Annotated in this window: 93 protein-coding genes and 1 pseudogene (1 of these 94 running past the window's edge); 44 read left to right on the top strand and 50 right to left on the bottom strand. The window is 72.6% G+C overall.

Annotated elements, in window-relative coordinates; genetic code table 11:
- From ACIBTV_RS24445 to ACIBTV_RS24430, 4 genes are all read right to left on the bottom strand, one after another.
- Window positions 1-6,907, bottom strand: partial view of a hypothetical protein gene (locus ACIBTV_RS24445; protein WP_396708421.1) — the 5' portion only. It extends 5,582 nt beyond the left edge of the window; the window shows 6,907 of its 12,489 coding nt (coding positions 1-6,907); the start codon lies at window positions 6,905-6,907; its stop codon lies beyond the left edge, outside the window.
- A 134-nt stretch (window positions 6,908-7,041) separates the two neighbouring features.
- On the bottom strand, window positions 7,042-11,058 hold the full coding sequence (gene eccCa / locus ACIBTV_RS24440) for a type VII secretion protein EccCa (protein ID WP_396708419.1): 4,017 nt from the start codon (window positions 11,056-11,058) through the stop codon (window positions 7,042-7,044).
- 30 nt (window positions 11,059-11,088) lie between these two features.
- Window positions 11,089-11,532 (bottom strand): WXG100 family type VII secretion target, encoded by a 444-nt coding sequence (locus tag ACIBTV_RS24435; RefSeq protein WP_396708417.1) that lies wholly within the window; start codon window positions 11,530-11,532, stop codon window positions 11,089-11,091.
- Window positions 11,533-11,571: 39 nt separating this feature from the next.
- The gene (locus tag ACIBTV_RS24430; RefSeq protein WP_396708415.1) at window positions 11,572-11,910 is read right to left on the bottom strand and encodes a WXG100 family type VII secretion target; all 339 of its coding nucleotides are present in this window, start codon (window positions 11,908-11,910) and stop codon (window positions 11,572-11,574) included.
- Between the two features lie 183 nt (window positions 11,911-12,093).
- Between ACIBTV_RS24430 and ACIBTV_RS24425 the strand changes: the two genes are divergently transcribed.
- The 3 genes from ACIBTV_RS24425 to ACIBTV_RS24415 all read left to right on the top strand — a co-directional run bounded on the left by ACIBTV_RS24425 (window position 12,094) and on the right by ACIBTV_RS24415 (window position 15,324).
- Window positions 12,094-12,780, top strand: a complete 687-nt coding sequence (locus tag ACIBTV_RS24425) for a hypothetical protein (RefSeq protein ID WP_396708413.1) — start codon at window positions 12,094-12,096, stop codon at window positions 12,778-12,780.
- Between the two features lie 177 nt (window positions 12,781-12,957).
- Window positions 12,958-13,302, top strand: coding sequence for a hypothetical protein (locus ACIBTV_RS24420; RefSeq protein WP_396708411.1), 345 nt, complete (start codon window positions 12,958-12,960; stop codon window positions 13,300-13,302).
- Between the two features lie 195 nt (window positions 13,303-13,497).
- On the top strand, window positions 13,498-15,324 hold the full coding sequence (locus ACIBTV_RS24415) for a glycoside hydrolase family 15 protein (protein WP_396708409.1): 1,827 nt from the start codon (window positions 13,498-13,500) through the stop codon (window positions 15,322-15,324).
- A 4-nt stretch (window positions 15,325-15,328) separates the two neighbouring features.
- Here the strand turns inward: ACIBTV_RS24415 and ACIBTV_RS24410 are convergent, their stop codons facing one another.
- The 5 genes from ACIBTV_RS24410 to ACIBTV_RS24390 form a co-directional block, all read right to left on the bottom strand.
- Window positions 15,329-16,120, bottom strand: a complete 792-nt coding sequence (locus tag ACIBTV_RS24410) for an SDR family oxidoreductase (protein ID WP_396708407.1) — start codon at window positions 16,118-16,120, stop codon at window positions 15,329-15,331.
- A 1-nt stretch (window position 16,121) separates the two neighbouring features.
- Window positions 16,122-17,099: an LLM class F420-dependent oxidoreductase gene (locus tag ACIBTV_RS24405; protein ID WP_396708488.1), complete on the bottom strand. Its 978-nt coding sequence runs from the start codon at window positions 17,097-17,099 to the stop codon at window positions 16,122-16,124.
- 70 nt (window positions 17,100-17,169) lie between these two features.
- Window positions 17,170-18,033: a transglutaminase N-terminal domain-containing protein gene (locus ACIBTV_RS24400; protein ID WP_396708405.1), complete on the bottom strand. Its 864-nt coding sequence runs from the start codon at window positions 18,031-18,033 to the stop codon at window positions 17,170-17,172.
- Window positions 18,030-18,971, bottom strand: a complete 942-nt coding sequence (locus ACIBTV_RS24395; RefSeq protein ID WP_396708403.1) for an alpha-E domain-containing protein — start codon at window positions 18,969-18,971, stop codon at window positions 18,030-18,032. The genes ACIBTV_RS24400 and ACIBTV_RS24395 overlap by 4 nt, the downstream gene beginning before the upstream one ends.
- Window positions 18,965-20,539, bottom strand: a complete 1,575-nt coding sequence (locus ACIBTV_RS24390) for a circularly permuted type 2 ATP-grasp protein (RefSeq protein WP_396708401.1) — start codon at window positions 20,537-20,539, stop codon at window positions 18,965-18,967. The genes ACIBTV_RS24395 and ACIBTV_RS24390 overlap by 7 nt, the downstream gene beginning before the upstream one ends.
- 128 nt (window positions 20,540-20,667) lie before the next feature.
- On the opposite strand from ACIBTV_RS24390, the gene ACIBTV_RS24385 reads away from it, so the two are divergent.
- On the top strand, window positions 20,668-21,567 hold the full coding sequence (locus ACIBTV_RS24385) for a DUF1028 domain-containing protein (protein ID WP_396708399.1): 900 nt from the start codon (window positions 20,668-20,670) through the stop codon (window positions 21,565-21,567).
- 293 nt (window positions 21,568-21,860) lie between these two features.
- On the opposite strand, the gene ACIBTV_RS24380 is transcribed toward ACIBTV_RS24385, so the two are convergent.
- The 3 genes from ACIBTV_RS24380 to ACIBTV_RS24370 form a co-directional block, all read right to left on the bottom strand.
- Complete coding sequence (locus tag ACIBTV_RS24380) at window positions 21,861-22,562, bottom strand: maleylpyruvate isomerase N-terminal domain-containing protein (protein ID WP_396708397.1); 702 nt, start codon at window positions 22,560-22,562, stop codon at window positions 21,861-21,863.
- A gap of 65 nt (window positions 22,563-22,627) precedes the next feature.
- Window positions 22,628-23,359 carry an alpha/beta fold hydrolase gene (locus ACIBTV_RS24375; RefSeq protein ID WP_396708395.1) on the bottom strand — a complete coding sequence of 244 codons (732 nt, stop codon included), beginning with the start codon at window positions 23,357-23,359 and terminating at the stop codon, window positions 22,628-22,630.
- Between the two features lie 48 nt (window positions 23,360-23,407).
- A complete protein-coding gene (locus ACIBTV_RS24370; RefSeq protein WP_396708393.1) occupies window positions 23,408-25,627 on the bottom strand; it encodes an AAA family ATPase in 2,220 nt (739 codons plus the stop codon).
- A gap of 164 nt (window positions 25,628-25,791) precedes the next feature.
- Between ACIBTV_RS24370 and ACIBTV_RS24365 the strand changes: the two genes are divergently transcribed.
- The 4 genes from ACIBTV_RS24365 to ACIBTV_RS24350 all read left to right on the top strand — a co-directional run bounded on the left by ACIBTV_RS24365 (window position 25,792) and on the right by ACIBTV_RS24350 (window position 31,255).
- Entirely contained in the window at window positions 25,792-27,009 is a 1,218-nt protein-coding gene (locus ACIBTV_RS24365; RefSeq protein WP_396708391.1) for a M20 family metallopeptidase, read from the top strand.
- A 73-nt stretch (window positions 27,010-27,082) separates the two neighbouring features.
- Window positions 27,083-27,535, top strand: coding sequence for a YbhB/YbcL family Raf kinase inhibitor-like protein (locus ACIBTV_RS24360; RefSeq protein WP_396708389.1), 453 nt, complete (start codon window positions 27,083-27,085; stop codon window positions 27,533-27,535).
- A 268-nt stretch (window positions 27,536-27,803) separates the two neighbouring features.
- Window positions 27,804-29,441: a ribosomal protection-like ABC-F family protein gene (gene abc-f, locus ACIBTV_RS24355; protein ID WP_396708387.1), complete on the top strand. Its 1,638-nt coding sequence runs from the start codon at window positions 27,804-27,806 to the stop codon at window positions 29,439-29,441.
- A gap of 167 nt (window positions 29,442-29,608) precedes the next feature.
- Window positions 29,609-31,255 (top strand): ABC-F family ATP-binding cassette domain-containing protein, encoded by a 1,647-nt coding sequence (locus ACIBTV_RS24350; protein WP_396708385.1) that lies wholly within the window; start codon window positions 29,609-29,611, stop codon window positions 31,253-31,255.
- Here ACIBTV_RS24350 and ACIBTV_RS24345 read toward each other — a convergent pair whose 3' ends face one another.
- Entirely contained in the window at window positions 31,256-31,597 is a 342-nt protein-coding gene (locus tag ACIBTV_RS24345) for a GNAT family N-acetyltransferase (protein WP_396708383.1), read from the bottom strand. It abuts the gene before it with no gap.
- 29 nt (window positions 31,598-31,626) lie between these two features.
- Complete coding sequence (locus tag ACIBTV_RS24340) at window positions 31,627-32,856, bottom strand: RNA-guided endonuclease InsQ/TnpB family protein (RefSeq protein ID WP_396708382.1); 1,230 nt, start codon at window positions 32,854-32,856, stop codon at window positions 31,627-31,629.
- A gap of 25 nt (window positions 32,857-32,881) precedes the next feature.
- Between ACIBTV_RS24340 and tnpA the strand changes: the two genes are divergently transcribed.
- Window positions 32,882-33,298, top strand: a complete 417-nt coding sequence (gene tnpA, locus ACIBTV_RS24335; protein WP_396708380.1) for an IS200/IS605 family transposase — start codon at window positions 32,882-32,884, stop codon at window positions 33,296-33,298.
- Between the two features lie 27 nt (window positions 33,299-33,325).
- On the opposite strand, the gene ACIBTV_RS24330 is transcribed toward tnpA, so the two are convergent.
- Window positions 33,326-33,484 (bottom strand): hypothetical protein, encoded by a 159-nt coding sequence (locus ACIBTV_RS24330; protein ID WP_396708378.1) that lies wholly within the window; start codon window positions 33,482-33,484, stop codon window positions 33,326-33,328.
- Between the two features lie 26 nt (window positions 33,485-33,510).
- Window positions 33,511-34,392 (bottom strand): annotated as a pseudogene (locus tag ACIBTV_RS24325) (phosphatase PAP2 family protein).
- Between the two features lie 90 nt (window positions 34,393-34,482).
- Here ACIBTV_RS24325 and ACIBTV_RS24320 point away from each other — a divergent pair.
- Window positions 34,483-35,181, top strand: a complete 699-nt coding sequence (locus ACIBTV_RS24320) for a DUF3159 domain-containing protein (RefSeq protein WP_396708376.1) — start codon at window positions 34,483-34,485, stop codon at window positions 35,179-35,181.
- A gap of 45 nt (window positions 35,182-35,226) precedes the next feature.
- Here the strand turns inward: ACIBTV_RS24320 and ACIBTV_RS24315 are convergent, their stop codons facing one another.
- On the bottom strand, window positions 35,227-36,384 hold the full coding sequence (locus tag ACIBTV_RS24315) for a D-alanyl-D-alanine carboxypeptidase family protein (RefSeq protein ID WP_396708375.1): 1,158 nt from the start codon (window positions 36,382-36,384) through the stop codon (window positions 35,227-35,229).
- 430 nt (window positions 36,385-36,814) lie between these two features.
- On the bottom strand, window positions 36,815-39,715 hold the full coding sequence (locus ACIBTV_RS24310; protein WP_396708373.1) for a glycoside hydrolase family 48 protein: 2,901 nt from the start codon (window positions 39,713-39,715) through the stop codon (window positions 36,815-36,817).
- 748 nt (window positions 39,716-40,463) lie between these two features.
- Here ACIBTV_RS24310 and ACIBTV_RS24305 point away from each other — a divergent pair.
- Entirely contained in the window at window positions 40,464-41,783 is a 1,320-nt protein-coding gene (locus ACIBTV_RS24305; protein ID WP_396708371.1) for a GH1 family beta-glucosidase, read from the top strand.
- Window positions 41,784-41,910: 127 nt separating this feature from the next.
- Here ACIBTV_RS24305 and ACIBTV_RS24300 read toward each other — a convergent pair whose 3' ends face one another.
- Window positions 41,911-42,747 carry an NAD(P)H-binding protein gene (locus ACIBTV_RS24300; protein ID WP_396708369.1) on the bottom strand — a complete coding sequence of 279 codons (837 nt, stop codon included), beginning with the start codon at window positions 42,745-42,747 and terminating at the stop codon, window positions 41,911-41,913.
- A 107-nt stretch (window positions 42,748-42,854) separates the two neighbouring features.
- On the opposite strand from ACIBTV_RS24300, the gene ACIBTV_RS24295 reads away from it, so the two are divergent.
- The gene (locus ACIBTV_RS24295; RefSeq protein WP_396708367.1) at window positions 42,855-43,217 is read left to right on the top strand and encodes a winged helix-turn-helix transcriptional regulator; all 363 of its coding nucleotides are present in this window, start codon (window positions 42,855-42,857) and stop codon (window positions 43,215-43,217) included.
- A 143-nt stretch (window positions 43,218-43,360) separates the two neighbouring features.
- On the opposite strand, the gene ACIBTV_RS24290 is transcribed toward ACIBTV_RS24295, so the two are convergent.
- Window positions 43,361-44,344, bottom strand: a complete 984-nt coding sequence (locus ACIBTV_RS24290) for an NAD(P)-dependent alcohol dehydrogenase (RefSeq protein ID WP_396708365.1) — start codon at window positions 44,342-44,344, stop codon at window positions 43,361-43,363.
- Window positions 44,345-44,454: 110 nt separating this feature from the next.
- On the opposite strand from ACIBTV_RS24290, the gene ACIBTV_RS24285 reads away from it, so the two are divergent.
- Complete coding sequence (locus ACIBTV_RS24285; protein ID WP_396708363.1) at window positions 44,455-45,171, top strand: TetR/AcrR family transcriptional regulator; 717 nt, start codon at window positions 44,455-44,457, stop codon at window positions 45,169-45,171.
- A 72-nt stretch (window positions 45,172-45,243) separates the two neighbouring features.
- On the opposite strand, the gene ACIBTV_RS24280 is transcribed toward ACIBTV_RS24285, so the two are convergent.
- From ACIBTV_RS24280 to ACIBTV_RS24270, 3 genes are all read right to left on the bottom strand, one after another.
- The gene (locus ACIBTV_RS24280) at window positions 45,244-45,657 is read right to left on the bottom strand and encodes a roadblock/LC7 domain-containing protein (protein WP_396708486.1); all 414 of its coding nucleotides are present in this window, start codon (window positions 45,655-45,657) and stop codon (window positions 45,244-45,246) included.
- 5 nt (window positions 45,658-45,662) lie between these two features.
- Window positions 45,663-48,152 carry a nitrate- and nitrite sensing domain-containing protein gene (locus tag ACIBTV_RS24275; protein ID WP_396708361.1) on the bottom strand — a complete coding sequence of 830 codons (2,490 nt, stop codon included), beginning with the start codon at window positions 48,150-48,152 and terminating at the stop codon, window positions 45,663-45,665.
- A 118-nt stretch (window positions 48,153-48,270) separates the two neighbouring features.
- Complete coding sequence (locus tag ACIBTV_RS24270) at window positions 48,271-49,662, bottom strand: FGGY family carbohydrate kinase (RefSeq protein ID WP_396708359.1); 1,392 nt, start codon at window positions 49,660-49,662, stop codon at window positions 48,271-48,273.
- Between the two features lie 254 nt (window positions 49,663-49,916).
- Between ACIBTV_RS24270 and ACIBTV_RS24265 the strand changes: the two genes are divergently transcribed.
- A complete protein-coding gene (locus tag ACIBTV_RS24265; protein WP_396708357.1) occupies window positions 49,917-51,857 on the top strand; it encodes an anthranilate synthase family protein in 1,941 nt (646 codons plus the stop codon).
- A 73-nt stretch (window positions 51,858-51,930) separates the two neighbouring features.
- On the opposite strand, the gene wrbA is transcribed toward ACIBTV_RS24265, so the two are convergent.
- Together wrbA and ACIBTV_RS24255 are read right to left on the bottom strand one after the other, a co-directional pair.
- Window positions 51,931-52,548, bottom strand: a complete 618-nt coding sequence (gene wrbA, locus ACIBTV_RS24260; protein ID WP_396708484.1) for an NAD(P)H:quinone oxidoreductase — start codon at window positions 52,546-52,548, stop codon at window positions 51,931-51,933.
- 338 nt (window positions 52,549-52,886) lie between these two features.
- Window positions 52,887-53,270, bottom strand: coding sequence for a hypothetical protein (locus tag ACIBTV_RS24255; RefSeq protein WP_396708355.1), 384 nt, complete (start codon window positions 53,268-53,270; stop codon window positions 52,887-52,889).
- Window positions 53,271-53,472: 202 nt separating this feature from the next.
- Here ACIBTV_RS24255 and ACIBTV_RS24250 point away from each other — a divergent pair, with 202 nt between their 5' ends.
- The 4 genes from ACIBTV_RS24250 (at window position 53,473) to ACIBTV_RS24235 (ending at window position 57,309) form a co-directional block, all read left to right on the top strand.
- Window positions 53,473-54,573: a winged helix DNA-binding domain-containing protein gene (locus ACIBTV_RS24250; RefSeq protein ID WP_396708482.1), complete on the top strand. Its 1,101-nt coding sequence runs from the start codon at window positions 53,473-53,475 to the stop codon at window positions 54,571-54,573.
- Window positions 54,574-54,783: 210 nt separating this feature from the next.
- On the top strand, window positions 54,784-55,605 hold the full coding sequence (locus ACIBTV_RS24245) for a basic amino acid ABC transporter substrate-binding protein (RefSeq protein WP_396708353.1): 822 nt from the start codon (window positions 54,784-54,786) through the stop codon (window positions 55,603-55,605).
- Window positions 55,606-55,672: 67 nt separating this feature from the next.
- Window positions 55,673-56,467: an amino acid ABC transporter permease gene (locus ACIBTV_RS24240; RefSeq protein WP_396708351.1), complete on the top strand. Its 795-nt coding sequence runs from the start codon at window positions 55,673-55,675 to the stop codon at window positions 56,465-56,467.
- 5 nt (window positions 56,468-56,472) lie between these two features.
- On the top strand, window positions 56,473-57,309 hold the full coding sequence (locus ACIBTV_RS24235) for an amino acid ABC transporter ATP-binding protein (protein ID WP_396708349.1): 837 nt from the start codon (window positions 56,473-56,475) through the stop codon (window positions 57,307-57,309).
- 138 nt (window positions 57,310-57,447) lie between these two features.
- Here the strand turns inward: ACIBTV_RS24235 and ACIBTV_RS24230 are convergent, their stop codons facing one another.
- The 6 genes from ACIBTV_RS24230 to ACIBTV_RS24205 form a co-directional block, all read right to left on the bottom strand.
- Window positions 57,448-58,656, bottom strand: a complete 1,209-nt coding sequence (locus ACIBTV_RS24230) for an ABC transporter ATP-binding protein (RefSeq protein WP_396708347.1) — start codon at window positions 58,654-58,656, stop codon at window positions 57,448-57,450.
- A 9-nt stretch (window positions 58,657-58,665) separates the two neighbouring features.
- Window positions 58,666-59,502 carry a carbohydrate ABC transporter permease gene (locus tag ACIBTV_RS24225; RefSeq protein WP_396708345.1) on the bottom strand — a complete coding sequence of 279 codons (837 nt, stop codon included), beginning with the start codon at window positions 59,500-59,502 and terminating at the stop codon, window positions 58,666-58,668.
- A 1-nt stretch (window position 59,503) separates the two neighbouring features.
- Window positions 59,504-60,499 (bottom strand): carbohydrate ABC transporter permease, encoded by a 996-nt coding sequence (locus ACIBTV_RS24220; protein ID WP_396708343.1) that lies wholly within the window; start codon window positions 60,497-60,499, stop codon window positions 59,504-59,506.
- Window positions 60,500-60,566: 67 nt separating this feature from the next.
- On the bottom strand, window positions 60,567-61,853 hold the full coding sequence (locus ACIBTV_RS24215; RefSeq protein ID WP_396708341.1) for an ABC transporter substrate-binding protein: 1,287 nt from the start codon (window positions 61,851-61,853) through the stop codon (window positions 60,567-60,569).
- Window positions 61,854-62,017: 164 nt separating this feature from the next.
- Window positions 62,018-62,467: a hypothetical protein gene (locus ACIBTV_RS24210; protein WP_396708340.1), complete on the bottom strand. Its 450-nt coding sequence runs from the start codon at window positions 62,465-62,467 to the stop codon at window positions 62,018-62,020.
- Between the two features lie 188 nt (window positions 62,468-62,655).
- On the bottom strand, window positions 62,656-63,369 hold the full coding sequence (locus ACIBTV_RS24205) for an LPXTG cell wall anchor domain-containing protein (RefSeq protein ID WP_396708338.1): 714 nt from the start codon (window positions 63,367-63,369) through the stop codon (window positions 62,656-62,658).
- A gap of 241 nt (window positions 63,370-63,610) precedes the next feature.
- Here ACIBTV_RS24205 and ACIBTV_RS24200 point away from each other — a divergent pair, with 241 nt between their 5' ends.
- The 3 genes from ACIBTV_RS24200 to ACIBTV_RS24190 all read left to right on the top strand — a co-directional run bounded on the left by ACIBTV_RS24200 (window position 63,611) and on the right by ACIBTV_RS24190 (window position 65,252).
- Window positions 63,611-64,312 (top strand): VOC family protein, encoded by a 702-nt coding sequence (locus tag ACIBTV_RS24200; protein ID WP_396708336.1) that lies wholly within the window; start codon window positions 63,611-63,613, stop codon window positions 64,310-64,312.
- A 186-nt stretch (window positions 64,313-64,498) separates the two neighbouring features.
- Complete coding sequence (locus ACIBTV_RS24195; RefSeq protein ID WP_396708334.1) at window positions 64,499-64,930, top strand: hypothetical protein; 432 nt, start codon at window positions 64,499-64,501, stop codon at window positions 64,928-64,930.
- 46 nt (window positions 64,931-64,976) lie between these two features.
- A complete protein-coding gene (locus ACIBTV_RS24190; RefSeq protein ID WP_396708332.1) occupies window positions 64,977-65,252 on the top strand; it encodes a hypothetical protein in 276 nt (91 codons plus the stop codon).
- Window positions 65,253-65,273: 21 nt separating this feature from the next.
- Here ACIBTV_RS24190 and ACIBTV_RS24185 read toward each other — a convergent pair whose 3' ends face one another.
- The 4 genes from ACIBTV_RS24185 to ACIBTV_RS24170 form a co-directional block, all read right to left on the bottom strand.
- The gene (locus tag ACIBTV_RS24185) at window positions 65,274-65,591 is read right to left on the bottom strand and encodes a DUF6176 family protein (protein WP_396708330.1); all 318 of its coding nucleotides are present in this window, start codon (window positions 65,589-65,591) and stop codon (window positions 65,274-65,276) included.
- Between the two features lie 558 nt (window positions 65,592-66,149).
- Window positions 66,150-66,860, bottom strand: coding sequence for an HAD family hydrolase (locus tag ACIBTV_RS24180; RefSeq protein ID WP_396708328.1), 711 nt, complete (start codon window positions 66,858-66,860; stop codon window positions 66,150-66,152).
- Window positions 66,861-66,946: 86 nt separating this feature from the next.
- Complete coding sequence (locus ACIBTV_RS24175; RefSeq protein ID WP_396708326.1) at window positions 66,947-67,546, bottom strand: TetR/AcrR family transcriptional regulator; 600 nt, start codon at window positions 67,544-67,546, stop codon at window positions 66,947-66,949.
- Window positions 67,547-67,619: 73 nt separating this feature from the next.
- Window positions 67,620-70,283, bottom strand: coding sequence for an MGH1-like glycoside hydrolase domain-containing protein (locus ACIBTV_RS24170; RefSeq protein WP_396708324.1), 2,664 nt, complete (start codon window positions 70,281-70,283; stop codon window positions 67,620-67,622).
- Between the two features lie 87 nt (window positions 70,284-70,370).
- Between ACIBTV_RS24170 and ACIBTV_RS24165 the strand changes: the two genes are divergently transcribed.
- From ACIBTV_RS24165 to ACIBTV_RS24090, 16 genes are all read left to right on the top strand, one after another.
- Entirely contained in the window at window positions 70,371-72,314 is a 1,944-nt protein-coding gene (locus ACIBTV_RS24165; RefSeq protein WP_396708322.1) for an amylo-alpha-1,6-glucosidase, read from the top strand.
- 138 nt (window positions 72,315-72,452) lie between these two features.
- Entirely contained in the window at window positions 72,453-73,784 is a 1,332-nt protein-coding gene (locus tag ACIBTV_RS24160; protein ID WP_396708320.1) for a glycosyltransferase family 4 protein, read from the top strand.
- 70 nt (window positions 73,785-73,854) lie between these two features.
- Entirely contained in the window at window positions 73,855-75,591 is a 1,737-nt protein-coding gene (locus tag ACIBTV_RS24155) for a serine/threonine-protein kinase (RefSeq protein ID WP_396708318.1), read from the top strand.
- A gap of 71 nt (window positions 75,592-75,662) precedes the next feature.
- Complete coding sequence (locus ACIBTV_RS24150; protein WP_396708316.1) at window positions 75,663-77,363, top strand: serine/threonine-protein kinase; 1,701 nt, start codon at window positions 75,663-75,665, stop codon at window positions 77,361-77,363.
- A gap of 92 nt (window positions 77,364-77,455) precedes the next feature.
- Window positions 77,456-78,265 carry a metal-dependent hydrolase gene (locus tag ACIBTV_RS24145; RefSeq protein WP_396708314.1) on the top strand — a complete coding sequence of 270 codons (810 nt, stop codon included), beginning with the start codon at window positions 77,456-77,458 and terminating at the stop codon, window positions 78,263-78,265.
- Complete coding sequence (locus tag ACIBTV_RS24140) at window positions 78,262-79,227, top strand: amidohydrolase family protein (RefSeq protein ID WP_396708312.1); 966 nt, start codon at window positions 78,262-78,264, stop codon at window positions 79,225-79,227. The genes ACIBTV_RS24145 and ACIBTV_RS24140 overlap by 4 nt, the downstream gene beginning before the upstream one ends.
- Window positions 79,228-79,356: 129 nt before the next feature.
- Window positions 79,357-80,457, top strand: a complete 1,101-nt coding sequence (locus tag ACIBTV_RS24135) for a LacI family DNA-binding transcriptional regulator (RefSeq protein WP_396708481.1) — start codon at window positions 79,357-79,359, stop codon at window positions 80,455-80,457.
- 76 nt (window positions 80,458-80,533) lie between these two features.
- Entirely contained in the window at window positions 80,534-81,838 is a 1,305-nt protein-coding gene (locus ACIBTV_RS24130) for an ABC transporter substrate-binding protein (RefSeq protein ID WP_396708310.1), read from the top strand.
- A gap of 64 nt (window positions 81,839-81,902) precedes the next feature.
- A complete protein-coding gene (locus ACIBTV_RS24125) occupies window positions 81,903-82,874 on the top strand; it encodes a carbohydrate ABC transporter permease (RefSeq protein ID WP_396708308.1) in 972 nt (323 codons plus the stop codon).
- Window position 82,875: 1 nt separating this feature from the next.
- Window positions 82,876-83,766 carry a carbohydrate ABC transporter permease gene (locus ACIBTV_RS24120; protein WP_396708306.1) on the top strand — a complete coding sequence of 297 codons (891 nt, stop codon included), beginning with the start codon at window positions 82,876-82,878 and terminating at the stop codon, window positions 83,764-83,766.
- On the top strand, window positions 83,763-85,991 hold the full coding sequence (gene yicI, locus ACIBTV_RS24115) for an alpha-xylosidase (protein ID WP_396708304.1): 2,229 nt from the start codon (window positions 83,763-83,765) through the stop codon (window positions 85,989-85,991). The genes ACIBTV_RS24120 and yicI overlap by 4 nt, the downstream gene beginning before the upstream one ends.
- On the top strand, window positions 85,988-87,385 hold the full coding sequence (locus tag ACIBTV_RS24110) for a GH1 family beta-glucosidase (RefSeq protein WP_396708302.1): 1,398 nt from the start codon (window positions 85,988-85,990) through the stop codon (window positions 87,383-87,385). The genes yicI and ACIBTV_RS24110 overlap by 4 nt, the downstream gene beginning before the upstream one ends.
- Before the next feature lie 137 nt (window positions 87,386-87,522).
- Window positions 87,523-88,227, top strand: coding sequence for a hypothetical protein (locus ACIBTV_RS24105; RefSeq protein WP_396708300.1), 705 nt, complete (start codon window positions 87,523-87,525; stop codon window positions 88,225-88,227).
- Window positions 88,228-88,415: 188 nt separating this feature from the next.
- Window positions 88,416-88,898 (top strand): helix-hairpin-helix domain-containing protein, encoded by a 483-nt coding sequence (locus ACIBTV_RS24100; RefSeq protein ID WP_396708298.1) that lies wholly within the window; start codon window positions 88,416-88,418, stop codon window positions 88,896-88,898.
- Window positions 88,895-89,914, top strand: coding sequence for an OmpA family protein (locus tag ACIBTV_RS24095; RefSeq protein ID WP_396708296.1), 1,020 nt, complete (start codon window positions 88,895-88,897; stop codon window positions 89,912-89,914). The genes ACIBTV_RS24100 and ACIBTV_RS24095 overlap by 4 nt, the downstream gene beginning before the upstream one ends.
- Before the next feature lie 84 nt (window positions 89,915-89,998).
- Entirely contained in the window at window positions 89,999-90,943 is a 945-nt protein-coding gene (locus ACIBTV_RS24090) for an NAD-dependent epimerase/dehydratase family protein (protein ID WP_396708294.1), read from the top strand.
- 59 nt (window positions 90,944-91,002) lie between these two features.
- Here the strand turns inward: ACIBTV_RS24090 and ACIBTV_RS24085 are convergent, their stop codons facing one another.
- The 3 genes from ACIBTV_RS24085 to ACIBTV_RS24075 form a co-directional block, all read right to left on the bottom strand.
- Entirely contained in the window at window positions 91,003-91,143 is a 141-nt protein-coding gene (locus ACIBTV_RS24085) for a hypothetical protein (protein WP_396708292.1), read from the bottom strand.
- Window positions 91,144-91,448: 305 nt separating this feature from the next.
- The gene (locus ACIBTV_RS24080; RefSeq protein WP_396708290.1) at window positions 91,449-91,934 is read right to left on the bottom strand and encodes a hypothetical protein; all 486 of its coding nucleotides are present in this window, start codon (window positions 91,932-91,934) and stop codon (window positions 91,449-91,451) included.
- Window positions 91,935-92,030: 96 nt separating this feature from the next.
- Entirely contained in the window at window positions 92,031-93,338 is a 1,308-nt protein-coding gene (locus ACIBTV_RS24075; RefSeq protein ID WP_396708288.1) for an FAD-binding oxidoreductase, read from the bottom strand.
- An 80-nt stretch (window positions 93,339-93,418) separates the two neighbouring features.
- On the opposite strand from ACIBTV_RS24075, the gene ACIBTV_RS24070 reads away from it, so the two are divergent.
- Window positions 93,419-93,778: an STAS domain-containing protein gene (locus ACIBTV_RS24070; protein WP_396708286.1), complete on the top strand. Its 360-nt coding sequence runs from the start codon at window positions 93,419-93,421 to the stop codon at window positions 93,776-93,778.
- On the opposite strand, the gene ACIBTV_RS24065 is transcribed toward ACIBTV_RS24070, so the two are convergent.
- Window positions 93,692-94,669 (bottom strand): sigma-70 family RNA polymerase sigma factor, encoded by a 978-nt coding sequence (locus tag ACIBTV_RS24065; protein WP_396708284.1) that lies wholly within the window; start codon window positions 94,667-94,669, stop codon window positions 93,692-93,694. The two genes, ACIBTV_RS24070 and ACIBTV_RS24065, sit on opposite strands and share 87 nt — an antisense overlap.
- A gap of 164 nt (window positions 94,670-94,833) precedes the next feature.
- On the opposite strand from ACIBTV_RS24065, the gene ACIBTV_RS24060 reads away from it, so the two are divergent.
- A complete protein-coding gene (locus ACIBTV_RS24060) occupies window positions 94,834-95,652 on the top strand; it encodes an alpha/beta fold hydrolase (protein WP_396708282.1) in 819 nt (272 codons plus the stop codon).
- Window positions 95,653-96,019: 367 nt separating this feature from the next.
- A complete protein-coding gene (locus ACIBTV_RS24055; RefSeq protein ID WP_396708280.1) occupies window positions 96,020-99,676 on the top strand; it encodes an AAA family ATPase in 3,657 nt (1,218 codons plus the stop codon).
- Window positions 99,677-99,689: 13 nt separating this feature from the next.
- On the opposite strand, the gene ACIBTV_RS24050 is transcribed toward ACIBTV_RS24055, so the two are convergent.
- The 4 genes from ACIBTV_RS24050 to ACIBTV_RS24035 all read right to left on the bottom strand — a co-directional run bounded on the left by ACIBTV_RS24050 (window position 99,690) and on the right by ACIBTV_RS24035 (window position 103,118).
- Window positions 99,690-100,283 carry an NTP transferase domain-containing protein gene (locus ACIBTV_RS24050; RefSeq protein WP_396708479.1) on the bottom strand — a complete coding sequence of 198 codons (594 nt, stop codon included), beginning with the start codon at window positions 100,281-100,283 and terminating at the stop codon, window positions 99,690-99,692.
- 170 nt (window positions 100,284-100,453) lie between these two features.
- Window positions 100,454-101,296, bottom strand: a complete 843-nt coding sequence (locus tag ACIBTV_RS24045; protein ID WP_396708477.1) for a GNAT family N-acetyltransferase — start codon at window positions 101,294-101,296, stop codon at window positions 100,454-100,456.
- Between the two features lie 61 nt (window positions 101,297-101,357).
- Entirely contained in the window at window positions 101,358-102,326 is a 969-nt protein-coding gene (locus tag ACIBTV_RS24040) for an RNA polymerase sigma factor (RefSeq protein ID WP_396708278.1), read from the bottom strand.
- A 48-nt stretch (window positions 102,327-102,374) separates the two neighbouring features.
- Window positions 102,375-103,118, bottom strand: coding sequence for a DUF1223 domain-containing protein (locus ACIBTV_RS24035; protein ID WP_396708276.1), 744 nt, complete (start codon window positions 103,116-103,118; stop codon window positions 102,375-102,377).
- A gap of 176 nt (window positions 103,119-103,294) precedes the next feature.
- Between ACIBTV_RS24035 and ACIBTV_RS24030 the strand changes: the two genes are divergently transcribed.
- From ACIBTV_RS24030 to ACIBTV_RS24020, 3 genes are all read left to right on the top strand, one after another.
- Complete coding sequence (locus ACIBTV_RS24030; protein WP_396708273.1) at window positions 103,295-104,245, top strand: NADP-dependent oxidoreductase; 951 nt, start codon at window positions 103,295-103,297, stop codon at window positions 104,243-104,245.
- A 279-nt stretch (window positions 104,246-104,524) separates the two neighbouring features.
- Complete coding sequence (locus ACIBTV_RS24025; protein WP_396708271.1) at window positions 104,525-105,220, top strand: response regulator transcription factor; 696 nt, start codon at window positions 104,525-104,527, stop codon at window positions 105,218-105,220.
- Window positions 105,213-106,235, top strand: a complete 1,023-nt coding sequence (locus ACIBTV_RS24020; protein WP_396708269.1) for a sensor histidine kinase — start codon at window positions 105,213-105,215, stop codon at window positions 106,233-106,235. The genes ACIBTV_RS24025 and ACIBTV_RS24020 overlap by 8 nt, the downstream gene beginning before the upstream one ends.
- Before the next feature lie 30 nt (window positions 106,236-106,265).
- Here the strand turns inward: ACIBTV_RS24020 and ACIBTV_RS24015 are convergent, their stop codons facing one another.
- From ACIBTV_RS24015 to ACIBTV_RS23985, 7 genes are all read right to left on the bottom strand, one after another.
- Entirely contained in the window at window positions 106,266-106,823 is a 558-nt protein-coding gene (locus ACIBTV_RS24015) for a DM13 domain-containing protein (RefSeq protein WP_396708267.1), read from the bottom strand.
- Window positions 106,824-106,906: 83 nt separating this feature from the next.
- On the bottom strand, window positions 106,907-108,589 hold the full coding sequence (locus ACIBTV_RS24010; RefSeq protein WP_396708265.1) for a bifunctional 3'-5' exonuclease/DNA polymerase: 1,683 nt from the start codon (window positions 108,587-108,589) through the stop codon (window positions 106,907-106,909).
- Window positions 108,590-108,884: 295 nt separating this feature from the next.
- Window positions 108,885-109,817 (bottom strand): carbohydrate ABC transporter permease, encoded by a 933-nt coding sequence (locus tag ACIBTV_RS24005; RefSeq protein ID WP_396708263.1) that lies wholly within the window; start codon window positions 109,815-109,817, stop codon window positions 108,885-108,887.
- Between the two features lie 13 nt (window positions 109,818-109,830).
- A complete protein-coding gene (locus tag ACIBTV_RS24000; RefSeq protein ID WP_396708261.1) occupies window positions 109,831-110,742 on the bottom strand; it encodes a carbohydrate ABC transporter permease in 912 nt (303 codons plus the stop codon).
- 33 nt (window positions 110,743-110,775) lie between these two features.
- Window positions 110,776-112,206: an N-acetylglucosamine/diacetylchitobiose ABC transporter substrate-binding protein gene (ngcE, locus tag ACIBTV_RS23995; protein WP_396708259.1), complete on the bottom strand. Its 1,431-nt coding sequence runs from the start codon at window positions 112,204-112,206 to the stop codon at window positions 110,776-110,778.
- 26 nt (window positions 112,207-112,232) lie between these two features.
- Entirely contained in the window at window positions 112,233-112,982 is a 750-nt protein-coding gene (locus ACIBTV_RS23990) for a sugar isomerase domain-containing protein (protein ID WP_396708257.1), read from the bottom strand.
- A complete protein-coding gene (locus tag ACIBTV_RS23985; RefSeq protein ID WP_396708255.1) occupies window positions 112,979-113,941 on the bottom strand; it encodes a MurR/RpiR family transcriptional regulator in 963 nt (320 codons plus the stop codon). Before ACIBTV_RS23985 ends, ACIBTV_RS23990 begins: the two co-directional genes overlap by 4 nt.
- Before the next feature lie 192 nt (window positions 113,942-114,133).
- On the opposite strand from ACIBTV_RS23985, the gene ACIBTV_RS23980 reads away from it, so the two are divergent.
- Entirely contained in the window at window positions 114,134-115,123 is a 990-nt protein-coding gene (locus ACIBTV_RS23980) for an N-acetylglucosamine kinase (RefSeq protein ID WP_396708253.1), read from the top strand.
- The last annotated feature ends 220 nt before the right edge of the window (window positions 115,124-115,343 follow it).

Genomic DNA, 115,343 nt, shown 5'->3' with positions numbered 1-115,343 from the left:
CGGGATCGAGGTGAATAGCGGTCAGCACCTCGTGGGCGCCGGCCGGCTGCCCCATCGCCTTCGCTCCCACTTCCGCCGTGCCGGCCGCGTGCCCGACCGACGGCCGGGGTGTCGGGCTGGCCTGGGTGAGGTAGGGCGAGGGGAACTGCACGATCAGCAAACCGTCGGCGGCACGCGGAACCGTGCCCGTGCCCCACCGCACCCCATCCACATAAAGATCGACCGCCAGACCGCTGGTGAACGCCGCACCACCGTTGAAGAAGAGCTTGCGCCCCGAGAGCACCCGATACGTCGAGGTGCTCGACGTCGACCGCTGGTAGTCGAACTCGAACGGCACCTGAAGCGGGATGAGCGCCTTCCCCACGCTGAACAACGCGTCCGGGCCGACGGTTCCCGCGTGACCGCTGGAGCGTTCCTGCGTGGCCTCCGCCGCGGTGGAGCCGAACACCACCACGAACTTCGTCTCCTGCCCGCCGCCCTTCTTCACCACCTGCGACTGGACATCCCCGAGCCGAGGCTTGATCCAGACCAGCCGCCCATCGATCACGCCGGTCCAACCCTCCCGCAACAACGCGTCCCAACGCTTGACGTTCTCCACGCCGGACGCGAGATCCGCGAGCTGCTCGGCGCTCGTCGGCAGTGGCCCACCCGGCCTGTGACCAGCGATGCCGAGCAGGCTCTCCAGTTGCCGGACCACACCGTCGCGCAGTGCCGGAGAGACAACCAGGCCGCCGACGCGATCCGGCAACACACGCATGATCTCTGCGGCCCGCACACCCGGATCGGGGTAACCGGCCGACACGACGCGCATCGCGCCCAAGGCGCCCTGCCTGACGTACCAGGGCGCCGGCGAGCCCGACGGCTCCCTGTCGGTAGAGACGGACGGGCCGGACGACGGCGGAACCGGCTTGTTCAGCTCAGTCGGTCTGCTCAGTTCGACCGGTTCGCTGAGCTCGAGCGGAGCGCCGGATGTCCGGGCGGGACCGGTCGGGCCCATCGTGGTGGCCGACCGGATGTGCTCGACCGGATCGTTCGATGGTCTGTCGACGGCGCGTCGTGCCCGCTCGACCAGTTCCTTCCTGACCTCGGGGCGGACAGGCACGTGCTCGTCCGGGTCGATCAGCGGCAGATCGATGGTCAGACGCTGACCCCGCCGCGGGCCGCTCAGCGCCGGCCACGGTGGAGCAACCGGCGGGCGCGACGGTATCCACCCGTCGTAGTGGTCGTCACTCACCCGCATCAGGTACAGCACGGGCGAGGACGCGTCGCTCGCGACGGTGTCGGGGTTGACGTACCCCCGAGGCGATCCGGGAGAGGCGACGACCAGACGTACGCCCAGCGCGTCAGCGAGCAGGACCGGGTAGCCGTCGCCGCGCCCGCTCTCCCAGGTGCGACCCCAGTCGGCGACGTCCCGCGCGAGCCTCGCGCGGTCGCCGTCGGTGATCGGCGTGTCGACATTGCGCTGTGCGGACGGCAGGCCGGCGCGGATCGAGACGGCCCCGAAGCGCTGCGGATCCAACCCGAAATCCTCCGGGCGCCGCACCATCCGGGCGAGCCGCCCGGCGATGGCCTGCAGGGTCGCACTGAGCTGTCCGTCGTCGAGAACCCGCCGGGCACCGCCCGGCTCACCCAATCGCCGCTCGACAGTCATCAACCACTCGGCCGCGCGGCGCTCGCTGTCGAACACCTGGGCGGCCGTCCGGCTCTGTCCCGGCTCGGGCGCGCTCGGGTCCACCCGGCTCAGGAGGCCCGCAAGCCGGGCGGGAACCGACAGGACGGCCGAGGTGAGCATGCACCAGCCGTCCCCTCGCACGGGCACCCGCTCGAACGTCTGCCCGGCAGCCGTGACCGGAGAACTCACCGGAGGAGAGGAGGGAACAGCCTCCGGCGCCGGGCCCCGTGACGACCGTGCGGCGGGCCCGGACAGGGCAGCGGACGACGCCGACGGCGGAGCACCGGCGGCCCCGGCATTCGACGGTCTCCGGGCCGGTGGTCCACCGAGGTGGCCCCGATCGGTCTCGGCGATACGACCGTCGCCCGCGTGCCGGGAAGCCCCGTAACGGTGGTCGGTGGGGGCGTCGATGATCGCCCGGGCGGTGGATCCGGATTCGGGTCCGGCCGGTGCGAGCAACGCGGACTCGGCGCCGCTGGCGTCCAGGATGAGCACCCGCGCGGCGGCCGGTGACCCCAGCGCATCGCTGGTGACGAGGCGTTCCCCCCGCGGGTTCTGAGGCTCCAGCCACTGCAGCGGCCGATGCGGATCCGTGATGTGGTGCAGGGCGAACGCGTGCCCGATGCCGCGAGGCTGTTGCCACAGGACAAGAGCGGTACTGCCCACACCCGCCCGCGTGACCGCCCGCTCGACCTCCGCCCAGGACGAGACGGCGTGCCAGGTCGCGCCGCCGCCGAGCCGGTCGGCGACGTGACCGGTGCCGACCGTGCGGTCATCGGTGGCGCCGAGGGAGCGGGCGACCGGGACCCGGCGCGGGTAGATGGCCTGCTGGATCGCGCTGAGCAGCTCGACACAGCGGCCGGGATCGGGCTGCTCCGCCCCGACTCGCCGCGGCGGCGTCCGATCGGCGACCTCGTCGACGAGCCGTTCGACGGCGACGCGGTCGAGCACCACCGGCGGTTGCACCCCGAACGAGTGAGCCGGGTCCGACACCTGCGAGGCCCGGTCACGGCCGTCGGGTCTGGGCGCCCCCCGGCGCGGATCGGGCGTGAACTCGTCCAACCGGACGGGATTCTCGCCGAGGCGTTGTGCCGGATGGCCCGCCGGCGGGACCGGAGCAACGTACACCAGCCCGTCCGGCAGGGCGGTGGACTGGCCACCGGACTCGCTCAATCCGGCCGGCACCCCGGTGCGCGGCACCGGGGCCGGCTGCCGGGGGCCGCCGGAAGCCAACCCGGGAGCGGCACCGTCAATACCCACGCCGGTGCCCAAGACGCCGCTGGCGGCCGTGGCACCGGTATCCGGTGCGCTCCCGCCGCCGCCGAGGGGCGACGCCGTGCCGTCCGACTGTGAACCGGCGGCACGAGGTGCCGGGTCGACCGAACGCTGGTTGCTGGTCAGCGGATCCGGACCCGCCACACGATCGAGGACGCCATCCTTCCGGACCGGTCGGGGTGCGGGGGACGGCTCGACCGTCACACCATCCGCGGCCACCACCGGCCCGTCGTTCGACCGGACCGATGACTGACCGTCGGGCCGCAGACGCAGCACCGGACGCTCACCCCGCACGACCGCCGACCCATCAGCCGAGCCGTCCGCCCGGTACAACGGCGCACCGTCCGAAGCCCGATCACTCGGCGGCAGCTCCCCCGACCCCAACGGCCCCTGCCACCCGCTCGACGACGCCGCCGCCGAACCTGTCGATCCACTCCTGGTGGCGACCGGCTTCTGGTCGAGCGACCCCCGGGCACCGCCGATCTCACCGTTGTCGGCATGCGACGCCACCGGCTGCGGCCGTCCTTGCGAATGCGGCGTCTGTGGGTTCGGGGGTGTCTCCGCCGAACCGCCGTGCGGACTCGCCGCCCGGTGCCGCACCGCACCCTCGGCCGACTGAGCCGTCGGCGCGGACCGGGCGGAGCGCGGAGCGTCCACCCGGCCGTCTGCGTCGGTGGCGCTCGACGGTCGTTCCGTCCTCGCCGGCCTGCCTGAAGACTCCAACCGCGAGCCGGACGCGGCCTCGGCTCGGACACTGGCATTCTCCGGGCGGCTGCGAGCACTGACCCCGTCGGTCGTGCTCGCGCGGACTCGGTCCGAGGGCTCCGGCCGGGGCTCGGAGACGGGGGTGTCAGGGGTTTCGTCCCTGGTCCTGCCGCCAACCTGCGGAGATCTGTCCTCGGTGAAGGTGATGGTGCGCGTTTCGGTCTGCGTCTGCGAGCCGGTGCCGTTGTCCCGCTTGCCGAGACCGCCGCCCCCGCCACCGCGCGCCGGGCCGCCGCCGGACCCACCCGCACCGCCGGACCCACCCGACGGCTCGTACGGCTTCGTCTCGCGGAACGTCAGATTGCCGGAATTCGGATCGAAGCTGAGCTGTTCCGGGTGGATGGTCTGCGGGGCCTCCCTCATCAGGTGGCCGTTCTCATCCACCCGCAGGTTGGGCAGGCCGTCACCGTCGGATGCGGAGCCGGACGGGGAGAAGTTCGTCTCCTCGACAGTGCCGTCACCCTTGATCTTGACCACCGGCAAGGCGTTTCCCTTGACCGTGACCGGCTGCAGACCCTCTCCCTGAGGGTCGACCCGGTAGTAGGAAGGATGCGCCGTTCTGGGCGCCGCGACCGTTGGCTCGCTCCCCGCGCGGCCCTGGACCGGTGTCCAGGCGCCGGTCTGCGGGTCCCGCACCAGGACGACGTCCTGCTTCACGGGGACACCGTCCAGGCGGTGGGCGGTCGTGAGGACCCGTTCGATCCTCGGGGTCCCCAAGAACTCACCTTCGCGCCAGCCGGGCGCACCAGCGCCGAACTCCTGGAAGGTGTACCCGTCGGTCTTGCCGGCGGCTACCCGCACCGGGTCGCGCGGGTACGTCAGAAGGTCGATGTTGCCGTCGCCGTCCCGGCGCAGCACCTGGAAGTCGGGCTCCGGCTCCGCGACCGGCCCGGCGGTGTCGCGGCCGTTCGGACCGCTGACGAGATACGGCTTCTCGGCAGCCGGTGCCGGACGCTGCGGGATCGTGTCCACGTCCCACCGATGTTTGCCCCAGTCGTACCGGAGGATCCGCTCCTCCGGCACGCCGACCGGCACCTTCTCGTCGCCCTTGACGACGACGTTGCGGCGCTCGAACCCACCGGCCGGCTCGACCCGCAGGATCCTCTCGCCCGGTCCGACCCGCGTGGGCGCCGCCGCGCCGGTGTGCGGGTCGATCTCGAAGTATCGGTGTGGGCCCGCCGACTCCGACCCGTGGTTGGGGCGCGGCGCCGGACCTTCCGGGACGGGCGGCGCGGGCCGGGTGAATCGGGTTACGTTCTCCGGGTTCTCCAGAGGTGCCCCACGCGGCTCGTCGAGCGTGTACCCGTGGCCCGGCATCTCCTTCGGCCGCGACAGCGTGACCAACTCACGCTGCCCGGTGACGTCGTTGATGCGGAACACCTGGCGCTCGGGCGGCGCGCTCACCACCACGACCTCAGCGTCGGGGGCCCTGCCGCTGAGCGTGCGGCCCACCCCGGGGAACTTCGGATCCGCGTTGGCAACGCCGACGAACGAGTCCGTGGAGCCGGCCGACACCCCGTTGCCATCCTCACCGGCCGGAGCGGGGGAACGTCCCTCCCCGGAGTTGCGCGCGGCCGACGTTGACCGCTGCGGCGCGGGTGATGGGGCATCGATCGGAGCCCCACCGAAAGCTGCGCCGTCCGGGGCCGAGCCGGTGCGCACCCTGGGCGGCGCACCGACCCCCGACGTGGTTCCGATCACGTGGCCCGTGTCCGGAGGCATCCGTTGCCTCTTCGGTGGGGCGGGCGGGGGTTCGTTCGGCTTGACCGCTGAAGCGGCAACGTTCGGCTCCGGATGCCGCTCGTGGAATCCGGGCTTGCCGTCGAGCGTGCGTCCCGTCCCGGGAAACCTCGGATCGGTACTGGCAACGGTGCGGGTAGGCGTCGCACCGCCATCGCTCTGCGTCGCGCGTGGCGCCGCTCCCTCCCGCAGGATCGGCACCGCGTTGCCGTTCTCACCAGCCAAGCCCGATGTCCGCCCCCCTCCGGAGCCGCGCACGACAGACGTCGCGCCGTCCCGTGGCGGCGCGGACGAATTAACCGGAACCGCCCCGTCCGAGGACGTCGTCTCACGGCCCCTCGGCGGCATCGGCGCGTCCGACCGGGGAAGGTGACCTGCGGCCAGGGGCGGATCCGCCCGGACCGCCGGCGCGGCGCCCAACGTCTGGCCGTGGCCAGGGAATCTCGGATCGGGGCTGACCGGGCGGTGGGAAGCGGCCGTGGGCGGCGTGGCCACCGGATCGACGTGGGCCGGGGCAGCGCTGTTCGGCTGGTCGACGCGGGGGGACGCTTCGGCGCCGGCCCTCCGCCCGCTGGCCGGGGCGTGCGGCGGCGCCGGGCTGGTGTTGGCCGGGTTCGGTAGGAGTCCGTCGGGGTCCCTGATGGTGATGGGGGGATGCTCGACCGACCTCGGAGGCAGGACCAGCCCGCCCCCGGTGGGCCTGACCTGGGTGATGGGCGTGTGAACACCCGCCGGGCTGGTAACGCCCGGCTTGGGGGGCATGGGGTCGCCGCCGGGCCTTCCGCCGAGACCGCCCCGATTCGCCTGTCCCGGCAGGGCGCGCGGCACGTTCCGGCCGCCCATGAAGATCAGTCCGAGGCCCGCGCCGAGGCCGGCGCCGATGCCGGCGGCGATGCCCACATGTTTTTCGTGGATCTCCGGCTTGATGCCGGCCGCGCCCGCGCCGATCCCGGTGGCGATCAGCTCTATCGCCACCCCTTGCCACGCGCCGTCGATCGCCATTCCGGCGACCAGTGCGGCGCGTTGCGGCCACTGCGCCGTCGAGAAGAGGGCGGCGACTCTCGTCAAGATCCTCGTGACGGGTGACAGCACCCATTGGAGGAAGCGAAAATACGACACCATCGGGATGAAGAGCAGGGCGAACATGAAGAACGCCAGGACGGCCTGCTTGGCGGCCTCCGCTTCTTCCTTCTTCCGCTGCTCCTGGAGCTTGTCGGCGTACCAGTTGATCGACTCGCCGATGTTCCAGACCATGCGCGCCGCGCTCAGGAAGGTCTGCCCGCTCGGATCCTGCGCCTGGTTGACCAGCAACTTTCCCAACGGTTCGAGCGCCTCCAGGGCCTTCTCCCTGGCGGCGCCGCTCCACGAGATGTCGTACGCGGGGAAGGCCAACTTGAGGAAGTACTCGTAGATCGCGTCGCCGAGGTCGAGCCACCGCTTGGCGTACTTGTACATTTCCTCGAAATCCGGGCCGGCACCCGGTGAACTCCGCGGCGGCATCAAGCCGTTCTGCGGATTGACTCCCGAACTCTCGGCCATGTGCTGCTCCTGATTCGTTACCTGGTACGCCGCCGACCCCCGTGGTCCGGTCAGGAGTAGGCCAGTTCGTCCTCTGGGCTGGTCGCCACCTGGATGAGCACCGGCGGTCGGTTGCGCCGGACCAGCAGTCCCCTCCCCGGTGGCTGGGGGGTCGGGCGCACACCGGCGAGCAGTGGTCCTTCTCGACCCTCGCCGGAGAGCAGCAGCCCGTCAGTGCCGAGTTCGACGACCTTGGACATCAGTGAGGCCGACATCAACGCACGAGCGGCACCGGCCGAGCGATGCGCCGCCACGACGTGGAAGCCCACCTCGCGGGCCTGCACCAGGAACGGGGTCAGCGGCGCCAGCGGCGAAGCCGGCCCGGTGACCAGCATGTCCATGTCGTCGACGACGAGGTACAGCTCCGGCCCCGCCCACCAGGACCGGTCGCGCAGCTCCCGCGCGGAGAGGTCGGCGGGCGGGCGGCGTTCGGCCAGCCGCTCGGCGAGCTGCGCCGCGTACGCCTCCGCCGCGTGGGCGTCCGGTGCGTACGCGCCGACGTACCCGTCCGGCACAGCGCCCAGCAGGCTGCGCCGGTAGTCCACCACCAGGAACCGGGCCTCGTCCTCGGAGACCTGCTCGGTCACTGCCCGCATCCAGGTGCGCAGGAACTGCGACTTGCCCGAACCGCTGTCGCCGAAGACCAGGAAATGTGGCTGGTCGCGCCTCAGGTCCACGGTGACCGGCGCGAGGTCCGCCTCGTCCAGGCCGACCGCGCCCGCCGAACCGGCGACGGTCAGCTCGGCGACCGTGACCCGGTCCGGGAGCATGCGGATGGCCGGCGCGGCCGGACCCGGCCAGCTGTCGGCGATCCGCGCCACCAGCTTCGCCTGCGACTCGGAGAGCTCCTCGGCCACGTCGACGCCGCCGCGATCGTCCAGCGTCGGCAGCGCGACCTGGAAGAAGACGCCGGGGGCGATGACACCACGACCCGGCACCGCGCCGGTGAGTTGGCGGGAGAAGGCCCGGCCGACCTCGGACTCGTACGGGTCGTTGAGCCGCAGCTCGATCCGGCCACCGATGCTGTCGCGCAGGTTGGCGCGGATCTCGGCCCAGCGGCTGGCGGAGAGGACCACGTGCACTCCGACGCCGAGTCCGCGCGCGGCGAGCTCCACCACGAGGGCATCGGCCTCCTCGATCTCGCCCCGCATCGCCGGCCAGTTGTCGATGACCACCAGCAGGTCGGCCGCGCGGGTTCCCGGCGGCAGGCTCAGCGCGTCCCGACGACGGCGGAAGTCGGCCGCGGATCCGATGCCCTCCGCCCGGAACAGCTCCTCACGCTCGGTCACCAGGCGCATCGCCTCGGCCAGCAGCCGCCGTACCCGGGCCGGTTCGAGCCGGGACGCGACGCCGGTCACGTGCGGTGCGTCGGCCAGCGGCAGAAGGCCACCGCCGCCGTAGTCGATGACGGAGACCTGGATCTCCTCCGGCGTGCCGGTGAGGATCGCCGACAGGAGCAGGCTGCGCAGCAGCATGCTCTTGCCCGACTGCGGCGCGCCGACCACGGCGACGTGGCCGGCCGTGCCGGACAGGTCGAGCACCATGGGTTCCTGCTGCTGGTCGAGGGGCAGGTCGAGCACCGCGACGGGAATCTTCAGCCCACCGGGCCACGGCCACAGCTGCGCGGTCAGACCGCGGTCGGGGTCCGCGCCCACCGGCCCGAGCAGATCGCCGAGGCCGACCAGCGCGGGCAGCGGCGGCAACCACACCTGGTGCACCGGCTGGTCGTAACGCGAGAGCTGGTCGACGGCCACCTGTAGCTCGGTGCGGGTGTTCAGGTCCACGGCCGGCGGCGGTACGTCCTCCGCGACGGTGACCGTGGCGTTCGCCGAGCGCAGGGTGAACGGAACCAGCTCCCGCTGGCGGCTGGTGTCCGCGTCCGGCTCACGAGTGCCCAGGTAGGGACCGGAGATGTGCGCGACGCGGAACCGTGTGTAGACGGTTTCGTCCACCTTCAGGTACGCGGATCCGGGCACCGGCGGCAGGTGGTAGGCGTCGGGGGTGCCGATCACCGCCCGACTCTCCGTCGCGGAGAAGGTGCGCAGGCAGAGCCGGTACGACAAGTGCGACTGCAGGCCGCGTAGGCGGCTCTCCTCCAGACGCTGGGTGGCGAGCAGCAGGTGCATGCCGAGCGACCGGCCGACCCGGCCGATCTGCACGAACAGCTCGATGAAGTCGGGGCGGCTGGAGAGCAGCTCGCCGAACTCGTCGACGATGATCAACAGGTACGGCAGGGGTTCGAGCGGCCGGCCTTCGAGGTCCGTGCCGCCGGCGACCTGCCGAGCCTGATATTCGCGGACGGAGTCGATGTTGCCGGCGTCGCGCAGCATCCGCTGTCGACGCTGCTGCTCTCCGTGCAGCGCGGCGCGGACCCGATCGACCATCGCCAGGTCGTCGGCCAGGTTGGTGATCAGCCCGGAGACGTGCGGGAGGCCGGTCACGCCGGCGAAGGTCGCCCCGCCCTTGAAGTCGACCAGCACGAAGCTGACCAGCTCCGGGCTGTGCTTCGCGGCCAGGCCGGTGACCAGGGTGCGCAGCAGTTCGCTCTTGCCGGAGCCGGTGGCCCCGACGACCAACCCGTGCGGCCCCATGCCGCGCTGGGCGGATTCCTTGAGGTCCAGGAGCACCGGCTCGCCTTCACCGTCGACGCCGAGCGGCACCCGCAGCATGTCCGGGTCCGTCGGCAGCATCTGGCGTCGACGGGGATCGAGCTGTCCCACGTCCGGTACGCCGAGCATCTCGGGCAGCGTGGTGATCCGGGACAGGACCGGCTCCCGGTCCTCGGTCAGGCGCAGCGGGGCCAGCCGGCGGGCGATCGCCTCGCACAGCTCGGCCGGGCTCAGATCCGCGCGAGCTGATTCGATCACCGCGTACCGGTCCGGATCCGGCCCGCTCAACCGCAGCGTGCCGTCGGGCTCGACGACCGCGCGGCCGTCGACCCGGGTGGGTTCGGCGGCCTGGGAGCCGGCCAGGCAGACCACGGTGATGCCGAGGTCCGGGCCGGCGTCGGCCCACAGCGACTCCAGGATCGGCGTACGGGCCCACGGCGCATCCGGGCGGTAGCCGTCCAGCACCAGCACCAGCCGCCGCCCGAGTGGAGTGGGAGCGTACGTGCGCCGGCTGCGGGCCTCTTCCCGTGCCCGGTCACGCTCGCGCTCCAGGTAGTCGACGAGGAGGTCGAAGTCCTCGGCGACCAGGGACGCCACCCCGGCGGCCGAGGCGACGCCGGGCTCGTGGGTGTGCGGCAGCCACTTGGCCCAGTCCCAGCCGTCCGCACCGCCGGTGTGCACCACGATGGTGACGTCCTCCGGCGCGTGCAGTGCGGCGACCTGGGCCACCACCGACCGCGCCAGCGCCCGGGTGGCAGGCTCGGCGCCGACGAGGCTGACCACGCCACACCGCTCAAGGTCGATCCAGGCGGGCTGCCCGCCGACCGTACGGTGGACAGCCACCACCGCCTGGGCCTCGGCGAGCAGGGCGTGGTCGTACTCGGCCATCGGGTCCATCCGGCTGCCCAGCTCGACACCCCCGCCCACGGGTCCGGCACCGGCCCCGACCCGGACACGCAGGAAGTCCGGGTCGCCGGGCCGCCGCTCCCACGTGCGCCGCCCGGCGGCGACCAGGGCGAGGAGCCGCGCAGGGCTGGGCTGCCGGACGACCCCGGCACGACGGGTCGCGGCGGCGACGCCCCGCGCCGACTCTCGTACCTCGTCCAGGAGTTCCAGGTAGCGCTCGTGCTGCCGACGCTGGTTCGCCTCGGCCGCGTGCCTCATCTGCCAGCGCATGCCGACGGTGGCGACCACGGACAGCACCACGAACCCGATGCCCAGCATGATCAGCAGGGGACGTTGGTACGAGATGAGGTAACCCGCCATCGCCACCGTGGACAGCAGCGGCAGCATCATGGTCAACCAGGCGTTCGACGCCTGCGGCTGGGTGATCGGCGGAGGCGTGGGCACCATGATCCGATCCCGGGGAGCGTCGGGGAACGCGAGCCGGGCCGGCCGGTGAAACGGGATCCGCGTCATGGGGTGGCGATGTCCTTCGAGGCTGTCGGATCAGACCTGGCTGATGGGTTCGGTCTCGGTCGAGGGCTCACCTTCGGAGCCCTCGTCCTTCATGGCGAGCATCTGACTCATCAGGTCGATGTACTGCTGCCACAGTTCGATGATCTTCGTCTCGACGGTGTCCAAGTTCAGCGCCGCACCCTGCATGCCGCCCGCGATGCGGTTGAGGATGCCCGCACCGGGGTTCTCTCTGGTGCCGAAGAGCGCCGTGGTGCAGGCCCTCCACCGGTCGTTGAGGTCCTGCGCCGCGCGCTGACTCTCACCGACCCAGTTCACCTCGATCGATCCCAGCGCGTCCGAGATCCTGTCGAGCGCGTCGATCAGCTCCTCGGCGTGGCCGGGGATCGTGACCCTGCCCGCCGCCCAGAAATCGGTTATGTCCATCTTCAGCTCGGCCTCCGGGCTGGCCGAGCTGTAGGTGGTGCCGACGGGCACGGGAGCTCCCGGCAGGGGACTGGTCACCGAAGGTGCCTCTCAGCGCTGCTGAGGACCGTGGTTCGCGTTGCCGCCAAGGTTCGCCACCGCCCTCGCTTCGACGTCGCGATAGTTCTGGTAGGTCCGGCGCAGGCGCCGCAGGATGTCGGCCAGCAGCTCGTTGAGAGCGGTGGCATCCCTGTCGTACTCCTGCATCAGGCTGCTGTAGGTGTCCGCCGCGGGTGACTGCCAGTGGCTCTCCGACGCGATGAAGGCGGCGCGGATGTCGACCAGCGCGGCCTCCGCCCGCCCCTTCTGGGTCTCCACGGTGCGGATGGCCTCGCCGAAGACGCCCATCACCACTCGAAACTCGGTCAGCGACATTTCTCGTGGCGGCACAGCGGGCTTCCCTGGGTCCTGAGGCAGATGTGCTGGCAAGGCGGTCCGGTCCGACGGTAGAAACACCGCGACCGGGGAGAACAGTCGCCGTTCTGGGACTGTGGAAGTCGCCGATGAGGGACTCGGCGTGAGCGCCACGCTCGGGCGAATACTGACTGAGGTCGAGCTCTGGAGGTCCTCACCGTGCCGCGCTACCGGTCCCGCTACGACACCAACCCGCTGCCCGATCCGGGTGACAGCTTCGAAGAGCCGCCCGCTGGTTCGGAGCTTTCTCCGTCGAAGAGCCTGCGGGTGAACTGGCTGACTCCGCAACCCCTACACACGGTCACGGCGGGTGAGAAGCCCCCGGGTGGGGAGACCAACGCCGGCGGGGAGGCCGAGAACGGCGGCGGCACCGAGGGAGAGGACGAGCCGTCCCTCGACGGGCACGAGCCGAAGTGGGACGCGGTCCAGGTGCGCCCGGAGGACCTGCTGGCCCACGAGCAGCTGGTGCTCGACGAGGCGAGGAAACTCGCGGAGCTCTTCAACAGGCTGGTCGTCGACTCCGAGGCGGTGCTCGGCGCCGAGTTCTGGGGCACCGAGGAGGGCACCAACCAGACCCAACGCTACATCCCGGGATCCAGCGCGGTGCAGCGCGAGCGGACCGCCGGATACATGGGGCCGCACTACGTCTACACCTCCTCCGCGCAGAGCACCAGGAAGTTCCTCGAAGGGCTTCGCACGAGTCAGCGCGGGGCGCTGCAGCACGCCGCGAACGCGATCACGACGACGAGTGGCTTCATCGAGCTGCTGAACGCCACCGCGGACCTGTACGCGACAGCCGATCAATACTCGGTCTTCCCGGACCGGTCCGCCATCCCACCGGCGTGATCGCCAGGGGCGAGCGGTGCCGGCTCCGGTGCGTCGGCACCGGCCGACACCAGGTGAGAAAGCCGTTGAACAGGATCCGGCGGCTCTCGTCTGAATGAATGACCGGTTGGTCCTTCAGGTCGAGGCAGCCGGCGCATCGCCGACCGAACGCGCGGCGTCACCACCGGTAGGAGGATCATGTTCAACGTCTTCAACACGCAGCGACGAATCCGGCACGCGAACGACACCCACAACGACCAGAGGCACGTCCAGACCCCGGACGAATCGGCTCTGGCATCGAAGTCGCGGATCCGCGAAGCGCTCGACGAGATCGACCGGCACCTGGCCAGCGGCGCACCGACGCGCGACGCGCTGCTGGACGTACGGCTGAAGCTGAGCCCGACGGCACCGCTGTCCCCCCGCGCGAGCCACTACTGTTCGGACTGCGGCTGGGCCGGCCTCATGGGAGCCCTCCTGTTCGTCGGGATCGGCGATTACCTGGAGGACACGCAGGACGACGACGAAGATCCCGGGCCGTGGTGACGAGACGGTGACGGCCGGACATGCCAGCGACGGCCGGCACCCGGCGTGTCCGTCAGCGGGTCCGGCCGGCCCGCCGCTGGGAAGGCCGCGGGCGAGGTGTTACCGGCGTGGCAACGGGTAGTGGGTGCGAGGGGTAGCGCGAGCTTCGACAGGTGGCCGCCCACCGGCGGCCCGGCGACGGCGAGGGGAGGGCCCGTGCACAGGTACCCGTCCATCGCCGATCACGGCCTCATCGGCGACCTGCAGACCGCGGCGCTGATCAGCAAGGACGGCACGCTGGACTGGTTCTGCGCACCCCGCTTCGACTCGCCGAGCATCTTCGGCGGGCTCCTCGACCGCCGCAACGGCGGGCACTTCCAGATCTGCCCCGAGGGCACCGACTACACGAGCACCCAGCTGTACGTGCCCGGCACCCCCATCCTGATCACCCGGTTCCTCAGCGAGGACGGCGTCGGGGAGGTCCTCGACCTCATGCCCATCGCCGGCGACCAGGCCACCGAGCGCCACCGTGTCCTGCGGCTGATCCGCATCGTGCGCGGCACCATGCGCTTCCGCATCGACTGCCGGCCCCGGTTCAACTACGGCCGTGACGACCAGACACTCGAGGCACATCCGAACGGCAGCGTCTTTCGCACCCGAGACGCCAGCATCACCCTCCACTCGGTCGGCGTCGTCAAGCACGGGTCGGACAAGTACTACCAACGCAACGCAGAGCACCTCAGCCAGGCCGGCACCCTCCAGGAGGGCGACGTGGGCGGCGTCCTGCTGGAGACCGCCGCCACCGACCCGCCCCGCCTCGTCAGCGTCGACGAGGCGCAGGAGATGGTCGCTCAGACCCGCGACTTCTGGCGGCGCTGGCTCGACCGGTCCCACTACACCGGCCGGTGGCGGGAGATGGTCGAACGCTCCGCGATGACCCTCAAGCTGATGACGTACGCGCCGACCGGCGCGCTGATCGCCGCCCCCACCGCCTCGCTGCCGGAACGCATCGGCGGGCAACGCAACTGGGACTACCGCTACACCTGGATCCGCGACGCGTCGTTCTCGGTGCACGCGCTGCTCGGCCTCGGCTTCGTCGACGAGGCGCGGCAGTACCTCCAATGGCTCAACGACCGCATCGAGGACGCCCGCGAGGGCGCCGCGCCGCTGCAGGTCATGTACCGCGTCGACGGCTCGCCCGAACTGGCCGAGGAGGTGCTCGACCACTGGGAGGGCTACCGCGGATCCGGGCCGGTGCGCATCGGCAACGACGCCGCCCGGCAACTGCAAGTCGACATCTTCGGTGAGGCGCTGAACTCCGTCGACCTCGCCGACCGGTCCGGCCTGCAGAGCTCCTACCAGGAATGGTCGCGCCTGACCCACGCGGTGAACTGGGTCTGTGAGCACTGGGACCAGCCGGAGGAAGGCATCTGGGAGACCCGGGCGGGACGGCAGGACTTCACCTACGGACGGCTGATGAGCTGGGTGGCGCTCGACCGGGCCATCCGGATCGCGGAACGTCGAGGGCGCCCCGCCAACATCGAACGGTGGCGGACCAACCGCGACCTCATCTACCAACAGATCATGACGCGCGGCTTCCATCCCGGGCGCGATGCCTTCGTCCAGCACTACGCGTGCGACTACCTCGACGCGGCGCTGCTGGCCATGCCGTCGGTCGGGTTCATCGCGCCGACCGACCCGATGTGGCAGTCCACGCTGCGCGCCATCGACGCCGACCTCGTCTCCGACAGCCTCGTCTACCGGTACGACCCGACCGCCTCGCCCGACGGGCTGCCGGGAGAGGAGGGCACGTTCAGCATGTGCACCTTCTGGTACGTCGAGGCCCTCGCGGAGGCCGGCCGAATCGACGACGCCCGCCTGACGTTCGAGAAGATGCTCACCTACAGCAGCGAACTGGGCCTCTACTCCGAGGAGATCGCGCCCACCGGTGAGCAGATCGGCAACTTCCCGCAGGCGTTCAGCCACCTGTCGCTGATCAGCACCGCCGTGAACCTGGACCGGCTGCTGAACACCCGCACCTGACCCGTCAGGCGCTCAGCCGGCGCACCAGCTTGCGCAGGCCGGCCTGCCACCCGTCCGGGTCCTCGGCGCGGCGGCGCGCGTACCCGGCGACCTCCGGGTGCGGCAGGATCAGGAACCGCTCCTCGGCCAGGCCCGCCACGGCGGCGTCGGCGACCTGCTCTGGGGTGAGCACCGCGCCGGAGGCGGCGGTGACCCGCGCGCCGAGGTGCCCGGCGGCCAGCCCGTCGGCGAGCATCGGGGTGTCCACGCCCTGCGGGCAGAGCGCGCTGACCCGGATGCCCCGGTCCCGGTAGGTGATCGACAGCCACTCGGCGAACGCGACGGCGGCGTGCTTCGTCGTCGTGTAGGGGGCGTCGCCGACGGCGGTGAGCACCCCCGCCGCCGAGCAGGTGTGCAGCAGGTGCCCGCCGCCGCGGGTGAGCATCCCCGGCAGCACCGCCCGCGCGGAGTAGACGTGGGCCAGGACGTTGACCCGCCACGCGCGGTCCCACGCCCGGTCGTCGGCCTCGATCCCGCCGCCGCTGGTCACCCCGGCGTTGGCGCAGAACAGGTCGATGCGCCCGTAGCGCCGCTCGGTCTCGTCGACCAGGGCCTTGACCTGCTCCTCGTCGGTGACGTCCAGGGTGGTGGGGTGGGCGAGCGGGCCGATGCCCTCGGCGACCGCGCGCACGGCGTCGCCGTCGAGGTCGGCGAGGACGACCGCGGCGGCGCCCTCGGCGGCGAACCGGCGGGCCAGCGCGGCGCCGATGCCACCGGCGCCGCCGGTGATCACCGCGATCCGGTCGGTGAGGTTCACGTCAGCTCCGCTCCCCCGCCGGGCCCAGCCGGGCGATGAGGTCGATGACGGCGGCCGTCCCGCCGGCGCTGACCTCCGGGGTGGGCAGCAGCGCCAGCACCGGCACGTCGACGCCGGCGTCGACGTAGCGGCGCACCTGCTGGCGGCAGCGCTCCGGTGAGCCGTGCAGGATCAGCGCGTCGACGACGTCGTCGGGCACCGCGGCGAGGGCGCCGCGTCGGTCGCCGGCCGCCCACGCCGTCCACATCGGCCCGAGCGTCTCGTCGCGGCCGAGCCAGCGGTGGAACGCCGCGTACGCCGGGACGGTCAGATAGCTGGTGATCATGCGGCGGCCCAGCGTCCGCGCGTAGCCGGCGTCCTCGGTGGGGCAGACGAAGATGCGGGCGGTCACCTCGAAGCCGGGCCGCCGCTGCCCCAGCTCGCCCAGCGCGCGGGGCACGTCGGTCGCGGCCAGCCAGTTGAGCAGCACCCCGTCGGCCTCCGCGCCGGCCAGGCGCAGCATGCCGGGGCGCAGCGCGGCCAGCATGATCGGCGGCGGCACGGCGGGCGGACGCTCCAGGGTGAACCGCCGCACGGTGAACGTGTCGTACGCGGCGTCGACGGTCTCACCCGCGAGCGCGGCGCGCAGGAACCGCAGCACATCGCGGGTCCGGCCGAACGGGTCGGTGAACGGCACCGCGTTCCAGTCCCCGACGACGACCGGCGAGGACGCGCCGATGCCGAGCGCGAAGCGGCCCGGCGCGGTCTCGGCCAGCGCGGCGGCGCTCATCGCCAGCAGGCCGGGCCCCCGGGTGAACACCGGCGCCACGGCGGTGCCCAGGCGCAACCCGGGCTGCCAGGCGGCGGCCAGGGCCAGCGGGGTGAACGCGTCGGTGCCGGCGACCTCGGAGGACCAGACGTCGGTGAACCCGCAGCCGGACAGGGTCGCGTAGACCGCGGCGTGGTCGTGCAGTGGGATGCCGCCCAGCGGCACCGTCATGCCCCATCGCGTCGTCACCCGTCGATACTGCCCGGTAACGTCGCCCGGGGGCAAGATCCGTCGCCGACGTTCAGCGCAGCCGGGTGATGGTCACCTCGACGCTCTGCCCGGTGCTGGGCGGGCCGGCGTAAAGGCCCTTGAGCGGCGGCACGTCGGCGTACTCGCGGCCCCGCCCGACGACCACGTGCTGGCGGCCGACGGTCACACCGTTGGTCGGGTCGTACGCTGTCCACCGCCCGGCCCACCACTCCACCCACGCGTGGCTCTGCCCGGCCACGGCCTCCCCGACCTGCGCGTCCGGCCGGGGGTGCAGGTAGCCGGAGACGTACCGGGCGGGCAGGCCCATCTGACGCAGCAGCCCCACGGTGAGGTGGCTGAGGTCCTGACACACACCCTTGCGCTGCGCCCACGCGTGCAGGGCGTCGCTCTGCACCCCGGTGGCGCCGGGCTCGTAACGCACCTCGGCGCGGACCAGGTCGCAGACCGCCAACGCGGCCGCGTGCGGCTCGGGGTGGGCGGCCCGCAGGTCGGCGGCGATGCCGGCGAGTTCAGTGTCCAGGGTGGTGCGCCCGGTGGGTTGCAGCAGCTCGTACCAGCGGTCGACGGTTTCCGGCGCGGCCAGCTCGTCCCAGCCGACGCCCTCGCCGGGGCCGATCAGGTCACCGGGCGGCAGGGTCTCGACCAGGGAGGTGACCGTGACGGTGAGGGCCTCGTGCGGGGTGTGCACGTCGAACGCGGTGACCAGGGTGTCCCAGTAGTCCCGGTAGCGGTAGGTGCGCGCCGACGGCGACACCTCGATCCGCGCGTCCAGCACCGCCTGCCGGGCCTCGTCGCGCGGCCACATCCGTGCCTCGTTGTACGACGAGGCCACCGGCCCGTCGTAGGAGTAGCCGGTCTGGTGGCGCACCATCAGCCGCCAACTGTCCACACTCATGCCATCGCCCCGGGAAGCACCCACGACACCGCCGCCGGATGGCGGAAGTAGCGCCGCGACACCGCGTCGTTGACCTGCGAGCAGGTGCGGCCCAAGCCCACCAGCACCGCCGGCAGGTCACCGATGAGGTCCTCCGCGCCACGGAACTCCAACCCGGTGCGGGCCCGCCCGACGATGCGCTGCGCCTCCGTGGTGACCCCGGCCCGACCCGGACCGGGCTCCAACTCACCGAGGCACCGCTCGGCCGTCGACAGCGCCGCGAACACCGACCGCGGGAACAGCCGATCCAACAGCAGGAACTCGGCGGCGTGCCGGTCGTCCAACGACCCGCGGTAGGCGCGCAGGAACGTCTCGTACGCGCCGCAGGAGCGCAGCAGGGTCAGCCACGACGGGACGCTGTCCCCGGCCAGCTCGTGCGCGCGCAGCAGCCGCGCCGTCATGTCCACCCGCTCCAGGCTGCGGCCCAGCACCAGGAACAGCCAGCCCTCGTCGTGGCTCATCGTCGCGTCGGCCAGCCCCGCCAGCAGCGTGCAGCGCTCCCGGATCCACCGGAAGAACGCGTGCACCCCCTCCTGCTCCACGCGGCGGCGGGAGGCGGCCAGGCCGTGCCAGGTGGTGTTGAGGCACTCCCACATCTCCGACGGCACCGTCTCCCGCGCGCCGCGGGCGTTGCCCCGTGCGGCGGCCAACGCACCCGCCACCGACGTCGGGTTGCCGTCGTCCAAGCCCAGCAGGGTGATGACCCGCGTCGACGTGAACGGCCCCTCCACCGGGGTGATGCCCATGACCGCGAGCAGCGCCCGACAGGCCGCGTCCTCCTCCGTCCACGGGTCGGCCAGCACCCGCTGCACGTGCACGTCGAGGATCCGCGCGGTGTCCTCGGCCCGCTCGACGTAGCGGCCGATCCAGTAGAGCGACTCCGCGATCCGGCTCAGCACGCCGCCCTCCCCTGCTGCTGCTGTTGCTGCTGTTCGGCGGCCGAGGCGCCGCCGGGACCGGGATCGGGGTGCACGGCGGTGGGCACCGGCGCCGACCAGCCGCCGGAGCGCGGCAGGTGCAGCGGCACCGGGTGCGCGTCACCGGCCAGCACCCAGGTGTCCTTCGAGCCGCCACCCTGGCTGGAGTTGACGACGAGCGCGCCCTCCGGCAGCGCCACCCGGGTCAACCCGCCCGGCAGCACCCGGATCGACTCCCCGTCGTTGACCGCGAACGGGCGCAGGTCGATGTGCCGGCTACGCAGCCGGTCACCGATCAGCGCCGGCATCATCGACAACTTCACCTCACGCTGCGCGATCCAGCCGCGCGGGTTCGCCACGATCCGCTCCCCGACGGCGGCCAGCTCCTCCTCGCCGGCCTGGGAGCCGATGACGATGCCCGCCCCACCGGAGCCGTCGACCGGCTTGAGCACCAGCTCGTCCAGGCGCCCCAGCACCTCCCGCCGCACGTCCGGATCGTCGAGCCGGTACGTCTCGACGTTCGGCAGCAGCGGCTCCTCACCCAGGTAGTAGCGGATCAGGTCGGGCACGTACGTGTAGACGAGCTTGTCATCGGCGATGCCGTTGCCGACCGCGTTGGCGATGGTCACCCCACCGGCGCGGGCCGCGTTGAGCAGCCCCGCCACCCCGATCATCGAGTCGGCGCGGAAATGCACCGGGTCGAGGAAGTCGTCGTCGATACGCCGGTAGATCACATCGACGCGCTGCTCACCGGCGGTGGTCCGCATCGACACCTCGTTGCCCACGCACACCAGGTCCCCGCCCTCGACCAGCTCCACGCCCATCTCCCGGGCGATCAGCGCGTGCTCGAAGTACGCCGAGTTGTAGACCCCGGGGCTGAGCACCACCACCGTCGGGTCACCCACGCCGACGGGCGCGGCGGCACGCAGGGCGCGCAGCAGCATCGCCGGGTACGACTCGACGGGCAGCACCCGGACCGCCGCGAACACCTCGGGCAGCACCTGCGCCATCGCCCGCCGGTTCTCCATCACGTAGCTGACGCCGGACGGGATCCGCACGTTGTCCTCGAGCACCCGGAACGTGCCCTGCTCATCCCGGATCAGATCGACACCGGCGACGTGGATGCGTACCCCGTTGGGTGGTGTTACGCCGGCCGCCGCGCGCAGGAAGTGGGCGCTGGTGGCGATCAGCCGGCGCGGCACCACCCCGTCGGCCAGCACGTGCCCGGCGCCGTACACGTCGGCCAGGAACGCCTCCAACGCCCGTACGCGTTGCGCGACGCCCCGCTCGACGGCCTCCCACTCGGCGGCGGCGATGATGCGCGGCACGATGTCGAGCGGAAACGGACGCTCCACGCCCTTGAGCGCGAACGTGATCCCCTGGTCGAGAAAGGCGCGGGCCAGCACGTCCGCCCGGATCCCCAGGTCGCCGCTGGAGAGCGGTTGCAGGGTGGCGTAGAGCGCGGCGTAGACGTCCCGGGGCACCCCGGGGTCGCTGAACATCTCGTCCCAGCCGGGACCGAGGCGGTACTCCTCGAACAGATCCGCCATGGTCGAACTCTACGCAGCGGTGATTGCGGGCAGGTAACACCGCCGGCGCGGTTGCCGGTCACCGCCCGCGCGCCGTCCGACCTGCCCGGGGGTGGGCCGACCGGGCCGTCCGCCGCTACTCTCTGCCGGTGACCTTCTCGATCGTGGCGCGCTCGGACGACGGCCGGCTGCACGGCGTCGCCGTGGCCAGCAAGTTCCTCGCCGTCGGCGCGCTCGTCCCCGCCGCCGAGGCGCAGGTCGGGGCGCTGGCCACGCAGGCCAGCGCGAACCTCGCCTACCGTCCGCAGGGTCTGACCCTGCTGCGCACCGGGGTCGCCGCCTCCGACGTCGTGGCCGGGCTGGTCGCCGCCGACGGCGAGCGGGCCCACCGGCAGCTCGGGGTGGTCGCCGCGACCGGCCCCGGCGCGACGTTCACCGGTGAGCGCTGCCACGACTGGGCCGGCGGCCAGGCCGGGGACGGCTGGGCGGCGCAGGGCAACATCCTCGCCGGCCCGCAGGTGATCGACGCGCTGCGCGACGCGTGGCTGGGCAACGCGACGCTGCCGTTCGCGCAGCGGCTGCTCGCCGCGCTGCGCGCCGGCGACGAGGCCGGTGGGGACCGGCGCGGTCGGCAGAGCGCCGCGCTGCTGGTGGTGGAGCGCGGCGGCGGCTACGGCGGCGGCAGCGACGTCGTGGTCGACCTGCGCGTCGACGACCACGCCGACCCGGTCGCCGAGCTGGACCGGCTGCTCGCCGTGCACACGATGCTGTTCGGCCGCCCCGACCCGGCCACCCTGCTCGACCTCACCGGTGCGGTCGCCGCCGAGGTGGGTGCCCTGCTGGCCGCCGTCGGTCACCCGGTGAACGCGGCCGGCCCGGACGAGGCGCTGGCCTCCTGGGCGGGCGTGGAGAACCTGGAGGAGCGGCTGGTGCCGGGCCGGATCGACCCGGTGGTGCTGGAACACCTGCGCCGCTGCGCCCCGCGCGTGCCGGCGCCCCGCGCGGGCAGCGACCCGGTGGACGTTCCGGCGGCCGGCGCCGACAGCTGAGCAGGTCCCGGAGCCCGGCGACACCCGATGGACCGAGTCGCTGCCGACGAGCGTGGTCGGTCGGAGTGAGTCAGGGAGGCGGCGACGGCATCAGGGACGGGTGCCTGCGGACGCGCACGCTGTCGTTCAGGATGATCCCGGTCAGGACAATCACGGGCAGCATGGCGACCCCGATCGGCGGCAGGAGGATCGCCGCTGGAGAGATCGCCACCAACTCGACCCGCCCTTCTTATGGTGATTTGTACCATCAGGGGCGTCGACGCCTGGGCGTGTCCCACGCTTGAGGTGGGGCATCAACCGCCGAACGACAGCCAGCGGAAGCCGGCCGCGTCGACCACCGCCCGCTCGGACCCCGTCAGAGCCGCCCGCCCGGTGGTCTTGGCGATCAGCGTCGCCGGATCCCAGCCCAACTGCGCGGGCACCGGCCGCCCGCCGGTCAGCAGGTCGGCGATCACCCCGGCCGCGGTCGGCGTCAGCCACGGCCGCCGGTCCAGCGCCGCGGCGAGGTCCAGGCCGTGCACACCGACCTCGACCACCCGCGTACGCAGGAACTCGCCCAGCCGCATCGCGTCGCCGTGGCGGGTGCGCACCAGCCGGCCGGGTGGCGCGGCGGCGATCGCGTCGTCGGCGGCGCGCCAGGCCCGGCCGACGTCGGCGACCAGCGCTGGCCCGTCGAGTTCCCGGGCCTCCCGCCGGCCGCTGTCGATGCGGGCGGCGTCGACGTCGGGCGCGAATTTCGCCGCCCCGAAGTAGCCGGCCGCGTCGACGTCGGCCGTCGCCGGGGCGGGCGCGGCGAGCATGTCGGCCAGCCGGCCGACGCCGGTGCGCACGTGCGCGAGCAGTTCGCGGACGGACCACGGCGGGCAGCCGGTCGGCCGGTCAAGATCCGCCTCGGTGACGTCGCCCAGGGCGCCGCCCAGCGCCGCGCACTCGTCCCGGAACGCCGCCCGTACCGTGTCCACCGGTCCCTCCCCCGATCCCGCCTGCCGCCGCACTGTCTCACGTCGGCCCGGTCCTGCGTCGGCCCGGTCCTGCGTCGGCCCGCCGGGGTCGGGCGGGATCAGCCCGTGGCCGACAGCAGCCGCGCGAGGGCGGCGGGGTGCTGCAGGTGGGGGAAGTGACCGCCGGGCAGCACCGTGATGACGGTCGTGGGCAGGGCTCCGGTCAGCCACTGCCGGTAGCGCTCGGGCGGCTCGCCGGCGGTCACCCAGTGGTAGGCGACCCCCCGCTCGCCGATGGCCCGCAGGTCCGCCTCGCGCTGGGCGCGGATCTGTTCATCCGTGCGGTGCAGGATCTCGTCCCAGTAGCCCAGCAGCAGATCGGGTCGCGGATCGGTGGCGGTTTCGGCGAGCCGCCGCGCCTCGGGCGGCAGCGACGCCACCCCCATCCCGGCGACCATCCGATCCCACACCCCGCGCCACGCCGGGCCCCGAAGCTCGGGCTCGGCCGCCCGCACGATCTCGCCGAACGGGCCGGGCAGGAGGGGCTGGTCCAGATTGACCACCGCGCGGGTCGGGTAGCGGGCGGCGTAGACCGTCGCGATCACCCCGCCCACGGAGTGACCCACCACGGTGGGCGGCTCGTTCAGGCCGGCGGCGGTGAGCTGGCCGTGGATGACCTCGGCGACCTCGGCCATGCGGTACGACGCCCGGGACGGGGCATAGCCGTGGCCGGGCAGGTCCAGCGCGAGCGTCTCGCGATGGGGGTCGATCGCCGCGAGTTCGCGGCGCAGCGGCGCCCAGTGCCGCCGGTTGTAGGTGAGCCCGTGCAGGAGCAGCAGTGGAGACGTCATACCCCGGTAGGCGTAACCCGGGACGGAACAGCCGGTTCGTGGTCGCCGTCACACCTGCCAGGACGCCGGTCCTCCGGCCGCCGGCTGGTAGCGGAAGTGGGTCCCGGTGCGCAGGGACGCCCGCAGGTGCGCGGCGGCGATGGGAGCGTACGGCTCCACCCGCGCGAGCAGCGTCCGGAGGGCCCGCGTCGCGTTGACCCGCGCCCGTTCCGCCTCCGCGCCCTGCCGACGAGGGCGGCCACCGAGACCAGCGGCGCGCCGCAGCTCGGCGAGGAGGGCATTGCGCTCGGCCGTGAGCCTGGCGGCGTACCGCACGTCGCCGGCCCGGTCGGCGGCGTCCAACTGCTGCGCCAGCTCATCGAGACGCCTGCGGTAGGCGAGGCGGGCCGTGGCGTCGAGAACGGGCTCCGGCGGAGACGTCACGAGGCCCGCGCCGCCGGCCACGAGATCCAGTGCGGTGATCTCCCGACCCGGGTTCGCCAGCAGGATCCGCAGGTGATGCAGGCCCCTCATGTCCCGCAGCCGGGCCCGCTCGGAGCCCGCTTCGAGCACCCAGTCGTCGCCGTCGCGCCACAACCGCCAGACGTCACCACCGGTGTGCTCCACGGTCGGCGGGCCGGGGGCCTCGGGCGTTACCGCAACGCCGTCGGGCGCCGGCAGGCCCAGCCCGTCGGCGATCGCGTGCGCCCGCGCCACATCGCCGGAGCGACCGCGAGCGGCGAGGGTGGACGCCAGCCAGGGCAGCGCCCCGAGACGCTCCTCCTGGGCGACCGCCCGGTCGAAGTGGGCGGCCGCCTCGTCACGCCGGCCGAGGTGCGCGGCGAGCCGGCCCAGGTAGTCGTCCACCGGCCCGGTGATGGTGTTCGCCCCGCCCCAGACGACCAGCCGCCCCGCATAGGGCAGCAGCGCGTCGTAGAGGGCGCGGGACGCCGCCGGGGACGCCCCGTACGAGGCGACCAGGGCCAGATCGGCGACCGCGCCGACCCACCGGGGCCCGGTCCCGGCCAGCAGCGAGGGCAGCAGCCGCTCCACGTCCAGCAGCGCCTCGGCGACGCGTCCCGACTCGGCCAGGGCCCGGGCCGCGGTCACCTCGAAGAAGTGCCCGGGCAGCTTGCGGGACAGCTCCCGCAACGGTTCGACCTGACTCGCGGCGTCACCGCGCAGCGTGGCGAGCCGGCCGGCCAGCGTCGCGGTCAGCCGGTCGGCGTCGGCGAGGCCGACCCGCCGTCCCACCTGCGACACCTCGGCGATCAGCGCGTCCGCCGTCGCGAAACGCCCGCGCGCCAGCGCCAGCACCGCGTGCCGCGACAGCGCGACGACCGCGGCCTCCGGGTCGCCGTCGCGCTCCCCCGCCCGGGCGTACGCCGCCAGGGCGGCCTCAGCGGCGTCGAGGTCCCCGCGTTCGGCGAGCGCGATGAAACGCCAGAACAGGCCCCGCCGCTCGAGCACCGCGTTGCCCGCCCTGCGGGCCAGGTCGACGATCTGCGACGCGGTGGAGAGCCGTTCGTCGGCCGCGGCCGGATCCCACAGCGCGTGCAACCGCCCGTCCAGGACCTCAGCCGTCGTCGTCGGATCCCCGGTGTCCCGGGCGATCCGGACCGCCTCGTCGACCAGGTCCCGCCGCCGGCTCGCCGCCGACGGGTCACCCAGCAGTTCCCGGGCCAGCCGCACCAGCGCGCGGGCCCGCACCCGTGGCGGCAGGTCACGGGACGCGGCCTCCTCCAGCAGCCGGATCACCGCCATGTCGAGGACGAGGAACTCCCCGCGCGAATGCGTGCTGAGGGCGATCTCCAGCACGGCGTCCTCGCCGGCACCATTCGGCAGGGTCGCCGCGAGGTCCAGGGCCGGGCCGGGCCAGCCGGCGGTGAGCAGCCACACGCCGTGTACGGCACCCGCCGTCAGCCCGGGCAGCAGGGCGCCGAGGTCGACCTCGGTCAGCGGCGCGAGATGCAGGTGCGGGCCCGGGCCGCTGGGCTCGGTGGTGGTCGCCACCACCGCGGCGCCGCTGGAGACCAACCGATCAAGGTCCGCCGCCGTCGCGGTCGGCTCCAGGTCGTCGAGCACGACCAGGCGGGCACCCGTACCGGCGCCGGTGGTCGTGCGGGTCACCGGCAGGCCGCGCCGGCGGGCGCTGCCCGCCGCCGCGTCGGCGAGGGCGCTCCTCCCGGAACCGGGAGGCCCCACGATGACCAGAGAGCCACCCACCCCGGCGGACGCCCGGTCCAGCAGCCGTTCGATGGCGGCGACTTCACGACGGCGTCCGATCACGTGCTGAGCCTAGGCGGATCACCGAGACGCCCTGCCGAGATCCACCCCGCGTCGCGACGAGCGCGACTGTGACCGGCGCAACGTACAGGATGTACGGGCCGGAGTTACGCCTTCCTCGCGAGACCCCGACGGGGACGCCCGCCCATCAACCCTGGAGTTTTCGCATGTCACTGACGGATCGGCTGCGCGACGCGGCCCCGGCGCTGCAGGGCGACCTGGTGCGACTGCGCCGCGACCTGCACCGACACCCCGAGATCGGCCTTGAGCTGCCCCGCACCCAGCAGCTCGTGCTGGACGCGCTCGACGGACTCGACCTGGAGATCACCCGAGGCAGAGGCCTCAGCTCGGTGACCGCGGTGCTGCAAGGCGGGCAGCCAGGACCGGCGGTGCTGCTGCGGGCGGACATGGACGCGCTGCCCATCACCGAGGCGACCGGCCTGGACTACGCCAGCCAGGTCGACGGTGTCATGCACGCCTGCGGCCACGACCTGCACACGGCCATCCTGGTCGGCGCGGCACGGCTGCTCGGCAGCCACCGCGACGCGCTGCGCGGCGACGTGGTCTTCATGTTCGAGCCGGGCGAGGAGGGCTGGAACGGCGCCGGACGGATGATCGAGGAAGGCGTCCTGGACGCCGCCGGACAGCGGGTCTGCTCGGCGTACGCGCTGCACGTCAGCTCCTACGGCAGCCCGCGAGGACAGGTCACCAGCCGACCCGGCACCGTGATGGCGGCCGTCGACGAGTTGCGCGTGACCGTGCACGGGGTCGGCGCGCACGCCTCCATGCCCCACCAGGGACGGGACCCGGTCACCGCGGCGGCGGAGCTGGTGACCGCCCTGCAGACCCTGGTCACCCGCCGCTTCAACGTGTTCGACCCGGTGGTCGTCACGGTCGGCTCGTTCCATGCCGGAGACAGCGTCAACACCATCCCGGACACGGCCCACTTCGCCGCGACGGTCCGCACCTTCTCGGCGGCGAACCAGGCGGCCATCCGCACCGAGGCCGGGCGGTTGTGCGCGCATATCGCGCAGGCGTACGGGCTGACGGCCGAGGTCGAGTACGTGCAGAAGTACCCGGTGACGGTCAACGACGCGCAGCAGTACGAGTTCGCCGGCCGCGTCGTGTCCGACGTCCTCGGCGCCGACCGGTTCACGCCCATGCCGTTTCCCTTGACAGCCTCCGAGGACTTCTCCCGGGTGCTCGACGAGGTGCCCGGCTGCTACCTGATCCTCGGGGCGTCGGCCGCCGACGACCCGACGACCGCGCCGATCAACCACAGCCCGCGGGCCGTCTTCGACGACGCGGTGCTCGCCGACGGCGCCCTCGTGCTGGCCGAACTGGCCTCACGGGCGCTGGCCGGGGACGCGGCGGCCCACCGGTGAGGTCGGGCCGACCCGTTTCGGCGCACGCCCGCCGGGTACGCGCGACCCGGCTCGACTGAGGGGGGTGTCGCAGATGGCCGGGATCATGCTGCGCAGCGTCGCGTTCAACGACCACGACATGCTGCCGGACCGCTTCTCCCGCGACGGGGGCAACATCTCGCCGCCGCTGGAGTGGGGGGAGGTGCCGGACGAGGCCAGTGAGCTGCTGCTGATGGTCGAGGATCCGGACGCCGGACGGGAGGCGTTCCTGCACTGGCTGGTCAGCGGCATCCAGCCGGAGGCGGGCGGCATCGGTGAGGGGGCGGCGCCCGACGGCGCCCGGGAGTGGCCCAACAGCTTCGGTGAGCGGGGCTGGGGCGGCCCGCAGCCGCCGCGCGGGGACGACCCGCACCGGTACTTCTTCCGCCTCTACGCCCTTGACCGGCCATTGGAACTGCCGGACGCGCCGCAGGCGGCCGACGTACGCCGCGCGGTCAAGGGGCACGAGTTCGCCAGCGGCAACATGGTCGCCCGGTACGCCCGGTGAGAGGCGCCTGCGACGCCGGTGGCGTCGCAGGCGGACCACCAACCGCCGGTGCTACGGTAGTTCGCGAGTCGTCCGACATGGATGACGAAACGAGCAGGGAGACGAGACATGGTGGGTGACGACGACATCTCCGGGTGAGACCGGACATGTGATCGGCCACCGGCCGCGCCCGTGAGCGCGTTGCCGTGGTCTTTTCGTCGTTTCCCGAGACCATGTCCCCTGCGGGCGGATGGGCTCCGCCTGCCCTCATATCCCGAGGTCGTTTCCCATGTCCGATTCTTTCATCGTCTGCTCGAACCTGAGCTTCTCCTGGCCGGATGACACCCCGGTCTTCCAGAACCTGTCCTTCACCATCGGCGGGGGCCGCACCGGGCTGGTCGCGCCGAACGGCGCCGGTAAGAGCACCCTGCTCAAGCTGATCGCCGGCGAGTTCCGGCCCACCGCCGGGTCCGTCACCGTCGAAGGGACACTCGGCTACCTCCCGCAGAGCCTGCCGCTGGTCGGCGACCCGACCGTGGCCGAGGTGCTGGAGGTCGCCCCGCTGATCGCGGCACTGCACGCCATCGAGGCCGGAGACGCCAGCGAGGAACACTTCACCACGATCGGCAACGACTGGGACATCGAGGAGCGCACCCGCGCCCAGCTGGACCGGCTCGGCCTCGGCGACCTCGCCTTCGACCGGCGCCTGGACACCCTCAGCGGCGGGCAGGTCATCTCCCTCGGCCTGGCGGCGCAGCTGCTGAAGCAGCCCGACGTGCTGCTGCTCGACGAGCCGACCAACAACCTCGACCTCGAGGCCCGGCACCAGCTCTATGACGTGCTGGAGCAGTGGAACGGCTGCCTGCTGCTGGTCAGCCACGACCGGGCGCTGCTGGACCGGATGGACCGCATCGCCGAACTCGACCGCGGCGACGTGCGCTTCTACGGCGGGAACTACACCGACTACGAGGCGGCGGTGCAGGCCGCACAGGAGGTGGCGGAGAAGAACGTCCGCAACGCCGAGCAGGAGCTGAAGCGGGAAAAGCGGGAGCTGCAGGAGGCCCGCGAGCGGGCGGCGCGGCGGGCCAGCAACGCCTCCCGCAACCTGAAGAACGCCGGCCTGCCGAAGATCTTCGCCGGCACGATGAAGCGCGACGCCCAGGAGTCCGCGGGCCGGGCCAACGAGATGCACGCCTCGCGGGTCAACGACGCCAAGGCCCGGCTCGACGAGGCGGGGCGGGCCCTGCGCAACGAGCAGAAGATCTCCCTGGAGCTGCCCGCCACGAACGTGCCCGCCGGACGCACCCTCCTCGCCGCCGAACGGATGCAGGTCCGGTACGGCGAGCGGTCCCTGTTCGCCGCCGACGGGGTCGACCTGACGGTCCGGGGACCGGAGCGGATCGCCCTGCTCGGCCCCAACGGCGCCGGCAAGTCCACCCTGCTGCGTCTGATCAACGGGGACCTGGAACCCGAGGGTGGCCAGATCAAGCGGGCCGACGGGCGCATCGCGTACCTGTCGCAGCGGCTGGACCTGTTGGACCTGGACCGCACCGTGGCGGAGAACCTGGCCGCGTTCGCACCGCAGGCCCCGGACGCGCAGCGGATGAACCTGCTCGCCCGCTTCCTGTTCCGCGGCTCCCGAGCCCACTTGCCGGTCGGGGTGCTCTCCGGTGGCGAACGACTGCGCGCCACCCTGGCCTGCGTCCTGGGCGCCGAGCCCGCGCCGCAGCTCCTTCTGCTGGACGAGCCGACCAACAACCTCGACCTGGTCAGCGTCGGCCAACTCGAGAGCGCGCTCAACGCGTACGAGGGAGCGCTGCTGGTGGTCAGCCACGACGAGCGGTTCCTCACCGAGATCAAGGTCAACCGGTGGCTGCGGCTCACCGACGGGCGCCTGCGGGAGACCGGCCCACCGGACGTCGACTGACCCACCCCGGCCGCCCCCGGATGCCCGGGGGCGGCTGTCGGTCCGGCGGGTGAGCCGCCGTCCGACGTGGAGTCCCACCCGCGCCCGTGAGCGCCGCCCGCTCCCCCACACCCCGTAGGCCGCTGTGCGCCCGCGGGGACGACGACGATTCCGATGGTGTGTGTCGCATGTCCACCTTCGCCCTGCTCGCCCACGACCTCGTCCGTACCCACGGCAGCCGCAGGGTGCTCGACGGCGTCTGCCTCACCGCCGCGCCCGGCCAGCGCATCGGTCTGATCGGCGAGAACGGTACCGGCAAGTCCACTCTGCTGCGGTTGCTCGCCGGGGCGGACGAACCCGACGCCGGCACCGTCGTGCGCCCACCGGACCTGGGTTTCCTGCACCAGGAGATGCCGTTCGAGCCGGCCACCACGATCACCACAGTGCTCGACGACGCGCTGCGCGAGGCCCGCGCCGACCTCGCCGAGCTGGACCGGCTCAGCGCCGCGCTCGCCGACACCCCGCAGGACGCGCCGCAGTACGCCGACCTGCTCGCCGCGTACGGCGATCGGCTCGACCGCGCGCAGGCCAGCGACGCCTGGGACGCCGACCGGCGCGCCGAGCTGACCCTCGCCGGTCTCGGCCTCGCCGCCCTCGCCCACGACCGCACGCTCGCCTCCCTCTCCGGCGGGCAACGCGGGCGGGTCGCGTTGGCCGCCCTCCTGGTGCGGCGGCCCGCGGCGCTGCTGCTCGACGAGCCCACCAACCACCTCGACGACGACGCCGCGGCCTTCCTCGAAGAGCAGCTGCGTGCCCTGCCCGGGACGGTGGTGGTGGCCAGCCACGACCGGGCGTTCCTCGACGCGGTCTGCACCGACCTGATCGACCTCGACCCGGCGGTGGGCGGCCCGACCCGCTACGGCGGCACCTACCGCGACTACCAGGCCGCCAAGCGGGCGGAGCGGGAACGCTGGCAGCGCCGCTTCGTCGAGGAGCAGGAGGAGATCGCCGAGCTGCGCCGCGCCGTCGAGGTGACCGCGCACGAGGTCGCGCCGGGGCGCGCCCGCCGCGACAACGAGAAGATGGGGTACGGGCACACCGCCGGACGGGTGCAGAACCAGATCTCCCGGCGGGTACGCCACGCCGCCCGCCGCCTCGACGAGCTGGAACGCCAGCAGGTCGACCAGCCACCGGAGCCGCTGCGGTTGCGGGCCGCCACGCTCGCCCACACCGCCACCGACGGGATCCTGGTGTCCCTGCGGGACGTCCGCGTGCCCGGCCGGCTCGCGCTCGACCGGCTGGACGTCTCGGCCACCGACCGGCTGCTGATCACCGGCCCGAACGGGGCGGGGAAGTCGACGCTGCTCGCGGTGCTCGCCGGCCGGCTGGACGCGACCGGTGAGCTGCGGCGGCGACGCGGGCTGCGGGTCGGCCTGCTCGCCCAGGACACCGTCTTCGACCGGTCGGAGCGCACCGCCCGGGAGACCTACGAGGCGACCCTCGGCGCCGTGCGCGCCGCGTCCGTACCGCTGGTCTCCCTCGGGCTGCTCGGCCCCGCGGACCTGGACCGGCCGGTCGGCCACCTCTCGGTCGGCCAGCGGCGCCGGCTCGCCCTGGCGCTGCTGGTGGCCGACCCACCCGACCTGCTGCTGCTCGACGAGCCGACCAACCACCTCTCGCCGCGACTCTGCGACGAACTGGAAGAGGCACTGGGCGCCGGGCCCGGCGCGATCGTGATCGCCAGCCACGACCGTTGGCTGCGCTCCCGCTGGCCGGGCCGCGAGCTGCCGCTGTCGACGGCGGCCACCGACGTCGGGGGCGGCGGCACCAGCTGATCAGTCGTGGTGCGCGATCGGGACCGGCTCGCGCACCATGAACACGTCCACCGGATCCTCGCTCTCGACGGTGAACCCGTACCGCTCGTACAGCCGTCGGGCCGCGCTGCCCCGCAGCACGTTCAGGCGGACCCGAAAGCCCTCGCGGTCACACCGCTCCAACAGCCGGCGCAGCACGGCCGTGCCGATGCCGTTGCCCTGCGCGTGCGGGGCCAGGTAGAAGTGCTCCAGCCAGTGGGCGTCCCCGCCCGGGCGCAGCGCCACGCAGCCGGCGAACACGCCACCCACCTCGATCAGCCAGGTGTGCTCAGGCGTGAACCCGTCGCGCAGCCGCTGCCGCACCCGATGCGCGTCTTGACATCCTCTCCGCCCTAAAGGGCGGAGATTCCCTCCACGCTGCGCGTGGAACACGCGGCGTCCGGGTGGGTTCCCGCTTCGTTGCGCGCCGCCGGGACAAGTCCCGGTCTTACGTGCGCTCCACGGGCGTTGAGGTCCGCCTGCCCAGCGGCCCTGACGTTGATGGCCGCGTTCACGTCCCGATCGTGGGCTGCCCCGCAGGGACAGTCCCACGTCCGGACGTTCAGCGCCATCTTGTCGTTGATCCGGCCACACTGCGAGCACGTGCGGGTGGACGGGAAGAACCGGTCCACCCGGCCGAAGGTGCGCCCGTACCGGACGGCTTTGTACTCCAGCATGGTGGTGAAGCTGGCCCAGCCCGCATCGTGCACGGACTTCGCGAGCCGGGTCCGGCCGAGACCGGTCACGCACAGGTCCTCGACATAGACCGCTTGGTTCTCGCGAACTACCTTCGTGGACAGTTTGTGCTGCCAGTCCCGCCGGGTGTCGGCCACCCGGGCATGCGCCCGTGCGACCTTCACGACGGCCTTCTTGCGGTTGGCCGAGCCCTTCTGCTTGCGCGAGAGGTCCTGTTGCAGCCGCTTGAGCTTGCGGGCCGCGCGGCGCAGGAACTTCGGCGCGGCCACCTTCGTGCCGTCGGACATGACGGCGAAGTGGGTCAGGCCCAGGTCGATACCGATCTCGGACTCGACCGGCGGCAATGCCTCGTCGGCGGTCTGGACGACGAACGAGGCGAAGTACCGGCCTGCCGCGTCCCGGATGATCGCCACGCTGGACGGGTCGGACGGCAGGGTCCGCGACCAGCGGACCGCGAGGTCGCCGATCTTCGGCAGCCGCAGACGGCCGTTGTCCAGCACGCGGAACCGGGAGTTCTTCGTGAAGCGGATGGCCTGCCGGTTGTCCTTGCGCGACCGGAACCGGGGCGGGGCGACCGTGCGTCCCTTGCGCTTGCCCGTGATCGAGGCGAAGAAGTTGCGGTAGGCGGCGTTCAGGTCCGCGAGGGCCTGCTGCAACACCACGCTGGACACCTCGCCCAGCCACGCCCGTTCCGGCGTGCCCTTGGCCTGCGTGATGATCCGCTTCGACAGCTCGGCGTCCGACACGTACGGCAAGCCCTGCTCGCGGGCCTGCTGCCGCAGGCGCAGCCCGTCGTTGAACACCACCCGCGCACACCCGAACGCCCTGGCCAGCTCGATCTGCTGGCCGGGCGTGGGGTACACGCGGAACTGGTACCGGAGCTGCACGAGAAGCACTGTACCATGTTGGTCTATGGCAGAACTTGAGGGCATCCGCACTGGTAGGCACTGTGTTTTCGCGATGCACGTTCACTTGGTTTTCGTGACGAAGTTCCGGCACAAGGTGTTCGCCGACCGGCACCTGACCCGCATGGAACAGGTCATGCGAGACGTGTGCGCCGACTTCGAGGCGGAACTGGTCGAGTTCAACGGTGAGAACAACCACGTCCACCTGCTCGTGACCTACCCGCCCAAGGTGGCCGTGGCCCGGCTGGTCAACTCCCTCAAGGGCGTGTCCTCGCGACGCCTGCGGCAGGAGTTCCCCGACCTCGCGCGGCACTACTACCGGGCCAACAAGCTGTGGTCGGGCTCGTACTTCGCGGGCTCCGTCGGCGGGGCGCCGCTGAGCGTCTTGAAGCAGTACATCGAGCAGCAGAACCGCCCGACTTAAGGCACTGCTCGGGCCTTGGCGGCCCTCTCAGCGCGGGCCTTCACCCCCGGCCTGAAGGCCGGAGCACTGGCCCGCATTCCGGTAGCGCCCGAGCCGCTCCAGATCCGCCCGCAGCACCACGGCCCGCAGCTCGGCCACCGCCTCGACGTCCGCCGCCGACGCCGGCCGCAGCTCCCAGTCCCCCATGATCGCCAGACTATCGCCGGGTGGGGTCAGCCCTGGTGTCGCGGCACCAGCCGGTGCACGACGGCCAGGACCAGCGCCATCACGACGGCCATGGTGCCGGCGATGCCGGCGGCGCTGCCCGCGTAGCCGGCGAACAGGGCCCGCCGGCCCAGCTCCTGCGGGTCGGTGCCGCGCAGGTCCACCAGCCAGTTCAGGGCCAGCGCGCAGACGCCCAGCGCGAGCACCCCGGCGACGCCGAGCACGGCCGCGGCCACCCGGTGCGCGTCGGCGCTGGAGATCTTGGCCCGTTCCCGCTGAGTGACCAGCAGCACCAGCCCGGCCAGCGCCGCCCAGATGCCCACCACCAGGAAGGCGGCCACCGCGTCGCTGGGTCGGTGCCACCCGGCCGACAGCGTCGCCACCCCGGCGACCGCCGCCTAACCGGCGCCGACGAACGCCCCGACCACGCGGACCTTGGCCGGCAGGACGAGCACCAGCGCGACGGCCACCGAGCCCGCCACCGTGGTGTGCCCGCTGGGCAGGCTGTTGCCGGCGTAGACCCGTTCCAGGTCGATGCCGAGGTCCGGGCGGGTCAGGCCGTGCTTGAGCAGTTGGGTGGTGACGTTGGCGCCGGCGATCAGCAGGGTCGCGGTGATCGCCAACGCGATGCGCCCACGCATCAGCGCGATGAACCCGATCACCGCGGTCGCCACCAGCAGGGAGACCACCGACATGGCATTGAGGACCCGGTCGACGGGCTCGTCGATGCGATCCTGACCGATCCGGTTGCCGGTCAACGCGACGGTGTCGACCCACTGGCCGAGCCCGGTGTGCACGGCGACCCGCCAGATCAGCAGGAAGGCGGCCGCCTGGGCGAGGACCAGCACGACCAACCAGACCGCCGTCCAACCCCTCGCCGTCTCGCGCACGCGGACACGGTAGCGAGCCGGACGGACGGGTCGGCGAGTGGCCCGCCGGTGTCCGCGGACTAGGTTGGAGATCGATGTGAGGAGGTGACGGTGAGCGGCCGACCCGAGCAGGAATCACCTACCCCGCCGCCCGCCGACCAGCCCGGTTCCGCGTCCGACCGACCGGAGTCGCTGGCGGATCTGCTCGGCGGCCGGCGGGGCGCGGTGGACGCCACCCTGCCGCCGGTCGCGTTCGCCGCCGGCTGGCTGCTCGGCGGTGAGTCGCTCTGGGCCGGGGTCGTCGCCGCCGTGGTCACCGGCACCGCGGTCGCCGGCTGGCGGCTGCGCCGCGGCGACCGCCCCCGCTCGGTGCTGGTGGGGCTGCTGGCGGTCTGCGTGGCCGCGCTCGTCGCGCTGCGCACCGGCCGGGCCGAGGACTTCTTCCTGCTCCAACTGCTGTCCAACGCCGCCAGCGCGCTGGCCTGGACGGTGAGCATCGTGCTGCGCTGGCCGCTGCTCGGGGTGGTCGTCGGCACCGCGCTCGGGCAGCGCGGGCGGTGGCGGCGGGACCCGGCGCTGCTGCGCGCGTACGCGCGGGGCAGTTGGGTGTGGACCGCGACGTACGTGCTGCGGGTGGCGGTGTTCGTGCCGCTCTACCTCAGCGGTCAGGTGGTCGCGCTGGTGGTGGCCCGGGTGGCGCTGACCTGGCCGCTGGTGGCCGCCGCGCTCGCGATCAGCTGGGTGGTGGTGCGCCGGTCGTTGCCGCCCGGGCATCCGGGTCTGCGGCACCCGATGGCGTCGGACTCCTGATGATCAGGTGGAGATGATCGTCGGAAGCCCTCGAACGGCAGCCGATCAATCTCGGCCGGCCATCCGGCGCCGGCTTACCCGTTGCCGCCACGGAGTCGCGAAGGTCAGCAGCGTCAGCACGAGAGCCGTCCCGACTCCGAGTCCGGTCATCATCATCACTGACGAGGACTTCTTCTCCCCTCTGGTGACCAGCCGGCCAACGGATGCGTCGGGCGGTAGAGCGAAGCCCCAGTCGAGCAGGGCTATCGCCTCGCCCAAGCTTCCCAACGGCGCCGATTCCGCGCCGAGAAGGGTCACGGCGAGCCGTCGACCGTTGCGTTCGGCCACGCCGACGTATGTCTGCCGAGCCAGCGACGTGAAGCCGGTCTTCCCGCCCAGCATCCCGGGGTAGCGGTCCAGCAGTGTGTTGTCATTGGTGATCTCGAAGGCTGGCTTCCCCGGCTGTGCCGGTACCGTCGCCACCCGCGTTTGCATGTACCGCCGAAAGTCCTCTCTCGCGAAGGTCGCCCGCGCGATCAGCGCGAGATCGTAGGCGCTGGTGAACTGGCCGGGGCCGTCCAGTCCTGAGGGTGTTACGGCGTGGGTCTGGTTCGCCTGCAGCCGGCGCGCTTCGTCGTTCATCTCGTCGACGCCGCCCTGCCGACCTGCGTTGCCGCCGCCGACCCGGGCCAGCACGTTCGCCGCGTCGTTGCCCGATCTGAGAAGAAGCCCCAGCCACAGGGTCTCGATCGAATACCGGCCACCGGCAACGAGGCCCATCAGCGAACTGGCCGGATCGAGATCGGCCAGGTCCTGCCGCTTCACCTCGACGACGTGGGCCGGGTCGAGGCGAGGCATCAGGGCCGCGGCCAGCAACAACTTCTGCACACTGGCCGGTGTGCGACGCTCGTGGGGACCGCAGCCACCCAGAACCTTCCCGCTGTTGAGATCGGCCACCAGCCAGGAGGTCGCCGTCACCGCGGGTGCCATCGGTGCGCCCGCCGGAATGGCCAGTCCCGCGGTTGCCAGCGCGTCCCCTCCGACTTTTCTGTCAGCGGACGCGACCGGTGGCGGCGACGGGGTGGGCGGTGGTGGTTCGGGGGGCTCCGCCCTCGGGCACGCCACGTCGGGCGCCGCGAGGGCCCGTGCAGGCGGCACGACCGCTACCCCCGGCGCCAGCAGAACAGCACTCAGCGTAACGATAACAACACGAATGGTGGTCACACCTGCGATCGTAGAGCTCGGCAGGGCGATCGCAGGGGCACTGGCGAAAGGCGACCGGCGTCCCACGCGCGGTGACCGCGTCTGTGCGCCGTCGCGCTCCTGGAGATCGAGACAGCCGAGCGGCCATGACCGCCGAGACGGGGAACGGCGCAGACAGTAAAGGAGAGGCCGCCACGGGGGGAGCGGCCTCTCCGGTGACGTACGTTACTCCGTCGTGGTCTCGCGCGTGATCCCGTGACGGCCTCTTTTTCCGGGCTTTTTCGCAGCAGTCTCGTGTCCGGACGGTGGGGTGGGCCGGCCGACCCGCTGCGTCGGCCAGGTCGCCGGCCCACCCCGGCCTGACCGTGGGTGTCAGGCCGCTCTGTCCGGCCGGGTGGACCCGGCCGGAATCGGGATGGACGACCGGCGTCGGCCGTCCATCCCGTGCCGGTCAGCCGTTGGGGAACAGGTTTCCGTAGTCGGCGTACGCCATGGCGACGTCGGCCTGCGCCCAGAAGCGGTGGTAGGAGAACTCCGGCTCCGGCCCGCCGTTGAGGTACGCCTGGACCTTGGGCCAGTCCGGGTCGTTCTTGTAGAAGGAGCGGATGTCGATGAAGCTCTTGCCGGCGGCGATGGCGTCACCGTTGGGCATCCGCCCGGTCCACCCCGGCGGCACGTAGAGGCCCTGCCCGGTGCTCGCGTCGTAGACGTCGTCGAAGCGCCGGTAGTCGCCGCGCTTCTCCACCGTCGAGACGCCCTTGGCGTCGCTGGCCGCGTGCAGCGCGTCCAGCAGCCCCTTGGCGGTGCTCTTGGCCGCGGCGTCACCGGAGCGCGCCGCGTACGCGATGAGGGTGCGGGCGTAGGCGGCGGCGACGCCGACGTCCTGGCCCTTGCTGATCACCTGGACGTGCAGGTTGGTGTTCGGCTGCGGGTTGCCGGGGTTCCAGGTGGTCGGCTGGCCGCTCCAGCTCATGTCCGACGGGATCGACCAGGCGCTGCCCAGCGTGGTGTTGGCGATGGCCCACGGCACCCACTTGTCCAGCAGCGCCTTGGCCTTCGTGTTGCCGGTCTGCAGGTACAGCTCGGCGATGCGCTGCATGGACCAGGCCTGCATGCCGAACCACTGGTTGGACGGCGGGTCGTTGTAGACCGGGTCGACGTCGTAGAACATGCCGTAGAAGGTGGACGTGCCGGCCGGCGGCTGACCGTAGTGCCCGCCCCAGCTGTTGGTGGCGCCACCGGCGATACCGCCCTCGGCGGACTGGAGCCAGGTGTAGAACTCCAACTGCCGTTCGAAGCTCTTGGTCCAGTCGGCGACGGCGGTCGGCGACTGCGGCTTCAGCTCCGGGGTGTTGGTCAGCGCCCAGGCCGCGAACGGGTTCTGGTAGCCGAAGTGGTTGTGGCTGGAGCCGATCCGCCAGGACCAGTTCTGGCTGGTCTCGTACGCGCCGCCCCAGGCGTAGTACCAGGACAGCAGGTAGTGCGCGGAGTCCCGGCCGCTGGCGGCAGGGCAGGTGGTGGGGCCGACGCAGTTGCCGATCTTCTTGAAGTACTTGTCGAACATCGCGTATCGCAGGTAGTCGCCCATCTTGGCGGCCTTGGCGACGGTGGCCGCGACGTCGGCCTGCCGGCCCTGCGCCTTGGCCCAGGTCAACGCCCAGTACGCGGCCTGCACGGCGCGGGCGTCGGCGTCGGGCGCGTTGGTGTACTTCCACTGCTTGGCCGGCGCGCTGGATTCCCTGACGAACAGGTCGAGGTAACCGTTGGGGCCGCCGGCGGTGAAGGTGTCGCAGGACGGCTGCGGGACGGTCTCCCAGACGGATTCCTGGGTGCCGCGCTGGAAGGTGTTGATGTACGCGGGGCGGGTGGTCTTGTCGCCGCAGCGGCCGAAGCCGTAGGTGTTGTCCACGTCGAGCAGCCAGTGCATGCCGTAGATGTCGCCGGTGCCGTAGGTGGACTGCAGCTCGGAGCGCAGCGGGTCCTGGCCGACGGGCACGGACGCTTCCAGGGCGGACGGGTACTGGCTGGGCAGGTCGTGCTCGGCGGCGTACTGCGGGGTGCCGGCGGCGCCGGCGGTCGCCTGGTCGGCGTGGCTGGGGATGATGTACTTCTCCATCACCGTCCAGGCGTTGTTGAACGGTGCCCAGTTCTGGGTCACCCGGCCGTACTGGGCCTCCAGCCACAGCCAGAAGCTGAACGCCTCGGAGGTGGTCTCGTGCCCGTGGTCGGGTGCCTCGACGATGAGGGTCTCGACCGAGTGGTAGGGCACGCCCTCCGGACTGAAGTACCCCGAGTTCTTGATCTTGCCGTACTGGTCGAGGAACCGCGCCACGTAGGTGTTGTCGCCGCCCTGGGTGTCGTTGTCGATCTCGGTGACGGTGATGGCCAGCGGGGCGTAGCCGGTGGCCGAGGCGGTGACCGTGGCGGTGCCGCCGACGGTGTCGGCGTCCTCGGCGGCGGCGACGGTGACACTGACCCCGGTGTTCCAGTTCGTCGGGGTGAGCGAGATGGTGCTCGGCGTGACGCTCACGTCGGTGTCACCGGTGCGGGTCAGGGTGACCGGCACGGTGGCGCCGGGCGCGGCGCTGAGCTTGAGGTTGACCGCGGCGGTGCCGCCCTCGGCGACGCTGACCGCGGACGGGGTGGCGACCAGGACGGGCCCGGAGGCAGGCGCCACGGTGAACGACCGCTCGGCGGTGGCGCTCAGGTTCGCGTTGTCGTACGCCTTGGCCTGCACCGTGTACGAGCCGGCGGGCAGGTCTTCGAGGGTGTAGGCGTACGGGGCGGTGGTGTCGGTGTTGACCAGCAGGCCGTTGCGGTAGAACTCGACCTTGCTGACGCTGCCGTCGGGGTCGCTGGCGGTGGCGGTCAACGGGACGTCGGCGGGGGCCTCGAACGGGCCGGCCGGCACGGCGAGCGTCACGGTCGGCGGCTGCTGGGCGGTGCCGCCGCAGGTGACCCCGTTGACCGAGAACGAGGTGGGCTTCGGGTTGCTGCCAGTGAACGAGCCGTTGAAGCCGATGCTGGTGCTGGCTCCGGTGGCGAGGGTGCCGTTCCACGCCTCGTTGGTGGCGGTGACCTGGTTGCCGCTCTGGCTCCAGCGCGCCGACCAGCCCTGGGTGACGCGTTGGTCGCCGGGGAACGCGAAGCGCAGGGTCCAGCCGTTGATCGGGTCGCCGAGGTTGCGGATGGTCACGTTGGCGGTGAAGCCGTTGTTCCAGTCGTTGGTCGCGTAGACCACGTCGCAGGCGGGCGCGGCCTGGGCGGCGCCGGCGGGCACGGTCACCCCGACGACGGCCAGCGCGACGGCGGCGGTCATCGCCAGCCGGCGGCGTAGTGCCTGATGTCTCATGAGCGCGGTGTCTCCTCGGACCAGGCCGGGGTGCGGCCCCGGCGGGGGCGGGTGCCGTGCCGCGCGGGTGGTGGCGTGCGGGGTGGTCACGGCGCCCGGGAAGGTGGTCGCCCCGGCGTGGCCGGGGTGCGCGGGAGGGGTCTCGGGCCCACCGCCCGCGTCGGGTGGCCGTGCCGGACGTGCCGGCTGCCCTCGGCGACCCACGCTCACGCGAGCTGGCTCCCAGTCGCGATGAATCGACAGTCTGCCATGGAAGCGCTCCCACAACAAGATGGCAGCTCGGCGCGCAGATCCATGTTTCGATCTCGTTTTGGGGGTTTCACAAAGGCGTGACGGGCATTACAGTCGCAACTGTCGATGGGAGCGCTTCCATCGACGAAGGTGCACACTGAAGATCACCGGAAACCTGTCCCGAACAGGGACCGGAGACGCCAGCCCCGAGGGCTGACGGCGGGCCAGCCCGGACGCCGCCGCCAGCCGTCCCGCCCACGGAGGGAGGTGGAACCGAAAGCCACTCGCGTGGCCCGGCTCCCGCGCAGCACGACCGGCAGGACGCCAATTCCGCCCGGACGTGTGCAGCAACGGTGGGGACGGGGGTTGCCCTCCCCCGTCCCCACACTAATGCCCGGCACCCGACGGGAGAAGGGGCCGACGGGACAGGCGCAGCACACCCGGCCGGCGGAGCCTGCCCTATGCTGGGAGCGCTCCCGGCTCGCCCGGTGGCCGCGCCAATCCACGAGGAGAACAGATGTCGATGCTCACCTTCCCCCCGGACTTCGGCTGGGGCGCGGCCACCTCGGCCTACCAGATCGAGGGCGCGGCCAAGGAGGACGGCCGGGGCGAATCCGTGTGGGACGTCTTCAGCCGCACGCCCGGACGCACCCGCAACGGTGACACCGGCGAGGTCGCGGCCGACCACTACCACCGCTACCGTGACGACCTCGACCTGATGCGCGACCTCGGCCTGCGCAGCTACCGCTTCTCCATCTCCTGGCCGCGCATCCAGCCCGACGGCACCGGCACCCCCAACCAGCGGGGACTCGACTTCTACCGCCGCCTCGTCGACGGCCTGCACGAGCGGGGCATCGCCCCGATGGCCACCCTCTTCCACTGGGACCTGCCCCAGGCGCTGCAGGAGCACGGCGGCTGGGAGACGCGCGACACCGCCTACCGCTTCGCCGACTACGCCGACGCCGTCTTCCGCGCCCTCGGCGACCGCGTCCCCACCTGGCTCACCATCAACGAGCCGAAGACGGTGGTGCAGAACGGTTACCTCACCGGGCACCACGCCCCCGGCCGGCAGGACCCCGACGCCGCCTACCTGGTCGCCCACCACCTCCAGCTCGCCCACGGGCTGGCCGTACGGGCGCTGCGCGCCGCCGGAGGCGGCCGCATCGGCCCGGCGCTGAACCTGCACCCCTGCTACCCCGCCGACGACACCGCCGAGGCGGCCGCGGCCACCCGCCTCTACGACGGCTACGAGAACCGGCTCTACCTCGACCCGATCTTCACCGGCCGCTACCCGCAGGACGTGCTGGCCGACCTCGGGCCGGACAGCCGCATGGTGCGCGGCATCGCCGACGGCGACCTCGACATCATCGCCTCGCCCGTGGACCTGCTCGCCGTGCAGTACTACACGCCGCTCTACGTCACCGCCGCCGGCGGCACGGTGAACCGCTGGCCGACCAGCGAGGCCGAGTGGCAGCAGATCCACCCCGACGGCATGTACGACGTCCTCACCCGAGTCACCCGCGACTACGGGCCGGTGCCGCTGACCATCACCGAGAACGGGCTGCCCACCCCCGACACGCTCGCCGCCGACGACACCGTCGACGACAGCGCCCGGATCACCTTCCTGCGCGACCACCTCGCCGCCGTCCACCGCGCGATCAACGACGGGGTGCCGCTGGAGAGCTTCCACGTCTGGTCGCTGCTGGACAACTTCGAGTGGGACCAGGGGTACGAGCAGCGCTGGGGCATCGTCTACGTCGACTACCCCACCCAGCGCCGCGTCCTCAAGCGCAGCGCCCACTGGTACCGCACGGTGATCGCCGACAGCGGCCTCTGAGGGGCGCACCTCGGCACGGCGCCGGTCTCGTCGGTGACCGGGCGGGTGGATCGACAGCCTCGATCCACCCGCCGACACCCGCGGCGCGCACGAGGTCGACGACCGCCTCGGCTCGCCGGAGGACGACTCAGCGGAAGGCGTCGATGGTGCGCGCCGCCCACTCGGCGAAGGGCCGTGGCGATCGTCCGAGGACCGTCGCCACGTCGGGGCTGATCCGCTGCTCCTGCTCGGTCGGCGCGCCGAGGATCGCCAGCGTCCCCTCGACCACCGGTGGCGGCATGAACCGCAGCATCTGTTCGCGGGCCTCGTCGGGCGTCTGCTCGACGAAGTCGATCGGCGCACCGAGCGCGGCGGCGAGATCCGCGACTCGTTGCCGGGGCGTGCTCAGCGCCGGCCCGGTCAGTTCGTAGGTGCGACCCTCGTGGGCGCCGTCGAGGACGACGGCAGCCACCTCGGCGATGTCGTCCGGGTCGACCACGGGAAGACCGACGTCGCCGAAGGGCGCGGCCACCATCCGCCCGGCCCGGATCGGTTCGGCCCACGCGAGGGCGTTGGAGGCGAAGCCGCCGGGACGCAGGATCGTCCAGCCGAGGCCGGATCGGCGTACGACCTCCTCGATGGCGTGCAGCGGCGCGTGCGACGCCACCCCCGGCCGGGTACCGACCGCCTGCGAGGATTGCAGCACGACCCGCTTCACCCCGGCGGTGGTGGCGACCCGCAGGATCTCGGACACATCGAGGCTCGCGCCGGCGCCCTCGACGAGCAGGAACATCGCTTCGGCGCCGGCGAGCGCCGGGCGCAGGCTCTCCGGCTCGTGGAGATCCGCCCGGTGGTGGCGAACTCCGTCCGGCACCGCGACCGGGCGTCGTCCACGCGACACCGCCGCCACCGCGGCCCCCGACGCGGCGAGGAGCGACACGAGCCGCCGACCCACGTTCCCGGTCGCGCCTGTCACGACAAACATGATGTGCCTCCCGTTCGACCACGTCGTTCGCGTGGTCGCAGGAGACGCTAGTGGCGTCGATATAGTAGGTACCTAGAGGAAAGTAATGGCTTTGTGACGGAGGGCACATGGAACGGTCGGCGGACCCTGAGCTGGCGTGCCCGATCGCGCCGGTCGTCGATATCGTCTTCAGCCGATGGACCACGCCCATCCTGTGGACCCTTCACCAGCACGGCCGGCAGCGGTTCGTGGAGTTGGAGCGCCGGCTGACCAGCATCACGCCGAAGGTGCTCACGCAGCGGCTGCGGCAGCTCGAACGCGACGGGTTGGTCGCTCGCACCTACCACGCCGAGGTGCCGCCCCGGGTCGAATACGAGATCACCGAGTTGGGCGGCAGCCTCGGTCCCCTCTTCGCCCACCTGGCCACCTGGGCCGACAGCCACCTCACCGACGTGGACCAGGCACGGCAGGCCTACGACGCCGCCCGGTGAGCCCGCGCCGACACCTCGACCCGATCTTCCCCGGCCGCTACCCGCAGGACGTGCTGACCGACCAACGAGATATTCCTGGCGGAACGCGCCGAGAAGGAGGGCCGACAGCCGCCGCCCCCGGAAGTAGACCACGTCCACTTTCGTCAGACGGTGATGACGATCTTCGCCCGGGCGTGCTCACCTTCGAGGTAGCGCATCGCCTCAGGCACCTCGTGCAGGGCATAGGTGCGGTCGATGACCGCCGTGAGGCGCCCGGCGTCGGCGTAGGCGGCGAGCGTGTCGAGGTGTTCCCGGCTGGGTACCGCCGAGAACGTGACGATGCGGTGCCGCACGAGGGGCGCCAGCAGCCGGCCGCGGGTGAGCAGCCCGACCGGACCGAGGACGCTGCCGCCCCGGTAGACGCCGCCGCCGGAGAGCACCAACGTCCCGGTCGGGGTCAGCGCCCGCCGCAGCGCGCCGAGGGTGCGGTTGCCGACGAGGTCGAGGACGACGTCGTGGCGGCGCGTGCCGTCGGCGAAGTCCTCGCGGGTGTAGTCGACGACGTGGTCGGCGCCCAGGGAGCGGACCAGGTCGACGTTGCGGGTGCGGCACACCCCGGTCACGGTCGCGCCGAGCGCCTTGGCCAGCTGGACCGCCACAGTGCCGACGCCGCCGGAGGCGCCGTTGACGAGGACGCGCTGGCCGGGCTCGACCCGCGCGGCGTCGCGTAGTCCCATGAGGGCGGTGGTGCCGGCGAGCGGCAGGGCGGCCGCCTGTTGCGGTGTCAGGCTCGCCGGGATCGGGGCGACCACGGTCTCGGGCACGCGGACGTACTCGGCGAACGCGCCGTTGGCCTCGCCGAGGTCGCCGAAGACGGCATCGCCGGGGCGCAGCTGTCGTACGTGGGCGCCGACGGCTTCGACCCGGCCGGCGAAGTCCCGGCCGCGGATGCGCGCGCGGGGCCGGGACGGGCCCATCGCCAGCCGCGCCAGCAGGGGGTCGCCGCGCATGGCGTGCCAGTCGTACGCGTTGAGCGCGGCGGCTTCGACCCGGACGAGCACCTCGTCGGGGCCGGGCACCGGCACGGGCACCTCCGCGAGCGTGAGCGTCTCGGGCGGGCCGTATCGGTCCTGGACGATGGCTTTCATCTTCCCCTCCCTCGGTGTACGGCGTACACCTCTACGCATGAGGGTAGGTGTACGCCGTACACCGGTCAAGGGCGTTATGGTTCCAACGACCGCCGGAAGACGAGGACCAGATGGCTGAGCAGGCAGAGACGCTGCGCCGGACGCCGCTGAGCAGGCACCGGATCCTGCGCGCCGCCGTCGCGCTCGCCGACGAGACCGGAATCGAATCGCTGAGCATGCGCAACCTCGCCCAGGACCTGGGCGTCGTGCCGATGGCCCTCTACAAGCACGTGGCCGGCAAGGACGAACTGCTCGACGGCATGATCGACGTGATCGTCGGCGAGATCGACCCGCCGCAGCCCGGTACCGACTGGAAGCACACGATCCGCCGGCGGATCCTCTCCGCACGGCAGGTGCTGCGCCGCCACCCCTGGGCGCCGCTCGCGATCGAGTCGCGCACCATGGCGACCCCGGCGGTGCTCGCGTACCTCGACGCGATGGTCGCGACGTTGCGGGCCGGCGGGCTCTCCACCGACCTCGCCCATCACGTGATGCACGCGCTGGGCAGCCGGATCCTCGGCTTCAGCCAGGAGCTGTTCGACGACTCCCGGCGCGCCGGCCGCTCCGGCCCCACCGACCCCGCACCCCCGGCAGCCCTACCGCCGGAGGTCGCTGCCCGGTTCCCGCACCTCGCGGAGATCGCCGGAGCGGCCGCGCACGACGACGACTCGGTCGTGGGCCAGGGCTGCGACGACCAGTTCGAGTTCGAGTTCGCGCTGGACCTGCTGCTCGACGGCATCGAACGGCTGCACCAGCGAGGCTGGACGTCCTCGGGCACGCACCACTGACCCGGCCGGCACCGGCCTGTCACGACAACCGCTGCCCGGTCCCGGGCCGGACCGACCCGGGACCGGCCCCGGTCAGCGGGGCAGCGCCTGCTGCAACTCCGCCCGCAGCGCCGGGGTGAGCATCTCCCCCGCCTGCTTGGCCAGCCGGGCCATCTCGTAGCCGACCACGCCGATATCGGCGTCCGCCCCGGCGAGGGTGGCCAGGATCGAACCGTCCCGCACCTGCATCACCAGGAAGTAGCCGCGGCCCATCTCCACCACGGTCTGCTTGACCACGTCCCCGTCGAACATCTGCGCGGCACCCGAGGTGATGCTCATCAGCCCGGAGGTCACCGCGGCGAGCTTGTCCGCGTGGTCGCGCGGCAGGTGGTCGGAGATCGCCACCAGCAGCCCGTCCGAGGAGACCACCACCGCGTGCGCGACCCCCGGCACCCGCTCGGCGAAGCCGCTGACCAGCCAGCTCAGGTCCCGCGCCTCCTGGCTCAACGTCGTCACTGTCGTCCCTCCTCGCTGTGCCCACCGCGAAGCGGCGGCACCGGTATCTCAGTCGTGTCCTCGGCCTCGGCACGCCGCATCCCACCGTAGAGGCGAGAGAGCATGCCGCCGACCGCTGCCGGATCCGGATCGTGCCGGGCCGCCGGCACCGGCTCCGGCCGCGCCGAACGGGTCACCGCGGCGAGCTGCGCCATCGGCACCCGCACCGGCAGTCCCCGCGCGCTGGTGCCGCCGATCACCGGGGTCGCCGGCGGCGCGGGCGGTCCCGCCTGGGCCGGTGTGGACGGTCCGCGCCGGGACCACCAGCCACCGTCCCCGGACGGTACGGACGCCGCCGGGGCCAGCACGTCCTCGGCGCGTACCGGCACCGGACGGGCCTGACGCGGCACCGTCACCGGTGGGCGACCCGCCACCGGCTGCTCCACGGCGGCGGCCACCGGCCCCGCCGTCACCATCCGCGCCGGCGGCTGCACCTCGGTCACCGGCGGCGCGGGCGCCAGCAGCTCCGCCGGCAGCCGGATCACCGCCACCAGGCCGTCCTCCCCGCCGTGCAGGCGCACCCGCACGTTCAGCCGGGACGCCAGATGGCTGACCACGAACAGGCCCATCCGCTCCACCGCCGCGACGTCGGCCGCCGGCGGGGTGGCGAGCACCTCGTTGGCCTCGGTCAGCGCGCTCGGGCTCATGCCCAGACCCCGGTCGACGATCTCGACGACGGCGCCGGTCTCCTCCGCGCGGGCGGTCACCGACACCAGCGTGTCCGGCCGGGAGAAGGCCGTCGCGTTCTCCAGCAACTCCGCGAACAGGTGCACCAACTCGCCCACCGCGTGGCCCACGACGTGCAGGTCGGCGATCGACTCGTGCCGGACCCGCGGGTACTGCTCGATCTCCGCGGCGGCGGCCAGCAGCATCGTGTTCAAGCCGACGGGACGCTGCCAGCGCCGGGTGGACTCGGTGCCGGCGAGCACCAGCAGGCTCTCGTCGTTACGCCGCATACGCGCGGCCAGATGGTCCAGTTTGAACAGGTTCTCCAGCTGATCCGGGCTGCTCTCCTCGCGCTCCAGTTCGTCGAGCAGTTCCAACTGCCGCTCCACCAGCACCTGACTGCGCCGGGCCAGGTTCACGAACATCGCGTTGACGTTGCGGCGCATCAGCGCCTGCTCCACCGCGACGCTGACCGCGCTGCGGTGCACGGCGACGAACGCCTCGGCCAGCTCACCCATCTCGTCCAGCGAGCGGACCACGGCCGGCGCCACCGAGATGTCCGGCACGCCACCGGTGACCGTCCGCAGCCGGTCCAGGGCCTCCGGCAGCTCCACCTGCGCGATCCGCAGCGCCTGACTACGCAGCAGCCGCATCGAACGGGCCATCGACCGACCGATGAGGAGGGAGATGAGCACGGCCACCAGCAGCACCGCGACGATGCCGCCGACCACCAGCAGCGTGTCCCGCAGCTGGCGCGCGCTGACCTGCTCGGCCTGCGCCACCGCGTCCTCCAGCACCCCCGCCTCGGCCTGCCGCAGCAGCTCCTGCCGCCCCTCGCTGGCCGACCACCACTGCTCCGCCGGCAGCACCACCGGCGCCGTGTCACCGACCGGGAGGGTCCGCTCCTCCATGCGGGCCGCGTCGATGAACGCCGGATCCAGCGTCACCTGGTCATAGCGGAGAATCTGATCGCTGGTCGCCGCCACCCGGAACGCGCCGAGCGCGGTCAGCTGCTGGGCACGCAGGTCGGACAGGACGACCTGCCCCTCCGGGCCGTACCCTCCGCCGCGCGCGGCGGCGTAGAGCTGCGCCCGGATGCGCGAGGACAACTCCTTGACCCGCGCCAGCTGCACGTAGCGCAGCACCGCGTCGCTGAGCGCCGGGTGATCCGGCCCGGGCGTGGGCTCGGCGAGCAGGTTGAGCAGCGCGTCGACGGCCCGGTGGTAGTTGCTCAGGATGGTGTCGCTGTTGAGCACCGCCGGCGGCACCGTCGCCCGGATGGAGACGACCTGCTCGTACGCCTCCAACACCTCCGAATAGGCCACCCGCCAGGACGCGTCCGCGTCCGCCAACGGCTCGGCCGCCCGGCGCAGGTCCACGACCGCCTGATCGGTCGCCCGGTGCAGCGGCCCCAACGCCGCGGTCGCCTCGTCGCGCCGGGGGCCGCTGCCGTCGCGGCGCAGCGCCGCCAACTCACCGGCCGAGCGGTCCCGCTCCTGCTGCAGCCGGTGCACCACCACCGTGATCTCCTGGCCGATGCCGACCTGCTCGGCGAAGTCGCTCAGCGCGGTGGTCTGCCCGACCAGGGCACGGGTCTGCACACCCGCGAGCACGAGGAACGCCACCGACGGGATGACCAGCACCGCCGCGAGCTTCGTGCGCATCCGCCAGTCGCGCAGCCGCAGCGGAGAGCGACGCCGGTGGGGCACGACCCGCACGTCGAAGCGGCGTCGACGATGGTGGGACACCGCACCCCGCGCCGGGTCCACCGCTGTGCCCACACCTGCCTCCTCGTCCCCTCGCGTCCACCGCGCCCGGGGAGCGGATCCATCCAACCAGGCCCGGTAGCGCTGTCAACGGCCCGAACGTGGCAGGTGTCGAGGAAGGATACTGCGGACCCTACTGTCCTGTCGTGGTCGGCGGAACCGAGTCATCCATCCGGCCGATGTCGGCCAACTCGACGGCCTCTCCGAACCGGCCGAGCGCCACCAGAGCCGCGCCCGTAGCGCCGATCTCCGGATTGCGTTGGTGCGACACCGACCGCGGGGCCAACGCCGTGGCGAACGCCTGCCGCCACCACACCGACGCCGCCACCGCACCACCGCCGAGGACCACCTCCACCTGCCGCTCGACGGTGGACTCCAGCACCGTCAGGTCCTCGGAGACCAACTCGCACAGGCCCTGCATGAGACCGGCGAGGATGTCCACCGCGGTGGTGCCGAAGCTCAGGCCGCGCAGCTGACCGGTGCCGGCCGGCGCCAGGCCCGGCGGGCGGTCACCACCGAAGCGGGGATCCGTGGGCAGGCCGCCGCCGGCCGGCACCAGCGCCAACGCCGCGTCCAGTTCGGCGCCCGACGGCAGCCGCAGCTCCCGGTTCGCCCAGGCGAACAGGTTGCCGCCGGAGGAGTAGGCCGCCCCCGTCACCACGTGGTCATGGTCCACGCGGTACCGCCACAACCGCTGCGGCAGGTACGGCAGCTGCGTGCCGGCCGGCACCCGCTGCATCAGCCGTACCGCCGCCGACGTGCCCACCGTCACCGCCGCCCGGCTCTCGTCCACGCACCCCGAGCCCACGTTCGACGCCCCACCGTCGCCCACCGGTGCCGACCAGCGGGCGTCGGCGAGCGCCGGCCAGCGCTTCGCGTACTCGGGCCGCAGCCGGCCCTGCCAGTCCAGCGGCGCCAGCGGCGGCAGCCCGTCCTCCCGGGCACCGGCCAACGCCAGCGCCTCCTCGTCCCAGGTAAGGGTGCTCAGGTCCAGCAGGCCCGTCCCCGACGCCTGCGAGATGGACATCGGCGCCTCGTCGAGAAGCTCGCCCAGCACGAACTCCGGCAGACCGGAGAAACGCGCCACCCGGGCACCGACCCGCTCCCGCACCCACGGCAGCCGCACCGACCAGTACGAGCGGTGCCACCAGGTGCCGGTGCGCTGGTGGAAGTCCTCCGCGTCGGCTGGGCCACGCGCGGACGGCAGCGGCGCCGGCCGGGTGTCCAGCCACGTCAGCACCGGCCCGAGCGGTTCACCCGCGGCGTCCAGCGGGACCACCGAGTGCCACTGCGCGGAGACCGCTACCAGGCCCACCTCGTGCAGGTGACCGCCCTCGGACAACTCGTCCAGGCACTCCACCAGGCACGCCAGGTAGCCCGGGCCGACCAGGGTGCCCGTGCCGTCGTCCCCGATGGCCAGGCTCACCTTGCGCCGCGCCAGCGCACCCGGCATCGGCTGGGTGTCCGCGTCCAGCACCAGGCCGCGCACCGAGGAGGTGCCCAGGTCGAGCGCGAGAATGTTCATCGCCGGTCAAACTACCCGGTCCACCTCCGGCACGAGACGGGTCGGCCCCCCCGTCCGCCGGATCGGCTTCCCCACCGCCGCAGCGCCGCGTAGGGTGGTGCCATGCTCGCGTACCCGACCTGCTGGTGGCCCGCCGACCCGGCGGCCACCTCTCACGCGTAGCTTTTCCCACGCGGCCGCCCATCGGGGCGGTCGCCGGGTCTCCCGGCCCCCGGGCCGCCCCACCGGCGGCGCCCGGCCTTCAGGAGACACCGATGACCCGCCTGCACGACCTGCTCGCCGCGGTGAACCGCGGCGCCGACCCCGGCCCGTTCGCCCTGGTCCGCCGCGCCGACGCCGACCACGTGGAGCTGTTCACCGGCCCCACCCGCGCCGTCGACCGGCTGGCCGACATTCCCCTGCCCGAGGGCGGCGCGCCCGGGCCCCGCACGCTGGCCCTGGTCCCCTACCGGCAGATCACCGAACGCGGCTTCGCCTGCGTCGACGACGACGCCCCCCTGGAGTGCCTGCTGGTCACCGGGCACGAACGCGTCGACCTGGCCGAGGCCCTGGCCGCCCTGCCCGACCGGCCCGTACGCACCGCCGACGCGGCCTTCGACATCGGCGACGACGAGTACGCGGCGACCGTGGGCCGGGTGCTCGCCGACGAGATCGGCCGCGGCGAGGGGGCGAACTTCGTCATCCACCGCACCCTGACCGCGACCGTGCAGGACCCGCCCCTGGCCGCCGCCCTCGCCGCGCTGCGCCGGCTGCTGGTCCACGAGCGCGGCGCCTACTGGACCTTCGTCGTGCACACCGGCACCCGCACGCTCGTCGGGGCCAGCCCGGAACGCCACGTCAGCGTCGACGACGGCCTGGTCATGATGAACCCGATCAGCGGCACCTTCCGGCACACCGGCACGGCGCCCGACCGCGACGCCCTGCTGCGCTTCCTCGCCGACCCCAAGGAGGTCGAGGAGCTGTACATGGTGCTCGACGAGGAGCTGAAGATGATGGCCACCGTCGCCGAGCACGGCGGCCAGGTCGTCGGCCCCTACCTCAAGGAGATGTCCCACCTGGCGCACACCGAGTACCTGCTCGCCGGGCGGGGCACCCGGGACGTGCGCGAGGTGCTGCGCGAGACGATGTTCGCGCCCACCGTCACCGGCAGCCCCATGGAGAACGCCTGCCGGGTGATCGCCCGCCACGAGCGCACCGGCCGCCGCTACTACGCCGGGGTGCTCGCCCTGCTCGGCCACGACGACGCCGGCCGGCAGACCCTGGACGCGCCGATCCTCATCCGCACCGCCGAGATCTCCCCCACCGGGGCGCTGCGGGTGCCGGTCGGCGCCACCCTCGTCCGGCACTCGACCGCCGCCGGCGAGGTCGCCGAGACCCACGCCAAGGCCGCCGCCGTGCTCGCCGCCCTCGGGCTCGGCCCCCAGGCGGCCACCGCCGGCCGGGAGCCGGCGACCCGGCTCGCCGACGATCCCCGGGTACGGGCCGCTCTCGCCGCCCGCAACGAGCCGCTGGCCCGCTTCTGGCTCGACCAGCGGGCACCGGGCGCGGCCGAACGACCGGAGCTCGTCGGCCGCCGCGTGCTCATCGTCGACGGTGAGGACACCTTCACCGGAATGCTGGCGCACCAACTGCGGGCACTCGGCCTCACCGTGACGCTGCGACCCTGGCACACCCCGGGCACCACCCGGGCGTACGACCTGGTGCTGGTCGGCCCCGGCCCGGGCGACCCGGGCAGCGCGACCGACCCCAAGATGGCGGCGCTGCGCGCGCTGCTGACCGACCTGCTCGCGCGGGAGCAACCGACCCTCGCGGTCTGCCTCGGTCACCAACTGCTCGCCGGGCTGCTCGGCCTGCCGGCGCACCGCCGAGACGCCCCCTACCAGGGCCTGCAACGGCAGGTCACGATCTTCGGTGTGCCCCGCCGGGTCGGCTTCTACGCCACGTTCACCGCCCGGGCCGCCCTCGACCGGCTCGATACCGCGTACGGCCCGGTGGAGCTGGCCCGCGACGAGGACGACGGGGCGGTGCACGCGCTGCGCGGACCCGGCTTCGCCGGGGTGCAGTTCCACCCGGAGTCGGTGCTCAGCCCGGACGGCCTGGCCGTGCTGGCCGACCTGCTGGGATGGCTGCTGCCACCTGCCGGCACGCCGGTCGGCTCGGGCACGACCGGCGCCGCCACGGCGGAGGGCGCGTGACGCCTCCCGCCACGGGGTAGCTTGCGGTCACCGGTGGCCGGTCGGGCAGAGAGCCTCCGGCTGGTCACCGGGCTCAGCCTGCGAGGCCCTTCTTCACCGCCGCACCGATCTGCACGGCCCGGCGGGCGGTCAGCGCGGTGGCGGTCAGCGCGATGTCGTCCGGCGCGATCTCCCCGTTGTTGCTCGTGTGCGACGCCCCGTACGGGTTACCGGCGATGTACTGACTGGTGTCGGTGTAACCGGGGGTGACCACGATGCCGCCCCAGTGGTAGAAGACGTGGAACATCGACAGCAGCGTCGCCTCCTGGCCACCGTGGCTGGTGGCGGTCGTGCAGAACCCCGCGTACACCTTGTTGACCAGGGCGCCCTGTGCCCACAGCGGCCCGCTGGTGTCGATGAACTGCTTGAGCTGTGCCGCCATGACCCCGTACCGGGTGGGCGTTCCGAAGATCACCACGTCGGCCCAGGACAGGTCGTCGAGTTGCGCCTCGGGCACGTCCTGCGTCTCCAGGTGGTGCGCATGCCAGCCGGAGTTGGAGCGGACCGCCTCCGCCGGCGCCAACTCGCGCACCTTGCGCAGGCGCACCTCCGCGCCCGCGTCCCCGGCGGCCTCGCAGGCCGCCTGCGCCATCTGGTACGTGGTACCGGTGGCGCTGTAGTAGATCACCGCGACCTTGACCTGGGCCATCAGATGGGTCCCTTCCCGACTCGGATCAGGCTCCCGCGACTACCCGCTGCCCGAGGCGGAAAACGCCACACCGGCACCCCCGAGCGGGCGCGCCGGAAATCCTTCGCCAGTTCACTTGCCACACCTCAAGATTTCCGCAATTTTCGACGCCCACCGACCCGGTCCGCCCGTGCGGGGCGATCCTGACGTCACCGGCGCTCGCGGGAGTCCCCGCCGCTCCCGCGCCGGGCGCCTGAACGGGGGATCGCGCTGCGTCGGCAGGGATGCTGACGCAGCGCGATCAGGGGCCGAGAGGGTGCAGCCGGCGGTCCCGCCCGGCGTGCGTGCACCCGTCCCCGCCGTCAGCTGACCTGTGAACGCAGGTCGTCGACCTGCTGTTGCAGCCGGTCCACCGCGCCCTCGTTGTTGAGGAACGTGGTGACGCCGGCGATGAAGACCAGACCGAGGATCAGCGCGATGATGCTGAGGACGAGACCACCGATGGTCACGCTCCGCCCGGTCACGTTGGGTCGGGCGGACATCCGCAGCCCGAAGATGCCGACGATGATCCCGATGATGCCGAGGATGATCCCGGCCCACGCGAGGATCGCGGTCAGCACACAGATCAGGGCGGAGACGCCGAACACCAGGGCGAAGGTCGCGGCGGTGCTGGTCTTGGCCGGGGTGCGATCGGCCCGGGACCGGGCGGGCGCGCCTCCCCGCATCGGCTCGCTGGACGCAGTCATGACTCTCCCTCCCGCACGCGCGGCGCGCGCACTTCCGCTCGGCGCATCCCCGCTGCTCCGGTCCTTATGCCTGGGGCGTGCCCGGTCGCCGCCGGCGCGAACGGCACCGGCAGTGGCGCAACGGGGTGGCCGCGGGGCCGGTGGGACGGAAGTGTCGTGGGGTGCGCCTAGGGTGAGCGGCGACCCTGACGAAAGGCGACCCATGCCGGTGCGGCTCACCGCGAACGAGGCGCTCGACCTGCGGATGACCAGCCTGCTGCTGCGCCCCCATCCCGGCGTCGCGCCGGGCACGGTCGCCGACGTGGTGCAGTGGTTCGGCGCCATGCAGGCACAGGATCTGGCCAGCGGCCTCTGGTCGCTGGGCGCCCGGCTGCCCGCCCTCACCCAGGCCGACGTGCGGGCCGCGCTGGAGCGGCGGGAGGCGCTGCGCACCTGGCCGATGCGGGGCACCGTCCACCTCGTGCCGTCCCGCGACGCGCGGTGGATGCTGGAGCTGACCGGCGTACGCACGCTGGCCGCCGCGGCGACCCGCCGCGCCGCCCTCGGCCTCACCGACGCCGACGCGGACCGCGCGCTGGACGTGCTCGGCGCCGCCCTCGCCGGCGGCGGCCGACTCACCCGCGCCGAGTGCCTGGCCCGGCTCACGGCGGCCGGCATCGGCGTCGACGGGCAGCGCGGCTACCACCTGCTGTCGCACGCGAGCCTGCGCGGCGTGACCTGCCTCGCGCCCAACGTCGGCACCGAGCAGACGTTCGCACTGCTCGACGAGTGGGCGCCCGCCGCGCACCGGCCCGACCGGGAGGAGGCGCTGGCCCTGCTCGCCCGTCGCTACGTGCGCTCCCACGGCCCGGTCACCGACCGGGAGTTCGCCGGCTGGACGGGGCTGACGCTCACCGACGCCCGCCGCGGTCTGGCCGCGGCCGGCGACGTCCTCACCACCGTCGAGGTCGACGACGTGGCGATGCTGGTCGACGCGGCACTGCTCGACGCGCCCCGGTCCCCGGTCGACGACCTGCTGGTGCTGCCCGGCTTCGACGAATACCTGCTCGGCTACCGAGACCGCACGCTGATGCTCGACCCGGCGCACCGCGAGGCGGTGGTTCCGGGCGGCAACGGCGTCTTCCAGGCCACCGTGGTCCAGGCAGGCCGGGTGGTGGGCACGTGGAAGCGCACGATCGGCGCTCGCCGGGTCACGGTGACGGTGCGTCCGCTGGCCCCGCTCGACCGGCCCCGCGTGGAGCGGGCCCTCGGCCGTTACGCCGGGTTTCTCGACCTACCGCTGCGCGTCGACTGGCCGTCCTGAGGCGCGCGGCGCGCGGCCCCGGTGACGACGGTCAGCTCCCTTCTCATCGGTTCTGCGCCGAACGCCCGGTTGCCGGGATGTGATGGTCGCAGCTTCGATCCCACCAGCCCGACATGATCTTGGCCCGGCACCACTGATCAGGTAGCGTCGCCGAGCACACCCTTTGGTGAATGCTGGTTGCCCGTCAGGGGCCGAATCGGAGGACGCAGCGTGACTTTCCATCGCGCAGCCCGCAAGGCAGGACTCGTCGCGGCCATCGCCGCGCTCGCACTGGGCGCCGCCGGATGCGCCAAGAAGGACGAGGGCGAGGTCCAGGCCGGCGGAGTCAAGCTCGTCGAGAAGGGCGCGCTGACCGTCTGCACCCACCTGCCGTACGCGCCGTTCCAGTCCAAGGACACCGCCGGCAAGGTCGTCGGGTTCGACGTCGACGTGATGGACCTGGTCGCCAAGGAGTTGGGCGTCGAGCAGAAGATCGTCGACACCCCGTTCGAGGGGATCAAGTCCGGGCAGGACCTGAACACCGGCAAGTGCGACGCGGCCGCCGCCGGCATGACGATCACCGAAGAGCGGCAGAAGGTCATGAACTTCTCCGATCCGTACTTCGACGCGACCCAGGCGATGCTGGTCAAGACGGGCAAGGCGTACAAGTCGCTCGACGACCTCAAGGGCAAGAAGATCGGCGTCCAGGCGTCCACCACCGGCCGCGACTACGCCAAGCGGTTCGAGCAGGAGAAGGACCTCAAGCTCGTCGAGTTCGAAGACCTCGCCGCCCTGCAGCAGGCCCTCGCCAACGGCCAGATCGAGGCCGCCATCAACGACCTCCCGGTCTGGACCGAGTACATCAAGAACAACCCGGGTGGCTTCGAGGTGACGGCGGAGTTCGACACCGGCGAGCAGTACGGCTTCTCGGTGAAGAAGGACGGCAACCCGGAGCTGCTCAAGAAGATCAACGAGGTGCTGACCAAGGCCAGGCAGGACGGCACCTACGACAAGATCTACGAGAAGTGGATCGGCAAGCAGCCGGCCAAGTGACCGAAAGCTGTGGCAGGAGGGCGCGCGCGGGTCGCGCGCCCTCCGCGTGCGTGAGGAGCATCGAACCGTGAAGCTGCGACGCCGTCAGCGGGAGCGGCTGTCCCTCTGGCTCCAGTACCTGGCCTTCGTCATCGTCATCGCCGCGGTGATCTACGCCGCGGACTGGGACCGGCTGCGCGAGGCCTTCTTCCGCGTCGACATCATCAAGTCGATGTTCCCGACGGTCATCACCGTCGCGCTGCGCAACACGGTCCTCTACACGCTGGGCGCGTTCGCCTTCGGCCTCGTCTTCGGCACCCTTCTCGCGCTGATGCGGCTGTCCCGGGTGGCCCCCTACCGCTGGCTGGCGACGGCGTACATCGAGCTGTTCCGGGGCCTGCCCGCGCTGCTGGTGCTCTTCCTCGTCGGCTACGGCATCCCCATCGCCTTCCCCGAGCGGGAGATCCCGGGTGGCGTGTTCGGTTCCATCGCGATCGGTCTCGGCCTGACCGCCGCCGCCTACATGGCGGAGACGCTCCGCGCCGGCATCCAGGCGGTGCCCCGGGGCCAGATGGAGGCGGCGCGCACCCTCGGAATGTCGCACTTCACCGCGATGCGCACCATCGTCATCCCGCAGGCGTTCCGGATCGTGATCCCCCCGCTGACGAACGAGCTCATCCTGCTCACCAAGGATTCCTCGCTCGCCTACGTGCTGGGCGTGACGGCGCAGACCATCGAGATCACCAAGTTCGGCCGGGACACGCTGAACGACCGGGTGAACGCCACACCGCTACTGGTCGCCGGCTTCACCTACCTGATCATCACCCTGCCCCTGTCCCAGGTGGTCCGCCGCCTGGAACTCCGCCACGCCAAGGCCCGGTGATCCGCATGACCACCCCCTCCCGGCCCGCTGTCGAGATCCGCGACCTGCACAAGTCCTTCGGCCCGCTCGAGGTGCTCAAGGGCATCGACTTCGAGGTCGGCCACGGCGAGGTCGTCTGCGTCATCGGGCCCTCCGGCTCCGGCAAGTCGACGCTGCTGCGCTGCGTCAACCTCCTGGAGGAGCCGACCGCCGGCAAGATCTGGGTGAACGGCACCGAGATGACCGACCCGGACGTCGAGATCGACGCCGTACGCCGCGGCATCGGCATGGTCTTCCAGTCGTTCAACCTCTTCCCGCACCTGACCGTGCTCAACAACCTCACCATCGCGCAGCGTCGGGTGCTGCGGCGCGGCCGCTCCGAGGCCGAGCGGGTCGCGCTGGCGAACCTGGAGCGGGTCGGCCTCTCCGACAAGGCCGACGCGTTTCCGGCGCAGCTCTCCGGCGGCCAGCAGCAGCGGGCGGCGATCGCCCGATCGCTGTCGATGGAACCCAAGCTGATGCTCTTCGACGAGCCGACCTCCGCCCTCGACCCGGAACTCGTCGGCGACGTGCTCACCGTCATGCGCACGCTGGCCGAGGACGGCATGACGATGATGGTGGTCACCCACGAGATGGCGTTCGCCCGCGACGTCGCCGACCGGGTCGTGTTCATGGACGGCGGCGTGGTGGTCGAGCAGGGTCCACCGCAGGAGGTGCTCGGCGCGCCGCGGCACGAACGGACCCGCTCGTTCCTGTCCCGGGTCCTCGACCCGACCCACGTCGCGCAGCTCGGCCAGCCCGACCAGCGCGGCGAGCCCGCGCAGCCGCCGCACCTGCCGGCCGACGACCGCCACGGCCTCTGACAGATCACCGCGCGGTCGCCGTCACGACCCGGCGGCCGTCGCTCGCCCGTGCGGCCGACGCACCGCCGGGCACCGGTGGCGGACGACGAAGCGGGCCGGCGGGGTCAGCGCCCCACCGGCCCGCGCGGCGATCGGTCGTCAGTCGGCCAGCGCGCCCGCGGCCCGGCCCTCGTGCAGGGTCAGGTTGCGGCCGTCGGACGGGTCGAACAGGTGGATCTTCTCCAGGTTGAACCAGACCCGCCGGTTCCCGCCCTCGGTCACCGGCGACTCCGCCGACAGCCGGGTCACCAGGTTGGACCCGGCGCCGGTGAAGTCGGCCGCCCCCGCGTCGGCGGCCAGCTCCTCCAGCTCGGCGGCGCTGGCCCGCTCCCCCTCGACGGTGAAGTAGACGTACTTGTCGGAGCCCATCGACTCGACGATCTCCACCGGCGCCTCGAACTCCATGCCCCGGCGGCGGGTGTCGTCGTCGACCAGCTCGGCGTCCTCGAAGTGCTCCGGCCGGATGCCCAGGATCAGCTCCCGGGGGGCGTCGGCGCCCGCCAGCTGCCGACGCACCCGGTCGCCGAGCGGCACGTCCCCCAGGGCGGTCCGCAGCCGGCCGTCCTCGACGGCGGCGTGCAGGAAGTTCATCGACGGCGAGCCGATGAAGCCGGCCACGAACAGGTTGCGGGGGTGGTCGTACAGCTCCTGGGGCGGGCCGACCTGCTGCACCGCGCCGCCGCGCATGATGACCACCCGGTCGCCGAGCGTCATCGCCTCGGTCTGGTCGTGCGTGACGTAGACGGTCGTGGTGCCGAGCTGCTTCTGCAGGCGCGACACCACGGTCCGCATCTGCACCCGCAGCTTCGCGTCCAGGTTGGACAGCGGCTCGTCCATCAGGAAGGCCTTGGGCTGGCGGACGATCGCCCGACCCATCGCCACCCGCTGCCGCTGGCCGCCGGAGAGGTTGGCCGGCTTGCGGTCCAGCAGCGCGCTCAGCTCCAGGACCTTCGCCGCCTCGTCCACCTTCGCGTTGATGGTCTCCTTGTCGAGCTTCGCCAGCCGCAGCGGGAACGCCATGTTCTCCCGCACTGTCATGTTCGGGTAGAGCGCGTAGGACTGGAAGACCATCGCGATGTCCCGGTCCCGGGGCGCCTTGTCGTTGACCCGCTCGCCGCCGATGCGCAGCTCACCGGAGCTGATGTCCTCCAGCCCGGCGATCATGTTGAGCGTGGTGGACTTACCGCAGCCGGACGGTCCCACCAGGATCACGAACTCGCCGTCGGCGATCTCCAGGTCGACGTCGCGCACCGCGACGGTTCCGTCCGGGAAACTCTTGCTCACCTTGTCGAGCACGATGTCAGCCACGACTACCACCTATCCCTTGACTGCGCCGGAGGTCAGGCCGGAGACGATGCGGCGCTGGAAGAAGAGCACGAATGCGATGATCGGAACGGTGATCACCACCGCGGCGGCGCAGATGGCCCCGGTGGGATCCTCGAACTGCGACGCGCCGGTGAAGAACGACAGCGCGGCCGGCACCGTGCGGGACCGCTCGGTGGACGTCAGCGAGATCGCGAACAGGAAGTCGTTCCAGCAGAAGATGAAGACCAGGATCGCCGTGGTGAACAGCCCCGGCGCGGCCAGCGGCGCGATCACCCGGCGGAACGCCTGCCCCTGCGTGGCGCCGTCCATCTTCGCTGCCTTCTCCAGGTCCCACGGGATCTGCTTGAAGAACGCCGACAGCGTGTAGATCGCCAGCGGCAGCGCGAAGGTGATGTACGGCAGGATCAGCCCCGGCCACGTGTCGAAGAGCCCGAGCTGACGCTCGATCTCGAACAGCGGCGACACCAGCGACACCTGCGGGAACATCGCGATCAGCAGGGAGACGCCGACCAGCAGCCGCTTGCCGGGGAAGTCCAGCCGGGAGATCGCGTACGCGGCCATGGCGCCGAGCACCACCGCGATCGCGGTGGCGATCAACGCGATGCCGATCGAGTTGACCAGGGCACGGACGAACTGGTCGGTGGCGAAGATCGTCCGGTAGTTCTCCAACGTCCACTCGCGCGGGAAGAACTTCCCGTCGGTGAGCGTGGCCGGGGTCTTGAACGACAGCGAGGCGATCCACAGCACCGGGATCAGCGCGAAGACGACCACGATGACGTCCAGCAGGCCCCACCGCAGCTTCGCCCGGGTGGTGGTTTCGGTTGCCATCTCAACGCCTCTCGTCGTCCGAGCTGCCGGGGGCAGCGGTGCCGAAGAGCTTCACGAACACGAACGCGATGATCGCCACGGTGAGGAAGATCAGGACCGACATCGTGGAGCCGATGCCGAGGTTCAGGCCCCGGATCAGGTTGTTGTAGGCGAGCATCGACACCGACGACGTCTCGTTCGCGCCCGACGTGAGGATGAAGATGTTGTCGAACACGCGGAACGCGTCGAGCGTGCGGAACAGCAGCGCCACGAGGATCGCCGGCTTCATCACCGGCAGCATCACCTTGGTGAACCGCTGCCAGGGGGTCGCCCCGTCGGTGGAGGCCGCCTTGAGCAGGTCCTCCGGCACCAGCGCCAGGCCGGCCATCAGCAGCAGCGCCATGAACGGGGTGGTCTTCCAGATCTCGGCCAGCATGATGATCGCCAGCGAGCTGGCCCGCTCGGTCAGCGGGGCGCCGTCACTGAACAGGTTGGCCAGGTAGCCGGTGCCGGGCGTCCACGCGTACCGCCAGGAGAAGGCGGCGACGACCGTGACGATGCCGTACGGGATCAGCGCCGAGGTCCGGACGAGGCCCCGCCCGACCAGCGTGCGGTGCATGATCAGGGCCAGCCCCATGCCGAGCACCAGCTCGATGGCGACGGTGACCACGGTGATCAGCGCGGTCACCCCGAACGCGGTCCACCAGAACTCGTTGGTCAGCACCGTCACGTAGTTCTCCAGCCCGATGAACTCGCGCTGGTCGGGGAAGCGCAGGTCGAAACGCTGCAACGACAGCCAGACCGAGTAGATGATCGGGTACGCGGTGACCGCGAGCATGACCAGCGCGGCGGGTGCGCAGAGCAGCCACCCGAGCCGCCGTTCGGCCTTCTTGTTCTCACTCAATGGTGCCCGACCCCGCCGGTCGCGCTGGGCGGGTACCGCGGCGTGCCGGCCGGTGCCGGTCGCGGTCTCCTCGGCGGTCGCGTCGGCGCCCGCCGGCGTGGCGTTCACGCTCATGACGTCGCCTCCCTTCGGTCGGCGCCGCCCTGCGGCATCAGCGTGCCGCGCTGACCGGTTCGCTCGCTCACGGCAGCACCCCCTTCGACTCGAGCGCGTCGGCGATGGCGTCGCGCAGCTCGTCCGCGGTCTTCTGCGGGTCGATGCCCGACGGCGGGGAGAGCAGCGCCGACATCACCGTGGAGATGCTCTGGTAGGCCGGGGTCAGCGGCCGCACCGCCGACTCCTTCAGCTCTTCGAGGATCGTGTCCTTCATCGGGTACGCCTCGGTCATCTCCGGGTCGTCGTAGACCTGCTCGATCGTCGGCGGGACGCCGTCGTTGATCGCGGAGAACTTCTGGTTCTCGGCGCTGCGCAGGCACGTGGCGGCCTCGAAGGACTCCTGCGGGTGCCTGGAGTACGCGCTCACCGCGAGGTTGACCCCGCCGATGGTGACCTTGCTCGGGGTGTTCTCGTCGATGCCGGGGATCCGCGCCCAGGCGACCTGCTTGGCGAGGTCCGGGCTGGCCTCCTGCATCGCCGGGTAGACGAACGGCCAGTTCACCTGGAACGCGCCCGCGCCGGACTGGAACTCCAGCCGGACCGGGTCCTCGGTGGCGTTGCTGAACGACGGCGACGTCACGCCCGACGCGGCGAGGTCGCGCAGCTGCTTCAGCGCCCGGACGGTTCCCTCGTCCATGACGGCCTTCGTGCCCTTGTCGTCGAGGATCCGACCGCCGGCGCTCTCCGCGAGGGTGTTGTAGAGGACGACCAGGCCCTCGTACTGGGCGCCCATGGTGAGCACCTGGTACGGCTTGCCCTGCTGCTTCAGGTCCTGCGCCATCGAGATCATCTGGTCCCACGTCTTCGGCGGCTCGGGCACCAGGTCCTTGCGGTACCAGAGCAGCTGGACGTTGGTGTTCTTCGGCGCGCCGTAGAGCTTGTCCTGGTAGCGGGCGGTCTCCAGCGGGCCGGCGAGGGTGCCCTGCTCGACCTCGGCCTTGTCCTGCCCGGTCCACTCCCGGATCCAGTCCGCGCTGGCGAACTCCTGTGTCCAGGTCACGTCGAGCCCGAGCACGTCCATCCCGCTGTCCTCGGCGGCGAGCCGGCGGACCATCTGCACCCGCTGGTCGTCGGCCTGCCGCGGCAGCACCCGGTAGACGATCTCGTATCGCCCGCCGGCCTGCGCGTTGCAGTTGTCGACCACCTTCTGCAGGTTCTGCTCGGGCGGGTAGTACAGGTTGATCGTCGGTGTGCCGCTGTCCCCACCTGCGGCGCAGCCCGCCACGGGCGCCGCCAGCGCCACCGCGGCGGCGGCCGCGACCACGCGCACCCGTGGTCGACGTCGACGTCCGGCCTCGTCAGGGTCGCTCATCACCCCTCCCCTCTGATCGGCCAACAGCCGGGGAGGGTCACCGTGCCCCGGCGCACGGCGAGACGGGCGGGACGGTGACCAGCCGGTTACCAACCCCGGACGTTTCGTGGCCCCATCACTGCCCGACCTGCGAAGTCGCGAAACATCAGGGGCCGGGAACCTGATCAACCGGGCCGAACGTGGTCCACGTCACTCACCCGAGACCGACGCTGCGGCCCAAGGCGCGGACGGCGCTGGTTGTACAGCCAGAGCGCGGCGCGCAGCCGGTTCGGGCGTGGCGCCGCCTGTGCCGCCACAGGAGCCTCGGGTGCCGTGATTTCCCGGTGACGGTGGGACCGGCAGCCGCCCAGATCTCGGTACGGGTGGCCGATCGGCTGGCCGAGCAGTTGGCGCCCGGCGGATGGCGGCGGCATCGTCTCGTGCCCGACGATGACGTCGCCTTCGTACGCGAGCCCGTCGATGGGGTCGTCTTCCACCTCACCGTCAACCTCGCCGGGCGCGACGGTGTGTTGCTCAGTCCCCACGTCGGCATCGAGAGTGTCGCCGCCGCCGAGGTGCTGCGGCAGCTCTTCGGTCGCACGGGCACCCCTCGCCATGCTGGCGACGTTCGGCACGGCGCGCCCGGTATTCGCGGGAGGCCTGCCCGAGACCTTCATCCACAACTTCACCGCGCGGTTCGGCGGTTAGGCATCCAGCCCCGAGCAGGGAAGGGCGATGACGGCGGCGAGCCGCGACGGATCTCGTCAGGCGCGCGCTGAGCGCGCCCGGCCCGATGCGGCATCGAGCCGGGCGCGTCCGTGAGCTATGCGACGAAGCGGGAGCGGCGTCGACGTCCGATCAGGTAGCCCGCGCCGCCGAGGAGCAGGAGGGCGCCACCGATGCCGGCGACGGTCGCGGTGTCGGCACCGGTCACGGCCAGCCCGCCGCCCTCGCCGCCCTCGCCACCGGGGGCGTTCGGGCTGGCGGCGGAGGCAGGGGTCGGCGCGACGGTCGTCGTGGCGCTGGGCGTAGCGCTCGGCGTCGACGTGGGCTGAGCCGCGCAGTCGAGTGCCCGTGCGGCGTACAGACCGTCGTTCAGGTACGCGAGATAGGTGTCGATGTTCCCATCGTCGAGCGTTTTCTGCGCGGCCGCCTTCACGTTGGCGCCGGCGCCCGTCAACGTCCGGACCACCGAAACCCTCAGGTCCGTCGCCCAGATTTTCATTACGTCCGATTTGAGAAACGCGCGCAGGTCATCCGCGGTGCCGTCGAGCCGCTCCTGTATTTCGCCCGGCAGAAGGGGCAACGAGTTGGCGTTCGCCGCGGCGAGGATCTGGGCGGTCAACACCCGCACCTGCACATCGGTGGCGGTGTCCAGGTCGATGGTGACAAGCTCGCGGATGTCCTTGTACACCTTGCGCTCGACCGTTTGGCAGGCCTCGTTCAGCCCGGGCGATTCGGGAGCGGCCACCGCTGGCGCCGCCGGAATCAAAAAGACCAGCGCCATTAGGACGCCGGCCGGGATTTTCCATCGCACGTGGTCTTCCTCCCCGTTTCAGGCAAAAACATGAAGATATTACCGTCAGTGGACGGAAAAGCAAGGAGGTATCGAATCCCAGGATTGCGAAATGAGCAGGACCCCGGCGCAGAGACTCTTCATCAAGCCCGACCCGTTCGCAACCACGTCGCCCCTAGCCTGCGGTCGTCCGCGGAGGGCGCGGAAGACTCTGCCCGCAATCGCTTGCGCGAAGGTCGCCTCCCAGGCTCATGATGGTCGGATGATCGCGCGCTTCAAGGACATCTGTCTGGACGCGGCCGACGCCCACCTGCTGGGCGCGTTCTGGGCCCGGGTGCTCGACGGCGAGATGGTCGACGTCGGCGACGGTGATGCCCGGGTCGACAAGCCGGGCGGCGCCGACGCCGAGTCGATCTGGATCAACCGGGTGCCCGAGCCGCGTACGGTCAAGACCCGCGTCCACCTGGACCTGCAGCTCACCGAGCCCGGCCCGGCGGCGCTGGAGGCCGCGGGCGCCCGGCTGGTGCGCGAGCCGGACGCGGAGATCCGCTGGTGGGTGCTGGCCGACCCGGACGGCAACCTCTTCTGTGCCTTCCCGCCCGGCACCGGATCCCGGCCGGGCCCGCTCGCGCTGGTCGTGGACGCGGCCGACGCGCTCGCGCAGGCGACCTGGTGGGCGGGGGTGGTCGGCGGCGCGGTCGAGCCCGGCGAGGAGGGGCATGCCAGCCTGGTCGGTGCCGACGGATTCCCCTGGGACTACTGGATATTCAATCCGGTGCCGGAGCGGAAGACGGTCAAGAACCGGATGCACTGGGACGTGGGCCTGACCGGTCCGGACCCGTCGGAGCTGGTCGCGGCCGGCGCGACGCTGCTGCGCGAGCCGGACGACAAGGTGAGCTGGTGGGTGCTGGCCGATCCGGAGGGCAACGAGTTCTGCGCCTTCCCGCCCCGTCCCACTCCGTGAGCGGGGCATCTACCCAGCGTGCGTCCGGTGCACTAGCGTTCTCCTAGCTCCGCCACCAGCGCGTACGCCGTCGACGTCGATACGCCTCCGGCCGACCCCTACCTGGTCCGATCGGTTGGATATCGCGGGAACGCCCCCCGCCACCGCACCGGTTGGTCAGGATGTGCGCAACGAGGAGGTGCCGTCGTGCAGGACACCCGCGCTCTCGCCCTGACGTTCGAGGTGAGCGGCCTGCCACCGGTCAAAACCGAGGCGCTGTCCATCTTCGCCGCCGGACACCGGCAGGCGACGAGGGTCCGCGCCCTGCTCGAAGCGGCCTGCGCCGCGGCCCAGCAGACCGGCTGGACGCCGCTGACCGGGCCGGTCGAGGTGGACGTGGTCTTCCGCTGTCCGCCCGGGCACCGCACCTCGGACGCGAGCACCCTGCTCGGCGGGGTGTGCGCGGTGCTGCAGAACAAGAAGCGGGTGGCGACGATCGGCCTGGCCCACCTCGGGGTCCTCGTCGACGTCGCCCTCTACGACGACGATCGGCAGATCCGCCGGCTGTCGTACGCCGAGGAGCCGGCCGAGGACTTCTCGTACCAGGTGCGGGTGGCCGCCGTACCGCAGGTGGTTTGACCGTCGACCCCGGTGGGGTATCGCGGACGCCGACGAAGGGAGCGCCATGCAGGAGCCACATGTCACGCTCGACCCGCGCGGGCTCGACCCCGTGCAGCGGAAGCTGCGCGGCCCGCTCGAGGATCAGCTGACCTCGGCGCTCCAGGCGGCCACCGAACGGGTCCGGGCCGGCTACGCGGGTGAGCCCGTCGAGCAGGTGTGCCAGCGGCTGCTCGACGAGACCCGGGCCGGCCTGCACCCGGACATCGCCGCCGGCTTCAACCCCGACATGGACGAGTTCTGCCGGGTCGCCGTGGCGATCGTGCGCGGCACGAACGTCTGACCACGGCGACCCGGGCGCCGATCAGAGGCGCACGTCGATGAGCAGCGGCACGTCCACCTCACCGTCGAGCACCTCGGCGAGGACCGCCTTGTGCTCGGCGTCGATCGGGAACGGCGAGTCCTGGAAGGCCCGTACGGCGGCGTCGTAGTCGGCGCACTCCACGACGTGGACGAACACCGGCCCGTCCGCCGTGGTGAGCAGGAAGCCCTGCTCGTGGGTGACGCCCTCGGCGACGAAGGTCTCCCGGATCTCGTCGGAGCGGCGCATGCCCTCGGCGAGCCAGGCCTTGAGCTGGTCGACCTTGTCCGGGCGCACCCGCGACACCTTGGTCTTGATCACTGACGTCCCCCCCTGTATGCGAACGCGGGCGAGCGCCGATCCCCGGCGCCGGTGGGCGCTCCTGGCGTGGCCTGCCCCGCCGGACCAGGCTAGATCAACAGGTTCGTCCTGCTCAGCGACTGTGAGAGAAGGCATCCGGCCACCGCTGTCCACCATCCGGGACGAGCCGGCCGGCGGCAGCGGGACGGGTCAGGACCGGGTCCGCAACTCCCCGGTCCTGACCCCGGCCGTCCGGTGTGGTAGCGGAGATCGTCGTGTCCACCGACGCGGGCGTGGCACGACGCCCACGGCGGATCTGACATGACGAGCCGGCCCGCATGCACTCAGCTCCACGGTGCCCACCTACCGGACGTCGGCGCGCCCCCGTCTCACCCCGAGCAGCCGCGGGCGCGGGGCTCAATCTAGGCATGCGGCGAGGGGCCGGACAAGCAGCGTCGGAGCCTGCGGGACGGTGATTGATCTCAACGGGGAAAACCGGCATGTCCGCGTAACGACGGGCCTGCCGGCGACGCTGTTTCGGGTCGAGACGCACCCACGACGGCGGGGCCGGCGGGCGGGTCAGAAATGCCGGAGCAGGTCTGGGAAGGCGGCCAGGCGCAGCACCCGCGCGTCGGTGGGGTCCAGCTCCTCGTCCTCCAGCACCCAGGTGTTCTCGTTCGGGATGAAGACCGCGTTCAGGCCGGCCGCCCGGGCGGGCAGGATGTCCGAGCGCGGGGAGTTGCCGATCATCCAGGCACCCGCCGGGTCGAAGTCGTGCTCGCGGGTCAGCCACCGATAGGTGTCGACGTTCTTCTCCGGCACGATGTGCGCGGCCCGGAAGTGGTGCAGCAGCCCGGACGCGTCGAGCTTACGCTGCTGCTCCGCGCGCTCCCCCTTGGTGAGCAGCAGCAGCTCGTGCCGGCCGGCCAGCTCGTCGAGCGCCTCGGCCACACCGGGCATGAGCTCGACCTTGTGCTCGACCAGCGCCACGGCGAGGCGGTCGATCTCCCGCCGCTCGGCGTCGGTGGCCGGCCGCGCGCGCAGCCGCTCCAGGCACTCCCCCAGGCTGCGCAGGAAGACCTTGCTCCCGTAGCCGTGCGTCACCGTGTTGGCCCGCTCGATGTCGTCGAGGATCGCCCGGATCTCCGCCCGATCGAGGGTGGGATGTTCGAGCCAGGCGAGGAAGTCGTCGATGACGCGTTCGAAGACGACGTTGTTCTCCCAGAGTGTGTCGTCCGCGTCGAAGACCAGCACCTGCGCCCGCCGCCGCGCCGTCGCGTCCACCGTCATGTCGTTGCCTCCTCATGCCCCGATCACCGGGCGTGCGCCGGTGCCAGAGCGCATTCCACTCCGCGGGAGAACACCGGGGCAATCGATTACCGGTCGACCGCGCTCGTCGTGGGCCACCGCAGCAGCTGCTCCGCTAGCATCGCCTCCCGGTCCTCCTGCGCCTCCGGGCGCAGTCGGCCGCCGCGGGTGAGCATCACCAGGCCGTGCAGCAGGCTCCAGCCCACCTCGGCCAGGGTGTCCGGGTCGCGACCCTCGGCCAGCGGGGCGAGCGCGGCCCGCAGCTCGGCGAAGACGGCCCGCGGGGCCGCCGGTACGCCGTCGACGCCGAGGGCCAGGTCCGGCGTCAGGACCAGCATCACATCGTAGACCTCCGGATTCGCGTACGCGAAGTCGAGGTAGGCGCCCACGACCTCCGGCCAGGCCCCCTCGGCACCACGGGTGGTCTCCGCCTGGGCCTCGGCGAGGTCGGCGGCCAGGTCGGCGAAGGCACAGACCGCGACGGCGGCCAGCACCTCCTGCTGGTCCGCGAAGTGCCGGTAGAGCTCGGCGAGCTCCAGGTCGGCGCGTTCGGCCAGCCGGCGCGGGCTGACGGCGGCCCACCCTTCGGTTTCGGCGAGCCGGCGGGCCACCGCGACGATGGTGTCACGTACGGCCTGGTCGGCGTCCGTTTCGGGAGCTTCGGACACCTGCCCGATCGTAGTGATCCGTGACGGTATGCGGCCGGACCGCGACGGATAGTCGACTCTTGCTGGACCGCCGTCAGCGACGCAGGGTGAGGATCAGGTCGGCGACCAGCGCCGTCCAACCGGTCTGGTGCCAGGCGCCCAGCCCGGCGCCGTTGTCGCCGTGGAAGTACTCCGGGAAGCAGATCAGGTCCCGCCAGTCCGGGTGGGTCTGGAAGAGTTGGGCCGCGCCGTAGATCGGACGCCGGCCCCAGCCGTCCCGGGTGAACAGTGCGATCAGGCGGGCCGACAGGTCGTCGGCGATCTCGTGCAGCGTCCGCTTCACACCGGACCGGGTCGGGTACTCGACCTGCAGGTCGTCGCCGTAGAACGCCGCGTAGTCGCGCAGCGCGCTGACGAGCAGGAAGTTGGTCGGCATCCAGATCGGGCCCCGCCAGTTGGAGTTGCCGCCGAACAGGCCGCTGGTGGACTCGGCCGGCTCGTAGCCGACGGCGAACTCCTGCCCGCCGAGGGTGACCGCGAACGGCTTGTCCAGGTGGGCGCGGGACAGCGTGCGCAGGCCGTACTCCGAGAGGAACTCGTCGGTGTCCAGCATCCGGGCGAGCAGCCGCACCATCTGCTCCGGACCGACCATGGACAGCAGCCGCTGTTGCCGCCCGTCCGCGCCCAACCGGCGGGTGCCGACGACGTCGGCGTACTCCGGCCGGTGGGTCAGGAACCACCGCAGCCGGGCGTGCAACTCGGGCAGGCGGTGCAGCGTACGGGCGGTGAGCCGGGTGACCGCGGCCAGCGGCAGCAGCCCCACCACCGAGCGGACCTTGAGCGGCACCTTCGACCCGTCGGCCAGCCGCAGCACGTCGTAGAAGAACGCGTCCTCGTCGTCCCACAGCCCCTGCGAGTACGCGGCCGCCGCGATGTACGCGAAGTGTTCGAAGAACTTCGTGGCCGTGTCCACCCAGGTGCGGTCGTGCTCGGCCAGCACGATGGCGATGTCGAGCATGTTCAGCGCGTACATCGCCATCCAGCCGGTGCCGTCGGACTGCTCCAGCACACCGGCCACCGGCAGCGCCGCGGACCGGTCGAACGGCCCGACGTTGTCCAGCCCGAGGAAGCCGCCCTCGAACACGTTGTTGCCGCCGGTGTCCTTGCGGTTGACCCACCAGGTGAAGTTGAGCAGCAGCTTGTGCATGACCCGGGCCAGGAACTCGTGGTCGCGGCTGCCGTCGATCTCGAACACCTTCAGCGCCGCCCACGCGTGCACCGGCGGGTTCACGTCACCGAACGCCCACTCGTACGCCGGGATCTGCCCGTTGGGGTGCAGGTACCACTCGCGCAGCAGGAGCAGCAGTTGGGCCTTGGCGAACGCCGGGTCGACGCGGGCGATGCTCACGCAGTGGAACGCGAGGTCCCACGCCGCGTACCACGGGTACTCCCACGGGTCCGGCATCGAGATGACGTCGAAGCTGGTCATGTGCCACCAGTGGCTGTTGCGCCCGTGCCGGCGCCCGGCCGGCGGCGGCGTCGACCCGGGGTCGCCCTCCAGCCACCGCTTCACGTCGAAGTGGTAGAACTGCTTGCCCCACATCAGCCCGGCGATCGCCTGCCGCGCCACCAGGGCCTCGTCGGGGGTGGCGGCGGCCGGGATGATCCCGGCGAAGAACCGGTTGGCCTCGGCCCGGCGGGCCCACACCACCGCGTCGAACCCGTCGCCCAGGTCGGCGGGGGGCGGCGGACCGGCCGCCGGCGGCGGGGCGGTACGGGTGAGCCGCAACCGGATCTGCCGCTGCCCGCCCGCCGGCACGTCCAGCACGTAGTGCAGCGCGCCCTTGGTGCCCTCCCGGTCCGGGTTGACCGTGGCCGCGCCGTTGACCACGTGGTCGTTGATCCCGTCCTTCGGGTACGGCGACCGGCCGGGCAGACCCCACAGCCGCTCGGCGTTGGTGTCGTTGTCGCACAGCAGCGGGGTCGGCGTCCCCTCCCCCTCCAGCAGCACCTGGCCGAGCACCCAGTGCTCCCCGACCAGCCGGGAACCCTCCCCCACCAGCCGGGGCACCCGATCGGCGCCGGGCAGCCCCCACGCCCAGGTGTTGCGGAACCAGAGGGTGGGCAGGACGTGCAGCGTCGCCGCCCGGTCACCCCGGTTGGCCACGGTCACCACGATGCACAGGTCCGTCGGGGACGCCTTCGCGTAGTCGACGGTGACCGCCCAGTACCGGTCGTCGTCGAAGATCCCGGTGTCCACCAGCTCGTACTCGGTGTCGTCGCGGCCGCGCAGCGCGTTCACCGCGACGAGTTCGTCGTACGGGAAGGCGGCCTGCGGGTAGTGGTAGCGCCACCGCATCCAGGAGTGCGTCGGGGTGGAGTCCTCGTACCACCAGTACTCCTTGACGTCCTCCCCGTGGTTGCCGCCGTCGCCGCCGAGGCCGAACATCCGCTCCTTGAGGATCGGGTCGACCCCGTTCCACAGCGCCAGCGCGAAACAGAACGTCTGCCGGTCGTCACAGACGCCGGCCATCCCGTCCTCGTTCCATCGGTACGCTCGGGACCGCGCGTGATCGTGCGGGAAGTAGTCCCAGGCCGTACCGTGCTCGCTGTAGTCCTCCCGTACCGTTCCCCAGGCCCGTTCGGACAGATAGGGACCCCATGCGCGCCAGTCCTGCTCCCCGGAGTCGGCCTGGGCCAGCCGGATCCGCTCGGCGTCGGGAGCCGATGCGTCGGAGGACGAACGTTCAGTGATCATCTGCACATCTTGGACGCCGCCGGGGGACTTGACCACAGCGGCCATTCTCGTCGTGGTGTGTGGCACGCCGCGGCCGGTGGAGGAAAGTTGATCGACGTGAGCTTCGGCCCGCAGGTCTGCACCCAGCTGACCAGCGGCGCGACCCGCGAGTGGCTGGTGACCGACGGCCTCGGCGGCTACGCCATGGGCACCGTCAGCGGGCTACGCACCCGCCGTTACCACGGGCTGCTGGTGGTCGCCGGCGACACGCCGGCCTCCCGAAAGGTGGGACTGGTCAGTCTCGACCCGGCCGTGACGCTCCCCTCCGGCGCCCGCGTCCGTCTCGGCGCGCACGAGTGGGCCTCCGGCGACGTCGACCCGCGCGGCTTCGAGCTGCTGGAGCGGTTCACGCTCGTCGACGGCGTGCCCCGGTGGCGGTGGCGCATCGGCGACGTGGTGATCGAACGCGAGGTGGCCATGCTGCCCGGCCGCTCCTGCGTGGCGGTGGTGCACCGGCTGGTCTCCGGCGGCCCGGTCCGCCTCGACCTCTCCGCGGCCTGCACCTGGCGCGACGCGCACGGCGAGCGCCGCGCCGACGGCCCGGTTCCCCGGGTCGAGCAGGTGGCCGGCGGCGCGGTCGTGGAGAGCGCCTACCGCCTCGCCGGTCCCGGCTGGACGCCCGAGGGCCAGTGGTGGCTCGGCGTGCACCACCGCGAGGAGGCCGCCCGCGGCCTGCACCCGCGGGAGGACCTGTGGTGCGCGGGCCGCTTCTCCGACACCCTGCACCGCCCCGGCGACACCGTCTCCGTGCTGGCGTGGAAGCACGACGCGAATCCCGAGCCGCCCCCGGCCACCGAGGTCGTGGCCCTGGCCCGGCGACGCAACCGGCAGGTGGTGGCCGCCGCGAAGCCCGCCGACGACGTGCAGGCCACCCTGGCGTTGGCCGCCGACGCGTTCGTGGTCCGCACCGCCGAGTCGCCCGTCGACGTGGTCGCCGGCTACCCGTGGTTCGGCACCTGGTCCCGCGACACGATGATCTCCTACGAGGGCCTCTTCCTCTGCACCAATCGGGCCGACCTCGGCCGGGAGCTGCTGCGCTCGTACGCGGCGACGCTGTCGCAGGGGATGCTCGCCAACACCGCCGACACCGGCCGGGTGGAGTACAACACCGTCGACGGGACGCTGTGGTTCCTGCACGCGGTGAGCCGGCACGTGACCGTCACCGGCGACACCGACCTCGGCGAGGAGCTGCTGCCGGCGCTGCACGCGGTGATCGACGCGCACCAGGCCGGCACCCGCTACGGCATCGGTGTCGACCCGGCCGACGGGCTGCTCACCCAGGGCGCCCCGGAGACCGCGTTGACCTGGATGGACGCCCGCGTCTACGGGGTGCCGGTCACCCCACGCACCGGCAAGCCGGTCGAGGTCAACGCGTTGTGGATCAACGGGCTGGCCGGGGTCGCCGAGCTGACCGAGCTGGCGGGGCGGGACGCGACCGGGCTGTGGCGGGCGCACGCGCAGGCCACCGACTCGTTCCGCGGCCGCTACCCGGCGCCGGGCGGCTGGCTGTACGACGTGCTGGACGCGCCCGCGCCCGCCTACCCGCTGGGCGGGTCCGCCCACCACGACGACGACTCGCTGCGCCCCAACCAGCTGCTCGCCTGGTCCCTGCCGTACGCCCCGCTGGAGCCGGACGAGGCGACCCTCCGCCGCGTCGCCGATGCGCTGCTCACCCCGCTCGGGCCGCGCAGCCTCGCCCCCGACGCCCCGGAGTTCATCGGCCGGCACCGGGGCGGGCCGGCCGAACGCGACGGCGGCTACCACCAGGGCACCGTCTGGCCGTGGCTGTTCGGGCCGTTCGTGGACGCCTGCCGCCGGGCGAAGGTGCCGGTCGACGAGGCGTTCGTGGGCCTCGACGCGCACCTGACCGAGTACGGTCTCGGCTCGGTCAGCGAGACCGCCGACGGGCTCGCGCCGCACGACGCGACGGGCTGCCCGTTCCAGGCGTGGTCGGTCGCCGAACTGCTCCGCGCGCACCGAGCCGGCCGGTAGCGCTTTACACGACCGCAACGGTCGTGTCGCCGTTGGTTATCTCCTTCCCGGCAGGATGGGTGCCGATCCAGCCGCGACGACGGACACCAGCGAGGGTGTCGGCCGCCGCGCGCCCGGAGACAACTCAAAGGGGGCCGCATGTCACCTGACGCCGACGTGATCGACATCCTCCCCACCCGGCACCAGCGGGTGCTCATCCTGTCGTGGGAATATCCGCCGGTGCTGGTCGGCGGGCTCGGACGCCACGTCCACGCCCTCTCCGTCGCCCTCGCCGCCGCCGGCCACGACGTCACCGTCGTCACCCGCCACGCCGACGGCGCACCCCTGGAGGAATACGCCGACGGCGTCCGCATCATCCGCGCCGCCGAAGACCCCGTCACCTTCCCCCTCGCCACCAACAGCCTCCTGGCCTGGACCATGGCCTTCAACCACACCCTCACCCGCGCCGCCCTCCGCGCCACCGACACCGCCGACTACGACCTCATCCACGCCCACGACTGGCTCGTCGCCCACACCGCGGTCACCCTCGCCGAGCACCTCGACCTGCCCCTGGTCACCACCATCCACGCCACCGAAGCCGGCCGACACCAGGGCTGGCTCCCCGAGGAGATGAACCGCACCATCCACGGCGTCGAACACTGGCTCAGCAACGCCTCGGCGCGGGTGATCACCTGCTCCGGCTACATGCGCGAGCAGGTGAGCACGCTGTTCGACGTGCCGGGCGGGCAGATCGACGTGGTGCCCAACGGCGTCGACGACCGGGCCTGGCGGGCCCGTCCCCGCGCGGTCGCCGCCGCCCGGGCCCGCTTCGCCGGCGACGGCCCGCTGGTCGGCTACGCCGGTCGGCTGGTCTACGAGAAGGGCGTGCAGCACCTCGTCCACGCCGTGCCCTACCTGCGGCAGCGGCACCCCGGGTTGCGCGTGGTGATCGCCGGCGACGGCCCCTACCGCGGTGAGCTGGAGGAGGAGGCGCGCCGGCTCGCCCTCGGATCGACCGTGCGGTTCACCGGTTTCCTCGACACCACACGCCTGCCGGCGATGCTGGGCGCCACCGACGCGACCGTGGTCCCCAGCCTCTACGAGCCGTTCGGCATGGTCGCCCTGGAGGCGGCCGCCGCCGGCGCGCCGCTCGCCGTGGCCCGCACCGGCGGCCTGGCCGAGATCGTCGAGTGCGGCGTGACCGGGGTGACCTTCCCGCACAGCGACCCCGACGCCCTCGGTGAGGCCGTCGACCAACTCCTCGGCGACGAGGTGTTCGCCCGGCGGGTGGCCCGGCGGGCCCGGACCATGGTCGGCGAGCGGTACGGCTGGGCCACGATCGCCGCCCGCACGGCCGCCTGCTACGCCGCCGCCCGCCGCGAGCACGGGCCGCTGCAGGCCCGCCGCGCCGCCGCCCGGCTCGCCGGTGGCCGTCCGGCCATCACCATTCCGGAGGGAAATCTGCTCTTCACCGGCGGTGCGGCCTGCTGAGCGAGGCGTACGACCGATAGGTCATCCCCGATCCGCTGGCTATCGTGTACGTCGACGGCGGCGGAGGAGGATGCGGCAGGTGCTGATCGTTGGTCGGTACCGGCTGCTCGACCTGGTGGGCCGCGGCGGCATGGGCCGGGTGTGGCGGGCCCGCGACGAGATGCTGCACCGCGACGTCGCGGTCAAACAGGTCGTCCCGCCGTCCTGGCTGGCCGACGACGAGCGGGCCGAGCTGCGCTCGCGCACCCTGCGGGAGGCACGCACGGCCGCGCGTCTCAACCACCCGAACGTCGTTCGGCTCTACGACGTGGTCCAGGTCGACGGGGAGCCGTGGATCGTCATGGAGTATGTGCCGTCGCGCACCCTGCAGGACGTGCTGGACGGCGAGGGGCCGCTCGACCCGCGTCGGGCGGCCCGGATCGGGCTCGCCGTGCTCGCCGCGCTGCGCGCCGCGCACGCCGCCGGGGTGCTGCACCGCGACGTGAAGCCGCAGAACGTGCTCGTGGCGCACGACGGGCGGGTGCTGCTCACCGACTTCGGGCTGGCCGTCTTCGATGGGGGCGACGGGGCGATGACCCGCCCGGGCATGGTGCTGGGCTCGCCGCAGTACGTCTCCCCGGAGCGTGCCGCCGAGGGCGTGTCCAGCGTGGCGGCCGACCTGTGGTCGCTGGGCGCCACCCTGCACGCGGCGGTGGAGGGCCGCTCCCCGTACGCCCGCAGCAGCGCGATGGCCACCCTGACCGCGCTGGCGACCGCGCCGCCGGACCCGGCGCCGCACGCGGGTCCGCTGGAACCGGTGCTCACCGGGCTGCTGCGCCGCGAGCCGGGGGCGCGCCTCGGCCACGACGAGGCCCGGCGCCTGCTCACGGCCGCGGCGGCGGCCCCGCCGGCCCCGCCGGCCCCGCCGGCCCCGGCCGAGCGGACGGCCGACGCCCCGGTCCCGGACCGGACCGGCGCGGCGCGGTCGACGCCGGGACCGGCCGGCGAAACCCCGGTGGCCGACGCCCCGGTGACCATGCCGGCGGCGGCACCGGCGTCCCCGGTCCGCGGCGGGCGGCGGGCCCGACGGCTGGGGCTGGTCGCGATGGCGTTGCTGGTCGCCGCCGCGGCCGGGGTGGGCACAGCGCTCGCCGTGACCGTCGACCACGACGGCCGGGACCGGGCCGCGTCGCGCGCCACCGGCGACCCCACCGACCGGCCGTCGATGCGACCGCCGGGCGGGCCCGACGGCGACCCGGACGGGTTCCCGGGCGAGCGCCCGTGGCCGCCCCCGGCCGGGCCGGGACGTCCCCCGCCGCCGTTCCCGTGCGTCCGCCCGGAAATCGTCGGCCGGCCCGTGGCGCTCGGCACCCCGCCACCGGGTGAGCGGTTCCGTCCTCCGCGCGGCTGGCACTGGTACGCCGACGCGATGGGATTCCGGCTGGCCCTGCCTACCGGCTGGCTCTATTCCCGCGAGGGTGGGGTCTCCTGCTTCCAGGACCCGTCGACCGGCCGGGCGCTGAGTGTCGCCGGCCCGCACTCCGGCGACCCCACGCAACGGCTGCGTGGCGTCCGCGACCGGGCCGCCGCGGTCGCGGCGCTGCCCGACTACCACGAGGTCCGGCTGGGCGCGGTCGACGGCGACACGGCCTGGGAGCTGCGGTGGACCGCCCCGCACGGCACCCGCCAGCACGCCGAGCTGCGGGTGCCCGCGACACCACCCGCGGCCGCCGGGTGGACCCTGGGCTGGATCACCACCGACCGCGACTGGGCGACCGCCGGTCGCGACTGGTCGACCCTGCGCGCCAGCTTCCGCCCGCCGGACTGACCGTCCACGGCGGATGAGAAAACTCCGGGTGGTGGCTATGGTGTAACCGGGGGTGACCGAGGGGGAGCGCGGTGCGCGAGCTGCTGATCGCGGGCCGGTACCGGCTGCTGGAGCTGGTCGGCACCGGCGGAATGGGCCGGGTCTGGCTGGCCCGCGACGAGATGCTCCACCGTGACGTCGCGGTCAAGGAGGTCGTGCTCCCCACCTGGCTGGCCCGGGCCGAGCGTGACGACCTCCGGCAGCGCACCCTCCGGGAGGCACGCACCGCCGCCCGGCTCAACCATCCCAACGTGGTCCGCATCTACGACGTCGTCCACGACCGGGACAGCCCGTGGATCGTGATGGAGTACGTCGAGTCCCGCTCGGTTCAGCAGCTCGTGGCCGACGAGGGGCCACTGGGTCCGTCCCGCACCGCGCGGATCGGGCTCGCCGTGCTCGCCGCGCTGCGCGCCGCCCACGCCGCCGGCGTCCTGCACCGGGACGTGAAGCCGCACAACGTGCTGGTCGCCCCCGACGGGCGGGTCGTGCTGACCGACTTCGGCCTGGCCACCTTCGCCGGCGGGGACGGCGGCGTGACCGGCCCGGGCATGGTGCTCGGGTCGCCGCACTTCGTCGCGCCGGAACGCGCCCGCGACGGTGTCTCCGACATGCGCACCGACCTGTGGTCGCTCGGCGCGACGCTCTACGCGGCCGTGGAGGGGCAGCCCCCGTACGCCCGCCCCAGCGCGATGGCGACGCTCACCGCGCTGGCCACCGAGCCACCGGACCCGATGCTGCGGGCCGGGCCGCTGCGTCCCGTGCTGACCGGCCTGTTGCAGCGCGACCCGTGGCGACGGCTCACCGCCGTCGAGGCCGAGCCGCTGCTGCGGGCCGTCGCGGCCAAGTCGGACCCAGCCCCGGACGCGCCCGACCCGCCCCACGGCCACGCGGCGCAGGCGGTCGACCGGGCCGGGACCGACACCGACCGACCGCACGCCCCCGCGCCGGGGAGCAGCGCGCACCGGCCCGGGATGCCTCCCGCGCCGCCCGACGCGCCGAGGCCGGCACGACCGCCGGCAGGGACGGACGCCGACGCTCCCCGCCGGCACCGGCGCCGCCGTCAACGCCTCGGTGTCGCCGCGGTCTCGGTCGCCGCCGGGCTGCTCGCGGCGCTCGGCGCGGCCACGCTGGCCGATCGGGAACGCTCGGCGTCACCGCCGTCCGGCGCCGGCGGCGGGGCGAGCAGTGTCCGACCGGCCGCGTTCGCCTGCGCCACCCCGGCGCCGCCGGCCGCCAACCCGGTCCCGTCGGTGCCGCCGCCACCCGGCGCGCGGTTCCGTCTGGTGCCCGGCTGGACCTGGTACACCTCGGACAGCGGCTTCCGGATCGCCGCGCCGATCTCCTGGCTGCAGTGGACCGAGGACGCGGTCACCTGCTTCGGCGAGCCGGGCGGCGCCCGGGTGCTCAGCGTGGAGGCGAGCGACCGCCGCGCCGACCCGGTGGCCTGGTGGCGGGCCGAGGAGCGGCGGCTCACCGGCGACGGCTCACTGCCGGGCTACCACAAGGTGGACATCGCCCCGATGGACATCTTCGACGGCGGCGCGGTCTGGGAGTGCGGCTGGCTCAACGCCGTCGGGGAGCGGGTGCACACGGCACGGCTGCTGGCGAACACGTCGGCGGAGCGCGCGTACACCGTCTCATGGTTGACAAAAGAGTTCGACTGGCAGGTCAACGCGACATACTTCGCAATGATCCGGCAGAGCTTCACGCCCGCGGTCGGGCCACACTCCTGAGTGGACCGTCCGGGCGATTGCCCCGCCGACCCCGGTTCTGACTAAAGTGATCTCGCTCTGGCGCTCAAGATCCTGGGGAAGGTGAGCCGACAATGATGGGACCCTCGCACGCGCTGTCGGGCGCGGCGGTGTGGTTGGCCGGATCCTGGGCCCTGGACCAGTTCGCGGACTATCACCAGTCACCGCTCGCGCTCGCGGTCGGCACCGCCGTCTGCGCCGGCGGCGCGCTCTTCCCCGACCTCGACCTGTCCGGCAAGGTCACCCGCAACCAGGGTGGCGCGACCGTCGCCCGCACGTTCGGGGTGGTCAGCCTCTTCTTCGCCGAGGTGATGGAGAAGATCTCCCTCGGCGTCTACTACATGACCAAGCTGAGCAAGGACCCGAAGCGCAACAACGGCCACCGGACGCTGACCCACACCATCCCGTTCACCGTGCTGGTCGGCTGGGGCACCAGCGCCCTGTGCGCCGCCTACGGCAAGTGGGCGGTCATCGGCGTCCTCTTCTTCATGATCGGGCTGGCGCTGCGGGGCCTCTTCGACCGCTGGGCCGAGCGGGCCGGTTGGGTGATCGTCACCCTCGTCTCGCTCGCCGCCGCGTGGTTCACCTGGGCCAACCTGCCGGGCGGCCGGGGCTACCCGATGATCGGCGTCGCCATGGGGGTGGGCTGTTTCGTGCACATCCTCGGCGACATGATCACCCGGGCCGGGGTGCCGATCCTGTGGCCGATCCCGATCAAGCGCCGCATGTGGACGATGATCGGCCTGCCGAACAGCATCGCGCTGCGCACCGGCAGCAAGGCCGAGGTGGTCGTGCTGCGCGCCGCGCTGACCGTCGTCGCGCTGCTCGCCGCGGCCGGGCTGGTCGCCCGGCCGGTGCTGCAGAAGTTCGACATCGAGATATGACCGACCCGGCCGGTCCCGATGCCGGCCCACCCGGCCCCGCCCGCAGCGCGGGGCTGGCCTTTCCGCGGAACCGCGGCCTCGCCGAGAGCGACGCCGCGGTTCCCGCTTTCTGGCGCGGCCTGGGCCTGCCGGGCCTCGCCGACGTGCACGTGCACTTCCTGCCACCCCGGCTGCTGCGCCGGGTGTGGGCGTACTTCGACGCGGCGGGCCCGCTGGTCGGCACCGAGTGGCCGATCCGGTACCGGTGGAGCGACGCCGAGCGGGTCGCATACCTGGGGCGGCTCGGGGTGCGGGCGTTCAGCGCGCTGGCGTACCCGCACCGGCCGGGGATGGCCGCCGACCTGAACCGGTGGACGCTCGGCTTCGCCCGGAAAACGCCCGGCTGCCTGCCCTCGGCGACGTTCTTCCCCGAGCCGGAGGCGGCCGGCTACGTGGCCGAGGCGCTGGCCGCCGGCGCCCGGGTGTTCAAGGTTCACATCCAGGTCGGCGGGTTCCCGCCCACCGACCCCGCCCTCGACGCCGTCTGGGGGCTGCTCGCCGACGCCGGAGTGCCGGTGGTGGTGCACGCCGGGCACGCGCCGGTGGGCACCGCGCACACCGGGCCGGGGCCGTTCGCCGCCGTGCTCGCCCGGCATCCCGCCCTGCGCGCGGTGGTCGCCCACCTCGGGGCGCCCGACTACCGCGCGTTCCTGGACCTCGCCGAGGCGTACGAGGGGGTGCGGCTGGACACCACGATGGCGTTCACCTCGTTCCTCGACCGGTCCACGCCCTTCCCCGCCGACGAGCGGCCGCGGCTGCGGGACCTGGGGCTGGCCGGCAAGGTGCTGCTGGGCAGCGACTTCCCGAACATCCCCTACCCGTACGCCGAGCAGCTCGCCGGCCTGGCCCGGCTCGACCTCGGCGACGACTGGCTGCGGGCGGTCTGCTGGGGCAACGCCGCCACCCTGTTCGACCTGCGCTGAGCGCGAATCCTTCTCGACATCAGCTATTGACGGCGTCGTAACAGTGTCCTACGGTTCGTCGAAACGGTTAGTCGAAGCGTTTCGACTACCGGTGGCGAGCGTGACCAAAGGAGGTGCGCGGTGGCAACGATGCATGACGTCGCGCGCCTCGCCCGGGTCTCGGTCAGCACCGTGTCGTACGTGCTCACCGGCACGCGCCCCATCTCCCAGGCCACCCGCGACAAGGTCCTCGCGGCCATGGCCGAGCTCGACTACCAGCCCAACGCGATGGCCCGCGGCCTGGCCAGCCGCCGCAGCCGGATCGTCGGCCTGCTCATGCCGATGGACGAGCGCGGCCTGGGCGCCACCGAGACCGCCTTCGTCACCGGGGCCGCCGCCGCGGCCAGCGCCGCCGGCTACCACCTGGTGCTCTCCCCCGTCGGCGTCGCCGACGTCGAGGACCTGCGCCGGTTGGCGAGCCAGCGCATGCTCGACGGCGCGGTGCTCATGGAGGTGCAGGTCAGCGACGCCCGCGTGGCCGCGCTCCAGGAGGCCGGCGTGCCGCTGGTGCTCATCGGCCGCACCGGCGACACCGGCGACCTGTCGTACGTCGACATCGACTTCGACCGGACCGTCCGGGAGGCCGTCGCCCACCTGGTCGGGCTCGGGCACCGCCGGATCGTCTTCGTCAACCACTCGGCCGCGACCATCGAGGCCGGCTACGGCCCGGCCGTACGCACCCGGGACGCCTTCGTGGCGGCGGTGGCCGGCCACGGCCTGGAACCGCTCATGATCCCCGCCGAGGACAGCGCGGCCGGTGGCCGGGCCGCCCTGGCCGCGGCGCTGGCCCGCACGCCGGACCTGACCGCCGTGCTGGTCATGAACGAGAGCGCCATCTTCGGGATCCTCGGCGAGCTGACCACCCGGGGGCTGCGGGTTCCCGACGACGCGTCGGTGGTCTCGATGGTCACCTCGCCGCAGGTGGCCGAGTTGGCCACGCCCGCCCTGACCGCGATGACCTCGCCCGGGTCGGCGCTCGGCCGGCTGGCGGTCGAGGCGCTGCTGCGCCACCTGGAGGGGGCCGACGAACGGCACCAGCAGCTGCTGCCGTGCACGTTGGAGATTCGCGGCTCGACCGGCCCGGCGCCCACCCCGTCGGCCTGCACCGACGACACGACCGACCGCATCCCGGCGGCCCGCGACGGCCGCCACCGCATCGACCCGACCGGCTCCGGCCCGCCGGGCACATGACAAAGCGCCCGCCGCCGCGCTGCAACGCGACGACGGGCAGGTAAGTACCGGCTCGATACTCACCAGGAGGATAGCAATGAGGCGTATCCGCAAGCTGGTCGTCGCGGTGGCGCTCGCCGCGACCGCGGCCACCACAGTGGCCGCCTGCGGCGGCGGCGAGGGCGGCGACGGTAGCGACGCCAAGACCCTCAAGCTCTGGCACTACGAGAGCGCGAACAGCGCGATGGGCATCGCCTGGGATCGGGCGATCCAGATCTTCAAGGACGAGCACCCGGGCGTCGAGGTCCAGTTCGAGCGCAAGGCGTTCGAGCAGATCCAGCAGAACGCCGGCATGATCATCAACTCGTCCGAGGGCCCGGACGTCATGGAGTACAACAAGGGCAACGCGACCGCCGGCCTGCTCTCCTCCCAGGGCCTGCTCACCGACCTGAGCGAGGAGGCCACCAAGCGCGGCTGGGACAAGGCGCTCAGCCCCAGCCTGCAGACCACGGCCCGCTACAGCGACAAGGGCGTGATGGGCTCGGGCAACTGGTACGGCGTGCCGAACTACGGCGAGTACGTGATGGTCTACTACAACAAGGACCTCTTCGACCGGTACGGCGTCAAGGTACCGACCACGATGGCCGAGTTCACCGCCGCCATGGACACCTTCGTCGGCAAGGGCGTCACGCCGCTGGCCGAGGCCGGCGCCGAATACCCGGCCGGGCAGCTGTTCTACCAGCTCGCCCTCGCCAAGGCCGACCGCCAGTTCGTCAACAACTACCAGCTCTACCAGAACCCGGTGGACTTCCACGCCGACCCGCTGAAGTACGGCGCGGACACCTTCGCCGACTGGGTCCGCAAGGGCTACGTCGCCAAGGACTCGGCGAGCCTGAAGGCCGAGGACATGGGCACCGCGTTCATCTCCGGCAAGGCGCCGATGATCGTCTCCGGCAGCTGGTGGTACGGCCGGTTCAAGAGCGAGGCCAAGTTCAACTGGGACACCTTCCTCTTCCCCGGCAACACCTTCCAGGCCGGCTCCTCCGGCAACCTGTGGGTCGTGCCGGCGAACAGCAAGGCCAAGTCCCTGGCGTACGACTTCGTCGACATCACGCTGCGCCCGGAGATCCAGGCGCTGATCGGCAACAACGGTGGCGTCCCGGTCGCCGCCGACGCGTCGAAGATCACCGACCCGAAGGACCGCAAGCTGATCGAGAACTTCAACACGATCAGCCAGCAGGACGGCCTGGCCTTCTACCCGGACTGGCCGGTCCCCGGCTACTACGACGTGCTGGTCTCCGGCTTCCAGGGCCTGATCAACGGCTCCAAGACCCCGGACCAGGTGCTCGACACGATCGCCAAGCCGTACGCGGACGGCGTCAAGGAGATCACCGGTAAGTGACACGGCCAGCGGCGGGCGCGTCCGGTCACCACCGGCGCGCCCGCCCCGCCGGGAAGGATCTCCCATGGCACTCCCCGAGACCGTGGCCGGCCCGGAACGGACCGCCACGCCACCCGCCCCGACCGCTACCCGCCGCGCACGCCGCGGCCGTGGCGCCGGGTACTGGCTCTACCTGCTGCCCGGCGCGGTGCTGTTCCTGCTCGTCATCGGCGCACCGCTGGTCGGCACCGTCTACCTCTCCCTGACCAAGTGGTCCGGCATCGGCGACCCGACCTTCGTCGGCCTGGACAACTACCGCAACCTGATGCAGGACGAGGTGTTCTGGACCTCGTTCAAGAACACCCTCGCGATGATCGTCGCCATGGTGGTCGTGCCCACCGTGGTCGGGCTGGTGCTCGCCGCCGTGCTCTTCGACGTCATCGGCCGGCGGTTCCGCCCGCGCACCGCCGCGGCCCTGCGCGCCGCCTTCTACCTGCCGCAGGTGCTGCCGGTCGTCGTGGCCGGCATCGTCTGGGGCTGGATCCTGCGCCCCGACGGCGCGTTCAACGGGCTGCTCGACGCGGTCGGTCTCGGCGCGCTGCGCCACGACTGGCTCGGCGACCCCGACACCGCGATGCCCAGCGTCATGGCGGTGATGATCTGGGTCCAGATCGGCTACCCCGTCGTCGTGTTCATGGCGGCGCTGCAACGCATCGACCCCGAGCTGTACGAGGCGGCCGAGGTCGACGGCGCCGGCTGGTTCCACCGGTTCCGGGCCATCACCCTGGCCCAGATCCGGCCGGAGACCTTCGTGGTGGCGTTGACCTGCACGATCGCCGCGCTGAAGGTCTTCGGACCGGTGTTCGCGCTGACCCGCGGCGGCCCGGAGAACAGCACCAACGTGCCGTCGTACTTCGCCTACTACACCTTCTTCAAGAAGCTCCAGGTCGGCTACGGCTCCGCGATCTCCACCGTGCTCACCCTGATCATCATCGTGGTGGCCGTGGTGTTCATCGTCATGCAGTACCGCAGCGAGCGCCAGGACCGGGGGGTCTGACATGGCCGTCACACTCACACCGGCCGAGCCCGCGGTGACCCGCCGCTCCCGGCCGGTCCGCGACCGCCACCACCGCGGCGCGAGCCGCTGGGTCGTCCTCGCCCTGGTCACCCTCGGCGCGCTCGTCATGCTGGTGCCGTTCGCGTTCATGCTGCTCAACGCGTTCAAGTCGCCCGGGGACTACTCGACCGGCGGGCCGCTGAGCTGGCCGTCGGAGTTCTACACCAAGGGACTGCGGACCTACTGGACCGAGGTCGACTTCCCGCTCAAACTCTGGAACTCGGCGCTCATCGCGGGCTCCGTCGCGGTGCTCGGCGTCGTCGTGTCGCTGCTCAACGCGTACGCCCTGGGGATCGGTCGGGTCCGCGGCCGGCTCTGGATCGTCGGTCTCTTCCTGCTGGCCAACATGCTGCCGCAGGAGGCGCTGATCTACCCGCTGTACTTCGTGGCGAAGCAGGTCGGCCTCTACAACACCCGGCTCGCGGTGATCATCATCTTCACCGTCATCCAGAGTGCGTTCGGCACCTACCTGCTCGCCTCGGTGCTCGGCACGTTCCCCCGCTCCCTGCTGGAAGCGGCCTCGCTGGACGGCGCCGGCAAGTGGACGGTCCTGTGGCGGGTGGTCTTCCCCAACCTGCGCCCGACCCTCGCGGTGCTGCTCATCTTCTTCTTCATCTGGACCTGGAACGAGTTCCTCATCCCGCTGGTCATGCTGATCGACAACTCCACGCAGACCATCCCGGTCGCACTCGCCTCGTTGCAGGGCGACCGGTTGATGGACGCGCCGACCACCAACGCCGGCGCGCTGATCAGCCTCGTACCGGCGATCCTCTTCTTCCTCATCTTCCAGCGCACCCTCTCGCGCGGCATCACGGCAGGAGCCGAGAAGTGAAGTTCACCGACGGGTACTGGCAGCTACGACCGGGAGTCACCGTGCTGCGCCCCGGCGTGGTCGAGTCGGTCGAGCCCGATGACCGGGAGTTCACAGTCTTCGCACCCACCGGCCGGATCCCCGGCCGGGGTGGCACCCTCAACCGGCCGGTCGTCACCGCCCGGTTCTTCTCCCCCGCCCCCGGCGTCGTCGGCGTGACCATCGCCCACCACCTGGGCGGCACCCCGAAGCTGCCCGCGTTCGCGCTGAACGGCGGCGGCGAGCACCCCGTCACCGTCGACGTCACCGGCGTCACCGCCACCCTGACCACCGGCGAACTCACCGCCCGGGTCGCGCTCGTCGACGGCTGGCGGGTCGATTTCCTGCACGGCGAGCGGCTGCTCACCTCCTCCACCGAACGCAGCGTCGGGCTCGTCACCGACGCCGACGGCCGCGCGCACGTCCACGAGCGGCTCGGCCTCGACGTCGGCGAGACCGTCTACGGCCTCGGCGAGCGGTTCGGCGCGTTCGTCAAGAACGGGCAGACCGTCGACATCTGGAACGCCGACGGTGGCACCGCCAGCGAGCAGGCGTACAAGAACGTGCCGTTCTACCTGAGCAACCGCGGCTACGGCGTGTTCGTCGACCACCCCGAGCACGTCTCGTTCGAGGTCGGCTCCGAGGTGGTGTCGCAGAACCAGTTCAGCGTCGAGGGGCAGACCCTCACCTACTACCTCATCGACGGGCCCACCCCGAAGGACGTGCTGCGCCGCTACACCGCCCTGACCGGGCGGCCCGCCCGCGTGCCGGCCTGGTCGTACGGGCTCTGGCTGTCCACGTCGTTCACCACCTCGTACGACGAGAAGACCGTCACCGAGTTCATCGACGGGATGGCCGAGCGGGACCTGCCGCTGTCGGTGTTCCACTTCGACTGCTTCTGGATGCGGCAGTACCACTGGGTCGATTTCGTCTGGGACCCGGCGACCTTCCCCGACCCGGAGGGGATGCTGCGCCGGCTGCACGAGCGTGGCCTCAAGGTCTGCGTGTGGATCAACCCGTACATCGCCCAGCGGTCCTACCTGTTCGAGGAGGGCCGCCGCGCCGGCTACCTGGTCCGCCGGGCCGACGGTTCGGTGTGGCAGTGGGACAAGTGGCAGGCCGGCATGGCGCTGGTCGACTTCACCAACCCGGACGCCGTGGCCTGGTACACCGGCAAGCTCAAGGCGCTGCTGGACATGGGCGTCGACTGCTTCAAGACCGACTTCGGCGAGCGCATCCCCACCGACGTCGTCTGGCACGACGGGTCGGACCCGCAGCGGATGCACAACTACTACACCCACCTCTACAACCAGGCGGTCTTCGAGCTGCTGGAGGCCGAGCGCGGCGAGGGTGAGGCGGTACTGTTCGCCCGCTCGGCCACCGCCGGCGGGCAGCAGTTCCCGGTGCACTGGGGCGGCGACTGCGAGTCGACGTTCGTGTCGATGGCCGAGTCGCTGCGCGGCGGCCTCTCCCTGGCCGCGTCCGGCTTCGGCTACTGGAGCCACGACATCGGCGGCTTCGAGGGCACCCCCGACCCGGCCGTGTTCAAGCGGTGGATCCCGTTCGGGCTGCTCTCCTCGCACTCCCGGTTGCACGGCTCCGGCTCCTACCGGGTGCCGTGGGCCTTCGACGAGGAGGCCGTCGACGTGCTGCGGCACTTCACCCGCCTCAAGATGAGCCTCATGCCGTACCTGGCGGCGGCCGCCGAGGAGGCGCACCGCGACGGGGTGCCGATGATGCGCCCGATGGTCGTCGAGTTCCCCGACGACCCGACCGCCGCGTACCTCGACCGGCAGTACATGCTCGGCCCCGACGTGCTCGTCGCCCCAGTGATGGACGCCGACGGTGAGGTCACCTTCTACGTGCCCGCCGGCACCTGGACGCACCTGGTGACCGGCGCGCAGCTCACCGGGCCGGCCTGGGTGACCGAGAAGCACGAGTTCGACAGCGTGCCCGTGCTGGCCCGTCCGGGCGCGGTGATACCGTTCGGCGCCCGCGCTGACCGGCCCGACTACGAATGGGCCGACGGGGTGCGCCTGCGGCTCTTCGCTCCGGCGGAGGGCCAGCGGACCCGGGTGCGGGTGCCGTCGCCGGACGGGCCCGGCGCGGAGTTCGAGGTGCGCTACCAGGACGGCACGGCAACCGTCGACCTGGTCGACGGCACCTCGACGGGCTACGACTGCGAGGTACAGGGGGTACGGCGATGACGGAAAACGTCTTTCCGGAGAGCTTCGTCTGGGGCTCGGCCACGGCGGCCTACCAGATCGAGGGCGCCGCGACCGAGGACGGCCGGGGACCGTCCATCTGGGACACCTACAGCCACACCCCGGGCCGTACGCTCAACGGCGACACCGGCGACGTGGCCGCCGACCACTACCACCGCTTCACCGAGGACCTCGGCCACATCGCCGACCTCGGCCTCGACGCCTACCGGTTCTCGATCTCCTGGCCCCGGGTCCAGCCCGGCGGCTCCGGCGCCTTCAACCGGGCCGGCCTCGACTTCTACTCCCGGCTCGTCGACGGGCTGTTGGAGCGCGGCGTACGCCCGGTGGCCACCATGTACCACTGGGACCTGCCGCAGGAGCTGGAGGACGCCGGCGGCTGGCCGGTGCGGGACACCGCGCTGCGGTTCCAGGAGTACGCGGCCGGCATCGTCGAGGCGCTCGGCGACCGCGTCCACACCTGGACCACCTTCAACGAGCCGTGGTGCTCGGCCTACCTGGGTTACGGCTCCGGCGTGCACGCCCCGGGTCGCACCGAGCCGGCGGCGGCGCTGGCCGCGGTGCACCACCTCAACCTCGCGCACGGCCTCGCCGGGCGGGTGGTGCGGGAGCTCGCCCCGGCCGCCGAACTGTCGGTCACGCTGAACCTGCACGTCATCCGGCCGGCGTCGGACTCCGCCGCCGACCGGGACGCCGTGCGGCGCATCGACGCGCTGGCCAACCGGGCGTTCCTCGGCCCGATGCTCGACGGGGCGTACCCCGCCGACCTGCTGGCCGACACCGCCGCGGTCACCGACTGGTCGTTCGTGCAGACCGGCGACGAGAAGGTGATCGCCGTGCCGCTGGACGTGCTCGGCGTCAACTACTACTCCAGCACCCTGGTCCGCGCCTGGGACGGGGTGTCGCCGCGCTCCGACGCGGACGGGCACGGCAAGTCCACGGCCACCCCGTGGGTGGGCGCCGACGACGTCGACTTCCTGCCGCAGCCCGGCCCGTACACGGCGATGGGCTGGAACATCGACCCGGCGGCCTTCACCGAGCTGCTGCTGCGTCTGCACCGGGAGTACCCCGGTCAGCCGCTGATGATCACCGAGAACGGTGCCGCCTTCGACGACGTGGTGGAGGCAGACGGCACGATCCGCGACGACCGGCGCGTCGACTACCTGCGACGGCACATCGCCGCGGTGGCCGAGGCCCGCGCCCAGGGCGTCGACGTCCGTGGCTACTTCGTCTGGTCGCTGCTGGACAACTTCGAGTGGGGCTACGGCTACGACCGCCGCTTCGGGATCATCCGGGTCGACTACGACACCCAGGTCCGCACCTGGAAGCAGAGCGCGCACTGGTACCAGCGCCTCGCCGCGACCGGCAAGCTGGAGTAGTCGACCGGCGTACGACACGACCGCGCCGGCCCGGTGGTCTCCCACCGGGCCGGCGCCGTATCCGCCGCCCGCCGGGGTCGGTTGTCGCCCGGACCTACCGTGAGGCTTCCGGGGCCCGACACACCAGGTGGGCAGCCATGCAGATCATCGAGCACAGCATCATCGGCACCCGCTCCGCCGTCATCCGCCTGCGCCGCCCCGGCAGCCGCCTGCAGATCGTCGTCTTCCCGATGCTGCACGTGGCCAGCCCGCAGTTCTACGCGGCGGTGACGGAACGACTCCGGCGCTGCGACGTGCTCGTCGTCGAAGGTGTCAGCGGCCGCTCGGTCCTCGGCTGGGCCCTCACCCTCAGCTACCGGGTGATGCCGGTCAACCGGCGCTCCGGGCTGGTCGTCGACACCATCCCGTACCGCTCGCTCGGCGTCGAGCTGATCGCCCCGGACGTCACGGCGGCGGAGTTCACCCGGAGCTGGCGGACCATGCCCCTGCGCTACCGGCTGCTGATGTGGTGCGCCCTCCCGTTCGTGACCGTGGCGCAGCTCTTCGAGGGCACCCGACGCCTGCTCTCGCCCGAGGTCGAGCTGAACGACCTGCCCACCGGCCGGGACGAGAGCTACGCCGACAGCGAGCTCACCGAGCACGCCGAGCGCACGTTCGGCGGTGACCGGGACGAGCGGGTGCTGGCGGCGCTGGGCGAGCTGATCCACACGCGCTCCGCGGAGCCGATCGACGTGGCGGTCGTCTACGGCGCCGGTCACGTGCCGGCGATCGTACGCGGGCTGGCCGACCGGCACGGCTACCGCCCGCGTACGGGCGAATGGATCACGGTGCTGGAGGCGTAGCCGTGCTCAGGATGCGACCGGCCCGGACCGGGAACGACACGACTGTCCACATAGGATAGCCGCGCCCCAGAGCCGGGGGCCGCGTGCCCGCGCGCGCCAGAGCCGCATCCGGATCCCTCGGATCACCTCCTGGCCCGCGATCGAGTCGGGCGACGCATCATCGTTCCGTTCACCTTGGAGGCCTCACCGTGGCCTGGTTCATCAACCAGTCGCTCCTCATCATCCTGGCAGCGTTCCTTCTCGGGCTGCTCGTCGGTTGGCTCGTCTGGGGCAACCGGACCTCACCACCCGCCCCGAGCGCAGCAGCGCAGGCCGCACCGGCGACCGACGGCGATCCGCGTCCGGCCGCCGGGGCCGAACCGGTCACCGAGATCGCGCTCCGGTCCACGCAGCCACCCGTCGACCGGAACGACGAGTTGGAACGCATCGAGGGCATCGGCCCGAAGATGGCCGCCGCGCTCCGCGACGCCGGGATCCGCACCTTCGCCCAACTCGCGGCCACCGACAACACGACGCGTCGCACCGCCATCGAGGCGGCCGGACTGACCTTCGCGCCCAGCCTGGTCACCTGGGGTCGACAGGCCCAACTGCTCGCCGACGGCGACGAGGTCGGCTTCGCCGAACTCACCGCGCGCCTGGTGGCGGGTCGGGACACGGAGGCCGTCCTGTGAGCCGCACGCCAGCCGACAAGGCGAAGCTCCGGCCGCTGGTGGCGCTGATCGTGGCCCTGCTCGGGCTCGTCGTCCTCGCCACCGTGCAGCAGTTCCCCAACCGGCACCGCATGGAGGTGGACCTGACCCAGCGCTCCCAGCACGCCCTGCAATCGGCCGGCCTGTCCGACGTCCGGGTCGCCTTCACCGGCCGCGACGGCACCCTGACGGCCGCCACCTCCGCCGACGCCGAGCGGGCGCTCGGCATCGTCCGGGACTTGGAGGGCGTACGGGCGGCGCAGGCCGAGGTGCCACCCGCGACGGCGACCGAGGCGCCCTCCGTGCGGTGGTCCGTGCGTGACGGCCGGGCGTCCGTCACCGGCACCGTGCCCACCGAGGCTTCCCGGGCGGCGCTGGTCGACGCGGCCACCGCCCTCGGTGTCGACATCGTCGAGAACCGGCTCGCCGTCGACGCCCGCGTCACCGACGCGGCGTTGCCCGGCCTGCCCGCCGTCCTGCACGCCCTCGGCCGGGACACCGACGGCGTACGGGTGGAACTCGGCGGCGGCACCCTGACCCTCACCGGCGCGGTCGGCTCGGAGGTCGACCGGAGCGCGGTGCTGACGGCCGCGCGGGGCACCGGCGCCACGGTGGTCGACCGGATGGAGGTTCCCGACGTCGCTCCTCAGCTGGACCGACTACCCCGGCTCACCTTCGCCACCGGCACCACCTCGCTCACCGCCGAGTCCGAGGCGACCCTGCGCACCGTGGCGAAGATCCTCACCGCCAACCCGAGCGCGCGGCTGCGCATCGAGGGTCACACCGACTCCACCGGCTCGGCCGCGTCGAACCTCGCCCTCAGCCGGGACCGCGCCACGGCCGTGCGGAACTTCCTGGTCCAGCGGTACGTGGCCGCCGACCGGCTGAGCGTCCGGGGGTACGGCGAGGCCTCCCCGCTGCTTCCGAACAGCACCGCGGCCAACCGGGCGGAGAACAGACGGGTGGAGCTGATCGTCAGCGGCGCCCCGGCGCCGTAGCGCGGAACGGGTGAACCGGGCGGCGGCACGCTCCGCACCGCTCCCGGCTTGACAACCCCATGGGTCCGGTGTGGACGATGGGACGTGCGAATCCTGGTGGTGGGTGGAAGCGGGCTGATCGGCGCGCACGTCGTGGACGTGCTGCGCGAGCGGGGCCACGAGGTGAGCACCGTGGCCCGCACCGCCCGTCCCGGCATCGACCACGTGCTCGATGTCGAGTCCGCCTCGGTCGAGGAGCTACGGCCGCTGCTCGCCGGCTGCGACGGCGTGGTGTACGCCGCCCGCACCGACGAGCAGCGGCCGCTGCGCAAGCCGATCCACCCGGCGTTCCACCGCGACATCGTCGCGCCGGTGGCGCGCCTGTTCACCGCGGCCCGTCAAGAGGGTCTGCGCCGCGGGGTCATCATGGGCTCGTACTACACCTACTTCGACCGGCTGCATCCGCAGTGGCGGCTGACGGCCCGGCACACGTACATCCGGTGCCGGGTGGAGCAGGCGCGGGAGGCACGGGCGGCGGCCGGCCCCGACCTGCCGGTCGCGGTGCTGGAGTTGCCGTTCGTCTTCGGCCGGGTCGGCGACCGGCTCCCGAACTGGGCCGGTCCGCTCGACCGGTGGGCGAGGTCCCGCACACCCCTGCTCGTCCCCGTGGGCGGGTCCGCGGCGGCCTCCGCGTGCAGCGTCGCCGAGGTCACGGTTGACGCCCTCGAGCAGGCCAGCGGCGCGGACATCCCGGTGGCGGACGAGAACCTCACGTGGCACGACATGATCGCGCGCATCGCCGAGGCGGTCGGCCGGGGACGCCGCGTCGGTCGCCTGCCGGCCGGCGTCGCACGAGCCGCCCTCCGAAGCGGCGGCGCGCTGCAGGCCCTCGGCCGGAAGGAGTCGGGCGTGAACCTCACCCACCTCGGCGACCTCCTGCTGGCCGAGCTGTTCATCGAACTCACGACCGGCCGGTCGCTCGACGCGGCGCTGCGCGAGACCTTTCCCGACACGGCGTCGCCGCACGATCGCGTGCCGCCGACGCGCTGACGCCGGCGGGCGTACGGCGACCTCACGCTGAGGCAGTTCGCGGGCGGCGTGGCGCCCCCTCAGGCGTGCAGGAGATCGAGGAAGTCGGCGGCGTCCGGGAACGGCCGGTCCTCGGCGAACTCGCCGATGTAGACGACAGCCTCCTCGTCCTGGGCGTACTCGACCAGCCGGGCAGCGAGCCCCAGAAGTCCTCCGGCCACAGCTCCCCGCCCACGCCGTAGGAATGGGCGAACGGCAGGTAGAGGCCGTCGTCGCCGTAGACGGCGTGACCGGCCGGGGTGACGAAGAGGGCCTCGTCGGTCGGCACCTCCTCGTCGGACCAGCCGAGCCCGCGCCTGGCCCGGTCGGTGACGTCCGGATCGTGCCACGGCAGATCCGCCAACCCGACGATCTGGGCGGCCAACCCCGGGTCGATGGGACACCACGCGACGTAGCTCTCGACGACGATCTCGTCCTCGTCGCCCGGCTGGTGGTCATCCGACACGGCCCCGGCTTCGACCCGACGCTAGGGCGCCCGGGTGGTCCCGGCGCCGAAAACCGGGTCGAGCCGCCGTGCCAGCCGGCTGGACAACGCCCGGGTGGCCGCGGCCACCGCCGGATACACCGCCACCGGGGCCACCATGGCCAGCGCGGCGATCACTCCGGCCAGGACGGCGACGGTGGGTGAGACGGTCACCAGCGCGACCGACACCGCGACGACCGCGGCGAGGAGCATCGCGGTCACACCGCCGACGAGCGCGCCGAGGAACCGGCCCCGACGCCGCCGGATCGCCTCCCCGAGCAGGACCGAGGGGAGCACCAGCAGCGGCACCACCACGACGCCCAGCACGGCGGCGAGCAGGACCAGCAGCGGCCCGGCGAGCGGCCCGCCGGCGTCGGAGTCGGTGACCAGGGCGTACGCGAGCAGGACGAGGTAGCCCACCAGCCCTTGCAACGTGAACACCAGCCAGGCGCCCAGCGCCCCGGCGACGTGTCGAGCGATCGCGCCCACCCTGCTCCCCCGTGCCCCGACGCGTCCGGTCGGGTGGCGCGTCGACGCTATCGCAACGGTTTCGGCCCGTGCGGAGCGGCGCTGCCGGCCCGAGCCTCACGCGGTGCCGGCAGTCGCCGCCCACCTGCCGACGGTGGCGGCGGTGGTCGTCGGCCTGCCGACGCTGGCAGCGGTCGCCGCCGGCGGAACGGCGAGGCCGGCACCGAAGACGTTCTCCGGGTCGTGGGTCGCCTTGATCCGGCGCAACGCCGCCCAGTTCCCGTCGGTGAACGCCGACGCGGTCCGCGACGGGTCGGACAGGAAATTGAGGAAGCTGCTGCCGAGGCCGGCGCGGGCCAGCGCCGCCGCCGTACGCGGCGACGCCGCCGCGTCGATGATGACCGACAGCGCGGCGTCCCGGTGCGCGGCGGCCCCGGTGTCGCGGGCGATGCGGCCACCCCAGTGACGGATCTCCACGGCGGCGTCCGGCTCGGCCACCAGCGCCGCCGCGAGGTCGTCGTCGATCGTGCGGACCTGGTCGAAGGTACGCGCGGAGGTGCCGCCCATCGCGGCCCGCCCGTATTCGACGACCCGCATGCCGTCGGCGACGACCGGTCCCGCGACCGCCCACAGCGGCGCGAGCAGGGCTCGGCCCTGGTCCGGGTTACCCGCGTACATGGCCTTGAGAACGAGCGAGCCGTCGCGGGTGAGCAGCAGCGCGGTGCTCAGCGAATCGGGCACCCGCTCGATCCACCGCCGGTAGAAGGCGATCGTCTCGGCGGCCCGTTCCCGGCCGAAGGTGACCGCGCCCGCGTACACCCGGGAGATCGGGTACAGGCGGAACTCCAGTGCGGTGACCACGCCGAAGGAGCCTCCGCCGCCGCACAACGCCCAGAACAGGTCCGCGTTGCGGTCGGCGCTCGCCGTGGTGACCGTGCCGTCGGCGGTGACGACCTGGGCGCGCAGCACGCTGTCCGCGGCGAGACCGTGACGGCGGGCCAGCCAACCCAGACCGCCGCCGAGCGTGTAGCCGGTCACGCCGACGTCGGGTGACGAACCGGAGAGCGCCGCCAGCCCGAACGGCGCGGCCGCGGCCAGCACGTCACGCCACCGGGCACCGGGACCGACGCGAGCGACGCGCCGGTCCGGGTCGATCAGGACGGAGGTCATCGCGCCGGTGTGCAGCAGCAGCGCGCCGTCGTGCGCCACGTGGGTGCCGTGACCGGTGGCCTGCACGGCCAGCGGCAGCGCGTGCCGACGGGCGGCCAGCACCGCCTGGCGTACGTCGGAGGTGTCGGCGGCCCGGACCACGACGGCGGGCCGCGGGTCGAGCGCCGGGTTGAGAGGCTTGCGGTGATCGTCGTAGCCCGGGTCGCCGGGCAGCAGGACGGGGCCGGTGGTCCGCAGGTTCTGTCGAATCGTCATGCCGGTTCGACCACCGGGTCGGCGGGAACTCATCGGTGGGCGGTGCGATGAGTTTCCCGGCTCCGCGCGGTCCTACCCAGATGGCTCACCCCACGATCGCGTTCCCCGTCGGCCCGGCGGTGACCCGGGCCGACCTTCCCGGCCTGTGCGCAGACCTCGCCGGGATGCTGCGCGGCCGACCACCCGGGGTCGTCACCTGCCACGTCACCGGCGGCTGCCGGCGCGACGTGGTGACGGTCGAGGCCCTGGCCCGGCTGACCGTGACCGCGCGCCGGCACGGCTGGCGGCTGGTCGTCGCCGGCGTCGACCCCGACCTGCGGCTGCTGGTGGGGCTGCTCGGCCTCAGCGAGGCGTTACCCGAGTCGGGCCGGCAGCCCGAACGCCGGGAACAGGCGATCGGTGTCGAGGAAGCTGGTGATCGACCCGATCCGCCCGGCTGAGAGACCCAACACGATCAGCGCCCACGGCTCGTGCCCGGAGCCGCTGGCGCTGACCCGGTACTGGCCGAACGCGGGCATCCCGTTCGCCACCACCGGCAGCAGCCGGGAGCCCCGGCAACCGCTGCCCGTGCCCGACATCCAGGCGACGATGTCGTCGTGGCCGCGCAGCCACAGCGGCACCGGCGGCATCGACAGGGTCACGTCCTCGTGCAGCAGCGTCGTGAGCGCCCGCAGGTCGTACGCCTCGAAGGCCTGCACGTAGCGCGCGAGCAGCGCCTTCTGCTCGTCGTCCATCGGCTTGTACACGTCGGCGGTGGTGTCGGCGGCGGCGAGGGTCGCGCGGGCCCGCTGGAGGGCGCTGTTGACGCTCGGCACCGACGTGTCGAGCAGGTCGGCGACCTCCTGGGCCGACCAGGCCAGCACCTCGCGCAGGATCAGCACGGCGCGCTGCCGGGGCGGCAGGTGTTGCAGCGCCGCCACGAACGCCAGGCGTACGGATTCGCGGCCGGCGACGACCTCGGCGGGATCGCTGCGCTCCGGCAGCAGCCGGCCGTCCGGCGCGGGGCCCACCCAGATCTCGTCGGGGCGCGGCTCACCCGGCCCGGTGGCGTCGCCGGACCCGGCCGGGCCGAGGTCCATCGGCAGGACCCGCCGCTGCGCGCTGGCGAGCATGGTCAGGCACACGTTCGTCGCGATCCGGTAGAGCCAGGACCGCAGCGCCGAGCGCCCCTCGAAGCGGTCGAAGCCGCGCCAGGCCCGCACGAACGTGTCCTGCACGGCGTCCTCGGCCTCGAAGACCGAGCCCAGCATCCGGTAGCAGTAGCCGGTCAACTCCGACCGGTACGCCTCCAGGTGCGCTTCGATGGGTGCGTCTGTCGCCAGGTCACTCACCTGCACCAAGGTAGTCCACGCGGGCCCGCCGGGGCGACGGTGACATGACGGCGGCAGTACCACGTCCCGGCCGCGGAGATTTTGTTGGCGCGGTGCGATGAGTTTCCGGGGACCGGCCGGTCAGTACCGGCGTCAGTTCGACCGAGAGCAGGAGGAAGCACACCATGACCGCCACCGGGATCTTCGGCAAGGGCCGGTACGCCGACGTCAACGGCGTCAATCTGTACTACGAGACGCACGGCGCCGGCCGCCCCCTGGTCCTGCTGCACGGCGGGCTCGGCTCGGGCGAGATGTTCGGGCCGATCCTGCCCACGCTGGCCGCGCACCACCAGGTCATCCTCGTCGACCTGCAAGGCCACGGCCGCACGGCCGACATCGACCGGCCGCTCGACGTGACGCTGATGGCCGACGACATCGCCGCGCTGATCGAGCACATCGACCTGCGCAAGCCGGACGTCGTCGGCTTCTCCCTCGGCGGCGGGGTCGCGCTGCAGGTGGCGATCCGGCACCCGCACCTGGTGGACCGCGTGGTCTCGGCGTCGGCGCAGATCCGCCGCGACGCCATCTACGCCGACATGCTCGCGCAGCAGGCCCAGGTGAACGGGGCGGCCGCCGAGTTCATGAAGGACACCCCGATGTACGAGCTGTACCAGCGGGTGGCGCCGCGCCCCGAGGACTTCCCCCGGCTGCTGGACAAGATCGGCGCGGCGATGGAGAAGGACTACGACTACACCGAGGAGGTCCGGGGTCTGCAGGTGCCGACGCTGATCGTCGCGGCCGACGCGGACATGGCGCCGCCGAGCCACTTCGTCGAGGTCTTCAAGCTGCTCGACGGTGGTCTGCGTGACGGCGGCTGGGCGGGCGAGAGCCGGCCGAAGGGTGGTCACGCACTGGCGATCCTGCCCGGGCTCACCCACTACAGCCTCGCGGACTCGCCGCTGTTCGCCGCGGTCACGCTCGCCTTCCTCGACCGGCGGAGCTGAGTCGGACCGGGTCGGCGGCGCGAAGTTTCCCCAGCGCCGGCCGTCCACGGTGACGACGATCCGGCCCCGGGTGGACTCGCGTCACCCGGGGCCATGTGAGCGACCGACCGGAATCGCCGCTGCCACCAGCGCCGCGGCGCCCCACCCCGGAGCCGCGCGTCCGGTGGGCATCGCGTTCCGCGCTCGGCTGCCGTCAGTGCCGCCGACCAGTGCGGCCAGGCCCCCGATCGAACCCATGTTGCGGTTACACCCTGGCCGCGGACCGACACTGACAGTCGATGCTCACGGGATCTAGGTATAGTCATCCGCGGATTGTTAGCCAATCGCTTCCGGCGGATGACAAACAACTCTCCAACCGGGGGCCGACATGGGCAGACCCGAGCGGCCGCTTGATCCCGAGGCGGGCGCCCTCCAGCAGTTCGCGCTCGACCTGCGACGCCTGCGGGCGTCGGCGGGCGGCCCGACGTACCGCCAACTGGCCCGACGTGCGCACTTCTCCGTGACCACGCTGTCGAAGGCGGCCAGCGGAGAGGTCGTGCCGAGCCTCCAGGTGACCCTGGCCTACGTGGCCGCCTGCGACGGCGACCGGGATGAGTGGACCGCCCGGTGGCACGCGCTGATCGCGGAGCTGGCGTCCGCCGAGAAGGCACCGGTCAGCGATGACCAGGGGCCGTACCGGGGAATGGCGGCCTTCCAGCAGGCGGACGCGGAATGGTTCTTCGGCCGGGAGAGGCTCGTCGCCCAACTCTGCGACATGCTCACCCGGCTCCGCTTCGTCACGGTCTTCGCCCCGTCCGGGGCCGGCAAGTCGTCCCTGCTGCGGGCGGGGCTGCTGGCCGCGGTCGCCGACGGCTCGCTCGCGGGTGGCCGGGAGTGGGTCACCGTCCTGATGACGCCCGGCGAGCATCCCGTCGACGAACTCGCGACGCGGCTGACGCGGGGGCAGGGCCAGGAGCCCGCGGCGCTCCGACAGACGTTGACCGAGGATCCGGCGCGCATCCCCACCGTGGTCGAGCGGGCTCTCGCCGACCGTCCAGCGGCCGCGAACCTGCTGATCGTGGTGGACCAGTTCGAGGAGGTGTTCACCCTCTGCCGGGACGAGCAGCAGCGGTCGGCGTTCATCGCCGCGCTGCTCGCCGCGGCGGAGGCGCCCAGGGCGCGCGTGGTGCTGGGCGTACGGGCCGACTTCTACGGCCAGTGCGCCGCGTACCCGGCCCTGGTGGCCGCCCTTCACGAGCACCAGGTGTTGGTCGGTCCGATGGACGACGACGAGCTGCGTCGCACGATCATCGGCCCGGCCGAACGGGCCGGACTGCTGGTCGACCCGGCGCTGGTGGAGGTGGCCGTGGCCGAGGCCGGCGGTCAGGTCGGCGCGCTGCCGCTGCTGTCCCACGCGCTGCTGGAGACCTGGCGGCTGCGGCAGGGCAACCAGTTGACGCTGGCCCGGTACCGCGAGGCGGGCGGCGTCAACGGCGCGATCGCGCGCACCGCCGAGCGGGTGTACGCGCAGCTCAGCGAGGGACAGCGGAGACAGACCCGGGAGATCTTCCTGCGCCTGACCGCCCTCGGCGACGGCACGGAGGACACCCGGCGGCGCGCGCCGCTCGCCGAGCTGGTGGGCGGCACCGACCCGTCGGCCGGCGCCGAGGCCCTCGGCCGGTTGACGGCCGCGCGGCTGGTGACGGCCGACGAGCAGGGCTTCACGGTGGCCCACGAGGCCCTCATCCAGGAGTGGCCCCGGCTGCGGCGCTGGCTGACCGAGGATCGCGAGCTGCTGCGCGCGCACCGCAGGCTCACCGAGGCCGCCACCGAGTGGGATCGGCACGACCGCGCCGACGGGTTCCTGTACCGGGGCGTCCAGTTGGCGCTCTGGGAAGCCCGCCCGGCGATGAACCTCAACGACCTCGAACAGGTCTTCCTGGAGGCCAGCCGCGCGCGGGACGCCCGGGAGCGGCGGGCCGGCAGACGGCGGATCACCGCCGCGCTGGCCGCGCTGGCGGCGACCGTTGTCGTGGTCAGCGTCCTGGCGGCGGTGGCGCTGGTCCAGGCGGATCGGGCGGGCGCCGAACGGGACCTCGCGGTGTCTCGACAACTGACGGTGGAGGCCGACAACCAACTCCAGATCGACCCGCGGCAGGCGCAGCGTCTGGCCACCAGGGCGCTGACCACCCGGCCGACCCTGGACGCGGAGATGGTGCTGCGCCAGGCCGCCGTCGACGACCGGCTGCGGTCGGTGCTGCCGATGGCCAACGGGGAGGCGTTGGGCGTCACGTTCAGCCCGGACGGCACGCGACTGGCGGCCACCGGCGCCGACGGCGAGGTGCGGGTCTGGACCTGGGTGGGTCGGCAGGCCACCGGTCCCGGCGTGGTGCTCGACGGTGGCCCCACGGGGCAGGTCTGGAGCCCGGTGTTCAGCCCCGACGGGGCGCGGCTGGCCACCGCCGGATCGGACGGCACCGTCCGGATCTGGCGGGTCGGGCAGAACGGCCCGCCCACCGTCCTCCGTGGGCACGAGGGCCCCGTGTGGGGGGTCGCGTTCAGCCCCGACGGTCGGCTCGTCGCCAGTGCCGGTGAGGACACCACCGTGCGGGTCTGGGACGCCGGCGGTGCCGGTGAGCCGGTGGTGCTGCGCGGGCACACCCGGCCCGCGGTCGGGGTGGCCTTCAGCCCCGACGGTCGTCACCTGGCCAGCAGCGGCCACGACAGGACCGTACAACTGTGGGACCTGTCCGCACGCTCCACCAGCCGGGTCCTCACCGGCCCCACCGACGCCACCCGGACGCTGGTGTTCAGCGCGGACGGCACCCGGCTGGCCTGCTCCAGCTCCGACGGCACGGCGTGGATGTGGCCGCTGACCGGACAGACGGCACCCGTGGTGCTGCGCGGGCACGAGGGCACGGTGGAAGGGCTCGCGTTGAGCCCGGACGAGCAGTGGATCGCCACCACCAGTGACGACCTGACCGTACGGGTGTGGAGCGCCCGAGGCGGCGGTGACCCGCTGGTGCTGCGCGGCCACACCAACCGGGTCTGGGCGGTGGCGTTCAGTCCGGACGGCTCCCGACTGGTCAGCGCGGCCGACGACGGGACCCTGCGGGTCTGGGACGCCGGCAGCGACCGTCAGGTGCTGCGCGGCCACGGCGGAGCGGTCTGGTCGGCCGCGTTCACCCCGGACGGTCAGCGCGTGGTCAGCGGCGGCGAGGACGGTCTGGTCCGGGTCTGGGACCTCACCGGCCGGGCCGAGCCCCGGGTGGTGGGCCGCCACGACGGCGACATCTACGGGCTCACGGTCAGCCCCGACGGCACGCGCGTCGCCAGCGGCGGCAAGGACGGCATCGTACGGGTCTGGGACCTGACCGGCGGACGTGAGCCGATGGTGTTCCGCGGCCACGAGAAGCAGGCCTGGATCGCCGACTTCAGCCCCGACGGTCGCCACCTGGCCAGCGTCAGCAACGACCGGAGCCTGCGTATCTGGGACGTGACCGGTAACGGGCGACCGGTCGTGCACCGGGCCGCCGAAGAGATCCGGTACGCCGCCTTCAGCCCGGACGGCACCACGGTCGCCACCGCCGGCGCGCACGGCACCCTGCAGATCTGGGACGCCTTCGGTGATGCCGCGCCCCGACTGCTGCCCGGCCACGAGGGACTGGTGTGGGCCGTGGCGTTCAGCCCGGACGGGCGGAAGGTGGCCAGCAGCGGTTTCGACGGCACCGTACAGATCCACTCGCTGACCGACGACGCGGCCCCGGTGGTGCTGCGCGGCCACGAGGGTCCCGTGTGGCACGTGGCGTTCAGCCCGGACGGGCAGTGGGTGCTCAGCTCCGGAAAGGACGGCACCGCCCGGTTGTGGCGCGCCTCGGCGGCGGCCCGGTCGGTGACCTTCACCGGCTTCGGCGCGTCCGTGGAGACCGTCGACTTCAGCCCGGACGGCGAGCAGCTCGTCTCGACCCACGACGACGGCACCGTACGCGTCTGGCCGTGCCGCGCGTGCGCCCCGGTCCGCAGCCTGCTCGCCGAGAGCCCTTAGCTGGGACCGCTGGTCAGACGCCGACGCGCTGCGGCGGGACGGTCAGCCCGTAGAGCGCCATCAGCTCCGGTGAGTCGATCCGGCTGCCGTCGGCCACCTGGTCGCAGGCGATGTCGACGATCTGGTCCTTGTGCGCCAGCAGGTACGGGCGCGCGCCGACGTCGGCGCTGGCGAGGGTCGCGATGCCGGCCCAGTGTCGGCGGCCGAAGAGCATCGGGTAGCCGCGCAGCCCGTCGTAGGTGGCGCAGACCAGCACGTCCGGGTACGGCAGGGCGGCGACCCGGCGCACGGCGGCGGCGGTCAGCCCGGGCATGTCCACCGGGACGACCACCACGGCCTCGATCGCCTCGTCGTCGAGGGCGGCCAGGCCGGCCCGGATGGAGGAGCCGACGCCGGTCCCCCACGCCCGGTTGACCACCACGGTCACCGCGGCCAGGTCGGCCGTCTCCCGCACCTGGTCGGCGGCGGCGCCGAGCACCACCACGATCCGGGCGCACCCCGCCTCGGTCAGCGTGTCGATCATCCGGTTGACCAGGGGCTTCTCCCCCTGGTGCAGCAGCGCCTCCGGACCACCGATCCGGCGGCCGCCGCCCGCGGCGATGATCATTCCTGCGATCCGGTTCAGCTGTGCCCCCTCCACCGTGGCACGAGCCGGCTGCGGCCCGTACCGACCTACGGACACTGCAACGAGCGCGGCCGACCACGGGTGGCGGGGCGAAAAGGAGAAATAGCGCAACCGTTATGCATCGGGCGAGACGGCCGCCGCTGTGCCGGTGCTCAGGCCACCAGATCCGCGTCGGCCCGCCAACGCCAGTTCTGCCGCGCGTACCGCACCCGCAGCCCGGCCCGCTCCAGATTGACCAGGGACTGGTTGACGGCACCCTCCGCCGGCTTCCCGGTCTCCGCGACCAGCCAGCGGCAACCCGCCGCCCGCGCCGCCTCGGCACGCGCCACGATCAGCGCCGACTGCGCCCCCAGCCGCCGGTGGCTGGGCAGCGTCGCACCGGCGTTGAGCGCGCCCACCGGGCCGTGCACGAACAGGTTGGCGGCGGCCACCAGGTCCGGCCCGTCCCAGACGCCGTACGGGTGGCACCGCGGATCGTCGACGCTGGCCGCCATCATCTCGGCGAGGCCGCCGGCGGTCGGCATGCCGAAGCCGCGCAGCACCACGTCCGCCCACTCCGCGGCGTCGCCCGCGCCGACCGGGCCGACCCGCAACCGGGTGCCGCCCCCGGGCCGGACCCGCCCGATCGGGGCCGCCAGCTTGACCCAGCGCGTCGTCGGCTCGATCCCGTACGCGGCGCGCACGTCGTCCCAGTCGGCGGGTAGGGCCGACGGCGCGATCTGCAGGACGGCCTCCCGGGTGCCCTCCGCCCGGTAGAACGCCACGACCCGGTCCACCAGTTCGCGGGTCACCGGCTCGGTGAAGCCGAACCCGAGCGCCTTGCTCCAGTAGTTGACCGGGTCGTGGCGCATCGACACGACCACACCTCCGCCGATCCGGGCGGCGGCGATGCCGAGCCGCTCGCGGGCGGCAGCAGGCGTACCCGTGAGGTACGCGTGCATGAACTCCGCCTCGGCCGCCTCGGTCAGCGCGTCGGTCAACTCCGTGTTCGTCATGGTCACGTCGACAGGACGCGATAGGCATGGGGAGGGTTCAGCGCCGACGCCGTGACCCCGGTCACGCCGCCAACTCGGCCGGCCGGGGCGGGCGGCGGGCGTGGAAGAGCCGGCACCGCTGCACCCGACCGTCCCGCACGTCGTGGATCCAGGCCGCCCCGGGCGGACAGTGGAACGGATCATCAGACGGGTTGACCAGCTCGATCTCCCAGACGCTGAGGTCCCGGCCCGCCACCACGTTGGTGAGGCGGTGGTACACCCCGGCCTCGATGTCGCCCGCCAACGCCCGCCGGATCCGGTCCCGCCCCACCGCCCGGGGCGCCCGCGGCCAGAACGACTCCACCGCCGGCGACCAGTACGCCTCGTCGACGGCGTCCCGCAACTGCCCGCGACGCGCGGCCGCCAGCATCTCCTCCGCCTGCCGCCGACGCGCGGCGGTCAGCGCCGCGGCGTCGTCGTGGACGGCGTCGGCCGTCGCCAGCACGGCCCGGGCCAGCCGGCCGCGGGCCTCGGCGAGCCGGCTACGCACCGTGCCGACCGGCACCCCGCAGGCGTCGGCGATGTCCTGGTAGGCGGTGACACCGGTGAAGTACCGCAGCACGAGCACCAGCCGCAGCGGCGGCGACAGCTGCTCCAACGCGTGCCAGATCCAGTCCCGCGCGGCGTGCCGGTCCACCAGCTCGGCCGGGTCCGGCTCCGCCGAGGGCAGCGCCGCCGCGACCGCCTCGTCGAGCGGCACCGGGACGCGCGCGCGGGCCCGCGTCCGGCAGGCGTTACGCACCACCGCCCGCAGCCACGGCCCGACCGCGTCCGGATCCCGCACGTCACCGACCCGGCGCAACGCCACCACCGTGGCGTCCTGCACCGCGTCCTCCGCGTCGGCGCCGTGACCGAGCAGGCTGATCGCGACCCCGAGCATGGCGGCCCGGTGCCGGGCGATCAGCAGCCCGAGGGCGCTGACGTCGCCGGTCTGAGCCGCCCGCACCAGCTCCGCATCGGTGGGACCGTCGACCCCGCAAGTGCCTGACACTCGACACAAACTACCTGGTCAGCACCCCGCCCAGCCACGCCGCGACGGTCAGCCGGCCAGGTCGACGGCCGCGGCCCCGACGACGGCCTTGTCCCGGTCGCTCTGCACGTAGCCGACCACCGAGGCCCGCCGCGGATCCAGGTCCGGCGGCACCGCCAGCTCGGCCCACCCGCGCTTGACGGCCAGACCGGTCGACGTGAACGCCCGCACCACGTTGTCCTGGCGCAGCGTCCGCCCGGCGTTCTCCCCCGCGGCGACGTCGCTCGCCAGGTCCCGTTCCACGACCGCCAGGTTGAGCGTCGCCGGCTCCGGCAGCCGCCCGGCCTGATACTCCACCCTTACCCGGCGTCCGCCGTCGGCGTCCCCGACCGACAACGCCAGCGGGGTGCCGGCGGGCCCGGTGAGGGCGGACGCGATCGCTTCCGCCGCCCGGCGACGGTCGGAGCCGATGAACTCCACCGCCCCGTTGACGACCATCTGCGGCGTGTACAACCGCCCGGAGCCGAACGCCCGCGCGTACGCCTCCTGTCGCGCCGAGTACGTTCCGTCGCCGAACGGGTCGGGCCAGCCCAGGTAGTCCCAGTAGTCGACGTGGAATCCGAGAGCGTAGACCGGCCGCCCGCGCGTGCGGGCGTCCCGCTCGATCTCGCTCAGCACCTCCTCGGCCGGTGGACAGCTCGAACAGCCCTGGGAGGTGAACAGCTCCACGACGGCGAACCCGCCCGTCGACGGGTCGTCCCCCGCCGGGGTGCGCGGGTCCGCGCCGATCGGACCAGTGCGTGGATCGGTCACCGCGCCTCCCCCGCGTCGGATCCGACTGCCGGACCTCCGATTCCCGTTCCCGCCCCGACCATGCCGCCGCGACGCGCCTGTCGACCCGATCGCCGCCGGCGCGGGGGGATAGCCGACGTCGGCGCGGGAATACGCCGCCGACGTCGACGGTGCGGGTCGGAAGGAGTGGTCCCCGGATGAGCACGATGCGGGCCGTGCGCGCCCACGCCAGGGGTGGGCCGGAACAGCTCTCGTACGAGCAGGCGCCGCGCCCCGAGCCCGGCCCCGGCGAGGTGCTGGTGGCGGTGAAGGCGGCCTCGATGACGCCGCACGAGCTGACCTGGCCGGCGACCTGGACCACCACCGTCGACGGGTCCGGGCCCGAGCGGATCCCGATCATCCCGTCGCACGAGTTCTCCGGCGTCGTCGAGGCCCTCGGGCGGGACGTGGCGAGCCCCGGCGTCGGCGAGGCGGTCTACGGGTTGATCCCGTTCGTCCGGGACGGGGCCGCCGCCGAGTACGTGACGATGCCCGCCGACATCGTGGCGGCCAAACCGGCCACCGTCGATCACGACGACACCGCGGCCATCCCGCTGGCCGCACTGACCGCCTGGCAGGCGCTGGTGACGCACGCCGGTCTGCGGGCCGGCCAGCGCGTGCTGGTGCAGGGCGGCGCCGGCGGTGTCGGGATCTACGTGGTGCAGTTGGCGGCGAGCCTCGGCGGCCGAGTGATCGCCACCGCGGCGGCCGGCGACCTGGAGTTCGTCAAGGAGCTGGGCGCCGAGCAGGTGATCGACTACACGGGCGAGCGGTTCGAGGACCACGTCCGCGACGTGGACATCGTCATCGACCTCGTCGGCGGATCGACGCAGTCGCGCTCCTGGTCGGTGCTGAAGCCGGGCGGGATCCTGGTCAGCGTCGCCGCCCCACCCGACCAGGAGGAGGCGGCCCGGCACGACGCACGCGCGGCGTACTTCATCGTCGAGCCCGACCGGGACGCGCTGCGGTCCATCGCCGAGCTCGTCGACGACGGACGGGTGCGGCCGGTGGTGGACCGCGTGCTCCCGCTCAGCGATACGCGCGCGGGCTACGAGGCGTTGGAGACCAGCAAACGCCGCGGCAAGGTCGTCGTCCACGTCGCTGCCTAGGGCGGCGCGGCCCGCTGGGGCGGGCCGGCCGCCGACCACGGCCGGTCCGCCCCCGTCAACACTCCTTCCGATCGGTCGATGACGATCAGCTCGCCGCCGTCGATGCCGTGTGCGAGTGCGGCGGCGGGTCCGTAAGGCCCTCGTAATCCGGGGCGCCGCCGCGCGTCCGTCGTAAGCACTTCGCAAGATTTCCAGCGTGTGGTCGCCGCCGTCGGCTGGCTACGCTGGCCCGATGGCGGCGAACACGGTCCACCGGGCCGGCGCGGACGGAGACCACCGGTGACGCACCGGGTGCTGGTGGTCGACGACGACCAGACCGTCAGCGATGTGGTCTGCCGCTACCTCGAGCACGCCGGCTACCAGGTGGAGCACGTGGGAGACGGCGCCGACGCCCTGACCGCGGTCGCTCGGCAGGCGCCACACCTGGTCGTGCTCGACCTGATGCTGCCCACCCTCAACGGGCTCCAGGTCTGCCGCGAGCTGCGGACCCGACCGGACAGCCTGCCGATCATCATGCTGACCGCCCTCGGTGACGAGGCCGACCGGATCCTCGGCCTGCAACTCGGCGCGGACGACTACCTGACCAAGCCGTTCTCGCCCCGGGAGCTGGTGCTCCGCGTGCAGTCGGTGCTGCGCCGGGCCGGCGGGGAGCCGACAGCCGGTCGACCGGAGATCCTGACCGACGACGGCCTGGTGGTGCTGACCGGCCCTCGCACGGCTCACCTGCACGGCACCGAGCTGACGTTGACCCTGCGGGAGTTCGACCTGCTCGTGCACTTCCTGCGTCACCCGTCCCAGGCGTTCACCCGCGCCGAGCTGCTGCGACAGGTCTGGGGATGGAACTTCGGCGATCAGTCCACGGTCACCGTTCACGTACGGCGGTTGCGCGAGAAGATCGAGGTCGACTCGGCGGCTCCCCGGCGGATCGCGACCGTCTGGGGCGTCGGCTACCGCTACGATCCCGCCGATGCGTGACCTCGCGCTGATCTTCCTGATCGCGCTCGGCGCCGCGCTCGTCGTCGGCACCGCCGGCGCGCTGCTGCTGCGCCTGCTGCGCCGCAGCTCGATCACCGTGCACCTGTGCGTCCTGCTGACCGTCACGGTGATCGCCGTCGTCGGCGGCGTGGCCGCCGTCGCGCAGGCGATGTTCCTGTCGCCGCACGACCTGCAGGTCGTCCTGATCACCGTCGCGGCGGCGGCGACGGTCAGCCTCGTCGTCGGCTGGCACTTCGGGCGACGACTGGCGGCCGCGGCCGTCTGGGCGGACCAGGCCCGGGCACGGGAGCGGCATCTCGAGAAGGGCCGGCGCGACCTCGTCGCCTGGGTCTCGCACGACCTGCGCACCCCGCTCGCCGGGCTGCGGGCGATGGCGGAAGCCCTGGAGGACGGGGTGGTCAGCGACCCGGCGACGACCCGGGAGTACCACCGGCGGATCCGGGTCGAGACGGACCGGATGACCAGCCTCGTCGACGATCTGTTCGAACTGTCCCGGATCAACGCCGGGGCGCTCGCCCTGTCCCTGACCGCGGTTCCGCTCCGCGAGGTCGTCTCGGACGTACTCTCCAGCACGGCGCCCCTGGCCGCCGCGCGACGGGTCCGGCTGGTCGCCGCCGAGACCGGGTGGCCCACCGTGTCGGCCAGCGAACCGGAACTGACCCGGGTGGTGGCCAACCTCCTGGTCAACGCCGTCTGCTACAGCCCGGAGGACGGCGTCGTCCGGATCGAGGCGGGCCGCGAACGCGACTGCGCCTGGCTGTCGGTGTCCGACACCTGCGGCGGCATCCCACCGGCGGACCTGCCCCGCCTGTTCGAAGTGGCGTTCCGCGGTGAGCCCGCCCGCACCCCCCGTTCGGCCAACGGAGGCACGGGCGCCTCCGGCGGGTTGGGACTGGCGATCGTGCGCGGGTTGGTCGAGGCGCACGGCGGTCGGGTGGAGGCGCACAACACCGCCGACGGGTGTCGCTTCGTCGTCCGGTTGGCGGCGGCCTGACCGTCCAGGGTTCCCTCGGGCGGCCCCGGCTCAGGTGGCCGTCAACTCCGCCGCGCCGAACGAGACCGCGAAGCGCCGGCACCAGATCGACACGCTGCGGAAGTCCGCCGGGACGAACGAGGGCGGTAGCTCGTACACCTGGTCGCCACGGTTGCCCTTGAGCCGCGCCACCTCCAACCACGCACCGTCGTCGAACACCCGCCAGCCCGCCGTACCCGCGACCACCGGCTGGTCGGTCAACCACACCCGCAGATCCGGTCCGTTCGACGTCTCGAGGCCACGCAGCACGAGCAGGTGCCGACCGTCCGACCGTCGGATGATCTCGGCACGCCCCGTCGTCGCGTGCTCGTGGGTGACGAACGCGCCGCCGGCGAGCACCTGGTCACGCGCCGGGGACGCGCCGGCCGTCGCGCCGGGGGCGCTCGGTGCCGGCGTGGCCGTCCCGGCCGCCACGGGCAGGGCGTCATCGACGTAGGTGTCCGTGACCAGCTTCCACGGCGCGAACCAGTAGAGGCCGAACGCCGCCACGAGGCCGAGAAGCGCCGCACCCGCCCAGGCGAGCGGAGATCGCAGGGTCCGCGTCAACATCGCTCGACTGTATGGGCACCGGCAGCCGTGGAGCCGGTCGTCGCACCTTGCGGAAGTCTTACGACGTCCCGGCACTCGACCCGTCAGGCCGCGTCGGCGTAACAGTCCACCACGGACAGATCGAGCGGGAACCGCACCGGGGTGTCGCCGAACAGCAGCGCCGACGCCCGCTCCCCGGAGCGGGTGACCGCGGCGGCCACCTCGTCGGCCTGCCCGGCCGGGGCGTGCACCACCACCTCGTCGTGCTGGAAGAACACCAGCTCGGCGTCGCTGCCGGCCAGCTCGCCGCGCAGCGTCGCGAGCAGGGTCGACGCCCACTCGGCCGCGGTCGCCTGGATGACGAAGTTGCGGGTGAACCGGCCACGCGACCGGGCCGCGCGCGCCCGCGGGCTCTGCGTGTCGAGCCCGCTGTCGGGGTCGGGCGCGCCGTCGCCCGGGTCACCGAAGCCGACGGTGCCGGGCGGGCACGTCCGCCCCAGCCAGGAGCGGACCAGTCCGCCCGCCTCCCCGGTGCGCGCCGCCGCCTCCACGTAGCCGAACGCGGTCGGGTAACTGCGCTTCAACACCGCCAGCGCCGGTACCGCCGCTCCCCCGGTCTGGCCGTACATCGCGCCGAGCAGCGCCACCTTCGCCCGGGCCCGGTCGCCGCCGAACGCGTCCTGCGCTAGGGCGGCGTAGAGGTCACCGGCCCCACCGGCGGCCGCGAACCGGGCGTCGCCGGAGACCGCGGCGAGCACCCGGGGCTCCAACTGGCCGGCGTCGGCGACCACCAGCCGCCAGCCCGGGTCGGCCACCACCGCCCGCCGGATGACCTTGGGAATCTGCAACGCCCCACCGCCACGGGTGGCCCAGCGACCGGAGACCACACCGCCGGGCACGTACTCCGGCTGGAAGCGGCCGGCGCGGACCCACTGGTCGCGCCACGCCCAGCCGTGCGCCGTCCAGATCCGGTAGAGCTCCTTGTATTCCAGCACCAGCGGCACCGCCGGATGGTCCACCCCACGCAGCACCCAGGCCCGGGTGTTGGGCACCTCCACCCCGGCCCGGGCGAACGCGCGCAGCAGCTCCGCCGGGGAGTCGGCGTGCAGGTGGCGTACGCCGAACGCGTCGGCGATCCGCGCCGCCAGCTCGGCCAGCCGACGCGGCGGCCCACCCACCGGGGACGGCTCGCCGAGCAGCTCGGCGAGGATCTGGTCGTGCACGTCGGCGCGCCACGGCAGCCCGGCGGCACCCATCTCCACGCCGATCAGCGCGCCGGCCGACTCGGCGGCCACCAGCAACCGGAACCGGCCGGGATGGGCGGTGTCGGCGATCCGGGCGAGCTGGTCGGCGTAGACCCGGGTCAGGGCCTCGATGCCGGGGCCCGGCGGACCGGAGGGCGTCTCGAAGAGCGCCTCCTGGCCGACGCCGGGCGGCGCGGGCGGGCGGGGCGGCGGGTCGGGGGGCACCGGCGCGCCGGTCAGTCGGGCCCACGCCGCGGCCAGCGAGCGGGCCTCACCCCAGCGGCCGGCGTGACCGAGCAGCAGCGCCTCGGTCAGCTCCACGTCATGGCACCGGTCGACCCGCACCCCGGCCCGCAGCAGCTCCGGGTAGAGCGTCGCGCCGGACGCCCACACCCAGCGTGGCCGCTCGGCGCGCTCCCGGGCGGCGACCGCGGCGGGCAGGTCGGCGACCGGCTCGGGCGGACCGGCGGGGTGCCCGGCCGCGTCGAGCGGCTGCAGCACGCCGCCGCTACCGCCCCCGCTCGCCACCACCGCCACCAGCACGGACGCGATTCTGCCTCGCCGCTACGACACTCTTGCGGCCCGCCCGGCGGCGGTGCCCACGCGGGTCGCGCCACGGCCACCGACCGTCGCCCGACGCGACGGCGGACCACCGACCGTCGGCTCGACCGGGCGGCACCGACCGCCACGCCGGCGGGCGCACAGACGCGGAGAGCGGCCATCCCCGTGGAATGGCCACTCTCCGCCTGGACGAGGCCGCACCCTCGGCCGCACCCGTGGGGCGGCCCCGTCACGCCACCGCACCGTCAGGTCGCGGCGTCGTCAGCTCACCGCGCCGTCACTTCACCGCGCCGGACGTCAGGCCGGACTGGATCTGCCGCTGGAAGATCGCGTACACGATGATCATCGGCAGGATGGAGAGCGTCAGCGCCGCGAACAGCGCGGCCCAGTCCGCCTCGTAACCGGCGGACGTCGAGATGCTCGCGATGCCCTGGGTCAGCACCCACTTCGAGTCGGCGCCCTCGCCCTGCATGAGGGCGACCGGCAGCAGGTACTGGTTCCACTGACCGATGATGTTGAAGATCGCGATGCTGACCAGACCGGGGCGGGCCATCGGCATCATGATCCGGAAGAACAGCCGGGTGTGCGACGCCCCGTCGATCATCGCCGCCTCGGCCACCGACTGCGGCAGCGTCTTGAAGAACGCGGCCAGGAAGAAGACGGTGAACGGCAGCGAGTACGCGATGTAGACCAGGATCAGACCGGTGTAGGTGTTGAGCAGCCCGAGGTTGTTGACCACCAGGAACAGCGGCACCAGGGCGAGGAACACCGGGAACGCCAGCCCCGAGACGAACAGGTAGTAGATCGCGCGGTTGCCCGGGAACGGGTAGCGCGCCAGCACGTACGCGGCCATCGCCCCGAACAGCATGGTGCCGGCGGTGCTCAGCGTCACCACGAAGACGCTGTTGAGGAAGTACCGGCCGACGTGCGCCTCGCTCCACGCCCGGGCGTAGCTGCTGAAGCTGAACGAGTCGGGCAGCGCGAACGGGTTGCCGAGGAAGATCTCGGTGTTGCTCTTGAACGAGGCGAGGATGGTCCAGAGCAGCGGCGCGATCACCAGGATCGCCCAGACCAGCAGGGCGATGTGCCCGAGACCGCTGAGCAGGCCGACCTCACGACGCCGGTCGAGGGACGCCTTGGCCTTCCGGCCGCCGGCCTCGGTGGCGCCGGCCGGGGCCACCGGTGCGCTCGGTGCGATTTCCGTGGACATCTCAGACCCCGCCTTACAGCTCGATCGTGTCACGCCGGCTGACGCGCAGGGTGAGCGCCGCGAACGTGATCGTCAGGAAGAACAGCGCGACGCCCATCGCCGAGGCGTAGCCGAACTGGGAGTAGCTGAACGCGTTGCGGTAGATCTCCATGCCCAACACGGTCGTGGCGCCGTCCGGGCCGCCCTGGTCGACCGAGAGCACCTGCACGATGGCGAACGCGTCGAACGCCGCGATGCCGAGGTAGACCCAGGCCACCTGGAGGGTGTCCCAGAGCAGCGGGAGGGTCACCTTGAAGAACATCGCCGCCCGGCCGGCCCCGTCGATGGTGGCGGCCTCGTAGATGTCCTTCGGCACCGACGCCATGCCCGCCGAGAAGAGCACCACGTAGAAGCCGACCGCCTGCCAGACCAGCACCCCGACGATCGACCAGAGCGCGATCTTCGGATTGGCCATGAACAGCACCGGGTCGAGCCCGACGAGGCCCAGCGCGCCGTTGAGCAGGCCGCTGTCGTCCGGCGCGTACACCCGGCTGAAGATGACGCCGACGATGACGACGGCCAGGACCTGAGGGAAGAAGAACACCACCCGGTAGAACCTCGACCCCCAGACCCCGGTCATCACGCCGCCCCGGCTCCCGCCGCCCACGTTCAGCATGAAGGCGAAGAAGAGCGCGATGGCGATGGTCAGCAGCGGCATGGCAAGCAGCAGGACACCGTGGTGCCGGACCGCCTTCCAGAACACGTCGTCGGAGAGCAGCCGCTCGAAGTTCTCCAGGCCGATGAACTTCGGGTTGGCGCTCACCCCCCGCCAGTTGGTCATGGCGAGATAGAACGCCTGGGCGTACGGCCCGATGACGAAGGTCACGTAGATCGCGACCGGCACCGTCAGGAAACCGACGATGAACGGGTACCTGCCATGCCGCATGCTTGTCGCCTCCGCTCGATTCCTACCGGCGACTCAGCGGGTGAACTTCTCGATGGACGAGTCGCTCTTCACCGCGTCGGCCGCCTTCTGCATCCGCTGGCAGAACTTGTCCGCCGTGCCACCGTTGAACATCAGCTCGTTGGTGGCGGCGCGGGCCTCGTCGTCGAGCTTCTTGTACCAGGTGTCGAAGCGGTACGCGAAGTAGTCGCTGCCGGCGGCCGACAGCATCGCGTTGCCGCTGGTGAGGCCGGGCGAGATCTCCAGGCCGTCGACCGCGCCCTTGACCACGGTGAGCACCTTGGTCAGCTCGGTGAAGCCCTTCGCGCCCTCCTTGGAGAGCATGTGCCGCAGGTACTCCATGCCGCCGCGCGGGTTCTTGCCCTTCGAGGCGACGAAGTACATCTCACCGGCCGCCGCGTAGATGGCGGTCTGCGGCAGCTTGTCCGAGGTGGTCACGCTGGGCACCGGCATGACGGCGTACTTGAAGCCGGGCGGGGTGTCCTTGGCCTGCTCGTTCTCCAGCCAGGAGCCGCTGGGGTAGAAGGCCACCTTGCCCTGGTTCTGCTGGAGCTGGACCTCGGTGTGCTTGAGGCCCAGGTGCGCCTTGTTGCCGTACTTGGCGCCGATCTCGGCCCACGCGGCGGCGGCCTGCTTGACCGGCTCCGCCGTCCAGGCGCCCGGCTCCAGGTTGTCGATGTTCTTCAGCACGTCCGGTCCGCCGATCTTGGCGGCGCTGGTCAGGATGACCAGGTACTGGTAGTACGAGGCGTTCGCGCCCGCGTACGAGTAGGGCGTGATGCCCGCCGCCTTGATCTTGTCGCAGAGCGCGGTGAACTCGGCCCAGGTCTTCGGCGCCGCCCAGCCGTTCTTCTCGAACAGCGCGCTGTCGTACCAGAGGCCGAAGACGGTGAAGGCGTAGTTCAGCACGTACGGCTTGCCGTTGAACGTGCCCTGCTCCACCGTGCCGGGGATGAGCGTGTCCCGCACCTTGCCCGAACCGTCCAGCGACGGCGCGTCGAACAGTTCGGTCAGGTCCTGCACCTGGCCGGCCTGCACCAGCGCGCCCTGGTCCATCAGCTTCGAACCGGCGTTGTTGACCATGTCCGGCGGGGTGTTGCTGGTGAACCGCGGCTGCAGGACGGTGGCGACCTCCTCCGTCTGGGAGAACTTCACCTCCGCCTTCGGGAACTTCTTCTTGTACGACGGGATGTGCACATCGGTGGCGTACTTGGTGCCCAGGCCGCCGTTGAAGATGACCACCTCCAGCGGCGCGTCCTCCTTGACGCCCAGCGGGTTGTCCGCGGTCTTCTCGCCGGCGGCCTGCTCCGTCGGCTCGTCGTCGCCACCGGCGACGCAGCCGCTCAGCAGACCCACGGCCGGGGTGGCCAGCAGACCCGCCGCGGCGGCGCGACGCAGTACGGTCCGACGGCTCAGCTCGACCGGGTTCTCGGGGGTAACGGACATCGTCGTCTCTCCTTGTGAGATTCGGGTCAGGCGGTCCGCCGGAGGCGCCCGGCGTACCGCGACTCGAGGGCGAGGTTGTGCTCGTCCCCGCCGGGGACGTTGGCGGAGAGGTAGATAGGGGGTACCTCTCCGGCCTGGTGGAACCGTCGTACGACCTCGGCGGTCAGCAGCTGCGCCAGCAGCGCGGTGGTGACCGAGGAGACCGCACAGACCGCGCCGCCGCCCTCGAGCGGCAGCAGTGCGTCGCCGTACGGCGCGCCGTTGTCCAACACGACGTCGGCGAGGTCGGCGAGCCGCCGCCCGGACGGGTGCCGGGGGGCGACCCGCGCGGTGTGCTCGACCGAGGTGACCGCGATCAACGGATGACCGCGCCCGGTGACCAGCATCGCCAGCTCGACGACCGAGCCGTTGATGCCGGACTGGGACGCCACCACGAACACGTCCCGCGGCTGCGGGGCCGCGAGCTCGTAGAGCTGGTGGGCGATGGTGGGGTCGCGCTCCAGCTTCGGGTCGGCGAGCACGTCGCGCGGCGCGTCGCCGTGCAGCACCAGGTCGTGCACCGAGAGCCGGTTGGTGGGGACCAGCCCGCCGGCCCGCGCGACCAGCTCGGCGGCGAACGCCTCCGAGTGGCCGGCGCCGAACGCCTGGAGCACCCCGCCCGCGCGCAGACTGGCGGTGATCAGGTCGGCCGCCCGGGTGATCCCGTCCGTCTGGGTGTCGACGAGCCGGTCGAGCACCGGGCGGACGGCGTCCGCGTACCCCTGGGCACTGATCACGAGACGGCTCCCTTCGCGGCCTTGTGTCCGTCGACGGCCTGGGCGGTACGCCGGAAGGCCGCGTGGGCGCGGTCGTGGGTGCGCTGCGCGACGGCGATGTAGAGCAGGTCGAGCACGACCAGCTGCGGGTGACGGGCGCTTAGCGCGTCCGGCCGGAAGGTCGTCGCCTGGCTGGCGGTGACGAGCACGATGTCGGCGAGCTCCGCCAGTGGGGAGCGGGGGAACCCGGTGAGCGCCACGGTGGTGGCGCCCCGGCTGCCCGCCTCGGCGAGCATCTCGATGGTCTCGCGGGTCTGCCCGGTGTGCGAGATGCCGAGGGCCACGTCGCCGGTGCGCAGCAGCGCCGCGCTGGCCAGCCCCTCGTGCACATCGTTCCAGGCCCAGGCGGCGACGCCGATGCGGTGCAGGCTGAACTGCATCTCCTCGCCGACCAGGGCACTGCCGCTGGCGCCGAAGATGTTCACCCGGTCGGCCCCGGCGATGGCCACCGCGGCCCGCTCCACCTCGGCGAGGTCGAGCAGCGCGGCCGTGTCGTGCATGGCCTGGGTGTCGGCGGCCATGATCTGGTCGAGCACCCGGCCGAGGGGGTCGCCCGGCTGGATCTCCCGGCCGATGTCCACGGTCCAGCCGGCGGAGCGGGCGCGGCCGGTCTCGGCGGCGATGGCGAGCCGCAGGTCCGCGTAGCCCTCGAACCCCATGGCGCGGCAGAAGCGGGTTACGGTGGCCGGTGAGGTGCCGCTGCGCTCGGCGAGCTCCACGATGGTCGATCGGGCGGCGGCCTCCGGGTCGGTCAGCACGTGCTCGGCGACCCGGCGCAGCGCCCCGGTCAACTCGTCGAGGCCGCTGCGGACCCGGGCGAGCACGCCCTCGGACGGCGCGCCGAGCGCGCCCCGACGGTCGAACGCGTCGGCGTCGACCACCGCGGTCCCCGCGGAGGTGTCCACCTCGTGATCAACCATGGGACGCCTTTCGGAAAAGACTGTTAACTGTTAGTGGTAAAAGTTCTTACTGCGGGCCCCTCCCTGTCAAGACCGTGGGCGAAGTTTTCAAACTGTTACCTGGCGCACCACCCGCCGGGCCGCCTCGACCTTGCCCCCGACCCGCGGGCCGACCAGCATGAACGCACGTCGCAAGCAGGGAGGCCGATGCGAATGTCCGGCACCGTCGTGATTGGTCTCGATGTCGGTGGTACGTCCACCAGGGCCGCCGCCGTCGACCTGGACGGCACCCGGCTGGGCACCGGTCGAGGCGGCGGCGGAAACCCCACCAGCCACGGCGCCGACGCGGCCGCCCGGGAACTGCTGACCGCCCTGCGCGGCGCGCTCACCGGCGTCGACCCCGCCCGCGTACGCGCCGGCACCATCGGGCTCGCCGGAGCCGGCCGCCTGCTCGCCGACCCCGCCGGCCGGGCAGCCTTCGACCGGGCCTGGCGCGACGCGGGCCTGCGCTGCCCGTACGCGGTGCACGGCGACGCCCTCGTCGCGTACGCCTCCGGGACCGCGTCGCCCGACGGCACCGTGCTCATCGCCGGCACCGGGGCCATCGCCGCCACCGTGCACGACCTGCGCCTCGACCGGATCGCCGACGGGCACGGCTGGCTGCTCGGCGACGCCGGCTCCGGTTTCTGGCTCGGCCGCGAGGCCGTCCGCCGACTCCTCGCCGACCTGGACTCCGGCCGCACCCCGGACGCGCTGGGCTGGCAGGTGCTCACCGACCTGCTCGGCACCGCCGACGTGGCGGCCCGGCCACGGGACACCGTCGACAGCACCGTCCAGGCGGTCACCCGGCGTCCGCCGATCGAACTGGCCCGGCTCGCCCCGCTCGTCGTCACCGCCGCGGTCGCCGGTCAACCCACGGCCACCGCGCTGATCGCCGAGGCCGCCGACCATCTCGTCGAGATCGTCCGCCGGATCCTGCCCGCCGACGCGGCGACACCGATCGTGCTCGGCGGCGGCCTGCTGACCGGCGCCACCCCGCTCGCCGCCGCGGTCCGCGAGGCCGCCGGCCGGCACTGGCCGCACGCGTTGCTCTGCTCCGCCGGCGACGGCGCGGCGGCGGCCGCCTGGCTCGCCGCCCGCGACCTGCCCGAAGTGGACGACCCGGAAGCCCTGCACCCCCTCTTCCTCGCCCCACCCCGCTGACCCCGTTGCCCCCGGCGCGCCCGCCAAGATCGCACTACAACCCGGATGTAGTGGCCTCCACAGCTCTCCGAGGCCCCTCCATCCCTGTTCCAGCGCGATCTCCCCCGGTCCCGCGCCGCCGTCACCCCGTTACCTTTTTGATCGTCCCCAGCCGGGGACCCTCGGTCGCCCGGCCTGGTATGACTTCCTGCCCCTGTCGTTCGGATGATCCGGGGGGTGT

Source organism: Micromonospora sp. NPDC049366 (assembly GCF_044466625.1).
In the GTDB taxonomy this organism is placed as follows: Bacteria; Actinomycetota; Actinomycetes; order Mycobacteriales; family Micromonosporaceae; genus Micromonospora.
This window is presented reverse-complemented; position numbering and strand designations above follow the sequence as displayed.

Bases quoted from the DNA above. Each gene is read 5' to 3' on its own strand.
- eccCa (WP_396708419.1), bottom strand. From the start codon at position 11,058: ATGACGCGGATCCCGTTTCACCGGCCGGCCCGGCTCGCGTTCCCCGAC.
- ACIBTV_RS24420 (WP_396708411.1), top strand. From the start codon at position 12,958: ATGTTCAACGTCTTCAACACGCAGCGACGAATCCGGCACGCGAACGAC.
- ACIBTV_RS24405 (WP_396708488.1), bottom strand. From the start codon at position 17,099: ATGACGGTGCCGCTGGGCGGCATCCCACTGCACGACCACGCCGCGGTC.
- ACIBTV_RS24400 (WP_396708405.1), bottom strand. From the start codon at position 18,033: ATGAGTGTGGACAGTTGGCGGCTGATGGTGCGCCACCAGACCGGCTAC.
- ACIBTV_RS24390 (WP_396708401.1), bottom strand. From the start codon at position 20,539: ATGGCGGATCTGTTCGAGGAGTACCGCCTCGGTCCCGGCTGGGACGAG.
- ACIBTV_RS24375 (WP_396708395.1), bottom strand. From the start codon at position 23,359: ATGACGTCTCCACTGCTGCTCCTGCACGGGCTCACCTACAACCGGCGG.
- ACIBTV_RS24365 (WP_396708391.1), top strand. From the start codon at position 25,792: ATGTCACTGACGGATCGGCTGCGCGACGCGGCCCCGGCGCTGCAGGGC.
- ACIBTV_RS24360 (WP_396708389.1), top strand. From the start codon at position 27,083: ATGGCCGGGATCATGCTGCGCAGCGTCGCGTTCAACGACCACGACATG.
- abc-f (WP_396708387.1), top strand. From the start codon at position 27,804: ATGTCCGATTCTTTCATCGTCTGCTCGAACCTGAGCTTCTCCTGGCCG.
- ACIBTV_RS24350 (WP_396708385.1), top strand. From the start codon at position 29,609: ATGTCCACCTTCGCCCTGCTCGCCCACGACCTCGTCCGTACCCACGGC.
- tnpA (WP_396708380.1), top strand. From the start codon at position 32,882: ATGGCAGAACTTGAGGGCATCCGCACTGGTAGGCACTGTGTTTTCGCG.
- ACIBTV_RS24330 (WP_396708378.1), bottom strand. From the start codon at position 33,484: ATGGGGGACTGGGAGCTGCGGCCGGCGTCGGCGGCGGACGTCGAGGCG.
- ACIBTV_RS24310 (WP_396708373.1), bottom strand. From the start codon at position 39,715: ATGAGACATCAGGCACTACGCCGCCGGCTGGCGATGACCGCCGCCGTC.
- ACIBTV_RS24305 (WP_396708371.1), top strand. From the start codon at position 40,464: ATGTCGATGCTCACCTTCCCCCCGGACTTCGGCTGGGGCGCGGCCACC.
- ACIBTV_RS24300 (WP_396708369.1), bottom strand. From the start codon at position 42,747: ATGTTTGTCGTGACAGGCGCGACCGGGAACGTGGGTCGGCGGCTCGTG.
- ACIBTV_RS24295 (WP_396708367.1), top strand. From the start codon at position 42,855: ATGGAACGGTCGGCGGACCCTGAGCTGGCGTGCCCGATCGCGCCGGTC.
- ACIBTV_RS24290 (WP_396708365.1), bottom strand. From the start codon at position 44,344: ATGAAAGCCATCGTCCAGGACCGATACGGCCCGCCCGAGACGCTCACG.
- ACIBTV_RS24285 (WP_396708363.1), top strand. From the start codon at position 44,455: ATGGCTGAGCAGGCAGAGACGCTGCGCCGGACGCCGCTGAGCAGGCAC.
- ACIBTV_RS24270 (WP_396708359.1), bottom strand. From the start codon at position 49,662: ATGAACATTCTCGCGCTCGACCTGGGCACCTCCTCGGTGCGCGGCCTG.
- ACIBTV_RS24265 (WP_396708357.1), top strand. From the start codon at position 49,917: ATGACCCGCCTGCACGACCTGCTCGCCGCGGTGAACCGCGGCGCCGAC.
- ACIBTV_RS24255 (WP_396708355.1), bottom strand. From the start codon at position 53,270: ATGACTGCGTCCAGCGAGCCGATGCGGGGAGGCGCGCCCGCCCGGTCC.
- ACIBTV_RS24250 (WP_396708482.1), top strand. From the start codon at position 53,473: ATGCCGGTGCGGCTCACCGCGAACGAGGCGCTCGACCTGCGGATGACC.
- ACIBTV_RS24235 (WP_396708349.1), top strand. From the start codon at position 56,473: ATGACCACCCCCTCCCGGCCCGCTGTCGAGATCCGCGACCTGCACAAG.
- ACIBTV_RS24225 (WP_396708345.1), bottom strand. From the start codon at position 59,502: ATGGCAACCGAAACCACCACCCGGGCGAAGCTGCGGTGGGGCCTGCTG.
- ACIBTV_RS24220 (WP_396708343.1), bottom strand. From the start codon at position 60,499: ATGAGCGTGAACGCCACGCCGGCGGGCGCCGACGCGACCGCCGAGGAG.
- ACIBTV_RS24215 (WP_396708341.1), bottom strand. From the start codon at position 61,853: ATGAGCGACCCTGACGAGGCCGGACGTCGACGTCGACCACGGGTGCGC.
- ACIBTV_RS24200 (WP_396708336.1), top strand. From the start codon at position 63,611: ATGATCGCGCGCTTCAAGGACATCTGTCTGGACGCGGCCGACGCCCAC.
- ACIBTV_RS24190 (WP_396708332.1), top strand. From the start codon at position 64,977: ATGCAGGAGCCACATGTCACGCTCGACCCGCGCGGGCTCGACCCCGTG.
- ACIBTV_RS24180 (WP_396708328.1), bottom strand. From the start codon at position 66,860: ATGACGGTGGACGCGACGGCGCGGCGGCGGGCGCAGGTGCTGGTCTTC.
- ACIBTV_RS24170 (WP_396708324.1), bottom strand. From the start codon at position 70,283: ATGATCACTGAACGTTCGTCCTCCGACGCATCGGCTCCCGACGCCGAG.
- ACIBTV_RS24160 (WP_396708320.1), top strand. From the start codon at position 72,453: ATGTCACCTGACGCCGACGTGATCGACATCCTCCCCACCCGGCACCAG.
- ACIBTV_RS24155 (WP_396708318.1), top strand. From the start codon at position 73,855: ATGCGGCAGGTGCTGATCGTTGGTCGGTACCGGCTGCTCGACCTGGTG.
- ACIBTV_RS24145 (WP_396708314.1), top strand. From the start codon at position 77,456: ATGATGGGACCCTCGCACGCGCTGTCGGGCGCGGCGGTGTGGTTGGCC.
- ACIBTV_RS24140 (WP_396708312.1), top strand. From the start codon at position 78,262: ATGACCGACCCGGCCGGTCCCGATGCCGGCCCACCCGGCCCCGCCCGC.
- ACIBTV_RS24135 (WP_396708481.1), top strand. From the start codon at position 79,357: ATGCATGACGTCGCGCGCCTCGCCCGGGTCTCGGTCAGCACCGTGTCG.
- ACIBTV_RS24130 (WP_396708310.1), top strand. From the start codon at position 80,534: ATGAGGCGTATCCGCAAGCTGGTCGTCGCGGTGGCGCTCGCCGCGACC.
- ACIBTV_RS24125 (WP_396708308.1), top strand. From the start codon at position 81,903: ATGGCACTCCCCGAGACCGTGGCCGGCCCGGAACGGACCGCCACGCCA.
- ACIBTV_RS24120 (WP_396708306.1), top strand. From the start codon at position 82,876: ATGGCCGTCACACTCACACCGGCCGAGCCCGCGGTGACCCGCCGCTCC.
- ACIBTV_RS24110 (WP_396708302.1), top strand. From the start codon at position 85,988: ATGACGGAAAACGTCTTTCCGGAGAGCTTCGTCTGGGGCTCGGCCACG.
- ACIBTV_RS24105 (WP_396708300.1), top strand. From the start codon at position 87,523: ATGCAGATCATCGAGCACAGCATCATCGGCACCCGCTCCGCCGTCATC.
- ACIBTV_RS24075 (WP_396708288.1), bottom strand. From the start codon at position 93,338: ATGACGATTCGACAGAACCTGCGGACCACCGGCCCCGTCCTGCTGCCC.
- ACIBTV_RS24070 (WP_396708286.1), top strand. From the start codon at position 93,419: ATGGCTCACCCCACGATCGCGTTCCCCGTCGGCCCGGCGGTGACCCGG.
- ACIBTV_RS24060 (WP_396708282.1), top strand. From the start codon at position 94,834: ATGACCGCCACCGGGATCTTCGGCAAGGGCCGGTACGCCGACGTCAAC.
- ACIBTV_RS24055 (WP_396708280.1), top strand. From the start codon at position 96,020: ATGGGCAGACCCGAGCGGCCGCTTGATCCCGAGGCGGGCGCCCTCCAG.
- ACIBTV_RS24050 (WP_396708479.1), bottom strand. From the start codon at position 100,283: ATGATCATCGCCGCGGGCGGCGGCCGCCGGATCGGTGGTCCGGAGGCG.
- ACIBTV_RS24045 (WP_396708477.1), bottom strand. From the start codon at position 101,296: ATGACGAACACGGAGTTGACCGACGCGCTGACCGAGGCGGCCGAGGCG.
- ACIBTV_RS24030 (WP_396708273.1), top strand. From the start codon at position 103,295: ATGAGCACGATGCGGGCCGTGCGCGCCCACGCCAGGGGTGGGCCGGAA.
- ACIBTV_RS24020 (WP_396708269.1), top strand. From the start codon at position 105,213: ATGCGTGACCTCGCGCTGATCTTCCTGATCGCGCTCGGCGCCGCGCTC.
- ACIBTV_RS24015 (WP_396708267.1), bottom strand. From the start codon at position 106,823: ATGTTGACGCGGACCCTGCGATCTCCGCTCGCCTGGGCGGGTGCGGCG.
- ACIBTV_RS24005 (WP_396708263.1), bottom strand. From the start codon at position 109,817: ATGTCCACGGAAATCGCACCGAGCGCACCGGTGGCCCCGGCCGGCGCC.
- ACIBTV_RS24000 (WP_396708261.1), bottom strand. From the start codon at position 110,742: ATGCGGCATGGCAGGTACCCGTTCATCGTCGGTTTCCTGACGGTGCCG.
- ngcE (WP_396708259.1), bottom strand. From the start codon at position 112,206: ATGTCCGTTACCCCCGAGAACCCGGTCGAGCTGAGCCGTCGGACCGTA.
- ACIBTV_RS23985 (WP_396708255.1), bottom strand. From the start codon at position 113,941: ATGGTTGATCACGAGGTGGACACCTCCGCGGGGACCGCGGTGGTCGAC.
- ACIBTV_RS23980 (WP_396708253.1), top strand. From the start codon at position 114,134: ATGTCCGGCACCGTCGTGATTGGTCTCGATGTCGGTGGTACGTCCACC.